Here is a 112,240-nt window from a genome sequence, read left to right as displayed (position 1 = left end):
TGGTTGCCCGGCACGCCGATCCAGGGCGGCGCGAGGGAGTCCAGGAAGGCGCGGGCCTGCGCGAATTCTAGAGGCCGCGCCGCCATGGTGAAGTCCCCCGAGGCGACGATCAGGTCCGGTGCGTCCCCGTTCAGCTCGTCGACCAGGGCCTCGACCACGGCCGGGTCGGTCCGGCCGAAATGGAGGTCGGAGATGTGACTGATCCACCTCATGCGCCCCCGATCCCGTCCTCGAAGCGCGGTCCGGCCTCGTCCGTGCGGGGCACGATCACCGTCAGCGCGTGGCGGCGGATCCGGTAGCGCAGGGGCGTCGGGATCAGCAGCCCCTCGCCGTCGTTCATGACCCGCAGCGCCTGCCTGCGCGAGCCGATGGTCAGGTCGCTCACCGGCAGCCGCTCGACCTCGGGAAGGCGGCGCCAATCGCCCAGCGCGAAGCCGAGGGCGAGCCGAAGGCTGCGCCAGACCGACAGGTCGGCGAGGACGTCGAGCGTCAGCCGGCCGGCGTCGATCGGCGCCCGCAGCAGCACCTGGCCCGGCCGCTCGACATAGTCGCCGACCACCACCGCCATCAGCCGCACCCGCAGCCGGCGCGCCGTCCCGTCGATCAGCCCGGTCACGGTGAGCCGCGGATAGCGGCCGAGATGGCGCAGCATCCCGATCGCCCAGCGCAGGAGCGTGCGGAAAGCCCGGCGCTCGCGATGCGCCTCCCGGTGGCGGGCGACCCGGGCCGGCATGCCGAGCACCGAATTGATCACGAAGGTCCGGCCGTTCACGTCGCCGACATCGATCGGGCGCCGCACGCCCGTAGCAAGACTGGCGATGGCGCCGTCGAGGTCGAGGGGTAGGCCGAGATCCTTGGCCAGCAGGTTCATGGTGCCGAGCGGCAGGATGCCGAGCGGTGTCGCGTGCCCGACCAGGGCGGCGGCCGCACAGGCGACCGTGCCGTCGCCCCCGGCCACCACCACCGCGTCGATCCCCGGCTCGGCCACGGCGGCGGCGATGCGCGCTGGCAGGGAGGCCCCCCGGTCGGCCTCGCCCAAAGCCTCGATCCCCGCGGCGGCAACCCGCGCCCGGATCGCCTCCGGCGCCGCGCCGGCGCCGACGCTGCCCGATGCGGTATTGATCACCAGTGCGATGCGCATGGCTGTCCCGGGATGGTCGATCCGGCCCGCTTTGCCAGGGCTGCACGTCGTTCCCGTGTCGGTCGCGATTCGACCGACGATCCCCGCCGAATGGCGCAGCGCCCCTCGACGCCGCTCCCGCGCCTGACGTAGAAGCCTCCCGGTTTGCGCGATGCGGGACGGGGTCGGAGATCGAGATGCCGGAGACGACGCCGTTTCGCCGAATCCTCCTGAAGCTGTCGGGCGAGGCGCTCGCCGCCCCCGACGGCTACTGGCTGCATCCGCCGACGCTGGCGGCGCTCGCAGAGGACATCGCCCGCACCATCGAGACCGGTGCCGAGATCGCCATCGTGGTCGGCGGCGGCAACATGATCCGCGGAGCGACGATCTCCGCGGCCGGTTGGATCGACCGGGCCACCGGGGATTCCCTCGGGATGATGGCGACCGTGATGAACTCACTCGCCATCGAGACCGCGCTCAACGCCGCCGGCGTCCCGGCGCGGACGATGTCGGCAGTGTCGATGCCGACCATCTGCGAGACCTATGCCCGCCAGCCGGCCCTGCATCACCTCGACAAGGGCCAGGTCGTGGTCCTCGCCGGGGGCACCGGCAACCCGTTCTTCACCACCGACACCGCCGCGGTGCTGCGCGCGGCCGAACTGCGCTGCGACGCCGTGCTCAAGGCGACGCAGGTCGACGGCGTCTACTCGGCCGATCCCAAGACGGACCCGAACGCCACCCGCTACGACCGCCTGACCCATGACGAGGCGATCGCCCGCGACCTCAAGGTGATGGACACCGCCGCCTTCGCCCTGGCCCGGGAGAGCCGGCTCTCGATCGTGGTCGGCTCGCTCCACCCGCCGAGTTCCATCGCGGCGATCCTGTCCGGGGCGGCGCCCTCGACCCTGGTCTCGCCCTGACGGGCTGCGCAGGCGGGATCCGGACCCCGCGAGGTTTGCGGCCCTGAACAAATTCGTCCATTGAGGCCGCCACCGCCCGCGCCGGGCTCAAGACAACGTCAGACGTGTCGGGACGAACATCATGGCCACACCGGAATTCGACCTCAACGACATCAAGCGCCGGATGCAGGGCGCGGTCGCCTCGCTCTCGAAGGACCTCGGCTCCCTGCGCACCGGGCGCGCCACGCCGTCCCTGGTCGATCCGATCCAGGTCGATGCCTACGGCTCGCTGATGCCGATGGCCCAGGTCGCCACCGTGAGCGTGCCGGAGCCCCGGCTCCTGTCGATCTCGGTCTGGGACCGCAGCATGGTCACGGCCGTCGAGAAGGCGATCCGCGAATCCGATCTCGGCCTCAACCCGCAGACCGAGGGCCAGACCATCCGGCTGCGCATCCCCGAGATGAACGAGCAGCGCCGCAAGGAGATGGTCAAGGTCGCCCACAAATACACCGAGGAGGCTCGCGTCGCCGTGCGCCACGTCCGCCGGGACGGGCTCGACCACCTCAAGAAGCTCCTGAAGGACAGCGCCATCTCGGAGGACGACGAGAAGCGCCAGGCCGCCGACGTGCAGAAGGCGACCGACCAGTTCATCGCCGAGATCGACGGCGTGCTGGCCTCCAAGGAGAAGGAGATCATGCAGGTCTGAGTTGGCCGGCGAGGCGCGCGTGACCTCCGCGGCGGCACCGGCCGCGCGTCCGAAGGGACGGCGCGAGCTGTGGCTTCGCGTCGCCTCGGGCCTCGTGCTCGGGACCGGCGTTCTGGCTGCCCTGGTCTATGGCGGTTGGCCCTTCGCGGGGATCTGGCTCGCCGCTGGCATCGTCGGCTTCGCCGAGTGGATGGTGATGAGCCGCACCGAGCCGCGGGAGGTGCTGATCGCGCTGGGGGCTGCGACCCTCGCCGCCCTGCTGCTCTGCGCGCGCGGCGGCGCCCCGGCGCCCGCCTGCCTCGCCGTCCTGATCCTCGGCGCCGCGGCCTGTGCCACGGTGGCACGGACCGGCCGGGGGCGGCTGCGGGCGCTTGTCGGGATCCTTGGCGCGGGGGCGATCGCAGCTGTGCCGGTCGCCCTGCGCGACGATCCTGCCATCGGCCTTGTCGGCCCGGCCTGGATGTTTGCCGTGGTCTGGTCCACGGACATCGCCGCCTATTTCGCCGGCCGGAAGATCGGCGGCCCCAAGCTGATGCCCCGGGTCTCGCCCAATAAGACGTGGTCGGGGGCGCTGGGCGGTCTGATCGGCGCGGTCGCGGCCGGGACGCTGGTGCCGGTCGTCGCCGACCTCGCCGGGATGACCCTGCCGAGCACCGCCTCCCTGCCGGTGGTGGCCGGCGTGAGCGCGCTCGCCTCCGTCCTGAGTCAGGCGGGCGATCTCATCGAATCCGGTCTCAAGCGCCGCTACGGCGTGAAGGATTCCGGAAAGCTCATCCCGGGCCATGGGGGGGTCATGGACCGGCTCGACGGATTTTTCGCCGTCGCCCTGTTGGCGGCGCTGTACCTGGCCCTGCGCGGCGGCGGCCTGATCGCGTGACGACGAGGGAGTTGAACCCGTGAGCCAGATCGTCACCGTCTTCGGCGCCACCGGCTCGATCGGGCGCTCCACCGCCGACCTGCTCGCCCAGCACGCGGACCGGTTCCGGGTCGGTGCGCTGGTGGGCGGCAAGGATCCCGTCGCCCTGGCCAAGATGGCCCGCGACCTGAACGCGTCCTTCGCGGCCCTCGCCGACGAATCCGCTGGGCCCGCGCTCGCCGAGGCCCTGTCGGGCTCCGGCATCCCCAGCGGCGCGGGGGAGGGGGCCGTCATGGAGGCGGTCGCCCGGGACGCCGACATCGTGGTGGCGGCGGTGAGCGGGGCTGCGGGCCTGAAATCGACCCACGCGGCGCTCCGTCTCGGGCGTACGGTCGCGCTCGCCAACAAGGAGAGCCTCGTCTGCGCCGGCGACGCCTTCATGCGCGACGCGGCGCGCTACGGCGCCACGATCCTGCCGATGGATTCCGAGCACGACGCCCTGAACCAGGCGCTCGCCGGACGGCCGCTGGCCGACGTCCGTACCATGATGATCACGGCCTCGGGTGGCCCGTTCCGGACCTGGACCCGCGAGCGAATCGCCGCCGCCTCCGCCACCGAGGCCGCCGCCCATCCGACCTGGTCGATGGGCATGAAGATCAACATCGATTCCGCAAGCCTGATGAACAAGGGCCTCGAGCTGATCGAGGCGCACCACCTGTTCGGGATCGAGCCCGAACGCCTCGACGTCGTCGTGCACCCGCAATCGGTCATCCATGGGATGGTCTACTGGCTGGACGGGGCCGTGACCGCCGAGCTGGCGCTGCCCGACATGCGCGTGCCGATCTCGCACTGCCTCGGTCTCGGCGACCGGCTGACCATCGCCCGCGGCCGGCCCCTCGACCTCGTCAAGCTCGGATCGCTGACCTTCGAGGCCGCGGACGAGGACCGCTTCCCCTGCCTGCGGATCGCCCGGGCCGCCCTGGCGGCCGGCGGCGCGGCGCCGACCGTGATGAACGCCGCCAACGAGATCGCGGTGGCGGCCTTCATCGCCGGCCGGATCGGCTTCTACGGGATCAGCGACCTCGTCGAGCGGGCCTGCGCCCACTTCGCCGGCCCGTACGGGACCGCGCCGGCCGACGTGGACGAGGCGCTCGCCATCGACGCTCATGTCCGGGTCTGGAGCACCGAGGCCCTGCCGGAGCTGCGCGCCGCGGGTTGAGAGCGGCGCGGGTCAGGGCGTCGGCCCGTATCCGGCCAGGAACATCCGCACCGCCTCGTCCACCTGGTGCTGCCGGCCGGCCGCGTCGGCGATGCCGCCCGCGCCGAACAGGAGTCGTGTCAGCAGGCCGGCTTGGCAGAGATGCAGGAAATGGCGGGCGGCAAGTTCCGTGTCGGCGATCCGCAGCCGACCGGCCTGGACCTGCGCGTCGAGATAACCCGACAGACGCTCGACGCCGCAGGCCGGCCCGGCCTCGTAATAGACCTGCCCGAAGCGTGGGAACTTCTCGCTGGCCCCGATCACCATGCGGACCAGGGAGACGTGTTCCGGCCGGCACATCTCGCTGAGGAAGCTCACGCCGAGCCGGTTCAGCACCCCCGGGACGTCGGGATCGTCCGCGTCGAGGGTGAACAGCGCCTCGGCCAGGCGGCTCTTCTCCTGAATGGTCAGCGCCTCGAACAACGCCTCCTTGCTGTCGAAATAGACGTAGAGCGTGCCCTTGGAGACCCCCGCGGCCCGGGCGATCTCGCCCATGCTGGCCCCGTCGAACCCGGACCCCAGGAACACCCGGCGGGCGCCGTCGAGGATCTGCCAACGCTTGTCGCCCTCGTGCTGGGCCTGTCCCCGCTCCAGCACCGCACCCTGAGCCATGGTTTCGCTCCGCGTCCGAGACGCTGTCACGCTTGACCGAACCGTTCGGTCAACGTAACCTGAGGCGGATCCGGAGTCGCGTCAAGGCGCTGCCGAATTTTTGACCGAACGGTTCGGTCACTATCCGTGAGGTGGTGCGATGTCTCTTCGCGAGGAGGCCGATCGGCCGTCCCCCACCGGCGAATGCGGTGACGAGACGCGCGCCGAGACCGCGACACCGCGTGCACCTGCCCCCGTCGCGCCAGAGCCGACCGTGCCCGTCGTGGATGCGGCCCCCGCCCGCAAGCGCCCGCTCCGGCGGGTCGTCCTGCTCGCCGCGCTGGCGGCCGCGCTCGGCATCGGGTCGTCTGTCGGCTGGCAATGGTGGACGGTCGGACGCTTCTTCGTCGCGACCGACGATGCCTACGTGCAGGCCGACATCTCGGTTCTCGCCGCGAAGGTCTCGGGCTACCTCGAATCCGTCCCGGTGGTGAACGGCGTGTCGGTCAAGAAGGGCGACGTGATCGCCAAGCTCGACGACGGCGATTACCGCCTCGCCCTCCAGGCCGCGCAGGACAAGCTCGCCACCCAGGAGAGCACCATCGCCCGGATCGCCCGGCAGGCCGAGGCGGCCCAGGCTCAGGTCGCCCAGGCCGCCGCGCAGCTCGACGCGACCCGGGCCGACGCCGTCCGGGCCCAGGCGGATTTCGCCCGGTCGATGCAGATGCAGGCGGATTACGTCGCCAAGTCGCGCATCGACCAGACCCGCGCCGACCGCGACCGGACCGAGGCCTCGGTGAAGGCCATGGAGGCCGGCCTCGCCGCCGCGCGGGCCAATGTCGACGTCCTCCAGGCGCAGAAGCGCGAAGCCGAGAGCGTGGCGGCGGAGCTGCGCACCGCCGTCGACCGGGCCCGCCGCGACCTCGACTTCTCGGTGATCCGCGCGCCCTTCGACGGGGTCGTCGGCAACAAGGCCGTGGAGGCCGGCGCCTACGTCGCGCCCGGGACCCGGATCGCCGCCCTCGTGCCGCTCCAGAGCGTGCACATCGACGCGAACTTCAAGGAGACCCAGGTCCAGCGCATGCGCCCGGGCCAGCCGGTGACGGTCACGGTCGACGCCTATCCGGACCGGGAGATCCAGGGGGTGGTGGAATCGTTCTCGCCGGCCTCCGGGTCGGTGTTCAGCCTTCTGCCGCCCGACAACGCCACCGGCAACTTCACCAAGATCGTTCAGCGCCTGCCGGTGCGGGTGCGCGTGCCCGAGGCGGTGGCCCGCGAGGGCCTGCTGCGGCCGGGCCTGTCGGCGGTGGTGCGGGTCGATACCCGCGCCGGCGCGGACCGCTCGGTCCTCGACCGGGCCGCCGCCGGGCCGCCGGTCAGCACCGCGCTCCGCTGAGCCGGTCCATGGCCGCCACCGCCGCCCTGACGCCCGGCGCGCCGGCCCGCGCCGCCGAGCCACCCCTCGACCGCCGCCGCATGGTGGCGTTCGTCTGCATGGTTTTCGGGATGTTCATGGCGATCCTGGACATCCAGATCGTCTCGGCCTCCCTGAACGAGATCCAGGCCGGCCTGTCGGCCTCGGGCGACGAGATCCCCTGGGTGCAGACCAGCTACCTCATCGCCGAGGTGATCTCGATCCCGCTCTCCGGCACCCTGTCGCGGGTGCTCTCGACCCGCTGGATGTTCGCGATCTCGGCGGGCGGCTTCACGCTGATGAGCCTGATGTGCGCCACCTCCACGTCGATCGGCGAGATGATCGTCTGGCGGGCCGCGCAGGGCTTCATCGGCGGCGGCATGATCCCGACCGTGTTCGCGGCCGCCTTCACGATCTTCCCGCCCTCGAAGCGCACCATCGTCTCGCCGATGATCGGCCTCGTGGCGACCCTGGCGCCGACCATCGGCCCCACGGTCGGCGGCTACCTGACCGACCTGATGTCCTGGCACTGGCTGTTCCTGATCAACGTCGTGCCCGGCATCTTCGTCACGGTCTCGACCTGGATCCTGGTTGATTTCGACAAGCCCAACCACGCGCTCCTGCAGGCCTTCGACTGGCTGGGCCTGGTCTTCATGGCGGGCTTCCTGGGCTGCCTCGAATACGTGCTGGAGGAGGGCCCGAACCACGATTGGCTGCAGGACGAGGCGGTGTTCGCCTGCGCGGTGATCTGCGGCGTCTCGGGTCTGCTGTTCTTCTGGCGGGTGTTCACGGCGAAGCAGCCGATCGTGGACCTGCGCGCCTTCTCCGACCGCAACTTCGCCAGCGGCTGCGTCGCGAGCTTCGTCCTGGGCATCGGGCTCTACGGGCTCACCTACATCTACCCGGTCTATCTCGCCCGGGTGCGCGGCTACTCGGCGCTGATGATCGGCGAGACGATGTTCGTCTCCGGGCTATTCATGTTCATCACCGCGCCGATCGCCGGCCGGCTCTCGGGCAAGCTCGACCCGCGGATCATGATGGGGCTCGGCTTCGCGGGCTTCGCCTGCGGCACCTGGATCGTCACCGGCCTCACCAAGGATTGGGACTTCTGGGAACTGCTGCTGCCGCAGATCCTGCGCGGCTGCTCGCTCATGCTGTGCATGATCCCGATCAACAACATCGCGCTGGGCACCCTGCCGCCGGCCCGGATGAAGAATGCCTCCGGCCTGTTCAACCTCACCCGCAACCTCGGCGGCGCCGTCGGTCTCGCCCTGATCAACACGGTCCTGAACGACCGGTGGGACCTGCATCTCGCCCGGTTGCACGAGCGCTTCAGCTGGACGAGCACCGCCGCACTTGAGCGCCTCGACAGCCTCCAGCGCGGCTTCGAATCCTTCGGCAGCGCCGCCCCCGATATGGCGCTGAAGGCCATGACCAACACGGTCCGGATCCAGGGCCTGGTGATGGCCTTCGAGGACGTGTTCCTCGCCCTCACTGTGCTGTTCCTGGCGATGGCCTGCGCGGTGCCGCTGGTCCGGCGCCCGCGCGGGGGACCCGGGGGCGGCGGGGGCCACTGACGGCCCAGCCCCCCGGGGGCCGCGACGCTGCGCGATCCCGCGCAGGATTGCGTTGGCGGTGCGCCCCCCCGATCTGCTAGGATGTCGGGATGTGCCGGAGCGGGATACCGGCGCCAAGGCGGCCAGGGATCGGCTTATGGACTTCCTCAACGCGATGGGCGGCACCGCCGGTGGCTTCTTCGGCGCCCTGATCCCGTTCCTGTTCGTGCTCACCGTCGTGGTGTTCGTGCACGAGATGGGCCACTTCCTGGTCGGCCGCTGGTGCGGCGTCGGCGTCCACGCCTTCTCCCTCGGTTTCGGGCCGGAACTGTTCGGCTTCAACGACCGCCGCGGCACCCGCTGGAAGCTCTGTGCGATCCCCCTCGGCGGCTATGTGAAGTTCCACGGCGACGTGAACGGGGCGAGCATGCCCGACCCCGAGGCCGTCGCCCGGATGAGCCCGCAGGAGCGGGCGATCAGCTTCCCGACCCAGCCCGTGGCCAAGCGCGCCGCGATCGTCGCCGCCGGCCCGGTGGCGAATTTCATCCTGGCGATCCTGCTCTTCGCCGGCGCGATCTGGCTCGGCGGACGCTACGAATTGCCCGCCCGGGTTTCCTCGGTGGAGCCGGGCAGCGTCGCCGCCCAGGCCGGGTTCCAGCCGGGCGACGTGATCACCGCCATCGACGGTGAAACGATCGGCGACTTCAACGCCATGTATCGGACGGTGACGGGCAGCGCCGGGACGCCGCTGACCTTTACGGTGGAGCGCGACGATCACCCGATCACCATCCAGGCGACCCCCGCCACCTTCGAGGAGAAGACGCCGTTCGGCCGCCACCGGATCGGCCGGCTGGGCATCCGCTCGCCGGCCGGGTCCGAGGCCCGCCTCGTGCGCTACGGGCCCGTCGAGTCCCTGAACCTCGGCGTGAAGGAGACCTACTTCGTCGTCGAGCGGACCTTCTCGTATCTCGGCAAGCTCGCCACCGGCCGCGAATCCGCCGACCAGCTCTCGGGTCCGATCGGCATCGCCCGCGTCTCCGGCGAGGTCGCCAAGACCGGCGGCGTCGGCGGCCTCGTCGGGCTGATCGCGCTCTTATCGGTCTCGATCGGCCTGCTGAACCTGTTCCCGGTGCCGCTGCTCGATGGCGGCCACCTGCTGTTCTACGCCTTCGAGGTGGTCCGGGGCCGCCCGCTCAGCGAGCGCGCCCAGGAGATCGGCTTCCGCATCGGCCTCGCCCTGGTCCTGATGCTGATGCTGTTCGCCGCCTGGAACGACATCCTCAACCTCGGCGCGTCCTGGCGGAACACCTGATCCGGAGGCGTTGCGGACCGGCGGGCGGCGCCTGGGGATCCTGTCCGATCTCCACCGGAAACGATGCCTGATTCCCGCCGCGATCCGGCCCCGAAGCCGCCCGATCTCGGCCCCGCCGACGGGTCAAAATCCGGTTAACAGGCCGTGACCGCGTTCGCCTGCGGGCGTGAAAAATCGCGCTGCGGCAGGTGTTTACGCGGCGTTTACCACGATCCGCCGTTTGCCGACCGACGGGGCGCTTCGTTAAGTGGCGCGAAGGCCACGACCCCCCAAAATCCCCTGACGATGGCCTCCCGCGCGTTTGCTTGGCAGGGGAATCCCGCTAAGAGCTACGCTTGGACCGAAGCCACGCTTGGACCAGGTGATCAGGACGGCCGACCAACGGTCGCCTGTGACGGGCTAACCCCCGCGACCAGAACAGAAACGGGCGATTGCATGATGTCGTTGACGGGGAAGCACCGACGCAAGTCGGTGCGGAGAACCATCGTCCTAGTCACTGCTGGTCTTGGCGTCGTCCTGGGCGGGGCGGCCCAGGCGCAGCAGATCGTCGTCCAGGGCAACCAGCGCGTCGATGCCGATACGGTCCGGTCCTACGTGACCGGCACGGCGTCGGGTTCGGCCGAGGAGGCCCGCCGCAATCTGCTGGCGAGCGGCATGTTCTCGGACGTGAAGGTCGCCCAGTCGGGCGGGCGCACGGTGGTCACCGTCCGCGAGAACAACCTGATCAACCGCGTGGTCTTCGAGGGCAACAAGAAGATCGAGAAGGCGACCCTGGAGGGCGTGGTCGAGGCCAAGGCCCGCGGCCCCTACAGCGAGGCGATCGTCAACGCCGATCTGGCGCGCATCCGCGACGTCTACAAGCGCTTCGGCCGCGGCACCGCCAAGGTGACCTACCGCACCGTCGACCTGCCCAACGGCCGCGTCGACGTGATCTACCAGGTCGACGAGGGCGACAAGACCGGCATCATCTCGATCAACTTCGTCGGCAACAACGCCTATTCGGACCGGACCCTGAAGGGGCTGATGAGCTCCTCGGAGATGAACTTCCTGTCGTTCATCAAGACCTCCGACGTCTACGATCCCGACCGCATCACCAACGATCTCGACCAGGTGCGCCGCTACTACCTGAAGAACGGCTACGCCGATTTTCAGGTGGTGAGCGCCGACGCCCGCTACGTCGAGGGCGAGTCCTCCGGCTACGTCATCACCGTCACGGTGAACGAGGGCGAGCAGTACAAGGTCGGCGCGGTCCAGGTCGATACGCGCCTGCCCGGGCTCGATACCGCCCGGCTCGACGGCGGCATCACGGCCGCCGTGGGTGACGTCTACAACGCCGACGATGTCGAGAAGACGCTGAACAACGTCACCCGCGAGGTGAACCGCGCGGGCTACCCGTTCGCGCAGGTCCGCCCGACCGGCCAGCGCGACCCGGCGACCCACCAGGTCTCCCTGGGCTTCGTGGTCGAGGACGGCCCGCACGTCTACGTCGAGCGCATCAACATCCGGGGCAACACCCGCACCCGCGACTACGTCATCCGCCGCGAACTCGATATCGCCGAGGGCGACGCCTACAATCGCGTGCTCACCGACCGCGCCGAGCGGCGCCTGAACGGGCTGGGCTTCTTCAAGAAGGTCCGCTTCTCCAACGAGCCGGGCTCGGCCCCGGACCGGGTGGTGATCAACATCGACGTTGAGGATCAGCCCACGGGCTCGTTCTCGGTGGCCGGTGGCTACTCCACCCAGGACGGCATCATCGGCGAAGTGTCGGTCTCCGAGTCGAACTTCCTCGGCCGCGGCCAGTATGTCCGCCTCGCGGGCACCGGCGGCCAGTACTCGCGCGGCGTCGACTTCTCGTTCACCGAGCCGTACTTCCTCGGCTACCGCCTCGCAGCCGGCTTCGACGCCTTCTACAAGTACTCCGACCTGACCCGGTACTCGCGCTACGAGACCACGGTCTATGGCGGGCAGCTCCGCCTCGGCCTGCCGATCACCGAGGAGTTCGGCGTCACGCTGCGCTACTCGCTGTACAACACCGAGCTGAAGGTGCCGAACACCCTGAAGCGGCCGTACAACGACTGCTCGGTGCCGATCCCCGGCTACACCGCCACCTACGCGGCGGGCACGATCGACCCGAATACGGGCCGCAACATCGGCGGGCAGGCGCTCTACCCGAACTGCGCCTATGACGGCGAGGCCTCGATCGCCATCAAGGGCTCGCAGGGCAACACCCTGACCTCCCTGGCCGGCCTGACGCTCGCCTACTCGACCCTCGACGTCGTCGGCGCGCCCCATAACGGCCTCTACGCCGAGCTGAAGCCCGACGTCGCCGGCCTCGGCGGCGACTCCAAGTTCTTCCGCGTGACCGCCGATGCGCGTTACTACAAGGAGCTCTTCGAGGACGTGATCGGCTTCGTCCGGTTCCAGGGCGGCCACATCCAGTCGATCAACGGCCAGCCCCTGCGGGTCACCGACGAGTTCTTCCTCGGCCCGTCGCTGGTCCGCGGCTTCGCGCCGAACGGCATCGGTCCGCGCGACGTCGGCATCGCCGACGCCCGCTCGAACGCGATCGGCGGCTCGACCTATATCGGCGGTACCCTCGAAGTGCAGTTCCCGCTGCCGGGCGTCCCGCGCGACCTGGGCCTGAAGGGCGCGCTCTTCGCCGATGCCGGCACGCTGTTCGGCTATCACAGCAAGCGCAGCTTCGACGTGAACGGCGACGGGTTCATCAACGGCACCGCGCCGCAGACCGGAAAGTGCAACTTCTCGGCCTTCACCATCGGCGTCGAGCCGGAATGCGTGAACGTCCGCGACACCGCCGCGATCCGCTCCTCGGTGGGCGCGTCCATCCTGTGGAACTCGCCGCTCGGCCCGATCCGCTTCGACTACGCCTACGCCCTGACGAAGGACGAGGGTCAGTCCGTGTACGTGCCGCTGCTCAACAAGATCGGGCATATCGGCAAGGATCAGACCCAGGCGTTCCGCTTCTCCGGCGGCTCGCGCTTCTGATCAAAATCTCAAGCGCGCCGGCCGGATCACCCGGGCCGGCGCGTTATCGCGCATGACCGACCTTATCTTCTTCGCCGCCGCGGCAGATCTGACCCTCGCGGAGATCGCGGGGGTCGCCGGCGCCGCCCTCCCGGAGGGCGCCGATCCGCAAGCTCGGCTCGTCGGTGCGGCGCCCCTGGAAAATGCGGGGCCGCAGCACCTCGCCTACATGGACAATGCCCGCTACGGCGACGCGCTGGCCACGACCCGGGCGGGCGCCTGCCTGGTCTCGCCACGGTTCGTGGCCCGGTGCCCGGCCGGGACCGTCGCCCTGGTCAGCCGCGATCCCTACCGCGCCTACGCCACGCTGCTCGGGCGCCTTCACCCCGACGCCCTGCGTCCCGGCTCGCAATTCGCCGCCCGCGGCATCGCCCCGGGGGCCCATGTCCATCCGGAGGCCCGGCTCGAGGACGGCGTCACGGTCGATCCGGGTGCGGTGATCGGCCCGGGCGCCGAGATCGGGGCGGGGACGGTGGTCGGCCCGAACGCGGTGATCGGCCCGGGCGTGCGCATCGGGCGCGACTGCGCCATCGGCGCCGGCACGACCCTCAGCCACGCCCTGCTGGGGAATCGGGTGATCCTCCACCCGGGGGCGCGGCTCGGCCAGGACGGGTTCGGCTTCGCCATGGGCGCGACGCATCTCAAGGTCCCGCAGATCGGCCGGGTGATCGTCCAGGACGATGTTGAGATCGGCGCCAACACCACGATCGACCGGGGCGCCTCGCGCGATACGGTGATCGGGGAAGGGACCAAGATCGACAACCTCGTGCAGATCGCCCACAACGTCGTCATCGGGCGCCACTGCGTGATCGTGTCCGGGGTCGGCATCTCCGGCTCGACCACGCTGGAGGATTACGTGGTCCTCGGCGGCCAGGTCGGGGTGGTGGGCCATCTGCGCATCGGACGCGGCGCGCAGATCGCCGGCTCGTCCAACGTCAACCGCGACGTGCCCCCGGGCAGCCGCTGGGGCGGGACGCCGGCCAAGCCCGTCCGGGCCTGGTTCCGCGAGCTGACGACGCTGGCGCGCCTCGCCGAGCGCTCCGGGAAGGCCCCGGCGGAGGACGAGGCCTGAGCCGTCCCGGATCCGGCCGGTTTGTCCGGAAGGCCTTGCGCTTCCGGCGATTTCTTCCGAAGAGAGCGCTCTGTCCGCCATCGGCGGCCGGATGCCAGGCCGCCGCGGGCGGCACGTCGAGGTGCGGGATTTGATGAGTGAGGCGGCGCGCGAGACCGGCGGCGAGCTGGGCATAGCCGATATCCAGACGCTGCTGGAATTGCTGCCGCACCGCTATCCGTTCCTGATGGTCGACCGCATCGTCGAGATCGACCGCGACGAATCCTGCGTCGGGATCAAGAACGTCACGGCCAACGAGCCGCAATTCATGGGGCATTTTCCCGGCCTGCCGGTCTTCCCGGGCGTGCTGCTGATCGAGGGCATGGCCCAGACGGCCGGGGCGATCTGTTGCCGTCATATCCGCACGGACGAGCTGCGCACCAAGCAGGTGTTCTTCATGACCATCGACAAGTGCAAGTTCCGCAAGCCGGTCACCCCCGGCGATCAGGTGCGCTTCCACATGCGCAAGATGAACCAGCGCCGGACCATGTGGTGGTTCCGCGGCGAGGCCCGGGTCGACGGCACCCTGGTGGCGGAGGCCGAGATCGGCGCCATGCTGGTGACCGAGTGAGCGCGGCCGCGATCCACGCGAGCGCCGTGATCGAGCCGGGCGCGCGGATCGGCGACGGGGTGCGGATCGGTCCCTTCTGCCATGTCGGGCCCGAGGTCGAGCTCGGGCCGGATTGCGAACTCGTCAGCCACGTGGTCCTGGCGGGCCGCACCACGATCGGCCCGCGCACCCGGATCTTCCCCTTCGCGTCGATCGGGCACCCGCCGCAGGACCTGAAATACCGGGGCGAGGCCTCGACCCTCACGATCGGCTCGGATTGCCTGATCCGCGAGGGCGTCACCATGAATCCCGGCACGAGCGGCGGCGGCCTCGAGACGGTGGTGGGCGATCACGGCACCTTCTTGGCCAATTCCCATGTCGGCCACGATTGCCGGGTGGGCGATCACGTCATCTTCTCCAACAACGTGATGCTGGCCGGCCATTGCGCGGTGGGCGATTACGCCATCCTCGGCGGCGGCGCCGCCGTGATCCAGTTCGCCCGGGTCGGGGCCCATGCCTTCGTGGGCGGGCTCTCGGGCCTGGAGAACGACTGCATTCCCTACGGGATGGTGCTGGGCAACCGGGCCTGCCTGTCGGGGCTCAACATCATCGGCCTGCAGCGCCGGGGCTTCGCCCGGGAGGACATCCACGCCCTGCGGCGGGCCTACCGCCTGCTCTTCGCCCCGGAGGGCACGCTGATGGAGCGCGTGGAGGACGTGGCCGCGACCTTCGAGTCCCACGCGGCGGTGCGGGAGATCCTCGATTTCATCCGCGTCGGCGGCAAGCGCTCGATCTGCACGCCGCGCGAGGTCCCGACCCCGATCGGCGCCGCCTGAACGGCCCGGGCCATGGCGGAGGCCGATCCTGTGCCCGAGGGCGCCCTCGTGCTGATCGCCGGGGCCGGGCGCCTGCCCGAACTCGTCGCCGAATCCCTGCGCCGGGCGCGTCGGCCGTTCCGGGTGATCGCGCTCCGGGGCTTCACCGGGCGGGGCTTGCGCGCCAGCGCGGATGCCACCGTCGACCTCCTCGACCTCGCCGCCACCCTGAAGCTGCTGCGCCGATGGGGGCCGGCCATCGTGATCCCGGCCGGGGGCGTTTCGCGCCCGAGCCCGGCGGCGATCCTCAACGCCGGGGCGGCCCTGCGCAACCGGGAGGCCCTGCGCGCCATCGCGGGGGGCGGCGACGACCGGCTCCTGCGCGCGGCGCTGACCCTCGTTGAGGAGGCGGGTCACCGGATCCTCGGCGTCCACGAGGCGGCGCCGGATCTGCTCTGCCCGGAGGGGCCGATCGGGCGCCGGGCGCCGGGCGCGGAGGCGGCCGCCTCGATCCGGACCGGGTGCGGCGTGCTGGCCGCGCTCTCGCCCTTCGACCTCGGGCAGGCCGTGGTGGTGGCCGGCGCGCGGGTGCTGGCCGCCGAGGGACCCGAAGGGACGGACCGGATGCTCGCCCGGGCGCGCGCCCTTGGGCGGCGACCGCTCGGCTGGGGGCGGCCGCTCCCCGCGACCGTGCTGGTGAAGGCGCCCAAGGTCGGCCAGGATCTGCGCGTCGACCTGCCGGCGGTCGGGCCGCGCACGGTGCGCAACGCCGCCCGGGCCGGCTGTGTCGGCCTAGCCCTCGAAGCCGGCGGGACCCTGGTGATCGACCGCGCCGCCACCGCCGCGGAGGCGGACCGGCTCGGCCTGTTCGTGGTCGGCTACGGGGGCGCGCCGTGACGGCGCGATCACCCACCATCTGGCTGGTCGCCGGCGAGGATTCCGGCGACCAGCTCGGCGCCAAGTTGATGCGGGCTTTGCGCGAGACGGCCCCCGATACGGCCTTCGGCGGGGTCGGGGGCGAGGCGATGGCGGAGGCGGGCTTCCCCTCCCTGTTCCCCCTGGATGACGTTGCGGTGATGGGCTACCTGCCGGTGCTCGCCCGCGCCCGCACGCTCCTGCGGCGGATCCGCGAGACCGCCGAGGCGGCGGTGCGCGCCCGGCCGGACGTCCTCGTGATCATCGACAGCCCCGGCTTCACCCACGCCGTAGCCAAGCGGGTGCGCAAGGCGGCCCCCGCCATCCCGATCATCGATTACGTTTCGCCGAGCGTCTGGGCGTGGCGCCCCTGGCGGGCGAAGGGCATGCGCCCGTTCATCGACCACGTGCTTGCGCTGCTGCCCTTCGAGCCCGACGCGCATCTGCGGCTCGGGGGGCCGCCCTGCACCTATGTCGGGCACCCGCTGATCGAGCGCCTGCCCGAGCTGCGCCCGGCCGGCGCGGATCTCCGGCACCGGGAGGCGGAGCCGTACAGCCTCGTGGTCCTGCCCGGGTCGCGCCGGTCCGAGATCGAGCGGCTGATGCCGGTCTTCGGACAGGCGCTCGCCCGGCTGGGGCGGGTGCTGCCGGTCGAGGCGGTGCTGCCCGCCGTGACGCGCCACCGCGCCCTGATCGAGCGCCTGTCGGCGGATTGGCCGGCTCCTGTGCGGATCGTCACCGGCGAGGCGCCGAAATACGCGGCGTTCCGCGGCGCGCGCGCGGCGCTGGCGGCCTCGGGGACCGTGACGCTGGAACTGGCGCTGGCGGGCGTCCCTATGGTCGTCGCCTACAAGGTCTCCCGGATGGAGGAGGTCATCGCCCGCCGGCTGATCCAGGTCCCGAGCATCGTTCTGCCGAACCTGATCCTCGCCGAGAACGCCATGCCGGAGTTCGTCCAGGCGGATTGCACGCCGGAACGGCTCGCCGAAGCCCTGTCGCCCCTCCTGACGGGGGGCGCGGCGCGCGCGGCGCAATGTGCGGCGCTCGCCCGGATCGACGCGCGGATGCGGCTCCGGGATGCCGACACGCCGAGCCGGGCCGCCGCGCGGATCGTGCTGGAGGCGGCCGAGCGGTCGAACGCCTAGCCCGCGCGCCGGCCGCAGCGGGTGTAGGTCACGGTGCCGCGGCTGCTCGACCAGGTCAGGTGATCGCCCTCCACCGTCAGCCGGACCTGTGACGCCCAGCGGCGGCCGCGGTCGTTGCACTCGGCCGCGGTCACCCACGCGTTTCCGGCGCGGCGCGTGTCGTGGAAGGTGCAGAGCGTGCGGCCGGCCCGAGCCTGATCCTGCGCGATCATCGCCGGGATGTAGCCCCGCCGCCGCGAGCGGGCCGCGCAGGCGTTGGGGTGCGGCCCCCAGAGGCCGACATACTCGGCGCCGACGGGCGCCGGTGCGGGACGGGACGGGGGAGCCGGCGCCCGAATGGCCTGGACGGCCGGCACCGCATCCGCGGCCGGCCCGGGGCCGGAGCCGCGCGGCCTGTCGAGGACGACCACCGGCCGCGGCGGCGGCGCCTGCCCGGAGGCGGTTTCGACGGGTGAGGCCGCTTCAGGCTTCTGGGGCCGGAAGGGCAGGTCCTCGGTGAGGTAGGCCGCGCTGTAGGCGAAGAGCCCGGCCCAGCCGATGACGAGGAGCACCGGCAGCACGTAGCGACGCCTGGACACGGAACGAGGTCCCCCGCCCGGATCCGCCAGCACCACCGCCCCCATCGTCCGACCCTCGCGTCCGTTCAGCGGCCGAAGATCCCCTTGAGGAACTGCGCCGTGCGGTTGCGCTTGCGCTTGCGTTCCAGCTCCGAGGCATCCTTCAGCCACGCCACCTGAACCACCCGCCGCTCGCCCTCGAACGGCTCGTGACCGTGCCAGGAATTGTCGGCCCGCAGGAACGCGAACATCGTCCCCATGGTCGGCGGCACCTCGACGGCGAAGGGCTCGTAGTTCCGGCCGTCGTACAGCACCCGCAGCCGGCCGGCGGCCGGCGCGTCCCAGGCGTCGTTCATGTAGACGAGGAGCGTCAGCACCTTCGAGGGGCCGTCGGTGTGGATCGAACCGTATTTCGGCTGGCTGCGCCGCATGATCGTGGTGAGCCGCGGGCAGGAGACGAGGTCGATCCCGAACTTCGCGCCCAGGATCTCCGAGAAGGCATCGCTCTCCAGCTCGTCGATCAGCGCCTTGAAGCGGCCCTTCAGGGCGACTTCGTCCACGGTGAGGTAGCCGGGCTTGGCGATGTCGGGGAAGTCGCGGCGAATCGCGTCGATCGCGTCGGGATTCAGGACGTTGCTGCCGAGGGTGTAGGCGTAGGGCTCGCGGGACACCGGCGCGGCGCGGATGGCCGAGATATCGAGGATCGAAAGGGCGGACATCGGTGGATCCCTTGGCTCCCTGGTGACGCGTCGTCTCCGGCGTGCCGGGCGGCCGTTCCAGGAATCTCATAATCCGCCGATTGCGGCGGTCCGACGGCGAAAGCCGCCCGGTGGCGCATTCCGGTGACAGTCTCCGGCCGCCCGCCCGTGCAGGATAGTGCGATGCCCGCGGACTTTCTTCCTGGGCGCATGTTGGACCCGTGTCTGATGAGGCCGCTGGCCCTCGCCTTGCTGTGCGTGCACCTCGTCGCGGTCGCGACCGGGGCGGAGGCGTTCGCCCAATCCCGGGCGCCGCGCGGCTCGATGACGGCCCGGATGACCTGCGCGGAGGCGATGGCATTGGTGAGAGGCGAGCGGGACGTGGTGATCGCCGCCGGCGCGGCGCCCGAGCGTTTCGTCAGCGGCCCCGGCCAGTGCAGCGGCTCCGAGATCGCCGAATTGCGCTTCGTGCCCACCCGCGACAACCCGCAATGCCCGATCGGCTATCATTGCCGCGAGCCGGGCTTCGAGGAATGGAACTGGTGAGCGGCCGGCCGGCGTAAATCGACGCAGGCCCGGACGATGACGAAAGTTTCACGCGACAGCGCGGGGTCACGGCCACTATCTCGCCACTGACCGGGACCAAGGGCGCCCGGTTGCGCCCCTCACCGGGCGCGTTGCGACGGGAGACACGCGTGGCCGCACTCAGGACCGGGCTCGGGATCCAGGCCGTGCTCACGGCCGTAGCCGCGCTGATCCTGCTGGCGCTGCCGGGCATCCCGAGCCCGCCGCTCTACGTCTCGCTGGCCGGATTCGCGATGGCCGGCATCCTGATCGCCTCCAACGGAATCTCCGCCTATCTGAAGGTGTTCGTCTCGGTCTACGGCGTCGGCTACCTGCTGCTCGCCGGATCGAAGACCGTCGCCGCCCTTGGCCTGCTCCCGCCGGTGGTCGCGGCCCTGCTCCCCCCGGCCTTCGCGGCCACGGGCGCGGTGGTGTTCGCCGCGATTGTGCTCGGCATCGCCTATCTCGAGCCGATCCGGGCGATCACCAACATCGCCGATCCGTACTTCGCCAACCGCGACAAACCCACCAAGGAGATCGGCCTGTTCCGCTGGTTCGGAACCACGGAGGGCCGGATCGGCCGCAACCTCGTCGCCCTGTCGATCTTCGTGAACTTCGCCGACGTGGCGCTTACGCTGCGGTTCAACTTCTTCTACCGCGACATCTACAACGCGCTGCAGGAATACGACGCCAACGCCTTCTGGTACCAGCTGCTCTGGGTGTTCGTACCGCTGGCGACCCTGAACATCGCCATCGGCATGTTCGACCTGTTCGTCGATTCCTCGCTGCTCATCCGCTGGCGCACGTGGCTGACCCACAGCCTGTACGAGCGCTGGCTCGGCAACGGCACGCATTATCGCATCCCGTTCACCGACGAGGAGGCGGACAACCCCGATCAGCGCATCCAGGCCGACGTCAACAGCTTCATCGTTCAGACGACGACCCTGTCGATCCGGCTGCTGAGCCAGGCCGCGCAGCTGGTCTCGTTCATGGTGATCCTCTGGACCCTGTCGCGCGACTTCGTCGTGCCGTTCACCGACGCGGTGATCCCGGGCTTCCTGGTCTGGCTGGTGATCGGCTACGCCGTGGTGGGCACGTGGCTCACCCACCTGATCGGTCGGCCGCTGATCGGGCTCGACTTCCGGCAGGAGCAGGTCGAGGCGAATTTCCGCTTCGCGCTCGCCCGCAACCGCATCTATTCGGAGCAGATCGCGCTGCTGCGCGGCGAGCGCGCGGAGGCCTCGCGGCTCTCGACGCTGTTCCACAGCGTCATCGACAACTACGTCGGCATCATCTTCCGCCGCATCAAGCTGATCGCCTTCACCTTCAGCTACCGGCAGGCGAGCGTGATCTTCCCGATGGTGCTGGCCGCGCCGTCCTTCTTCGCCAAGAAGATCACCCTGGGTGCCCTGCAGCAGACCTCGCAGGCCTTCGGGCAGGTGCAGAGTTCCCTGTCGTTCTTCGTCGACTCCTACACGACGCTCGCCGCCTACAAGGCCAACACCAATCGTCTCGGCTCCTTCCGGCGGGCGATGACCAAGGCCGAGGCATTGGAGACGGCCGGCTACGGCCTCGTCCAGGGCAACGACACGGCCGGCGACGTCACCGCCCGCGGCCTGGTGCTCGCCCTGCCGGACGGCCGGCCGATCGTCACCGCCGACGCGCTGACGCTGCCGCGGGGCGGCGCGACCCTGGTCACCGGGCCATCCGGATCGGGCAAGTCGACCCTGTTCCGGGCCATCGCGGGGATTTGGCCGTTCGGCAAGGGCCGGGTGGACGTGCCGGCCGGGCAATCGGCCCTGGTCCTGCCGCAGCGGCCCTACATCCCCCAGGGCACGCTCCGCGGGGCCGTTGTCTATCCGAACACCGTCGACCAGTTCTCGGACGCGGCGATCAGGGATGCCCTGACGGCGGCGCAGCTGCCCCAGCTGGCGGACCGCTTGGACGAGACCGACACGTGGGAGCGGCGGCTGTCGGGGGGCGAGCAGCAGCGGCTCGCCATCGCCCGGGCCATCCTGTCCAAGCCGGAATGGCTGTTCCTCGACGAGGCCACGGCCTCGCTGGACGAGCCCTCCGAGGCGGCGCTCTATCGGATGCTGCGCGAGCGCCTACCCGGGACGACGATCGTTTCGATCGGCCACCGCTCGACGCTGGACGCCTTCCATGACCGGCGCATCACGCTGGAGCCGGAGGGCGGCGTGTTCGTGCCGCGGTCGCGGCGGGAGCCGCTGCCCGCGGAGTGAGGCAGGCGGCCCCAGAGCGGACGCGCTCACTCCCCCCTCTGTGCGCGGGTGGGGCCATATGCGGCAGGTCGCCCTGAAGCGCGCTAAGCCCCCGTCCGCAGCCCCGCGGCCGCCCGTGCCGCCATCTCGATCGCCGCGGGATCCGGCGTGCCGGGCTTCACCACCCAGCTGCCGCCGACGCAGAGCACGGACGGGATCGCCAGCCAGTCCGGGGCGCTCGCCTCGGTGATTCCCCCCGTCGGGCAGAACCGCACCGCGCCGAACACCGCCGCGTGTGCCTTCAGCGCCTTGATCCCGCCCGCGGACTCGGCCGGGAAGAACTTGAACCGGTCGAGCCCGGAATCGAGGCCGCGCATGATGTCGGCAGCCGTGGCGACGCCCGGCAGGTAGGGGACGCCGTTCGCCTTCGCGGCGTCGGTGAGGGGCTCGGTCAGGCCCGGCGAGACGATGAATTCGGCCCCCGCCGCCAGGGCGTTGTCGAGGTCGCGGGGGTTGAGGACCGTCCCGGCCCCGACCACCGCGCCCTCGACCCGAGCCATCTCCCGGATCACGTCGAGGGCCGCCGGCGTACGCAGGGTCACCTCCAGGGCCGTGAGACCGCCCTTCACCAGGGCCTCGGCGATGGGCCGGGCCTGGGCCACGTCCTCGATCACCAGGACCGGGATGACGGGCACGGAGCGCATCAGCGCGTCGATGCTAGCCAGATCGTTCATGCTCGGCGACTCCCCTACGGTCTCAGAGGCCGGCGGCGGCGAGCATCGCCGAAGCGCCGCGCTCCGCCGTGTCGGCCCCGTAGCGCATGAAGGCGAACAGCTCCCGCCCGGTGCCCTGTGCCGGCGCCGGCGCCTCGGCCTCGGGGCGGGCGGCGAGTTCCGCGTCGTCAACCAGCACCTCCAGCAGCCCGTCGGCCGCGCTGAGCCGGACGATGTCGCCGTCACGGATCCGCCCGATCGGGCCGCCGCCGAGCGCCTCGGGGCTCAGGTGGATCGCCGCCGGCACCTTGCCGGACGCCCCCGACATGCGGCCATCCGTGACCAGGGCGACCTTGTGGCCGCGGTCCTGAAGCACGCCGAGCGGCGGGGTGAGCTTGTGCAGCTCCGGCATGCCGTTGGCCTTCGGGCCCTGGAACCGCACCACCACCACGACGTCCCGCTCCAGCTCGCCCGCCTTGAAGGCCTTGAGCACATCGTCCTGATCGGAGAACACCCGGGCCGGGGCCTCGATGGTCCGGCGGCTCTCCTCTACGGCGCTGGTCTTGAACGTCGCCCGGCCGAGATTGCCCTGCACCAGCCGCATGCCGCCGTCCGGCTGGAACGGGGTGGCGGGCCGGCGCAGCATCGCCTCGTCCAGGCTCTCCGCCACGGCGTCCTCGAAGACCAGCTCTTCTCCGGCAAGCTTGGGGTCGCGGGCATGGTCGCGCAGGGACTGGCCCGCCACCGTCAGAATGTCGTCGTGCAGGAGGCCCGCATCCAGGAGCGCGGCCATCACGAAGCTCATGCCGCCTGCGGCGTGGAAGTGGTTCACGTCGCCCGCGCCGTTCGGGTAGACCCGGGCGATCAGCGGCACCGCGTTGGACAGCTGGTCGAGATCCGCCCAGTCGATCACGATGCCGGCGGCGCGGGCGATGGCGGGCAGGTGGATCGCGTGATTGGTCGATCCGCCCGTGGCGAGCAGGCCGACCGCGGCGTTCACGATCGCCTTCTCGTCGACGCAAAGGCCGAGCGGCCGGTAATCGTTGCCGGCGCCGCCGATCTCCGTGAGCCGGTGGATCGCCGCCCGGGTCACGGCCCGGCGCAGCTTCGTGCCGGGATTGATGAAGGACGCGCCCGGCATGTGCAGGCCCATCATGTCCATCATCATCTGGTTGGAATTGGCGGTGCCGTAGAACGTGCAGGTCCCGGCGCCGTGATAGGAGGCCGACTCGGATTCGAGGAGTTCCGCGCGGCCGACCTTGCCCTCGGCGTAGAGCTGGCGGATCCGCTGCTTCTCCTTGTTGGCGAGCCCCGAGGGCATCGGCCCGGCCGGGATCAGGATCGTCGGCAGATGGCCGAAGCGGAGCGCCCCGATCAGCAGGCCCGGCACGATCTTATCGCAGATGCCGAGCAGAGCCGCGCCGTCGAACATGCCGTGGCTCAAGCCCACCGCGGTGGAGAGGGCGATCGTGTCCCTGGAGAACAGCGACAGCTCCATGCCGCTCTGGCCCTGGGTGACGCCATCGCACATGGCCGGCGTGCCGCCCGCCACCTGGGCGGTGGCGCCGCGCTCCCGGGCGAACAGCTTGATCTGCTCGGGATAGCGCCCGTAGGGCTGATGGGCCGACAGCATGTCGTTATAGGCGGTGACGATGCCGATATTCATCACCGTCCGCTCGTCGCGGATCGCCGCCTTGTCCTCGCCGGAGGCCGCGAAGCCGTGGGCGAGGTTGCCGCAGGCGAGGGTGCCGCGCCGGACCCCCGCCTCACGCTCGCGGGCGATCAGGTCGAGATAGGCGCGCCGGGTCTGGCGGGAGCGTGCCACGACACGCTCGGTGACCGCCGCGACCTCGGGATGAAGCTCGGTCATGCTCGTTCCTCCAGGCTCGGTGCAGACGGACCGCCCCCGACGGGGCCGCGACCGGCGCGGCTGCGTCGCGAGCCCATATCTAAAGGGTGCGCTGCGGGATGTAACCCGGCCGGCGCGCAACTGATGCGTGCCCTCCCTCCCCCGCTGAGGGGGAGGGGGATGCACGGATGCGGATGGTCTTTCACCGCCGCGGCGGAGATCGAAGGCGTTTCCGCCCTCAATACTCCCAGAAAATCCGCTGCAGCTCCTTGGTGTCGCTGGTCTTGGTCAGCGCCACGGCGGCCAGGATCTTGGCCTTGGCGGGGTTCAGGTCGTGGGCGACCACCCAGTCGTAGGTGTCGTCAGGCTGCTCGGCGTTGCGCAGGACGAAGCCGTCCGGCACCCGCGAGGAGCGGATCACGAGGGTGCCCTTGGAACGGATGTCCTTGAGCTTGTCCACAAGGTAGCCCGGCACCGAGCCGTTGCCGGTTCCCGCGTTGACGATCGCCTTGGCTCCGGCCTGGACCTCCGCGTCGTAGACGCCGGGGATCATGTTGCCCGAGCCGTAGACGATGCCCACCAGAGGCAGGCTGTCGATCTGGTCGATGTCGAATTCGGAACTCGTGTTGTGGCGCTTCGAGAGCGAGCGGTAGAAGTAGGTCTTGCCCTCGACCACCATGCCGAGGGGCCCCCACTGGCTGTAGAAGGCACTCGGCACGACGTTGGTCCGCTTGTTCACGTCGCGGCCGGACTGGATGTAGTCGTTCATCGTCACGGTGACGCCTTTGCCCACCGCCTCCTTGCTGGCCGCCACCGTGACGGCGTCGAGGAGGTTGAGGGCGCCGTCCGCCGAGATCGCCGTCGACGGCCGCATCGAGCCGACCACCACGATCGGCTTGTCGCTCTTCACCACGAGGTCGAGGAAGAACGAGGTCTCCTCCAGCGTGTCGGTGCCGTGGGTGACGACGACCCCGTCGACATCGTCCTGCTTTAGGAGCTGGGAGACCCGCTTGGCGAGCTGGACGAGCTGCGCGTCGGTGAAGCTCTCCGAGGCGATCTGGAAGACCTGCTCGCCGCGCACATTGGCGATGCTGCTCATCTGCGGCACGGCGGCGATCAGCTTGTCGACCGGCACCTTGGCGGCGGTGTAGGTGGCGCTGTTGGCGGCGTCGGCGCCCGCACCGGCGATCGTGCCGCCGGTGGCGAGGATGACGACGTTGGGCTTCTTCACCGCCGCCGCCGCCCCGGCCTCGGGCATCTCGCGGGCGCGGAGCGGGCTCGCCCCGAATCCGCCGGCCAGGGCCAGCGCGAAGACCGCTCCGCGCAAGGCAGGCGCCGCACCGCTTCGGCTACAGAACATCGCAGATCCTCGATGAGTGGAGGGAATGACGAGTCGGAACTCGGCGCGGGATGGTAACCGCGCCCCGGCCTGAGGCAAGGATCATGCGGGATGGAGGCGCGCAACGGATCGTTAGAGGAGCCCGGGCGTTACTGGAGTTGGTGTCCGCTCGGAGGTAAGCCCCATGCCGCATCTCGCCGGCCTGCTCGAGGAACTCGAGCGGAGCGAGCCCGCACGGGCCGCCCTGTCGATCCTGGAAAAATCCCTCGCCCGCCGCTCGGTCGAGGAGCAGAGCGCCTTCTGGCGCGCGGTCAATCTCTACTACGTCTCGCGCAAGGCCCCACCCGAGGCGACAATCCCCGCGGCCGTGGTCGCCGCGCTCGGCTGAGCGAGCGGCAACGGCTCACGCGCTCTGAACGGACGCGCCCGCTCGGGGACCGACGCGCCCGCTTCGCATCCGATCAGGCGCTCGCCGGGACAGCCGGCGGCAGACCGGCCTCGCTCCCGGCGGTGGTGGTACCACGGGTCTCGGGCATCAGCGTGAGGTAGAGGACGAAGCCCAGGCCGGCGATGGCTGCGAGCGCCAGGAACGCCGTGGAATAGCCGGCCGAGACGATGATCACCCCCGCGAAGGTCGCGCTGAGCGAGGCGCCGACCCCCTGGGCCGTGGCGACCGCGCCCTGGGCCGCGTTGAAGCGGCCGCCGCCGCGGGTGAGATCGGCCACGACGATCGGGAATAGCGCGCCGTAGACGCCGGCGCCGATCCCGTCGAGGAGCTGGACGCCGACCAGCCAGAACGGGTTGTTCGACAGGGTGTAGAGCACGCCGCGCAGGGCGAGTACGCCGAAGGCCGCGAGGAAGATCGGCTTGCGGCCGATCACGTCGGCCTTGGCGCCGACGAAGATCGCCACCGGCACCATCACGCATTGCGCGGCGACGATGCAGACGGCGATCAGGGACGTCGCGTGGTCCTTGCCCGAGAGGTGGGTGAGCAGCTGGCCCACCGAGGTCAGCATCGCCGCGTTGGCGAGGTGGAAGATCGCGCAGAGCACCGCGAACAGCAGCAAGGCCCGGTTCTGCAGCAGCGTGGCGAGGCCCGAGGGCTTCTCCTGTGTCTGCACCTCGCCCTCGGTCATGCCGCGGGCGAGGTCGTTGTCGATGGCCTCCGCCGGGACCATCAGCATAGCGCCGATCGAGAGGGCCGCCAGGATGCCCATGATCCAGAACACCACCACCGGCCCGAAGAAGTAGGCGAGGCCGCCCGCGACCGCGGCCGAGACCGCGTTGCCGGCATGGTTGAAGCCCTCGTTGCGGCCGATCCTCTTGGCGAACATTTTTGGGCCGACGACCCCCAGGGTGATCGCGGCCAGGGCCGGCGGGAAGATCGTGCCGGCGACGTGGGCGATCGATTGGGTCGCGGTCACGAGGTAGAAATTCGCGATGAACGGCAGGATCTGGCAGCTCGCCGTCACCGCGATGGCGCCGGCGATCACGATGGCGCGCTTGTGATTGGTGGCGTCGATCAACGCGCCGGCCGGTGTCTGCGCCACGAGGCCCAGGATGCCCGCGATGGTCATCACGAGGCCCGTGGTGGCCTCGTTCCAGCCCTGGTCGGGGCCGCGCACGGCGATCAGGTAGATGGCGAGGTAGGGGCCGAGCCCGTCGCGCACGTCCGCCAGGAAGAAGTTCAGCGCGTCGAGGCCGCGCAGCGCGCGCGTGGAGCGGGTCTGGCCGTCCGCATTCCGGGTCGTCGCACCCGTGGTGATGCCGCTCATCCTGGTCCAGCCCCAACGCGAAGGACGGCGGCGCCCCGATGGAGCGTCACACGCGGGGCTCGACGCCCCGGCGCAGGATCGGTTCCCTCGCTTCCCCGGCGCTACGGCGCAAGCCGGCGATTGCCTGGACGATGAAGGGCTTAGCCTCCGTCGGGCGGCTCGGAAGCGTCGTTATTTCCGACATCGGATGTCGCATCTCCGGACAGGTCGCCGCCCGCAGCGCCGAGACCGTAGCGCTCGATCTTGGCGTAGAGGAGCTGGCGCTGGATCCCCAGACGGCGGGCGGCCCGGGCCCTGTTGCCGTCCGCCGCGCGGAGCGCTGCGGCGATCATGGTCCGCTCCAGCCGGGCGACGGCGCCGGGCAGGTCGCCGGAGAGCCAGTCCGGGGGCAGCGCGTCCCCGGCCGGCCGGTCGGACCTATCCGACGGCAGGTCGAGGTCGTCGGCGTCGATCACGCCGCCGCGCACGAGCACAGCGGCCCGCTCGACCACGTTGCGCAATTCGCGGACGTTGCCGGGCCAATCGTGGGCGAGCAGGCGGGAGGCGGCGCCCCGGCTGAGGCGCTTGCCCGAGCGGGCCAGGAAGTGCTCGGCCAGCGGGACGATGTCGGCCAGGCGCTCGCGCAGCGGCGGCAGGATGATCGGCACGACGTTGAGGCGGTAATACAGATCGGCGCGGAACCGGCCCTCGGCGACGAGCGCCGGGAGGTCGCGATGGGTCGCGGCCACCAGGCGGACATCGACACGCGCCGAACGGCCGCCCAGCGGCGTGACCACGCAATCCTGGATGACTCGCAGGATCTTGGCCTGCATGGACGCCGGCATGTCGCCGATCTCGTCCAGGAACAGCGTGCCGCCCTCGGCCAGATGGAAGGCGCCGGCGCGGTCCACCGCCGCCCCGGCGAACGCCCCCCGGACATGGCCGAACAGCTCGCTCTCCAGCTGGTCCCCCGGGATCGCCGCGCAATTCACCGGGACGAAGGGGCGTGCCCGCCGGCGGGAGAAGGCGTGGAGCGCCCGGGCCACCTCCTCCTTGCCGGTGCCGGTCTCGCCCCGGATCAGCACGGTGGAGGCGGTATCGGCCACGAGTCCGATCGTCTTCTGGACCCGCCGCATCCCCGCGCTGGATCCGACGAGGCCCGGGTGATCGGCCTGCGCGGCCGGATCGGCCTCCGCCTGCCGGACGATCCGCAGCATCGCGTCCAGGGCGGCGGCGAGGTCCGCCCGGCCGATCGGCTTGGTCAGGTGGTCGTGCGCGCCCAGGCGCATCGCCTCGATGGTGTTGGCCGGGCTGGCGAAGGCGGTCAGCACGGTCACGGGTGGCCGGTCCGGCAGCGCGCAGATCCGCTCCAGCGTCGACAGGCCGTCGAGGTCGCCGGGCATGCGCAGGTCGAGGAGCACCGCCCCGACCGCGCTGTCGCGCAGCAGCGCCAAGGCCTCCGAGCCGGAGGCCGCCGGCAGGGGCATGTGTCCGAGATCGGACACGGTCTCGGCCAGCCCCTCGCGCAGGGCCGGGTCGTCGTCGACGATCAGGATGGTCGCCATGGCAGGTCCAGCAGGAAGGTGGTCTCCGGCGCGTCCTCGACCAGCCCGACCTCGCCCCGATGGGCAAGGGCGATCTCGCGTACGATCGCGAGGCCGAGCCCGGTCCCGTCCGGGCGGCCAGTGACGAAGGGCTCGAACAGGCTGGAGCGGATGGCGGGATCGATCCCGACGCCGGTATCGCTGATCCGCAGCCGCAGGCGGACCGCGCCGTCGACCGTGACGCGCTCGGCGCCGAGGCGCACCCGCCCGCCGGGCGGCGTGTTCTGCAGGGCGTTCAGCAGCAGGTTGTCCAGGGCGCGGCCGATCTGCACCCGGTCGATATGGGGCTGATCCCCCTCCGGCAGGCCGTCGACCGCGGTCTCGATCCGGACCCCGCCGGAGCCGGCGAGATCCTCGTGCAGGCTCACGCTGTCCGCCAGCAGCGGCCCGATCGCGGTCGGCGTTCGGTTGAGCGCGCGCGCCTGCGTCAGGTTCAGGAGATCGCGCAGCAGCGTGTCGACCCGGGCGATCTGGCCGAGGACGGTCCGGAGGGCGGAGGCGGCCCGATCCGGATCGCCGCTGACCAGGGCGTTCTCGGCCTTCAGCCGCATCGCGGCGATCGGGTTGCGGATCTCGTGGGCGACGCTCGCCGCGAGCCGGCCGACCGCGGCCAGGCGCTCGGCGGCCACCACCCGGGCCCGGGCCTCCCGGAGCCGGCCGCCCGCCGCGTTGAGGGCGTCTACGAGGCGGTCGAGCTCGCGCTCGCCGGTCCGGGTGAGGCGGGGCAGGTCTTCGCCGTCCGGCCGCGGCGCCGCGAGGGCGGCTTCGAGCCGGGCGATCCGGCCGGAGAACCCGTAGAGGAACCACCCGAGGAAGGCCGCCGAGCCGAGCACCGTCGCGGCCAGGAAGCCGAGCCCCGCCAGGAAGCGCGTATAGATCGGGCCGTCGTTGACGTGGGCGCGCCCCATGGCCCAGGCGGTCAGCCCCGGCTCGGGCCCGTGGAGGGGACAGGCCTGGAGCAGCAGCACCTGGGTGCGGCTGGGCCGGTTCAGCGAGACGGCGTGGTCGACGCGAAGGGCCTGGGCGTTCAGACCCGCGATCGTGTCCCGTTCGGCGGCGGGGAGATCGGTCTTCGGGCCGGTCCCCTCATAGGTCGGATAGGCGTAGGCGATCGGACCGTCCGAGGCGCCCCAGATCCCGCCCTCGATGCCCGGGAGGCGGGCGAGCGCCGCCTCGACGACCCCGGCGAGGTCGGCCTCGGCGATCGAACCGCCCCGGACGCCGACCAGGGCGGCGTAGCGGTCGATGATCTCGCGGCAGGCCCGTCCGACCGCGATATCCGCCCGGGCGACCTGGACGCCGGTGGACTGGGCGTAGACGCCGAACATCAGGTAGCCGGTCGTGACGGCGGAGGCCAGCAGCAGGACCCACAGGGCGAGCAGCCGGGTCCGCAGACTGTAGGCCGTCACGACGGCGTTCGGTCGGACACGGCGGGCCTCCTGCGGCGGCGACGAGGCCGCCCGGTGCCGATCCCTAGCGCATCGTGCCGGATCCAGGAACCGGCACGATGCGCATCGTCCTGTCCCGGAGGCCTCCGAGCGCCCGGCACCCCAGCCCGGGTGCCGGGCCTGCCGCGAGCAACGTCAAATCCGCGTCGGACGACCGCCCCCGACGCTCGAGACGCGGAAGCCGGACAGACGAACGCGCCAGAGCCTGCGACGCGATCCGGCCGTGAACGAAACCTGGCTTCATCGACGGCGAGTCAAACCAAGACCTATCGACCGGGCATGACATCGAACTGTCTGTCGACAGGGCCGGCAGAAGGACACGCCCGGTAAAAATGTTGACACACGCTGTTGTCATCGAAGATTTTGATGAGCGAAGCCGCACAACATCCGTCTCCGGATCGTGCGACCTTCGAACGCCAACCCGCGGAGCGCACCGCGTGTGCCCAATCGGAGACAGACGGTGTCACTGACGCTCGTGAACCGGGATACGCTCGACGAACTCGCGGCCGTGATCGGCCCCGACAAGCTCACGCGCATCCTGGAGCGTTTCCTCCTGTGCCTCGCCACCGCGTTCGAGGGTACGGAGCGCGGGGCGGCCGATTACGGGCGCGAGGCGCACACGCTCGTCTCGATGGCGGGGATGCTGGGCTGCGACGCGTTTTCCCGGGCCTGCCGCGATCTCGAGGAAACCGCCCAGGCGGGCGACGACCTGACGGACCGGCTGGCCGATGTCGGGCACCTGCGCGACCACACGCTCGTGGCCCTGCAGGCGTTGAAAGCGTCGGTCGAAGCCGATCCCGATCAGCCCACCGTGACCGCTTCGAGCGGCGCCTCGAAGAGCAGGACCGCCCCTTCCGGCGGGTAGCTGAGCAGCGCCGTGCCGCCGGACCCGTGCGCGAGGCTGCGGGCGATCAGGCGGGTGCCGAAGCCGCTGCGGGTCGGCGGCGTCACGGGCGGGCCGCCGGTCTCCTCCCAGCGGAAGCGCAGGCGCGGCCCCCCATCCGCCTCGGTCACCTCCCAGGTGATGCCGACCTTGCCTCCGGCGACGGAGAGCGCGCCGTACTTGGCCGCGTTGGTCCCGAGTTCGTGCAGCATCAGCGCCAGGGTCAGGCCCTGACGCGGTCCCAGGGTCAGGTCGGGCCCGACCACCCGGAAGCGGCCGCTCATGCCGTCGTCGTGCAGGGAGACCGCACCCTCGACCAGACCGACCAGCGAGGCCCGGGCGAACGAACCCTGGAGGAGCACGTCGTGGGCCCTGGCGAGCGCCAGCAGGCGCGCTGCCAGGGCCTCGCCCGCCGCCTCCAGCGAGACCGCATTGCGCATGGTCTGCGCCGCGACGGCCTGGACCATCGCCATGGTGTTCTTCATCCGGTGGGCGAGTTCCTGCATCAGCAGCGTCTGGCGCGCGTCGGCGACCTTCAGTTCGGTGATGTCGCGGGAGACCGCGAGGATGCGTTCGCGGCAGCCGGGCGTGGCGCCGATCGGCGTGACCGCCACGTCCCACCACCGGACGGCGTGACCCACAGCGAGTTGCGCCTGGAAGCGGCTCGGGTGGCCAGCCCGGGCGAGATCCACGGCGGCTGCCGCGGCCTCGCGATCTTCCGGCCGGGTCCACACGTCGATCCAGGGGCGACCGATCGCCTCCGCCTCGTCGGCGACGCCGGACAGGGCCGGACCGCCCTCCGTGGCGGTGATCAGGCGCCCGTCATGGGCGAGCAGTTCCAGGTAGTCGTTGAAGGCCAGCGGCGATGCCGCCGGCCGGAACCCCACGGACGGCCCCCCGGCTTGGAGGCCAGCCGCCCGGTCACCCGGCAGCGCGACCGCAGCGTTCTGGGCCCGCTCGATCGCCAAACGTCCGGCCTCGACGCGGCTCGCGGCCTCGACGATGCGGCCGAGCCGCCGGCTGCGCTGCCGCTCCCGGTCGGCCTGTGCGGCCGCTTGCGCGAGCTGGTCGCGCAGGCGGGCATTCTCGGCTTCGAGGATATCGAGGCGCCGCGCCGCCCCATCGCCCCACGGCAACACGATGACCGTATCCACCGCCCGCCCCCCATCGTTGCCCGGCGACGCGCTCGCGCACGGGGCCGGCTGTCCATCGATGCGCGGGCGCGGCGACGCGAGGTCGAACGCGGGGATGCACCGGCGGTTTCGACCGCTTCTGGTGCGGGGTCCCCGCCCGCGGACGAACGAATCGTCGGATGGGTCACGCTAACACGCCGGGGGGGGTTATCAATCCAGACATGTATTCGCCGGCGGGCGAAAACTTGTCGCGCGGCGGGGCTCGGTGACGAACTCGGTTACTTGTTGCGCATCAGCAGGACGAGCCAGCCGATCCCGAGCACGAAGATAATCAAGCCGATCGAGACGAAGACCGGTGTGCCGAGGTCGATGAGGCGCGGCGCCAGCTGGGTGGCGAAGGCCGCGACCACCAGGGCCACCGCCACCCGGGCGGCGGCGCGCTCGATGCCGCGGGTGACCTTGTCGAGGCCCTTGATCTCGATCTCCACGGTGACGCGGCCCTGCTTGAGCCGCACCAGCATCAGGTGGATCAGGGTTGGCAGCTCCGAGGCCGCCCCGTAGAGGCCGACGCCGAGCGCCTCGGCCTTCTGCTTGAGGGCCGAGAGCGAGAACTGCGTCTGCATGCTCGCCTTGACGGTGGGGCCGGCCGCCGCGAACAGGTCGAAATCCGGATCGAGGTGGCGCATCACACCGTCGGCGGTGACCAGCCCCTTGAACAGGATGGCGAGGTCCGTGGGCATCGCGAGGTCGTTCTCGCGGGCCATGTTCATGAAGTCGGTGAGCACCAGCCCGAGGTTCAATGGAATCGAGGAATGGCTCTCCACGAAGGACGTGGCCGAGACCTGGAGCCGGGTGAGGTCGGGGTTGCTGGTTCCGGTCCAGTCGAGCAGCACCGCCATCAGGCCGTCCGCATCCTGCTTGAGCATCGCGCCGATCAGCACCAGCAATTGCGAGCGCCGGCGCTGTGACAACCGGCCGATGATGCCGAAATCGATGAAGCCGATCTTGTTGCCCGGCATCGCCAGCATGTTGCCCGGATGCGGATCGGCGTGGAACACGCCCTCGATCAGCGCCATCTGCAGGAACGCGTCGGTGCCCTTCTGGGCGAGCAGCTTCTTGTCGAGACCGGCCGCGCGCAGCGCCGCATCGTCGTTCGGCGGGATGCCGTGGACGAAATCCTGAACCAGGACCCGCTCGGAACAGTACTCCCAGTGGATCTTCGGGAAGACGATGTCGTCGCGGTCCACGAAGATCTGCGCCAGCAGCTCGCAGTTGCGCGCCTCGTTGAGCAAGTCGAGCTCGCCGTTCAGCCCGTCGGCGAGGTGGCGCATCTGCTCCCGCGGCTGGTAGCGGGCCATGTCGGGCCACTCGTTCTCGACGATGCGGGCGCCGTGGGCCATCAGGCGCAGATCCGCCTCGATGATCTTGCGCAGGTTCGGCCGCAGGACCTTGACGATCACGTCCTCGCCCGAGTGCAGCCGTGCCCGGTAGACCTGGGCGATCGACGCGGAGGCGATGGGGTTCGTGTCGAACTCGGCGAAGATCTCAGTCGGCGAGCCGCCGAGATCCAGCTCGAGCTGCGGCCCGATCTGCTCCCAGGTCACCGGCACGACCTGGCTGTGGAGCTTCTGCAGCTCCTCGGTCCAGGTCGGCGACAGCAGGTCCGGCCGGCTCGCCAGCACCTGCCCGAACTTGATGAAGGTCGGCCCGAGCGCCTCGATCGCCCGGCGCAGCCGCTCCGGCTCCGACAGGCGGGTGACGTCGACCCGGGGCTGGCGGCGGGGCAGCAGCGGCAGGTAGCGCAAGCCTAGGCGGTCCACGACGCGGGTGACGCCGAAGCCGATCAGGATGCTCGCGATCTCCGACAGCCGTTGACGGTCGCGGGCGGCAACGAAGGCTGTCTTCAGCATGGAGGGCGCGATCCGTTCGGACGGGATTGGGCGTCCGGACAGCACGAGCATAAGGACTTTTTTGCGGTCGCGAAGCGCGGGAGCCCGTGGCCCCGGACGATATCGGTCCCGCGCCCGATCGCCTCAGCGCGGCGGCGCCGCCGCCGGGAGGGGCACCGGTCCCGCGCCGCCCCGCGTCGCGCCGAACCGCGCGTTGACCACGAGCAGCGTCACGATCACCGCCGAGAAGGCCAGGGCCGCGAGGAAATACAGACCGGCCTCGAAACTGCCGCTGCTCTCGCGGATCCAGCCGACGATGGACGGCGCGACGAAGCCGCCGAGATTGCCCACGCAGTTGATCAGCGCGATGCCCCCCGCCGCCGCGCTGCCGCTCAGGAACACCGGCGGCAGCGCCCAGAACGGCGCCTTGCCGCCGTAGAGGCCCGCCGCGGCCACCGCCATGAACGCCACGGCCCAGAGCGAGCCCGTGGCGAAGCCGGCCAGCGCCAGGCCCACCGCGGTCAGCAGCAGGGCGCCCGCCAGTGTCAGGCGCCGGTCGTCGGTCCGGTCGGAGATCCAGCCGATGGTCAGTCCGCCGACCACCCCGAAGACGTAAGGCACCGCGGTCATCAGGCCGGTCTGCATGTCCGACAGGCCGGTGCTCTTGAGGATCTGCGGCAGGAAGAATGCCAGGCCGAGATTGGCCCCGGTATTGGCGAAGTAGATGAACGACAGGGCGATCAGCCGCGGGTCGGCGATCGCCTTGCGCAGGCTGGTGCCGTGGGCTCCCGCCACCGCCCGCTGCTCCGCGTCGATCAGGGTCTGCAGGGCGGTCCGGTCGGCGGGGGCGAGCCAGGCGGCATCCTTGGGCCGGTCCGGGATCAGCGCCAGGAAGACGAAGCCGAACAGCGTCGTCGGGATGCCCTCCAGCAGGAACAGCCATTGCCAGCCCTTCAGGCCCAGGAGCCCGTCGAGCTGCAGGATCGTGGTCGAGAGCGGCGCGCCGATGGCCAGGGAGACCGGGATCCCCACCGCGAAGGCGCCGAAGATCCGCGCGCGGTAGGCCTTGGGGAACCAGTAGGTCAGGTACAGGATGACGCCGGGGTAGAACCCGGCCTCGGCGGCACCGAGCAGGAAGCGCAGGACGAGAAAGCTGGTGGCGCCCTGCACGAACATCATCGCCGCGGAGAGCAGGCCCCAGCTGATCATGATCCGGGCGATCCAGCGCCGGGCGCCGACCTTCTCCAGGATCAGGTTGCTCGGCACCTCGAAGAGAAAATAGCCGATGAAGAAGATCCCGGCGCCGAGGCCGAACACGGCCGGGCCGATCCCGAGGTCGGCGTTCATCCGCAGGGCCGCGAAGCCGACGTTGATCCGGTCGACATAGGCCATGACGTAGCCGATGAAGAGCAGCGGCATCAGCCTGAAGAAGACCTGCCGGACGATCCGGTCCTGTTCGCTCGGGGCCATGGTGTCCTCGTGGTTTCTCGGTTGTTGTCCGCCCGTGCCGTCATCGTGAGCCCAGGGACGTCATCTGGAGACGCGAGAGGGTCGGGGTCCCGCGCCGCATCGGCTCGCTCGGCTGCGCCCCCGAAAACGGGGACCCGTCGGGTGCGGGCGGTCAGAAGGCCGGCTCGAGACCGCTGATGCGGTAGGCCGATGCCGCTTCCGGCGTGGTCAGGCCGGCGAGGAAGCGCAGGGCGCCGGCGCGGTCGGTGGCACCGCGCAGGATCGCGGCCGAGAAGGTCGTGACCTCCTGCACCGGGTCGGGCAGGGGGCCGACCACCTCGATGCCCGGCACCACCATCAGCTCGCTGATCTGCTGGACCGCGATGTCGGCCTCGCCGGAGACGAGCTTCTCCGCGGTGAAGCCCTGCGGGATGATGGTCGCGCGGGCGTTGACCGCCTCGGCGAGGCCGAGCCGCGGCAGGAGGCCCGCGAAGTAGATCCCGCTGGCGCCGGTGCGCGAGTAGGCCACGGACCGCGCCGCGACCAGCGTGCGCTTGAGCGCGTCGACGGTGGCGATATCGGGATGGTCCGCGCCGGCCTTCACGGCGATGCCATAGCGGGAGCGCACCGCGTCGACCCGGCTCTCCGCCTCGATGCGGCCGTCGGCGATCAGGCGGTCCATGGCGTCGGACAGGACCAGGACCGCGTCGGCCGTCTCGCCGGCCTCGATCGCCGTCATGATGACGGCGGTCGGCGCCCAGTGGATTGCCACCCGGCCCCCGGCCGCCTCGAAGGCGGGGACGACGTGCGCGTCGAAGGCGCCACGCACCACCAGCGCGCATTTCAGCCGCGTCGCGTTCTGCTCGTCCGCCATGCCGTGTCCCATCGCTTTCTGAGAAACTGTCGACTCAAGGGTCGATCCGGCCCTGTTCGAGAGAGCTGGATCTCGAACGCGACCTCATCCTGAGGTGCCCCCAGCCTGCCGCGCAATCCCTGGAGCTCTCCGCCGAGGCTGCTGCGCAGCGCTTCAGGATGGGGGTGCGTTCGGGAGATCCCGGGTGAAACAGCCGTCCTGCTGTCACCGCGGAGGTTCCGTCCGGGAATAGTCCATCCCCGTGAAGCCGCCGCCCTGGTGGCGCTCCACCACCGGGTTGCCGCTGGTCTTGCCCTCCAGGGCCGCCGCGTAGGAATCGGCGCTGTCCTGGGGCGCCCAGCCGATGATCGCGCGGCCGTCCTGCCGCCACCAGGTCATGCGGCGGTTGTTCGAGGCGCCCCAGATCACCACCGAGCCCTTGGGCCCGAGGCTCGGCGCCAGGGTCGCCCGCACGACCAGGCGGGTCAGGTCGGCGTAGGACAGCCAGGTGGCGAGCATCCGCGCGTCGGTGGGCTCCGGGAAGCAGGAGCCGATGCGCAGGAAGGCGCTCTCGACCCCGTGCTTGTCGCGATAGAGGCCGCCCATCAGCTCGCCATAAGCCTTGGACAGGCCGTAATAGCCGTCCGGCGCCAGGGCGCAGTCGTCGTCCAATGCCTCGGACCGCTCGTGGAACCCGATCGCGTGGTTCGACGAGGCGAACACCATCCGGGCCCCCTCCCGGCGGGCCGCCTCGTAGGCGTGGTAGAGGCCGCGGATATTGGGACCGATCACCGTCTCGAACGGGTGCTCCACCGAGATCCCGCCGAAGTGGAGGATCGTGCCGCAGCCCTCGGCTAGGCGCAGGATCGCGGGCCCGTCCTCCAGATCGGCCAGCTGGAAGCGCGCCCCCTCCGGCAGCGGATCGGGGAAGGGCACCCGGTCGGTGAGCCGGAGCGCCCAGCCCTCCGCGCCGAGGGCCCGGGTCAGTACCCGCCCGAGGGCGCCGGAGGCCCCGGTGAGCAGGACGGGTCTGTGCGGGACGGGTTCGGCACGCATGGGATGCTGCTCCAGGATCAGGCGGCCTTGGCCGCGTTCAGGGGCCCGGCCGCCTCCGGGACGCGGGGCCGCCGCACGAAGATCGCCATGGCGACGACGCCGGCGGCGGCGATCAGGGCCGCGATCACGAAGGCGCTGGCGTAGCCGCCGAGATGCTGCACGGCGAGGCCGGTGGCGGTGGGCCCGATGATGCCGGAGATGTTGCTCAGCAGGTGGATGAAGCCGCTCACGCCCCCGACCCGCGCCTCCGGCACCAGCTCGTGGATCGTCGCCCAGCAGGATTGCACCGAACTCGTCAGCATCAGCACGGCCAGGGCGATGAGCGCGACCGCCATGGCGGTGCTTCCCGCACCGTTGACCGCGATCAGCGCGAACCCCGCAACGGCGAGCGGCACGATCGTGGTGATCTTCCGGGCCGCCAGCTTGTCGCCCATGCGCGTGTAGACGAGATCGGCGATCACGCCCCCGCCGACATACCCGACGAAACCGCAGGCCCAGGGAATCGCGGCGACCAGCGCCATCTCCTTGACCGGCATGTGCAGGGCGTCGGTGAGGTAGCTCGGGAGCCACGAGAGGAAGATGTAGAGGGTGTAGTTCACCGCGAACATGCCGAGCCCGAGCGACAGCGTGCTCGGCAGGAACAGGTAATCGCGCAGGGAGCGCGCGTGGTCGGACGGCGCGAGATGGGTCACCGCCCGGCTGCGCTCAACGAGGGCGACCTCCTCCGGACCGACCCGGGGATTGTCCTGGGGCCGGTCGGTCATCAAGAGGCGCCAAGCCACGACCCAGAGCAGCCCCAAGGCGCCGATCGCCACGAACGCCACCCGCCAGCCGTACTGGATGGCCAGCAGGCCGACCACCGGGGCCGCGACGGCGCTGCCCACGGTCTGGCCCGAGAAGGTGAATCCGATGGTCCGGGCGGTCTCCTCGCGGGGGAACCACGTGGTGATGGTCCGGTTCGTGGTCGAGTTCATCGGCCCCTCGGCGAAGCCGAACAGGGCGCGGACCACGAACATCTGGGTGAAGCCGGTCACGGCGCCGGTGAGCATGCACAGGATCGACCAGGCGGCGGCGGCCCAGCTGTAGACGCTGCGCGGGCCGTAGCGGTCGGCGAGCTGGCCGCCCACGAAGGCGAAGATCGCGTATCCGAAGAAGAATGTGCTGAAGATGACGCCCAGTTCCGAGGGCGACAGGTTCAGGTCCTGCTTCACGAACGGCGCCGCCACGCCGAGCGCGGCGCGGTCCATGTAATTGATGATCCCGGCGATGAATAGCAGGATCGCGATCAGGAACCTGTAGCGCTTATCGAACATGGCGTTTCCTCCGGGATTGTTCTGATTTTTCTTATTGATTTGTTTTTATAGGCTTATTTTAAAGTATAGCTGCGGTCCGGTTCGGAATTTCCCTCCCCCGCAGAGGGGGGAGGGGCGTGGCGGATCGGACCCGTCGTGAAAATCAAAGACGCGCTCGACCTCCGTCACAGGAATGCGATCGTGCAGGGGCTGAGGCTCGGGCGCGACCCCGTCCGCGTCAGGTCTCCGCTCCCGGCCTCGATGGCGAATTCCACGAGGCTGTCGCCCTGCTCGTTGGCGACGAGGAGATGCCGCCCGTCCGGCGCCAGCGTCATGAAGCGCGGGTCGCGGCCACCCGAGGGCGTCCAGCCGGCGGGCTCGAGCCGACCCGCTTCCGCGTCCACCCGGAACCGCGCGATCCCGTCCTGGCCGCGGTTCGACGCGTAGACGAACTGCCCGTCCGGCGTCACCACGATCGCCGCAGCCGTGCTCGCGCCGAAGAAATCCGGCGGGAGCGTCGGGGCGAGATGCAGGGGCGCCAGGGTGCCGGACCCCGCGTCCCAGCAGCAGGTGGCGATGCTCGATTCGAGCTCGTTGACCAGGAAGGCCAGTGGCCGGCCCGGGTGAAACGCGATGTGGCGCGGCCCGGCACCGGGGCGCATCGCGGTCTCCGACGCGATGGCGAGCCGCTCGCCCTCCAGCCGCAGGACGAAGACCCGGTCGAGGCCCTTGTCGGGCACGATCACGTGCCTCCCGTCGGGCGCCAGAACCACGTGGTGGGGATGGGCGCAGGCCTGCTCGGTCCGGTGGGGACCGGTCTCGCCCGGGAGTGACAGGATGTGGCTCGCCGGCGCCAGCGCACCTGCGGCGCCAACCGGCAGAAGCGCCACCGAGCCGCTGGCGTAGTTGGCGACGATCAGGAATCGCCCGCCCGGGTCGAGGGCCTGATGCACGCTGTTGGTGCCGCCGGTCTCGGCGCTGCCGAGGGTGCGCAGGCCGCCGTCCGGTTCGACCGCGAAGGCGCTCGCCGCCGCGCCGTCACCCTGGACCGTGTAGAGCACGCCGCGCCCCGGATCCGCGACCAGGAAGGAGGGGTTCACGAGGCCCTCGACCCGGCCGAGATGTGTCCACGCCTCCAGTCCGCCCCCGACCCGGTAGACATCGATACCCTGGCCGCGCGCCCGACGCCGCTCTGTGGTGAAGCAGCCGACGAAGGCGAGGCCGAGGGGAGCGGGATGGGGCATGGCGGTCTCCGGATCAGCCCCGCCGCGGGACGCGGCGCAGGAAGTCGGGATTGAGTTCCGACAGGCGGTTCACCCCGATCAGCGCCATGTCGCGGTTGAGCTCCTCCTTCAGGATCCGCATCGCGTGCTCGACACCCGCGACGCCGCCCAGCGCCGCGCCGAACATGAACGGCCGGCCGAGCAGGACGAAGTCGGCGCCGAGCGCCAGGGCCTTCATCACGTCGGTACCCCGGCGGATGCCGCTGTCGACGATGATCTTCAGCCCCCCTTTACGGGCCGCGATCTCCGGCAGCACGTCCAGCGGCGCGACGGCGTAATCGAGCTGGCGGCCGCCATGGGTCGAGAGGATCACGCCGTCGGCGCCGCATTCCCGGGCGATCTCGACATCCGCCGGGGCCAGCAGGCCCTTCACCAGCAGGTTGCCGGTCCACCGTTTCCGGATCGCCTCCAGGTTCTTCCACGAGAGCTGGTCGCGGGCGATGGTGTTGCGCACCGCCCCTTGCGACATCATCGGCGGCCCGCGCTCGGCCTCCGTGTTCTCGAAATGCGGCGCCCCGTGCTTCAGGAAGGTCCGGGCGACGGTGCCGACCAGCCAGCGCGGGTGCGTCGCGCTCTGCCACGCCACCTTGGGCGTGACCTTGATCGGCATGGAGAAGCCGCTGCGGGTGTTGTGCTCCCGGTTGCCGAGCGTCGGCGTGTCGGCGGTCACCACGAAGGTCCGGTAGCCGGTGGCGGCGACCCGGTCGAGGAGGCGATCGATCCGGTTCTGGTCGCCCGGCAGGTAGCCCTGGAACCAGGCCTGCGGGTTCTGGGCGTGCACGTCCTCCAGCTTGATCAGCGAGGAGGCGCTGAGGCACATCGGCAGGTTCATCCGCCGCGCCGCCTCGGCCAGGACGAGGTCGCCCCGGTAGGCGATGAAGGCGGCCCCGCCCAGCGGCCCGATCCCGAAGGGCGCCGCGTAGGTGTGGCCGAACAGCGTGGTGGCGGTGTCCCGCGCCGAGGTATCGCGCATCAGCCGCGGCAGGAACGCGTAATCGGCATAGGCGCCGCGACCGTGCGCCAGGGCGGCGCCGGTTTCGACCCCGCCGGACACGTACTGGAAGATCATCGGCGGCAGGAGCCGGCGCGCGTGGCGCTCGAAATCCTCGAGCGCCAGCAGGTCGCGGAACCGGTAGGGGGTGGCCGCGTCGCTGCGCTTCAGGCTCGTAACGATCGCCTGTGGGGCGGCGATGCCGGCCGCGGTCGCATCGGCGCCCCCGACGGTCGGCGCGTCGCGCTCGGGTGCTCCCGGTCCGGAAGCCGGCGGGTCGAGCATCGCCATCGGGTCCTCCCTGCGGGTCATTTTTGAAAGCGCTTTCAGATAGCCAGCGGCCCGGTCGGGTGTCAATATACTGCCGACCCGGCCCGTTTGGCGGATCCGGGAGGATACGGGCCGAGGGAGAGACCGATTTCCGTGCTGGACCTGCCGGGTGAGATCCTCGAAGCGCTGCCGCGCAGCCCGGTAGCGCGGGACGTCGCCCGCCGCGCCGGCGTCTCCACCGCCACCGTGTCCCGGGTCTTGAACGGTTCCGCCGGGGTCCGGGCGGACAAGCGCGAGGCGGTGATCCGCGCCGCGCAGGATCTCGGCTTCGTCGCCAACGGGGCCGCCCGGGCGCTCTCCACCCGCCGGTTCATGGCGGTGGGCGCGGTGGTGCCCAACATCGAGAACGAGGCCTTTGTCCGCGTCCTGTCGAGCGTCCAGGATCGCCTCCGGCAGGCGGGCTACACCCTGGTCGCCGCCAATGCCGGCTATGACCTGGACGACGAACTGCGGGAGGCGACCTTCCTGCTGGAGCGGGGCGTCGACGGGCTGATGCTGGTCGGCGACATCCACCATCCGGACCTGCACGCCCGCATCGCCCGGCACGGGATCCCGATGGTGCAGACCTTCAGCCTGTCGCGGGAGCGCCCCTGCGTGGGCTTCGACAACGCCGCCTCGGCGGCCCGGGCGGCCAATTACCTGATGGATCTCGGCCATCGGCGGATCGGTGTGATCTCCGGCCTGCGCAGGGACAACGACCGCGGCGGTGCCCGGGTGACCGGCATCGCGCAGGCGCTCGCCGTCCGCGGCCTGCGGCTCGCCCCGGAGCACGACATCGAGATCTCCTACGGGATCGGCGGCGGCCGTGACGGATTCCGCCAGATGCTGGCCGGCGGGCCGCCCCCGACCGCGATCATCTGCGGCACGGATCAGATCGCCTTCGGGGCGATGATCGAGGCCCGCGCCCGCGGCCTCGATGTTCCGGGCGACCTGTCGGTGATCGGCCACAACGATTCCGATTTTTCGCCGTTTCTCGATCCGCCACTGACCACGATCCGCATCCACTCCGCCGAGATCGGCCACGCCGCCGGGGATCATCTGATCGCCCGGATCCAGGGGCGCCCGGTGGTGCGGCTGACCGAAATCGACGCCGAGCTGATCCTGCGCGCCAGCACGGCGCCGCCGCGTCGCGGAGCCGGATGACCGGCGCTATCTTGCCACCATTTTGAAATCGCTTACAAAGCGATGACCCCTCCGAACCCGACCCGGAAGACAGCATGGCCCCCCGCATCGTCCTCCTGCACGCGACGCCGGTCGCCATGGCGCCGATCCAGGCGGCCTTCGCGGAGCGCTGGCCCGAGGCCGAGACGGTCAATCTTCTCGACGACGGCCTGTCGGCGGACCGGGCCAAGGAGCCCGGCGATATCTCGGAGGCCATGATCGAGCGCTTCGTCCGGTTCGGCCGCTACGGCCACGACATGGGCGCCAACGGCATCCTGATCACCTGCTCGGCCTTCGGGCCGGCCATCGACCGGCTGATCGCGACCGTACCGGTCCCGGTCCTGAAGCCCAACGAGGCGATGTTCCGCGCGGCCATCGCGCAGGGCACGCGCATCGGCATGCTGGCGACCTTCGGCCCCTCCATCGGCACGATGACCGACGAGTTCGAGGAGTTCGTCGGCCAGGCCGGGCGCCCGGCGACTCTGCGGACGATCCTGGTGGACGACGCCATGGCGCGCCTGCGCGCCGGCGATGCCGAGACCCACAACCGGTTGATCGCCGCGCGGGCGCCGGAGCTGGCCGATTGCGACGCGATCATGCTGGCGCATTTCTCCACCTCCCGGGCGGCCGAGGCGGTGCGGCAGGCGGTGTCCGTCCCGGTCCTGACCGCGCCCCACGCGGCGGTGGACCGGATGCGTGCGATGATCGAGACCGGCAGGAGCGCCTGACCCATGAAGCTCGGTGCCTTCCAGGACCGCCTCAGCGGCCATTGCGGCTTCCTGTTCACGGAGTTGCCGCTTCCCGAGCGCTTCGCGGCCGCCGCGAAGGCGGGGTTCCGCGCGGTCGAGCACCCGAACCTGTTCGCGACGCCGGCCCGGGAGGTGGCGGGATGGCTCGAACGGGCGGGCGTGCCGCTGGTCCAAACCGGCTTCCCGGCGGGCGATGCGTCCAAGGGCGAGAAGGGCTTTGCGGCTTTGCCCGACAAGGTCGCCTATTACCGGTCCACGATCGAGCCGACGCTCGATTACGTCGCCCAGCTCGGTTGCCGCATGGTTCACCCGATGGCCGGCGTCCGGCCCGTGGGCGTCGAGCCGGCCCGTCTCTGGGAGACCTATCTCGAAAACCTCGCCTTCGCGGCCGACGCCGCCAAGGCGCGCGGCATGACGGTGATCGTCGAGCCGATCGGCCCGGGCTCGATCGCCGATTACGTGATCGACGATCCCCTGGTGGCGGTGGACGCGATCCGCACGATCGGCCGCGACAACGTCAAGCTCCTGTTCGACGCCTATCACTGCGTCTGCCTCGGCTACGACCCGGCGGCGCTGATCCGTGCCCACGCGCCCCTGATCGCCCATGTCCAGATCGCCGACGATCCGGGCCGGCACGAGCCCGGGACCGGCACGATCGCCTTCGATCCGATCTTCGGGGCGCTGGAGGCGGTCGGCTATGCCGGCTTCGTCGGTTGCGAGTACCACCCAGCTGCCGGAACCGAGGCGGGGCTCGGCTGGATGCGGGCGGCGGTTTAGCCCAGCAGCCGGGCCCGTCGCTCCAGCACCGCCGGCCAGACCTCCGGGTTGACCAGCCGCGGCGGCGCCTCGCCCTTCAGGAGGCCGATGATCTGCGCGGCGCCCCAGGCGGCCACGTTGCGGCGCGCCTCGTGGGTAACGCCGGCGGTATGGTAGGTCGCCACGACGGTGTCGAGCCCAAGCAGAGCCGCGTCGAGGGCCGGCGGTTCCGGCGCCCAGACGTCGAGGCCCGCCCCCGCGAGGTGCCCGGAAACCAGCGCGGCGGCGAGCGCCGCCTCGTCGTGGACGCCGCCCCGGGCGGTGGTGACGAACAGAGCCCCCGGCTTCATCGCCGCGAAGGTCCCCGCGTCGAAGCTGCCGCGGGTCGTGTCGTCGAGGGGGCAGTGCAGGGAGACGATGTCGGATTCCGCGAGCAGCCGCGCCCGGTCCACCGGCTCCGCACCGCTGGCGCGGATCGCCTCGGCCGACAGCAGCGGATCGTAGGCCAGCACGCGCATGTCGAAGCCGCGGGCGAGCTTGGCGACCGCCCGTCCGGTATGGCCGATCCCGACGAGCCCGAGGGTCGCGCCGCCGATCTCGTGGCCCATCAGCGATTCCCGCGAGAAACCGCGCTGCGTCCGGAGCAGGCGGTCCGAGACGCAGATCTTGCGCGACACGTCGAGCATCAGGCCGATGGCCAGTTCCGCCACGGAGCGGGCATTGCCGCCCACCTGATTGACCACCGCGACGCCGGCCCGGGTGCAGGCGGCGGCGTCCACCGTGTCGAAGCCGGCCCCGGCGGACGAGACCGCGAGGAGGTTCGGGCATTCCGCCAGGAGCGCGTCCGTGACGTGCCAGCGGCGCGGCAGCTCGTCCCGCGACGGCGAGACGTGGAAGACGTGCGCCGCCCGGAGGAGGGCCTGGAGCGCGCTGTCCGGGCCCTGCAGGTCGCCGACCTGCAGGTCGATGTCGGGCTCGGCCCTCAGCGTCGCGTCGAAGACGGGGTTGATCCAGACGTTGAACCGGCAGACGCGCTTGAGGGCCGCCATGGGATTAGCCCTTCACCACCGCGTCGATCGCGTCGATGACGTGGTCGATGTTGTGGGTGTTGACCGCCGCCACGCAGATCCGGCCGGTCTCCAGGGCATAGACCTCGTGCTCCTCGCGCAGGCGGGTGGCCTCGGCGGGGCTCAGGCCCGTGTAGGAGAACATGCCCTTCTGCACCTTGATGGCGTCGAAGCCGCGATCCGGATGGCGCTGCTGAAGGCTGTCGGCCATCCGCTCGCGCATGGCCCGGATCCGGTCACGCATCTCGGCGAGTTCCCGCTCCCAGTCGGCGCGCAGCTCCGGATCGGTGAGCACGATCTCCACGATCGCCGCCCCATGGGTGTGCGGGTTCGAGTAGCTCGCCCGCACCAGCCGCTTGGCGAAGCCCTCGACCTTGGCCCTGGCGGCGGGGTTCTCGGCCACGATGGTGAGCGCGCCGACGCGCTCGCCGTAGAGGGAGAACGACTTCGAGAACGACGAGGCGACCAGGAATTCCTGGCCCGATTCGGCGAACAGGCGCACCGGCTCGGCATCGGCGTCGAGGCCGTTGCCGAAGCCCTGATAGGCGATGTCGAGGAACGGGATCAGGCCGCGCTCGGCCATCAGGGGCACGAGGTCGCGCCATTCATCGAGGGTGAGATCGGCGCCGGTCGGGTTGTGGCAGCAGGCGTGCAGCACCACGATCGAGCCCTTGGGCAGATCCTGGAGGGCGGCCTTCATGGCCGGGTAGTCGGCGCCGCCGGTCTCGGCCGAGAAATAGGGATAATCGACCACGGCGAAACCGGCCTGGGTGAACAGGGCCTTGTGGTTCTCCCAGCTCGGGTTGCTCACCGCCACCTTGGCGTCCGGATACAGCTTGGCCAGCACGTCCGCGCCGGTCTTGAGGGCGCCGGTGCCGCCGATGCTCTGGAGCGTCGCGACGCGGTTCTGCGACAGGATCGGCGCGCCCGCACCGAACAGCAGGGCCTGGACCGCGTCGCGGAACGGCTTGGTGCCCTCGATCGGCCGGTAGGTCTTGGGCAGACCCTTCTCGATCCAGCGCGTCTCGGCAATCTGCACGGCGCGCAGGCGCGGCACCTTGCCGTCCGCGTCCGTGTACACCCCGACCACGAGGTTGAGCTTCTTCGGGCTCGGATCCGCGTTGAAGGCCTCGAAGAGGCGCATGATCGGATCGAGCGGCGCGTCCTGGATGCCGGCGAACAGCGAGGTCATGATCGTCAATCGTCCCAGAGGATCTTCGCCGCGGCGCGCAGACGCCGCGATGCGCCCGGCTGCGAGACCGGGCCGAAGCCCTTATTCCGCACATCGCGCCCGCCCGCCAGCGCTTGTGCGCGCATCAGTGTCCCGATTCGCTCACAGGTGGCGGTCATCGGCGGCTCGCTCGCGAAGGTCCGCCGCGCCCGACCGCGGGTCTTCCGGAATCCGCCCGCCTCGCCGTAGAGTGGCGCCATGAGAGTACCGTCATGACGCGACGTCTCGCCCTCAGCCTCGCGGCCGTCCTGGCCACCGCGGCGATGATCCTGCCGGCCGCCGCGCAGGTGCCGGTGCGGATCGGGCTCTCGGCCCCGCTCACGGGACCGGACGCCGCCTTCGGCCAGGGGCTCCGGCAGGGGGCCGAGCAGGCGATCGCCGACCTCAACCGGGCGGCCGGCGGGCGTCCCAGGCTGGTCCTGGTGCCCGCCGACGACGCCGGCGATGCCAAGCAGGCCGCCGCGGTCGCCCGGAAGCTGACGGCCGACGGGGTGCGTCTCGTGGTCGGGCCGTTCGAGTCCGGCGCCGTCGCCGCCGCGACACCCCTCTACGAGGAGGCGGGGGCGGTCGCGGTGACCACCGGCGCGACCTACGCGCCGCTGACCGGTCGCAACCTCTGGAACCTGTTCCGGCTGGTGCCGAGCGACGCGCAGCAGGGCCGGGCCGCGGGGGCCTACCTCGCCAAGGCCTTCGCCGGACGCCGGGTCGGCATCCTCAACGACCGCTCGACCTTCGGCCGCAGCCTCGCCGACGCTGCGGCGGTGCAGCTGAAGGAGGCCGGCGCCCCGGAGGTGCTGTTCGACGGCTTTCCCCGCGGGACCCGCGATCTGGCCGATCTCGTCGCCCGGATGAAGGCCGCGCGGCTCGACGCGGTTTATTTCGGCGGGCTCGCCCCCGAGGCCGCGACCCTGGTCCACGCGATGCGCGAGGCCGGCCTCAGCGCGACGCTGGTCTCCGGCGACGGCATCCTCGATCCCGCCTTCGCGAACGCCGCCGGCGCGGCCGGCGAGGGCATTGTCATGACCCTTGCGCCCGATCCGCCGCGCCTGCCCGATCCCCGGGGCGGCCGGCCGGTCCCGCGCAGCGCCGAGGCCGACAGCGTGGCGGCCGGCGCCTACGCGGCGGTGGAACTGCTCGCCCAGGCGGTGGAGCGCGCCCACGCGGCCGATCCGAGGACGGGCCGCATCGCCGATGGCCGCAAGGTGGCCGAGGCGCTGCGGGGCGGCCCGCCCCTGCGCACCCTCCTGGGACCGGTCGGCTTCGACGCCCGGGGGGATCGCATCGGCGGCGTAAGCCTGCGGGTCTGGCGGCGGATGCCGGACGGCCGCCTCGATTATGCCGGCAACGAGCCCGCCGAGCCGTGAAAGCCGGCAAATCGTGTCGATGACGGAACCTGCGTCGCGTCCGTGACTTGCGGCCGGTTCCCGCGGCGACTACATGCGGGCGTGCTGCTGAGCTGGCGCGGGCGGTCCATCGGATCGGATCCGCGCCCTGCGGCGTTTCCCAAGCTCGATGACTGGGCAAGACGCATTGCCGGAACGCCTGCTGCCGGACGGTCCGACTGGAGAAGGTGCATGGCAAAAGAAGAATTGATGCAGTTCGATGGTCTCGTCATCGAGATCCTGCCGGATGCGCGCTACCGCGTGCAGCTCGACCAGGGCCATGAGATCGTGGCCTACACGGCCGGCAAGATGAAGAAGAACCGCATCAAGACGCTGGCGGGCGACCGGGTGACGGTCGAGATGTCGCCCTACGATCTCGAGAAGGGCCGCCTCGTGTTCCGCCACAAGGACGAGCGCTCCTCCGGTCCGCGTCCGCAGGTCCGGGGCGGTCAGTTCCGCCGCCGTTGACGGTGGAGCGGGTGGCCCGGGCCCCGTCGGCCGCACCCGCCTATCTCCTGCTCACCGCGACGGCGCTGCTCTGGGCCGGGAACGCGGTCACCAGCCGCTGGGCTCCGGGGCACATTTCGCCTCAGGTCATCACGACGCTGCGCTGGGCGGTGGCCTGCGCGGTTCTTGCGCCCATCGCCGGGCGCAGACTGGTCGCGGAATGGCCGGTCCTGCGCCCCCACTGGCTGCGCATCCTGTTGATGGGCGGCCTGGGCTACACGGCCTTCAACTGCCTGTTCTATGCCGCCGGCGCCTATACCGGGGCGATCAATCTCGCCCTGTTCCAGGGGGCGATCCCGGTGCTGGTGATCGTCCTCAACCGCCTGGCCTATCGGGTGCCGGTGACACCCGGGCAACTGGTCGGCGTGGGCCTCACGCTGATCGGAGCGGGGCTGGCCGCGACCCACGGCGACTGGGCGGTGCTCACGCATCTGGCGTTCAACCGCGGCGATGTCCTCGTCTTCGGCGCCTGCCTGCTCTACGCGGGCTATACGATCTTCCTGCCGACCCGTCCCAAGGTCTCCGGGCTGGCGTTCTTCGCCGCCATGGCGGTCGCCGCCCTGCTCACCTCGCTGCCGCCTTTGGCCGTCGAATGGGCGAGCGGGCACGCGGTCTGGCCGGGCCGCACGGGCTGGGCGATGGTGGTGTTCGTCGGCCTGGGGCCGTCGCTCCTGGCGCAGCTCTTCTTCATGCGCGGCGTCGAGCTGATCGGCCCGAACCGGGCCGGCCTGTTCGTCAATCTCGTGCCGATCTTCGGCGCGATCCTCGCCGTCCTGCTGGTCGGCGAGCCTTTCGGGGCGACGGAAGCGGCCGCCCTGGCGCTGGTCCTCGGCGGCATCGCCTGCGCCGAGCGCCTGAAGCCGGTGCGCCGGGACGCCCCGGATCCGGCCTACTCGCAGACGCGCACGCGGCGGATGTAGACGTCGCCGTAGGGATCGACGGTCCGGCGGCGCTCGAAATGGCAGACCGGGCCGTAATCCTCTTCGACGTAGACCGGCGGCGGGGCGCGGTAGACCGGGCGGCCCGGGTAATAGCCGTTGTTGGCCGACGCGATGGCGCCGCCGACCGCGAGGCCGCCGAGCACGCCGAGGGCCGCCGCGCCGCCGGCGCCAATGCCGTCACGGGCTTGGGCGGCCGGCGCGAGCGTGGCGAGGCTCCCGACGACAAGGCTCGTCGCGAGAAGGTACTTCATGACATCCCCCTGAAGGCGATTCGTGCCGCTCATCGGCACAATCCCCCTAGCACACCCGAGATTTGGGGCGTTTGTTCGACCGCACGGACCGGCTTGACGTGGGGTGTTCCGCCGCACCAAACCCGAGTCTTTGCGGGAAGAGCAGGGGCCGGCATGGTGACACGGGGCTTCGTCGGGCGCAGGCCGCCGCCCGAGACCGGCGCGCGCCTGCCGCCGGGCCAGTATCAGACCGACGATTTCCCGATCCTGCAGATCGGCCCGAACCCGACCGTCGACCGCGCCACCTGGCGGTTCACCCTTCGCGAGGGATCCCGGCCGATCAAGGCGTGGAGCTGGGCGGAATTCGAGGCGCTGCCCCGGACCGCGTGGCAGGGCGACATCCACTGTGTCACCAAGTGGTCGAAGTTCGACACGACCTGGGAGGGCGTGAGCTTCGACGACCTGCTGGCCGATGCCGGGATCGCCGCGCCAACGCCGTTCCTGCTGGCGGAATCCTACGACGACTACACCACCAACGTGCCGGTGGCCGATCTGATCGGCGGCCGCGCCCTGGTGGCGACCCGTTACGCGGGCCAGCCGATCCACCCGGATCACGGCGGCCCGGCGCGGCTGTTCGTGCCGCACCTCTATTTCTGGAAGAGCGCCAAGTGGGTGAAGGGCCTGCGCTTCACCAAGGTCGACACCGCCGGCTTCTGGGAACTGCGCGGCTACCACATGTACGGCGATCCCTGGCGTGAGCAGCGCTACACCGGTGACTGAACCCATCGTCTTCCGCTGGCACCCGGCCGAGATCACCGCGATCACCCCGGCGACGCCGCTGGTGACGAGCGTCCGGCTGCGCTGCACCCTGGCGGAAAATTACCGCGCCGGGCAGCATGTCGACGTCCGGCTCACCGCCGCGGACGGCTATCAGGCCCAGCGCAGCTACTCCATCGCGTCCGCGCCGGACGGCAGCGGCACCGTCGAACTGCTGATCGAGGCCCTCCCGGACGGCGAGGTTTCGGGGTGGTTCACCCAGGTCGCCGCGGCCGGCGATACGGTGGAACTGCGCGGGCCGATCGGGGGCGCCTTCTCGTGGGACGGTCCGGATGGTGGGCCGCTGCTCCTGGCGGGCGGCGGCTCCGGGGTTGTGCCGCTGCTGGCCATGCTGCGGCGGCGGGCGCAGGACTGGCGCGCCATCCCGGCGGCGCTGATCTACGCGACGCGCACCCGCGCGGAGGCCATCGCGCTCCCCGAGCTGGAGCGGCTCGCCGCCGAGGATCCGGGCTTCGCGCTCCATCTGGCGGTGACGCGCGACCCCGGCGGCAAGCGGCTCGATGCCGCCCTGGTGGCCGACGCCCTCGGGCGGACCGGACCGCCGGGCAAGGTGTTCCTCTGCGGTTCGAACCGCTTCGTTGCGGCAGCCTCCGACCTGATCGTGGCCGCCGGCGTCGCGCCGGGGCTGATCCGCACCGAGCGCTTCGGCGCCTGAGGGCCGGGGCTCAGGGGCTGAAGATCAGCACGAGGTAGACGAAGAACAGCACGAGGTGCACCGCGCCCTCCAGCACCGTGGTGCGCGAGCCCGAGAAGGTCTGCGTGCTGAGGATCAGCGTCACGGCGAGCAGGGTCATCTCGGTGGGCTTGAGGCCGAGTACCACGGTCTGCCCGGTCAGCAGGCCGATGGTCAGGACCGCCGGGACGGTGAGGCCCACCGTGGAGGTTGCCGCACCGAGGCACAGGTTGATCGCCCGCTGCAGCTCGTTGCGGGCGACCGCCTTCAGGGCCGAGATCCCCTCCGGGGTGAACACGATGGCGGCGATCAGCACGCCGCCGAGCGCCGAAGGGGCGCCGAGGGCCGCGATGCCGTGGTCGAGGATCGCCGCGAGGCTCTTGGCCAGGATGACGATCGGCAGGACGTTGGCGAGCATCAGGCCGAGGTGCTTGGCGATGCCGCCAGCCGACGCGGCGGGCGTGCTGGCAGGAGCTTCCGCGTCCGGGGTCTCCGCGTCGAGGAAGAACTCGCTGTGGCGGCCGGTCTGGATCAGCAGGAACACGCCGTAGAGCGCCAGGGTGAACACCGAGAACGTCACCGCCTGGAGCTTCGTCAGCGTGCCGTCGCTGGTCGAGCTGGTGAAGTTCGGGATGATCAGCGCGATGGTGGTGAGCGGGATGATCACCGACAGGAAGGCCGACGCCCCCTGGAGGTTGTAGCGCTGCTGGTGATGGCGCAGGCCGCCGACCAGGAGCCCCAGGCCGACCACGCCGTTCAGCACGATCATCAGCACGGCGAACATCGTGTCGCGGCCGAGCGTCGGGGCGTCCTTGGCCGAGAGCATCACGGCCGAGATCAGCGCCACCTCGATGATCACGATGGCCAGCGTCAGCACCAGGGTGCCCAGGGGCTCGCCGAGCCGATGGGCGAGTTCCTCGGCCTCGTGCACCACGCCGAAGGCCGCCCAGACGATGACCGCGAGCAGCCACGCGAACAGGCCGCCCGCGAAGACGGGCTGGGACAGGTCGCCGAGCCAGCCCTTGCCGAACCACGCGAAGGCGAGAACCGTCGCCCAGGCCACCGCCACCCGCAGGGCTGCCAACATGTCCGAGGTGTTCTCCGGTGGGGCCGCGTCGCCGCCGCTGTGGACCTTGCTAGAGCGTGTCATAGTCCGCCGCCCCGACGCGACCAGTGCCGGTGCGCGGTGCGGAGGCGGATATCCGGGACCTGCGCGGGGCCGCAACGCCGGAAGCGTGTCCGGCCCGCGCCGCGGTCGTGGATCGGACGAAGGGGCGCGTTTCATCGGCCGTTCCCGCCGAATCGCGCCTGCAACCGCCCCATGCTGCGGCGGGAGTGGTCAGCGGGCCCGCTTGGCGTTACCATACATGCACCCGAATAAAGTCCGGTGCCTGATTCCTCCGCCGCGCGATGGCGCGCTGCCGGGCGCGGCTCGGCCGTTGAGAGTTCCCGAAGCTTGCCTTTCCCGATCCTGCCCGCCCCCCTCGCGCGGGCCTTGAGCGAACGCGGCTACGCCGATCCGACCCCGGTCCAGGCCGCGGTGCTGGAGGCGGCCGCCGGCGCCCGCGACCTCCTCGTCTCCGCCCAGACCGGCTCCGGCAAGACCGTGGCCTACGGCCTCGCCATGGCCGGCATGCTGACCGGCGAGGGCGAGATGCTGCCGCCTCCGGGGGCGCCCCTCGCCCTGGTGATCGCGCCGACCCGGGAGCTCGCGCTCCAGGTCCAGCGCGAGCTGTCCTGGCTCTACGGCCAGGCCGGTGGCCGGATCACCGCCTGCGTGGGCGGCATGGATCCCCGCCGGGAAAGCCGGATGCTCGCCGAGGGCACGCACATCGTCGTCGGGACCCCGGGCCGCCTGCGCGACCACTTGGAACGCCGCAATCTCGATCCCACCGCCCTGCGCGCCGTCGTCCTCGACGAGGCCGACGAGATGCTGGATCTCGGCTTCCGGGAGGATATCGAGTTCATCCTCTCGGCCACACCCGCAGAGCGGGCGACCTACCTGTTCTCCGCGACCCTGCCGAAAGGCATCGAGGCCCTGGCCGAGCGCTACCAGCGCGACGCCCTGCGCCTGGCGATCAAGAGCGAGACCAGGGGGCACGCCGACATCGCCTACCGGGCGGTGCGGATCCTGCCGCGGGAGACCGAGCACGTGGTGCTCAACCTCCTGCGCGAGGCCGACGCCAAGACCGCCATGGTCTTCTGCAACACCCGCAACGCGGTCCGGCATCTCCAGGCGAGCCTGACCGAGCGCGGCTTCTCCGTGGTGGCGCTCTCGGGCGAACTCGGCCAGGGCGAGCGCAACGCCGCCCTCCAGGCCCTGCGCGACGGCCGCGCCCGGGTCTGCGTCGCCACCGACGTGGCCGCCCGGGGCATCGACCTGCCGTCCCTCAGCCTCGTCATCCACGCGGATCTCCCGCATGACGCCGAGGTCATGCAGCACCGCAGCGGCCGCACCGGACGCGCCGGCCGCAAGGGCACCTCGGTGATCCTGATCCCGAATTCCCGCCGGCGCCGGGCCGAACAGATGTTCGCCCTCGCCAAGGTCAGCCCCGAATGGTCGGGGCCGCCCTCGGCCGACGAGATCCGCCGGCTGGACGGCGAGCGCATGCTCGACGACCCGCTCTTCGCGGAGCCCCCCGCCGAGGAGGACGTCGCCCTGGCCGGGACGCTGCTCGCCAGCAAGAGCCCGGAGGAACTCGCCGCCCTCCTGGCCCGCGTCTACCGCACCCGCCTGCCGGCCCCCGAGGAGGTCGGCGATCCGGGAGAGGGCCGAGCCCCGCGGGGTGAGCGTCCGCCCTACGACCCGATGGATGGCGAGCGGATCGCCGCCATGGGGCCGGCGGTCTGGTTCCGGCTCAATCTCGGCCGCCGCGACAACGCCGATCCGCGCCGGCTCCTGCCGATGCTGACCCGCAGGGGCGGCGTCGGGCGCGAGGAGATCGGGGCGATCCGGATCTTCGACCGCGAGACCAAGTTCGAGGTGCGCGGCAACGCGGCAGCGCGCTTCGCCGAGGCCTTCGCCCGCAACGGCTCGCCGGAGATCCAGATCGAGGCGCTGGTGGGCGATACCGGACCGGCCGAGCGCCAGGGCCGTCCCGACAGCCCGAAGGGCTTCGCGAGCCCGCGGGCCGGCAAGCATCAGCGCAAGGCGGAGCGCTCCGGACCGCGCACCGAGCCGAAGCCCGGTCGACACACGGGCCGGGGCTGAGACCGGAGGCCTAGCCGACGCCGGCCTCGCCCGGACGGGCAGGGGCTCTTAGGGGCACGCGTCGGTGTCGGGCACGGGCGCGTTTTCCTCCCCCGCGACGGGGGAGGGAGCGCGTGGTGGCGATGGACTGGACACCCGTCGACCGGGCGATACCCCTGAGGGCTACATCGGAAGCCGATCGCACGCGTGGCGGCGGGCGGCTCAGAAGACGCTCTTCACCGCTTCGCCGAGGGCGTCGACGCTCTCCTTCAGCTTGCGTCCGGCGGGCGCCAGGGACGGGAGCTTGATCCCGAGCACCTCGGTCTCCTCGGGCTCCGCGGCCTCCGCCTGCGCGACGGTGGCGGGCGCGGGGCGCTTGGCCTTCTCGGCTGTCTTCACCGGCGGCGACGGCTTGGCGGCGACGATTTTCGGCGCCGGTTTCGCCGGTTTCTCAGGTGTTGCCGCCGGTGCCGCCGCGGCGACCGGCTTCGGCGCGGGCGGAGCGGCCGGCTCGACCAGCGCGCGGGCCCGCACCGTCTCGGCGGGGCGGGGCGGCAGGAGCGCGGCCGTGCGGGCGGGCGGAAGCGGCACCACCTGCCGGCTCGCCGCGACCGGCACCACCGGCGTCGGTGTCGGGATCCGCCGGGTCGGCGGTTCGGCGACGTCCGCGGCCTTGGCGCGCGGTGACGGCGCGATCGGCGCGGCCGCCGGGGTGAATCCGTCGGACAGGGAGGCCATGCGCGGGGCCTGCGCCACCGGCACCGCCGATTGCGTGTCCGCGGGCTTGGCCCCGACGGCACCGGCCATGGCGGGCAGCCCGTCCTTCAGATCGGGCCAGTCGGCGGCACGGCCGCCAGCGGCGACGGTGGTGGCGACCTTGACCGGAGTCGGCGCCGCGAGACCAGCCATCAGCGTCGAGGCGGCGACCCCGAAGCCGCCGAGCACGCCGAGTCCGGCCAGCCCGAACAGCAGCACGCGGAGGTCGCGTCCACGCCGGGGCGGGGCCACCGGATATCGCGTCTCTCGGGTCTCGGAGGGGTCCAGGGCGAGATCGATCATGGTCCGGGGGCTCTGACACGATGCACGACGTGCGCGACCGGGCTCCCCTCGACCGGTCGCCTGCCTCGGCTGATCCGGAGGCAGTTCGACTCTGCCGCCAGTATAGGAGCCGCAATACGGCGCAAAGATGTCGGTCCGACTTGTCGCCGCGCCCATTCGACGGGCCGCTATCCACAGGATATGCTTGGGCTGCTTAACAATCCGTCATCCGGACCGCCGTCCGGTCTCGACCGCATGGACTTCGACGGCGTGCCCGTTATGGATCTGGGCGTGGATGCACGACCGACCCACCTCCCGATGCGGGACGCGCCCGAAACCGATGCCCGCCGGGCCGGACGTTGGCCCTGGGCCGTGTGGTCGACGCGGGCGCGGCTCGTGGCCGTCGTCCTGCTCATCGACGCGGTGGCGGCCCTGGTCTCCTGCGGCGTGATCGTGCTCAACGCCCGGACGGCGGTGCGGGTCGAGACCCGGGCCTCGCTGGCGACCGTCGAGTCCCTGGTCGCGGACACGATCCGCCTGTCCGAGGCGACCCCGCCCGAGACGCTGCTCCAGACCCTCGACCTGCGCTTCAAGGTGCTGCGGCACGTCCGGGTCGCCGTCCTCGACAATGCCGGCGAGCGCGTGGGCCGTTCGGCTCCGCCCCATCGCTCCACGCGCGAGGCGCCGCGCTGGTTCGCCGACCTGATCAGGCCGCCGATCGAGCGCCACACCCTTCCGATCACGGTGAACGGGCAGCAACTCGGCACGGCGCAGATCACCACGCAGCCCCTCGACGAGATCGACGAGATCTGGGGCTATGCCCGGGCGCTGTCGCTGACCACCGCGGCCATCAACGCCGCGATGCTGATCGCCCTCTACGGCGCCCTCGGCCGTATCCTGGCGCCGTTGCGGCGGCTCGGGGCCGGCCTGACGCAGCTGGAGCACCACGACTACACCGCGCGCCTGGCGCCACCCGGCGCCCGGGAACTCGCGGTCATCGCCGAGCGCTTCAACAAGGTGGCCGCGGCTCTGAGCGACGTGCGCGCCGCCAACGGACGCCTCAACCGGCAGCTGCTCACCGCGCAGGACGACGAGCGCCGCCGCACCGCCCTCGAACTGCACGACGAGTTCGGCCCCTGCCTGTTCGCCCTGGAGGCGAACGCCGCCTCGATCGCCCGGATCGCTTCGGGGCCGTCCGAGCCCAGCCGCGAGAAGCTCGCGACCCGGGCGGCCGAGATCAGCGCCATCGTCGCCCAGGTCCAGACCGTCAACCGCGAATTGCTGAACCGCCTGCGGCCGCACGGGCTCGGGCAGGCGCCGCTGGGCACTTGCCTCGACCTGCTCCTGCGCGGCTTCGGGCAACGCCATCCCGGCCTCGAGTGCGTCGGCCGGTTCGACGGCCTGGCGCGCGGCTACGGCGACCTCGTGGACCTCACCGTGTTCCGCTGCGTGCAGGAGAGCGCCACCAACGCCGTGCGACACGGCGCCGCCACCCGGGTCGAGGCCGAGGCCGCGGAGGCCGCGGGCCGGCTGACCGTGACGATCCGCGACAACGGCACCGGCATCCCGCCCGGGCACGGCACCGGACTCGGGCTGTCGGGCATGCGCGAGCGCGTCGAGGCGCTGGACGGCACCTTCACCCTTGACAATGCCGGTCCCGGCGCAATCGTCCGCATCTCCATCCCCGTTCCGCCGGACCGGGGCGACGACAACGACGCGCCGAGCGCATGAACGCCATCGCCTCCCAGATCGACATCGCCGCGACCCGTCTGCCCGTCCTGGTGATCGACGATCACCCGATCGTCCTGCAGGGCTGTCGACGGGTCCTGGAGGATGCCGGCGTCGAGACCATCGCGGAGGCGACCACGGTGGTCGGCGGCTACCGGGTCTTCCACCGGCTCCGGCCGCCGGTCGTGATCTGCGACCTGACCTTCCAGGGCAGCGGCATGGCCGGCCTCGGCCTGATCCGCCGCATCCGGGCGGTCGCCCCGGAGACGCGGATCCTGGTCTTCAGCATGCACAACGATCCGGTGATCGTCGCCCGCGCCCTCGAGGCCGGGGCGCTCGGCTACGTCCTGAAGGACCATGCCTCGGCGGAGCTGTTCGAGGCGTTCGGCAAGGTCCGGATCGGCGAGGTCTACCTCGACCGGCGGCTCGCCACCGAGGTGGCGATGCTGCGCGCCGATGCCCGCCGCACCCCGGAATCGCAGCTGACCCCGCGCGAGCAGCAGATCCTCGCCCGCCTCGCCCAGGGGCGCTCCTATGGCGCCATCGCGACCGATTTGTCCGTGAGCTACAAGACCGTGACCAATGCCTGCTCGCAGATGCGGCAGAAGCTCGGCGTCCGCACCCTGGCCGAACTGATCCACGTCGCCGTCACCCACGCACAGCGGCAGGGCTAGCATGGCCGGAGGTGACGTGCAGGGCGCGGGCGGACCGGGATCGTTCTCCCGGGCGGCATGGGCGCGCAATGAAGCCGCCTACGAGGCGATCCGGTCGATGCCGTTCAACGCCGAACTGGCCGCCGGCACGCTGCGTCAGGACCGGTTCCGCCACTACATCGTGCAGGACGCGCATTACCTGATCGGCTTTGGTCGGGCGCTCAGCCTCGCCGCCGCGAAGGCACCGGATCCCGAGGGGATCGTGCAGTTCGCCAAAGCCGCCCAGGAGGCCATCGTGGTGGAGCGCGCCCTCCATGGCGGCTTCTTCCGCGATTACGGCATCGGGCCCGAGACGTTTTCGGCCACGCCGCTGACGCCGGCCTGCGACCACTACGTCTGTTACCTGCTGGCCACGGCCTATGCCGAGCCCTTCGAGGTCGTCTGCGCCGCCCTGCTGCCGTGCTTCTGGATCTACAAGGCGGTGGGCGACGACATCTTCGCCCGCGCGGCGCCCGACAACCCGTACCGGGCGTGGATCGACACCTATGCGGGTGCCGAGTTCGCCGAGGCGGTCGCCGCCATGATCGCCGCCACCGACCGGGCGGCACGGGGTGTCTCGGCCGATATCGAGGCGCGCATGCACCGGGCCTTCGCGCAGGCGACCCGCCTGGAATGGATGTTCTGGGACAGCGCCTATCGCGACGCGGCCTGGCCCCTGTGATGCGCCGGGCCCGTTCGTGACCGGACCGCCGGGCCCGCGCCGCCGCGACCTCGTCGCCGCCGCGGCCGCGGCCGCCGCCCTCTGGCCGCCCCTCGCGCTGGCGGCGGATACGCCGGGCCCGATCCCGGAAGACCGGCCGGTCCGGATCGCCATGCTGCTCTATCCCGGCCTGACCGCCCTCGACCTCGTCGGCCCGCAGGCGCTGCTCGCCGGGCTGGCCCCGGGCAGCCTGCACCTCGTCGCCGAGACCGCCGGCCCGGTGGCGAGCGATACCGGCCTCGCGCTGATGGCGACCGACACGTTCGAGACCTGCCCGCAGGATCTCGACGTCCTGTTCGTGCCCGGGGGCGACGGCACGCCGGCGCAGATGCGCAACGACCGGCTGCTGGCCTTCCTGACCGGGCGCGCCGCCCGGGCCGCCTGGGTGACGAGCGTCTGTACCGGATCGCTGATCCTGGGGGCCGCCGGCCTGCTGCGCGGCTACCGGGCCACCTCCCATTGGTGCGTGCGCGACGCGGTGCTGCCGCTCCTCGGCGCCGAGCCGGTGGCGGAGCGCGTCGTCGTCGACCGCAACCGCGTCACCGGGGCCGGGATCTCGGCCGGGCTCGATCTCGGTCTGGTGCTCGCCGCCCGCCTGCGCGGGGACACCTACGCCCGCACCGCGCAGCTGGTGGCCGAATACGCACCGGAACCGCCGTTTCACGCCGGCACCCCCGCCGGGGCCGGGCCGGCGGTGGTGCGGGCGGCGGACGCGATCCTGGCGCCCCTGGTGGCCGGGGCCAGAGCGGCGGCGCGGCGCTGAGGCCACCCACGCGGGCGATGCAGCGCGGCCACGCCCGGCGCCGACATGCGTTCCCGTCCTTGACGGCACCAGTCCCCCGGCCGAACTGTGCGGTGCAAGATCCGCCGGAGCCGCCATGTCCCTGATCGCACGCCTGCGCGCCTACGCGGCCGAGGCTCTCGGCGTCGGCACGCACGAGGCCGTGGACGACACCCATCTCGCCGCCACCGCGCTCCTCGTCCACGTGGCGCGGGTCGACGGGATCCTGGCCCCCTCCGAGAGCGAGCGCCTGTCCCGCCTGGTCGAGGGCCACTACGCCGACGGTCCGGATGCGGCGCGGGCGCTGATCGCGCGCGCGGCCACCATGGATTCCGAGACCCGCGACGTGGTGAGCCTCGTGGAGATGATCCCCCACGAGGCCAACACGGCCGAGCGCCAGGAACTCCTGACCATGGCGTGGTCGGTCGCGGCCGCGGACGGACGGGTCGACGAGTTCGAGGAGGCCCTGGTAGAGCGGCTCGGCCGCCTGCTCGGCTTCGACGACGGCGCCATCGCGGCCGCGCGCCGAACCGGACAACAGGGGGCGGGGATTGCGTAAGCGGCGGGCCGGGCGATGATCGCAAGCCTGGCGCTGATCCTGTTGGCGCAACTCCTGGGTGAAGCCATTGCCCGCGGCGCGGGTGTCCCGATCCCCGGACCGGTGATCGGCATGGGGCTGATGTTCGCCTTCCTGCTGCTGCGCGACACGGCGCGGATCGGCCTGCCGCGCTACCTTCCGAAGGCGCTCACCGACGGCACCCTGGAGACGACGGCGCGGGGTCTTCTGATGAACCTGTCGCTGATGTTCGTACCGGCCGGCGTCGGCGTCGTCGGCCGCCTGGACCTGCTGCGGGCGCAGGGCCCGAAGCTCGCCATCGTGCTGGTGATCTCGACGGCGCTGTCGCTCCTCGTCACCGTGCTGGTGTTCCGCGCGGTCGCCGCCCTGGTGGAGCCCCCCGGGACGGACGGGGAGCCCTGACCGTGGGCGGCGACTTCTCCCTCTGGGTCTATCTCGCCAAGACGCCGCTGCTCTGGCTCACGGTGACGCTGACCGCCTACGTCCTGGCCGATCGGATCGCCGCCGCCACCGGGCGGCACCCGATCGCCAATCCGGTGCTGATCACGGTGACCCTGGTCGGCGGGATCCTGGCGGCGACGGGGACGCCGTATCCGGTCTATTTCGAGGGCGCGCAGTTCGTCCATTTCCTGCTCGGGCCCGCCACCGTCGTGCTGGCCATGCCGCTCTACGAGCGGCGCGCCACCGTGAGGCGCGCGCTGATCCCCATGCTCACGGCTCTGGCCGCCGGGGCGGCCACGACGCTTGCCGTCGTGATCGGGCTGGCGCGGCTGCTCGACATCCCGCAGCCGATCCTGGTCTCCCTCGCGCCGAAATCGGTGACCTCGGGCGTGGCCATGGGGATCGCGGAGGCCCTCGGCGGCGATCCGACCCTCACGGCGATCCTGGTGATCCTCACCGGCATCATCGGGGCGATCCTGGTGACGCCGATGATGAACGCCCTGGGGATCCGCGACATGCGCGCCCGCGGCTTCGCGGCCGGGCTCGCCGCCCATGGTATCGGCACCGCGCGCGCCTTTCAGGTGAGCGAGGTGGCCGGTACCTTCGCGGGCATCGCCATGGGGCTCAACGCCTTCCTGACGGCGATCCTCGCCCCCCTGGCGCTGCACCTGCTGTTCTAGCGCATCGCCTCCAACCGCCCCCGGCGCCGATGCGGCTTTCGAGACGGAGCACCGGCTCTCGTCTTGAATCGTCGTTGACGGCGAATCAGAATTCTAGGTAGAAAAGGCTGTGAGATAAATCGCGTACTAGTTGTGTTTCCAGGCCGGCTGCGGAACGCTGTCGGCGGAGGCACACGAAGGTACGGATGCAGCCCTGTCGCTCAGCGCCAGGACGGAGGAGACGGCCATGCCGACCACGTCGCCGAGTGTCGAGCTCGCCTCGAAGATCCTCAGCGCCTACGTCACGCGGAACAGCGTGCCCGCGGACCTCCTGCCGGATCTGCTCACCACGGTCCACAGCTCGCTCCTGGCCCTGGACCGCCCGATGCCGCCGCCGGTCAGGCGTCCGACCGAGGCGCAGATCCGGGCCTCGATCCGGCCCGACGCGCTCGTCAGTTTCGAGGACGGGAAACCCTACAAGACCCTGCGGCGCCACCTGACCCTCCGCGGGCTCTCGCCGGAGGCCTACAAGGCCAAATGGGGCCTGCCGGTCAATTACCCGCTGGTCTCGGCCGATTACAGCGCCCGCCGCTCGGATATCTCGCGCCAGATCGGACGCAACCAGCGCCTTCAGATCAAGGTCGCATCGGGCGCCGTCGAGACCTCCTGGATCAGCAGCGCCACGAGCCCCGACCACCCGGTCTGATGGGAGGCGCCCACGCCCCGGCCGGTATCACCGTCGTAATACTCGTAGAACAGGACGAGATCGCGGAAATGCGGGTCGTCCTGTTCGAGCCGGCTGTCCCCGTAGACCGGCCTGCGCCCGTCCGGACCGCGGGTCGAGAGGCCGATCAGGCGCCGTGACAGCGCGAGGGCGATCTCGCGCAGGGCGTAGCTCCGTCCCGAGCCCGTGGGCGCCTCGACCCGGAAATCCGGGCCGTAATAATCGTGGAAGCGGTTCAGCGCGGCGATGAGCAGGTAGTTGACCGGCATCCAGACCGGCCCGCGCCAGTTCGAATTGCCGCCGAACAGACGGGAGCGCGATTCCGCGGGCTCATAGGCGAGGCCGAGATCGCGGCCGTTCCACGTGAAGCAGAAGGGTGTGTCGGCGTAGGCGCGGGAGACCGCGCGCAGGCCGTGATCCGAGAGGAATTCCCCGGGGTCGAGGGCCCGGCGCAGCAAAGCCTTCAGCCTGTGGCCGCGCAGCAGCGAGAGCAGGGCGGTCTGGCCCTGGCCGGGCTCGTTCCAGCGCGACACCAGGGCCGCGAGGTCCGGGCGGTTTTCCAGGAAGAACCGCATCCGGTCGCGCAGGGCGGGCAGCTTGTCCAGGTCGTGCTCGCTGATCGTCGCCACCGCGAAGATCGGGATCAGCCCGACCAGGGTGCGCGCCCGGATCGGGAGGCGCGCGCCCTCCCGGGTCTCGATGACGTCGTAGAAGAAGCCGTCCGCCTCGTCCCAGACCCCGTCGCCCGTCGCGGCGGCGATCAGGAGGAAATGCTCGAAGAATTTCTCCGCCAGATCCTCGTAGGTCGGGTCCCGGAGCGCCAGCTCGATGGCGATGCGCATCAGGGTGAGCGCGTAGGCGGCCATCCAGGCGGTGGCGTCGGACTGGGTGAGCGTCGCCCCGTCGCCGATCGGCTTCGACCGGTCGAAGATGCCGATATTGTCGAGGCCGAGGAAGCCGCCCTGGAACAGGTTGCGGTCGTCGGCATCCTTGCGGTTGACCCACCAGGTGAAGTTCAGGGTCAGCTTGTTGAAGATGCGCTTGAGGAACACGTGGTCCGGCGTGCCGGTGAGGGCCCGGTCCAGCTCGAACACCCGCCATGCGGCCAGCGCGTGGACCGGCGGGTTGGCGTCCCCGAACCCCCATTCGTAGGCCGGCAGCGCCGCGTTCGGGTGGGCATAGGCCTCGTCGACCAGGAGCAGGAGCTGGTTCTTGGCGAAGTCGGGATCGATCAGCGCGAAGACGATCGCCTGGAGGGCGAGGTCCCAGGAGGCGAACCAGGGATATTCCCAGGCATCCGGCATCGAGATGATGTCGTTGGCGCGCAGATGCGCCCAGTCGGCGTTGCGGCCGCGTCGGCGCCCGGGGGCGGGGGGCGGCTGGGCCGGATCGCCCGCGAGCCACTCGCGCACGTCGTAATGGTAGAGCTGCTTCGACCACAGCATGCCGGCGAGCGCCTGCCGTTGGACGAGGCGCATCTCGGGATCGGCGATCGGGGCCTGGAGGGCCGCGTAGAAGGCGTCCGCTTCCACCTCACGCGTCGCAAAGACGGCGTCGAAATCCGCGAAGGGCTCCCCCGGCGCGGTCTCAGGCCGCAGGCGCAGGCGCAGGGTGCGGGACTCGCCGGGGCCGAGATGCAGGGCGTAGCGGGCCGCGCACTTGGTGCCGGAGAGCCGGTTGACCGCGGCTCCGTCGCCGCCGACCACGCAGCGGTCGATGCCGTCCTTGTAGAAGCCCTCGGCCGGGCCCGCGCCGAACAGGCGGTGCGTGTTGGTCTCGTTCTCGGTGAACAGCAGCTCCGCCGCGCCCTCGGCGAAGAAGCGCATCGGCGCCATCTCGGGATGGCGCGCCCAGGCCGAGCCGTCGGCGCCGGCCGTCAGCTCCGGCTTCGCGGCGCCCGGTTTCCAGGACCAGACGTTGCGGGCCCAGAGCTGCGGCAGCAGGGTCAGATCCGCCGCCTCCGGCCCGCGGTTGGTGGTAGTGACCCGCATCAGGATGTCGTCGGGCGCCGCCTTGGCGTAGGCGATTTCGACGTCGAAATAGCGGCCCGCGTCGAACAGGCCGGTCTCGAGCAGCTCAAATTCCGGCTCGTCCAGGCCGCGCCGGGCATTCTCCGCGACCAGGCGATCATAGGGAAACGCGGCCTGCGGATACTTGTACAGCATCCGCATGAAGGCGTGGGTCGGGAGGCCGTCGAGGTAGTAGTAGAGTTCCTTGACGTCCTCGCCGTGGTTGCCCTCCTGATTGGTCAGGCCGAACAGGCGCTCCTTCAGGATCGGGTCACGGCCGTTCCACAGGGCGAGCGACAGGCACCAGTTCAGGTGCCGGTCGCCGAAGCCGCCGATCCCGTCTTCGCCCCAGCGATAGGCCCGGGAGCGGGCATGGTCGTGGGGCAGGTAGTCCCAGGCGTCGCCGCCCGGGCTGTAATCCTCCCGGACGGTGCCCCATTGCCGGTCGCTGAGATACGGCCCCCAGCGGCGCCAGGCCGGGTCCGCGCGCGCCGCAACCAGCCGGAGGCCCTCGGCGGTCTCGAAAAGGCTGTTCGGCACGCCGTTGGGCTCTGTCATCGGCTCGCGGATCCCGGCACTCGTCCGCCCGATAGTGCCGTGCGGCGCCCAGGGAAAGTCAACGGTGCCGCCGGACCGACGCGTCGGCCGCAGGATCCGCGGATCCGACCCTCATGCGGACGGGGCGGCGTCGATCACCTGGACCCCGTCCGTGGCGGCATCGATGCGGAGCCGCGTATAATCGCGGATCGCGGCGTGGCGGGTGCGCAGCGGCGCGGGATGGGTCGCGGTCACCACCACCACGGCCGCGCCCGCCGCCTTGGCGGCCTCGATGCCGGCCGGGGCGTCCTCGAAGACCAGGCAATCCGCTGCCGCGACGCCGAGCCGCTCGGCCGCCTGCCGGAAGCAATCCGGTGCCGGCTTGCCGTGGGTCACGTCTTCGGCGGCGACCATGAGGGCCGGCACGGGCAGCCCGGCGGCCGCGAGGCGGCGCTCCGCCAGCGCCCGGGGCGCGGAGGTCACGATCGCCCAGCGGGACTGCGGCAGCGCCGCGACGAGCGCCCGCGCCCCCGGGATCTCGGTGACGTCGCCGACATCCTCCATTTCGGCGCGGGCGATCGCAGCGGCCTCGGCCTCGGGATCGACCCCCGGCAGGCCGAGACGGCGGATCGTCTCCACCGAACGGACCCCGTGGATCGTGGGCAGGAAGCGCGCGACGTCGAGGCCGTGGGCCAGGGCCCAGCGGGACCAGACCCGCTCCGCCGAGGCGATCGAGCTGATCAGCGTGCCGTCCATGTCGAACAGGAACGCCGCGAAACGGCGCGTCGGGAGGCGAGTGTCGGTCATGCGGGACGGCTACCGGGGCTCCGTGCCCCCCGCAATCCGGCCGCGCGCAGGGGCGGGTCCCGTTTCGGTCTCCGATCCCGGAGCGGGCCGCCGAGGGTGCCCGCTTCACGGGCCCTCGGCTTTGGTGTAGCGCGGGGGCAACCCCGGGTCCGTGACGGCCCCGCAACCCTGAACACCGCCCGCCCCATGCCGAGCCGCATCGACGCCACCTTCGCCCGCGCCCGCGCGGAGCACCGGGCCGTTCTCGTCACCTACGTGATGGCGGGCGACCCCGATCCCGCGACCTCCCTTGAGGTCCTGAAGGCGCTGCCGGGCGCGGGCGCCGACATCCTCGAATTCGGGCTGCCCTTCACCGATCCGATGGCCGACGGCCCGGCGATCCAGGCGGCGGGCCTGCGCGCGCTGAAGGCGGGTCAGACTGTCGCCGGCACCCTGGATCTCGTGCGCCGCTTCCGCGCCGGGAACGACACCACACCCATCGTGCTGATGGGCTACTACAATCCGATCCACACCTACGGTGTCGCGCGCTTCCTGGACGACGCCGTCGCGGCCGGGGTGGACGGCCTGATTGTGGTCGACCTGCCGCCCGAGGAGGATTCCGAGCTGTGCCTCCCGGCACTCGCCAAGGGGATCGCATTCATCCGCCTCGCGACGCCCACCACGGACGAGCGGCGCCTGCCGGCGGTGCTCGCGAACACGGCGGGCTTCGTCTACTACGTGTCGATCACCGGCGTCACCGGCACGGCGACGCCGGATTTCGGCAAGGTCTCGGAGGCGGTGGCGCGCATCCGCTGTCACACCGATCTGCCGGTCGTCGTCGGCTTCGGCGTCAGGACCGGTGCCCATGCCGCCGCGATCGCCCGGGGCGCCGACGGCGTGGTGGTGGGCTCGGCCCTGGTGGACGCGCTCGTGGGGTCCCTCGATGCCGAGGGCCGGGCGGGGTCCGGGACCGTTCCGGCGGTGGCGGAGCTGGTGCGGGAGCTCGCCGAGGGCGTGCGGTCTGCCGGCGTCGAGCGGGCGGCCTGAGCGGCGTCTGCGGCAGACCCTGGCGGCGGCGCGCGCGCCACCTGATATCAGCACGGGCTTGAAGCGGACGGACGCGTGGCGATGGTCGAACCGATGAACTGGATCTCGGAGGTGGTGCGCCCCCGGATCAAGACCCTGTTCAAGCGCGAGACGCCCGAGAACCTCTGGGTCAAATGTCCCGATACCGGGCAGATGGTTTTCCACAAGGAGGTGGAGGCCAACCACTGGGTCATTCCGGGCTCCGAGCATCACCTCAAGATGAGCGCCCAGGCGCGCCTCAAGATGATGTTCGACGAGGGAACCTGGATCGACGTGGCGTTGCCCGAGGCCGCCGTCGATCCCCTGAAGTTCCGCGACGAGAAGCGCTACGTCGACCGGCTCAAGGAGGCCCGCGCCAAGACCGGGATGCAGGACGCGTTCAAGATCGGCTTCGGCCGGGTCGGCGGCCTGCCGATGACGCTCGCCGCACAGGAATTCGGTTTCATGGCCGGGTCGCTGGGCATGGCGGCCGGCGAGGCCTTCGTGCGCGGCGCCGAGACGGCGCTGGAGAAGCGCACGCCCTACGTGCTGTTCGCGGCCTCCGGCGGCGCGCGCATGCAGGAGGGCATCCTGTCGCTGATGCAGATGCCCCGGACCACCGTGGCGGTGCGGCGGCTCAACGCCGCACGGCTACCCTACATCGTGGTGCTGACCAACCCGACCACGGGCGGCGTCACCGCCTCCTACGCCATGCTGGGCGACGTGCACCTCGCCGAGCCCGGCGCGCTGATCTGCTTCGCCGGCCCCCGGGTGATCGAGCAGACCATCCGGGAGAAGCTGCCGGACGGGTTCCAGCGGGCGGAGTACCTGCGCGAGCACGGCATGGTCGATCAGGTGGTTCATCGCCACCAGCTCAAGGAGACGATCGCCCGCCTGTGCGGCCTCCTGACCAACGTCGCCGAACCGGTCGCGCCGGTCTCGGCCGCCGAGGCGGCTTGAGCCCGACGCGATGGCCTCCTCCGATGCCCTGATGGCGCGATTCCTCGCCCTGCACCCGCGCACGATCGACCTGTCGCTGGGCCGGATCGAGCGGCTGCTCGCGCGGCTCAACCATCCGGAGCGGCGGCTGCCGCCGGTGATCCACGTCGCCGGGACCAACGGCAAGGGCTCGACCATCGCGTTCATGCGGGCGATCCTCGAAGCGGGCGGCTTGGCGGCGCATGTCTACACCTCGCCGCACCTGGTCCGGTTCCACGAGCGGATCCGCATCGGCGGGATCGGCGGCGGGCAATTCGTCGACGAGGATCGCCTCGCGGACGCGTTCGCGCGCTGCGAGACCGCCAATGCCGGCGAGCCGATCACGATGTTCGAGATCACCACGGCGGCGGCGCTGGTGCTGTTCTCGGAGAGCCCGGCCGACGTCCTGCTGCTCGAGGTCGGCCTCGGCGGCCGGCTCGACGCCACCAACGTGATCGCGGAGCCCGCCTGTGCGGTGGTCACGCCCATCGGCCGCGACCATGCCGAGTATCTCGGCGATACGGTTGAGTCGGTGGCGACCGAGAAGGCTGGGATCTTCAAGCGCGGCTGCCCGGCGGTGATCGCCGCCCAGGATTATGCCGAGGCCGACGCCGTGCTGTGCCGGCGCGCCGAGGCCGTGGGGGCCGGCCCGATCCTGGTCGGCAACCAGGATTTCTCCGTCCACGAGGAGCGCGGCCGCCTCGTCTACCAGGACGAGACCGACCTGTTCGACCTGCCGCGGCCGCGGCTCGCCGGCCGGCATCAGCTGGTCAATGCCGGCACGGCGATCACGGCCTTGCGCGCCGCGGGCTTCGGCGACATCGGCACGAAGGCCCTCGAGAAGGGGCTCACCGAGGTCGATTGGCCGGGACGGCTCCAGCGGCTGGGCCGCGGTCGCCTCGCCGGGCAGCTCGATCCGGGCACCGAGCTGTGGCTCGACGGTGGCCACAACATCGACGGCGGCCGCATCCTCGCCGCCGCCATGGCCGATCTCGGAGAGCGCAGCGACGTGCCGCTCGTGCTGATCGTCGGCCTGCTCGGCACCAAGGACGCCGACGGCTTCCTGCGCAACTTCGTCGGATTGGCGCGGGCGCTCATCGCGGTGCCGATCACCGGCACGATGGCCGCGCGTCCCGCCGAGGAGGTCGCCCGGATCGGCGAGGGCGTCGGTCTGTCGACCTACGCGGCACCGAGCATCGAGGCCGCGTTGGCGATGGTGAAGGACATCGCCTTCGAGCGGCCGCCCCGGATCCTGATCTGCGGCTCGCTCTACCTGGCCGGCATGGTCCTCGCGGCCAACGACACGCCGCCGGTCTGACGCCGCCGCACCGGGCCGCGAGCGGCGATTATCAATACTCTCCCTCGACAACTCACGCATTTTTGAGGGTCGGGATTTGAATGTCGTCGATTCGCCGTAATTGGCCGGTCGAAAATGGCCGAACGGTCACGCTTTCCCCCCGCTGTGGCAGACAAGCTACATCCTTGGCGAGGTCGATCGCCTAGTTTCCCGATCGATCGAGCCAATGCTGGGGATCACAGTAATGAAGACGCTTATCACCTCTCTTGCGGCATTCACGGCGCTCACCGCCGCCGCTTCCGCCGCCGACCTTCCGCGCCGCGCCGCCCCGCCGCCGGTGTTCACCCCCGTGCCGGTGTTCACCTGGACGGGCGCCTACTTCGGTATCAACGCCGGCTACGCGTTCGACGCCAGCAGCCGCAGCAACAACAACTCCACCTTCGGCGTCCCGGCCCCCTACGCCACCGCCGGCACCACCGCCACCTTCGGCAACCGCAGCCAGGACGGCTTCTCCGGCGGCGCCCAGATCGGCTACAACTACCAGTTCACCCCGGGCTCGGGCGTGGTCGTCGGCATCGAGGCCGACGCCCAGTACCTCGACTTCGGCCGCAGCCGGAACAACGCCTTCATCAACGGCGCCCTCGCCCCCGGCTACTACGTCACCGACCCGCGCGGCCTGTCGAGCCTCGACTACTTCGGCACCGTGCGCGGCCGCCTCGGCTACGCCTTCGACCGCACCCTCGTGTACGGCACCGGCGGCTTCGCCTACGGCTCGGGCAGCGCCGACCGCTCCTTCGGCGGCTATGCCGGCAACGACAGCTTCCGCACCGGCTACGCGGTCGGCGGCGGCGTCGAATTCGCGCTCCCCACCGAGTCGTTCCTGAACTTCTTCCGCTCCTCGGCCGTGACGCTCAAGGTCGAAGGCCTGTACGTCAACCTCGACCGCAACACCCGCAACCAGGGTGCGTTCGTCATCAACGCCGCCAGCAACTTCCCCGCCGTCTACAGCAGCGGCATCGGCCGTCGCTCCGACGAGTTCGCCGTCGTCCGCGCCGGCCTGAACTACAAGTTCGGCTCGTACTAAGACCGGACGAACGGTCCCGGGCATCGCCCGGGACCGCAGGAAACGGGTCCCGAAATCGAGAAAGCCCGGCCTCGCGGCCGGGCTTTCTCGTCGTGTTCAGTCGGCGCCCTCAGGCGGTCTGGGCGCCGATCCAGCGGGACAGATCGCCCTTGGGGGCGGCGCCGACCTTCTGGTCCACCCGCTCGCCGTTCTTGAACAGCAGCAGCGTCGGGATCGAGCGGATGCCGTACTGGGCGGCGATCTGCGGGTTCTCATCGACGTTGACCTTGGCGATCTTCACCTTGCCCTGCAGGTCGGTGGCGATCTCCTCGAGCGCCGGGCCGATCTGACGGCAGGGGCCGCACCATTCAGCCCAGAAATCCACCACGACGGGCTCGGCGGACTTGAGAACGTCCTGCTCGAAGCTCGCGTCGGTTACCTTCACCGTCGCCATAACGTCACCTTTCGGAAGTCGCCGCCCGTCGGGCGGCGTCGGACGGGCAGGGGCCCGCGCGGTTCCGTCAGAATTGGCGACGGCCCGCCGCCCGGTCAAGAAGCCGGCTCCGCTGCGAGCGGGATGCCGAACCGCTTGCGCAACCGGCCTGTGCGCTGGCGCATGTGCCGCACCGCCGCCGCGGACAGCAATGGCGCCGCGACGTCTGGTCCGAGGGCGGATCCCGCCTCGGCGCGAAGTGGCTCAAGCCGCGATCCCGGCCCGCGCGAGCGCCGCCGCGATGTCGTCCGAATCAAGCATCCGGATCACCGGGCCCGAGGTCCAGATCAGCATCGGGCGCACCGTCCGGCCGGGATAGATCTGTCCGAGGAGCCGCGCGTAGAGGGCGATCTGGCCGGCCTCGGCGGGGGGCAGCGGCTCGTCCGCCTCCGGCGGGCGCCCGGTCTTGAAGTCGGCGATCCGGACGGCGTCGGCCGTCACCGCGAGCCGGTCGACTCGCCCCTGGACCGTCCGCTCGGTGCCGCCCGCCTGCACGCACCCGGCGAGGCTGACCTCGGCCCGGGCATCGGGCGCGAAGAGGGGCGCCAATTCCGGATCGTCGATGATCCGCAGCACCGATCGGACGATCGCGTAGGAGGCGGGGCGGGGCAGCCCGGGCGCCCGCGCCCGCACGAAGGTCAGCCCGGCCGCCTCCCGGCGTGCCGGCTCGACCCGGGGCAGGTGCTGAAGCAGGGCGTGGATCAGGATGCCCCGCCGCCGGGCCTGGGCGTCAGCGAGGCGCGGCGGCGGCACCCGGGCGCCGTCCGCAGCCTGGAGCGCACCCGACGGGTTCAGCGGCGCGACCTCCGGCTCCGGCGGCACGGGGCTGCGCAGCCAGCCGGGCTCCGGATCCCGGGGGGCGGGCGGGGGCGGGGTCTCGCGTGCGCGGGCCGTCTCCTCACCCTCCTGCCACAGGGTCGCCGGCCCGTAGGACTGCTCCACGATCCTGCCCGCCCCGAGCGTCGCTTCGAGGCCGGCCCGGATCATCCGGCACCACGCCGTCTCGGTCTCGCGCTCGTGGCCCCGGAAGGGCGCCACGATCAGGCGGTCGGCGGCCCGGGTCATGGCCACGTAGAGCAGGCGGTTGTGCTCCTGCCGCGTCCGGGCGAGCAGGGCCGCGCGGGCCGCCTCGGTGGCGGCACAATCCTGCGTCTTGCCGCTCGACCAGACCGGCGGCACGGCGGCACCCGGCTCAGGCAGCGGCAGAAGCGGCGGATCGTTGCGGCCGAGGGGTTCGCAGCCGTCGAGGATCACCACGACCGGCGCCTCCAGGCCCTTGGCGCCGTGGACCGTCATGACCCGGACCTCGTCGCGCCCCGAATCCAGGTCGCGCTTGACCGTGTGCCCGGCCTCGGCCCCGACATAGCGGGCCAGGAAGCCGCCGAGCGATGGGGCATCCTCGCCGGACTCGGCCTGGGCGGCGGCGGCCAGGAACACGTCGATGGCGTCGCCCGCCTCGCCCCCGAGCCGGGCGACCAGCTTGGCCCGTCCGCCCAGGGGGCCGAGGAGCCGCGCGTAGAAGCCGAACGGGCCGTGGCGGCCCGCCAGCGCGATCCATTCCGACAGGGCCGCGATCCCCCGGGCCGCCGCCGGATCGCCGGAGGCGGCATGGCGGTGCAGGGCGTCCTCCAGGGTCTCCGACAGGTCCCGGCGGGCGGCGATCCGGACCAGATCCGTGTCGGTCAGCCCGACGAGCGGCGTCTTGAGCGCGGTGGCGAGGGTCAGGTCGTCGGCCGGCAGGAGCCCCGCCCGGCCGGCGGCCACGAGGTCGGCCACCGCGATATGGGCCGAGACCTCCAGCCGGTCCTGCCCGGCCACCGGCACGCCGAGGCCCTTCAGGGCACGGATCACCTCCTCGAAGGCCGGCCCACGCTTGCGGACCAGGATCAGCACGTCCCCGGGGCGCCAGACCCGGCCCGTGGCGTCGCCCCCGGTGATCCAGCTCCGCACCGCCTGCGCCACCCGGCGGGCCGTGACGATGGCCGGCGCGCTGGTCTCCGGCGCGTCCACCGGGGCGGTCCAGGCGTCGGGCTCGGCCGCCGGCTCTGGCTCGGCGATCGGCCACAGCTCCACGGCCCCCGGCGCCCCCGGACGGGCGCTGGCATGCACGGTCCTGCGCACCGTATCCTCGAAGGACAGGCCCTCGTTGTGCGCGTCCAGGGCGAAGACCGCGTCGACCGCCCGGAGAACGAGGCTCGTCGAGCGGAACGACAGGGTCAGCGGCACGTCCTCGAAGGTCAGGCCGGCCGCGCGCGATTCCGCGATCCAGGCCGCCCGGGTCAGGGCGAATTCCCGCGGCTCCGCGCCCTGGAAACCGTAGATCGACTGCTTTGGGTCGCCCACCGCGAAGCGGGTGCGGCCGCCGGTGCGCGCGCCCTCGCCGGCGGTGAATTCCTGGGTGATCGCCCGCAGGATCGCCCATTGCTCCGGGTTGGTATCCTGCGCCTCGTCCACTAGGACGTGGTCGATACCGCGATCCAGCTTGTACAGGACCCAGCCGGCCCCGACCCGGTCGAGCAGATCGAGGGCCTTGTGGATCAGGTCGTCGAAGTCGAGGGCGCCGAGCCGCGCCTTCTGGGCCTCGACCCGGCGGTGGATCTCGGCGGCGAGCTGGAACAGCGCCTGGGTCCGGGCATGGGCCCGGGCGGCGCGCAGGCGGTCGAACAGCGGCTCCAGCCGGTCGCGCTCGGCGATCAGCGCGTCCTTGGCGGCGGCCGGGACGCCCTTGGTGCCGAGGCTGCCATCGGCCTTCGGCTCGTCCTTCTGGGTGAAGAACACGGCCCGGTACAGGGCCAGGGCCTCGGCGCGGTCGGGCAATCCGGCGGCGCGCGCCCGCTCGGATTCCGCGCCCGCGAGGGCGTCGGCCAGCTTCTCGTCATTCGCCTTGCCGGTCCGGAGCGCGGCGATCAGGCCGGCCCGGTCCTCCGGCCGGCAACCGGGGCCGCCCTCCAGGATCGCGGCCTCGATCCCTTCGGCGGTCTCCTCGGCGGGGAGCCCCAGCGCCCTGTGCAGGCGCGCGAAGGCGTGCTCCAGGCCGGCCCTGTCGCCGATGAAGCTCCGCGCCCGCATCGCGGCGCGGATCGCTGTTCGCAGGGCATCGCCCGTGGCTTCGGGGGCGACCCGCGCCAGAGCGGCGCTCAGCGGCGTGTCGCCGTTCGAGACCGCGTCGCCCAGGACGTTGGCCATCTCGATCTCGAAGATCTCCCGGGCCTTGGTCTCGTCGAGCACCACGAACCGGGCCGGGACGTTCGCCTCGAACGGGAACATGTGCAGCAGCCGCTCGCACAGGGCGTGCAGGGTCTCGATCTTCAGGCCGCCCGGGGTCTCGACCGCCCGGGCGAAGAGCCGCCGCGCCATCCGAAGGCGTTCCGCATCGGCGCGCTCGCCGGTGAGCGCGGCGAGTTCGGCCGCGAGGGCGTCGTCGTCGAGGGTCACCCAGCGCCCGAGGAGCCGAAAGACCCGGATCGCCATGTTGGCGGCCGCCGCCTTGGTGAAGGTCAGGCACAGGATCCGCCCGGGCGGGGCGCCGTCGAGCAGCAGCCGGACCACCCGGTCGGTGAGCACCTTGGTCTTGCCGGCGCCGGCATTGGCCGAGACCCAGACGGAGGCGCGTGGATCGGCCGCCCGGCGCTGGTTCGCCTGGGTGAGGGGATCGACGACGAAGGGGGTGACGGCGTGGGTGCGGGCGCTGCTCAACGGTCCGGTCCGGCTCGACTGCCGTCTCTCTCTACAACAGAAACGGCCCGGGGGCCCGCGCAGGGCGTCACACCGGGCGTTGTGGGATTGCCCCGGGCGCGGCGCCGCCGCATGGATGCAGGCGACCCTTCCGCGATGCCGATATACGCCCGTGACCCAGCCGACATCCGAGCCGGCGCGCCCGCCGATCCGCTTCCGCGGCCGCTCCTTCATGGCCACCGTCCTGGCGCCGGTGCCGCCCGTCGCCGACTGGCTCGGCGATCTCGACGCCCTGAACCGGCGCGCGCCCAACTTCTTCGCCGGCCGCCCGGTGATCCTCGATCTCGCGGGCCTGCGGCTGACGCGGGAGGATCTCGATGGCTTGCTGGCGGATCTCGCCGCCCGCAACATCGCCATCCTGGGTGTCGAGGGGGCGCCGCCGGCGCTCCTCGGATCCGGGGCGCCCCCGGCCCTGTCGGGGGGGCGCCCGGCCGGCGAGATCGCCACGCCGGGCGAGGAGGCTGCGCCGGCCGAGCCTCCGCCCAAGGAAGCCATCCGCTCGCTGATCCTCGACGCGCCGGTGCGGTCGGGCCAGACCGTGCTGCATCTCGAAGGCGACGTCACGGTGCTCGGCGCCGTGGCCTCGGGGGCCGAGGTGATCGCGGGCGGCTCGATCCACGTCTACGGCGCCCTGCGCGGCCGGGCGATCGCGGGCGCCGCCGGCAACCCGACCGCGCGGATCTGGTGCCGCCGCTTCGAGCCGGAACTCGTGGCGATCGACGGCCTCTACCGCGCCGCCGACGACCTCGACCCGGCCTTCCGCGGGCAGGCTGTCGAAGTGCGGCTCCTTGAGGATGCGATCAAGCTCAACCTGTTCGAGCGGGGGTGAGCGGAGCATCGAGACCGCCGACCGATCGGCCGCGGCTGAGGCGGTCTTTCACCGCGCCCACCCGGACGGTTTCGCCGTCTGAAGGCCAGCATCCCGACCGTCGGAACGCTGGGCGTCCCCAGCCGTGGACCGGCCGTTCGAACGGGTATCGTGTTCCGAGGCATTACCTCAGCAGGGGGCCTATCATGGCCGCGCTGACCTCGATCAAACTCGACGACACCCTGAAAGGCCGGGTCCAGCATCTGGCCGAGATCCGCCGCCGCGCGCCGCATTGGATCATGCGTGAAGCCATCATGCAGTACGTCGAGCGTGAGGAAAAACGCGACTTGCTGCGGCAGGCAACGTTGAAGGCCTGGGACGACGCCCAGGCGACCGGCCTTCACGCGACAGCCGAGGAGGTCCAGACCTGGCTGGCGAGCTGGGGGACTGAGGGCGAGCTGCCGCCCCCGGAATGCCACACGTAGTCTTCGCCGCCAGGGCACTCCGTGACCTCGAACGGCTCCGGGCGTTCCTGCGTCCAAAGAATCCCTCTGCTGCCAAACGTGCCGGTGAATCGATTATTCAGGGGGGTGCAGGATCTGCGCGCGCATCCCCGAATGGGCCGGCGGATCGAGGACCTGCCCGAAGAAGACCGGGACTGGCTGATCGATTTCGGAGACAGCAATTATGTGGCCCGCTATCGCATCGACGACGATGTGATCACGATCCTGGCCGTGCGGCATCAGAAGGAGGCGGGTTTTTAGGATCCGTTGCCGCGACCGGTTGAGCCGATCCTTCAGCGCGTTCGTCGGCGGAGCCCGACCCCCAGAGAGTTCACCAGTTCGCGGGCCTTAGATCCCGCGAGTCGCCGATTAAAACTTTCAATCGCAGAGCGCGAGACACGCCACGTTTCAGCTGGTCGCTCATTCTCGCTCTTGGGCCGCCCCGGCGGCATGCTGAACGAGGGCGATCTTGAGAAATGCTCGGCCCGGGAACGACTTAGCCGATCCCGACGCGGCCCGTCGATACTCCGGGTCGGCGCACGGCCTTGGGAAGATTGCAAGTTGTAGAGCGCCCTCGGTCGCGCCTCCGCCCGGAGCGTAGTGTCCGCCGATACCAGGATCCCGGCAGAATTTGCCGACCGGATCCAAACCTTAACCCTTCGGTAACCATACCCCCCGTCAATGGTCCGGTAAGGACTCTTAACGGGCCGACATGAGCGACACCCTCACCGAGCCGACCGACCCGGAGACCGCCCCCGCGGCGGCTCCTTCCGCGCCCCGGCCGCTCAGCCTGCGCGGGCGGGCCTTCAAGGCCCTGGCCCTCTCCCCCGAGCCGCCGCTCCCCGAGTGGCTCGCGGGCCTCGACGCGGTCCTCAAGCGCTCGCCGACCCTGCTGAAGGGCCGGGCCGTGATCCTGGACTGCGCCCAGCTCAACCCCGAGCCGGATGCCCTCGAGATGTTGATGCGTGAGCTCAAGGCCCGCGGCATCGCGGTCCTCGGGATCGAGGGGACCGACCGGGCGGTCGACGCCCTGCCGCCGCTCCTCGTCGACGGGCGCCCGTCCGACCGGGTCGAGATCCCCGCCGTCCCGGCCGAGCCGGCGCCGCAGGTGGTCACCTCGATCACCGTCGAGGGCTCGGTCCGCTCCGGCCAGAGCGTGATCAACCCGACCGGCGACGTCACCGTGATGGGCTCGGTCTCCTCGGGCGCCGAGATCCTGGCCGGCGGCTCGATCCACGTCTACGGCGCCCTGCGCGGACGCGCGATCGCCGGAGCCGCGCGCAACCCGCGCGCACGAATCTACTGCCGCAAGTTCGAACCCGAGTTGCTGGGGATCGACCGCCTCGTGCGGACGGCGGAGGACATGGGCACGGCCCTGCGCGGCAAGGCCGCTCAGGTCTGGCTCGATGGCGGCAACATCCGAATGGCAAGCTTGGACTAGCAAGCTCTGGATCAAGGGAGATCGACGCGTGGCAAAGGTTCTCGTCGTCACATCGGGCAAGGGCGGCGTCGGCAAGACGACGACGACCGCGGCCCTCGGAGCGGCCCTGGCGCAGGGCGGGCAGAGCGTGTGCGTCGTCGATTTCGACGTGGGCCTGCGCAACCTCGACCTGATCATGGGTGCGGAGCGCCGGGTCGTCTACGACCTGATCAACGTGGTCAACGGTGACGCCAAGCTCTCGCAGGCGCTCATCAAGGACAAGCGGGTCGACACCCTGCACCTGCTCCCGGCCTCGCAGACCCGCGACAAGGACGCGCTCACCGATGCGGGCGTCGCCCGGGTCATGGAAGAGCTGCGCGAAAAATTCGACTGGGTGATCTGCGATTCCCCGGCCGGCATCGAGCGGGGCGCCCAGCTCGCGATGCACCACGCCGACGTGGCGGTGGTCGTGACCAACCCCGAGGTCTCCTCGGTGCGCGATTCCGACCGGATCATCGGCCTGCTCGATTCCAAGACGGCCAAGGCCGAGAAGGGCGAGGAGATGGAGAAGCACCTGATCCTCACCCGCTACGACCCGTCCCGGGCCGACCGCGGCGACATGCTCAAGACCGAGGACGTGCTCGACATCCTGTCGATCCCGCTGCTCGCCATCATCCCGGAGAGCCAGGAGGTGCTGCGCGCCTCGAACCTCGGCTGCCCCGTCACCCTCAACAACCCCCTCTGCGCCCCGGCCCGCGCCTATGCCGACGCGGCGCGCCGGCTGAAGGGCGAGGAGGTGCCGATGAGCCTGCCGGTCGAGCGCAAGTCGTTCCTCGACAAGCTGTTCATGCGGAGGGCGGCATGAGCATCCTGGGGATCTTCCAGAAGCGCAATTCCGGCACCGTCGCCCGCGACCGCCTGCAGCTGATCCTCGCCCATGAGCGGGCCGAGTCGGGGCGTCCCGACCTGGTGATGCAGCTCCGCGACGAGATCCTGGCGGTGATCGCCAACCATGTCTCGGTGGAAGCCGACAAGGTGAAGGTCACCCTGGAGCGCGGCGAGGGCGTCTCGACCTTGGGCCTCGACATCGAGCTTCCGCTCGGCGTCTCGGCCAAGCTCGATGCGAAGCTGGCGGCCAAGCTCGCCGAGGTCGCGGCCAACAAGGGGGGCTCGAAGTCGGCCTCCTCCAAGAAGGCCGCTTGAGCGGGGCCGGGATCGGCCCCGCCGGCCTACCAGAGTGCGCGTCGCGCCCGGTCCGCCGGGTGCGGCTTCGCCATGTCGGAGCCTCCGCCGAACCGCGGCCCGACCCGTTCGCGCCACGTCCCCGTCGGGGAACCGGACGCCGACGAGCACCTGCTGGACGCGTCTCGCGCGCGGGTGAAGTCCGGCCGCTGGCCGATGCGCGGCTGGCGACTGCGACGATCACCCACCTCAGGGCCTGACCGGATCCCGCGGGATCAGCCGGAAGCGGGCTGCCCTGTCCGGCTGCGTCGTGACCACCGCCTGCGGCAGCACCGGCTCATGGTCGTCCAGGACGAGGCGGAACCGGACCAGCAGCAGCGCCAAAGCCAGCACCGCCTCGCTCAGCGCGAATTGCGCGCCGATGCAGACGCGCGGACCGGCGCCGAAGGGCAGATAGGCGAAGCGCGGCGGCGTCGGCGCGCCCGGCAGGAAGCGGCCGGGATCGAAGGCCTCCGGATCCGACCAGAGCGTCCGGTGCCGATGGAGGACCCAGGGGCTCACCATCACGATGTCGTTCTTGTTCACCGGATGGCCCGCCACGGTGTCGGGGCCGAGGGCCCGGCGGACCACCACGAAGGCTGCCGGGTACAGGCGCAGGGTCTCGTCGATGACCGCGCGGGTCAGCGGCAGCCGCCCGTCGCCCTGGCAACCGGTCGGGTCGGCAAGATCGGCGCTGCGCGCCTCGGCGGCGACGCGCTCCTGCATCTCCGGGGCCAGCGCCAGCAGGTAGGCGGCCCAGAACAGGGTGCCGGCCGTGGTCTCGTGGCCGGCCAGGATCATCGTGGCGACCTGGTCGCGCAGTTCGGCCGGGGTGAAGGCGGCGCCCGTATCCGGATTGCGCGCCGCTGTGAGCAGATCCAGCAGATCCCCGGAGCCGGCATGGGACCGGTCCACCTGCTGGCGCGCCGCGATGATGCGGTCGAGGAACGGGATCCAGCGGCGGCGGAAGCGCGCCCGCGCCCAGTCGAGCGGGACCGGCCAACCCGGCGGCGTCACGATGTCGAGCAGGTGCGGCCGGCCCATCCGCACCGCATATTCGGCGATGAACCGGCGCAGCTCGGCGCCGTGCTCGTCCATGCCCACCGAGAACATGGCGCGGCCCGCCACTTCGAGGGCGAGCCGGTAGAAGGCATTGAACAGGTCGACCGGCCCCGCCGCGGCCTCGGCGGCGATGTGATCCAGCCCCTCCGTCACCGCGGCCGCGATGTGGGGCACGAGGCCGTCGATCGCCCGCGGCGTGAAGGCCGGTGCCAGGGTCCGGCGCTGGTGGCGCCACGCCGCGCCCTCGCTGATCAGGAGCCCGTCGCCCAGGATCGGGCGCAGGATCCGGGTCGTGCCGGTGGTGCGCGCGTAGTTCGCCTGATTGTCGACCAGGACCCGGCGGATCGCCTCCGGGTCGTTGAGGACGAAGCTCCACCGGCCGAGCAGGCCCCGGCGGCTCACCGGCTCCTCGTAGGCGCGCCGGGGGAAGCCATCGAGGCCGTTGTCGCGGATCGAGCGCAGATAGGCCGCGATCGGCAGCTCGCGCTCCGGCGGTGCCCGGTGCGGCGGCACCACGCGGGGCAGGCCCGCGAGGCTCGGGGTCGTCCGGGCCTGGGTCACGGTCGCGTCCGAAAGAACGGGCATGGCGCCATCCTGTGCCGGAGACGGGCGGACCTGTAAACCGCCGCGCGCGCCGGTCACGCCGACGTCATTCCGCGGCGGCGCGCAGGCGCGCCTCCGCCTTCTTGAGCGGCAGCCGGGCCGGGAACCGCGCGGGATCCGCCTCGGCCGACAGGCTGGCGATCACGCTCGCCTGGGGCAGGGTGGCCGCCGCGACGGCGAGCAGTGTGTCGACGCCGTGCTCCAGATGCTCGTCGACCCGGTCGATCACCAGCACCTCCGGATCGCGCAGGATGGCCCGGGCGAGGCCGATCCGCACGCGGACACGCTCGGTCAGCAATTGCCCGCGATTGCCGACCTGCTTCTCCAGGCCCCGGCGCTGGATCGATCGCTCAAGGTCGAAGGCGCGGAACACCGCCCGCGCCTCCCGTTGGATGATCGCCTCGCCGTGCATCCGGGCCGTGTCGATGCGGCCGAAGAGCAGGTTGTCGAGCACGGTGCTGCGCGGATTGATCCGGTTCGGGTCGTAGGATTCGATGTCGCAGCCATCGTCGCCATGCATGAAGCCCTGGACGACGTTCCGCGCCCCAACGATGCGGTTCTTGAGCGCCTGGTCGAGCAGGCCGAAGCGCATCCGCGGCTCCACGTAGGCGAGGGCCAGGGCCAGGAAGGCCACGCTGTCGGCTTCGCCCAGGCGCCCGTCGCCGGGCAGGCGCGCGAGCCGGCGCAGATAATCCGGAAGGGCGTCCGGGGTGATCAGCGAGAACCGCCGGAACAGCGGGTGGCCGGGCGGAACGTCGGCGAAAATATCCTTGAGGTTGCTGGCGATGGCCACGCCCATGCGGTCGAGTTCGTCGAGGAGCTTGGCCCGCTCGAGGGCGGCGCGGAACAGGGGGGTTCCGGCCAGGCGGTGCGGATCCATCAATGTCGGGTCGCGCGGCACCCCGAACAGCAGGTTCTCCCCCACGGTCGCCTGATCGTTGTAGCTGCCCCGGGCGAAGGGGATCACGAGGTCGGCGAGACCCTTCTGGACGAAGTGGGTGCGCAGGTGCTCCCGGGCCGCGATCATGCGCTGGCCCGCCGGCGTATCGTGGGTGACCGAGCTGAGCGCGCTGAGGCCGAACCGGTAGAGCTCGTCGCCGAGGTGGAGCCGGCCGACCAGGTCGAGGAGGCGTTCGTCGAGATCCTCCGCGTTCCGCGCCCCGAGCTGCCGGTAGTCGATCCACGGATCGTCGACGCTGTCGCACGGGTTGCCGGTCTTCACCGCCTCGTTGATCCGCGTCTTGCTGAGGTCGAGGCGGCCGGTCCGTAGGGGCCGGATCCGCAGGCCGTAGAGGATGTTGTCGCGCACGGTGCCCGGAAAGAGCACGGGGTCCGGACCGGCGAAGGCGATCCGGTGGGCATGGACGGGGCGCGGCAGGATCGACAGGTCGTGTTCGCCGATCCGGATCGTTCCGTTCGAGGCCGTCTGCAGACCGGCGAGGACGCGGGCGAATTCCTGCGCCACCGGGCCGGGGGGCACCAGGGCGATGCGCTCCGGCAGCCGCATTTCGAGGTCGCCGACCTCGATCGGCGGGCCGCCCTGCGGATCGCGCAGGGCCAGACCCTCGACCTTGAGCGGGCTGCCGAGCGGCGGGGGCGTCTCCTGAAGCTCGGCCTCGCCCGGCCGGAGGCGTTGCGGCCCGAAATGCGCCGCCACGGTCTCGTACTTCACCTCCACGTCGAGGCGCTGCTGATCCCAGTCGATCAGTTCCTTGAGGGGCGGCGGCAGGTCGCGATAGGCGGCGAGAACAGCCACGAGCTGGCCGATATCGAGTTCGCCCTTCAGGGCGAAGTAGCCGCCGATCGCGTAGAACAGGAACGGGGTGATCTGGGCGAGCAGGTTGTTGAGGTATTTGACCGCGAACTTGCGCCGGTAGATCCGCAGGCGCAGGTCGTAGAGGCTGTAGAGCCGGCCGCCGATCTCCGCCCGCTCCCAGCGGCCGGTATCGTTGATGACCACCGCCGGCAGGCCGTCGAGCACCTCGGCGACGCGGCCGGCGAGGTTGCGCGAGGCAATCTGACGGCGGCGGCTGAGGCGGATGATCTCGCGCCGCAGCCGCGGGATCACGATCATCTGCACGCCGACCATGCCGCCCGCCGTGAGGCCGAGCCACAGGTTCTGCATCATGATGAAGATGAGCGCGGTGGCGGCCTGGGTGCCCAGGAACACCGGCACCACGATCGCGTCGCCGATGAAGGAGCCGATCGGCTCGACCTCGTCGCGGATGATCGTGGCGGTCTCGGAGGATTTCACCTCCCGCTGGGCCTCCGGCGAGAAGCGCAGCATCAGGCTGAACAGCTGGAAGCGCAGGCGCCGCAGCATCCGCTCGCCGAGAATGCCCTTCTGAAGGTTGATCCAGAACTTGAACGCGCCGTTGATCAGCACGAGGCCGAGGAACAAGGTCGACAGGCCGAGCAGCAGCTCGAAGCGGTCGACCTGGAACCCCTCGAACAGCCGCGTCGTCCCGCCGCCGACCAGATCGGGCCACGACACGGTGATCTCCAGGAACGGCGCGGTCGCCTCGCCGTGGGAGAAGGCCTTGCCGGTGATCGCGTCGTTGACGATGCGCTTGGGCAGGTCGAGGGAGGCGAAGTAGAACGGCAGGGAGGCCAGGACGACGGCGCAGATCCGGAACTGTTCGCCCTTCGAATACCGCCAGATGTATGGGAACAGCCGCGGCTCAAGCGCGCGCATGGGTTCGTTCCCACGAGGAGCTGTCACAACGGAGGTCATGCCGAATCGCCGTACCCATGCGTGGGTTCTGGGCCGATACGGTAACCGAGCGGTTCGATTTCATCCAATCACCTCAGGACCGCTCCCATAGACCGCCCAATCCCGCTCGGGGTGTCACGGATCCGTCATATAGGGTGCCGGTTGGGACCCAGGTCGGCATGAACGGTCGGTCTGCCCCTCCCGCCGGTCTTGGCTGCGGCCGAGGGGTTTGGACGGGTTCACGCCGGTACCGGACTCCGCCATGGCGCGGTTCAGCGCATCCGCCATGTCGAGGGTGGCCTTGCCCCAGGGCGCGCGTCCTTATATTGCGACGCAACCATCACGACTCCGTACCTGCACCGGCGCGGACGGCCGCGCCGCGCGGCCGCCAGGGAGCCGGCACAACCCGTTTCGGGCCGCCATGAATCTGCGCAACATCGCCATCATTGCCCACGTCGACCACGGCAAGACGACCTTGGTCGACAAGCTGCTGGCCCAGTCCGGCACCTTCCGCGAGAATCAGCGGGTCGAGGAACGGGCGATGGATTCGAACGACCTCGAGAAGGAACGCGGCATCACCATCCTCGCCAAGGCGACCTCGGTCGTCTGGAAGGACACCCGCGTCAACATCGTCGACACCCCCGGCCACGCCGATTTCGGCGGCGAGGTCGAGCGCATCCTGTCGATGGTCGACGGCGTGATCGTGCTGGTGGACGCCGCCGAGGGCCCGATGCCGCAGACCAAGTTCGTGGTTGGCAAGGCCCTCAAGATCGGCCTGCGCCCGATCGTGGCGATCAACAAGGTCGACCGTCCGGACGCGCGGATCAACGAGGTCGTGAACGAGGTGTTCGACCTGTTCGCGGCCTTGGACGCCACCGACGAGCAGCTCGACTTCCCGATCCTCTACGGGTCCGGCCGCAACGGCTGGATGGCCGAGACCCCGGAGGCCGACCCTGCCGTGGGCCTCGAGCCGCTTTTCGACCTCGTGCTGAAGCACGTGCCCCCGGCGCGGGTCGACGAGGGCCCGTTCCGGATGCTCGGCACCCTGCTGGAAGCCAACCCGTTCCTGGGCCGCATCATCACCGGCCGCATCGCGGCGGGCTCGGTGAAGCCGAACCAGCAGATCAAGGTCCTGGACCGGACCGGCAAGGTCGTGGAGACCGGCCGGGTCTCGAAGATCCTCGCCTTCCGCGGCCTGGAGCGCGCGCCGATCGAGATCGGCGAGGCGGGGGACATCGTGTCGATCGCCGGCCTGATGAAGGGCACCGTCGCCGACACCTTCTGCGATCCCCAGGTCGACACCCCGATCCAGGCCCAGCCGATCGATCCGCCGACCGTGACCATGTCGTTCATCGTCAACGACAGCCCGCTCGCCGGCACCGAGGGCGACAAGGTCACGAGCCGGATGATCCGCGACCGCCTGTTCAAGGAGGCTGAGGGCAACGTCACGCTCAAGATCGAGGAGGCGGCCGACAAGGATTCCTTCTACGTCTCGGGCCGCGGCGAGCTGCAGCTCTCGATCCTGATCGAGACCATGCGCCGCGAGGGTTTCGAGATCGCCGTGTCGCGCCCCCGCGTGGTGTTCGAGCGCGACGAGGCCGGCGGCCTGCTCGAGCCGATCGAGGAGGTGGTGATCGACGTCGACGAGGAGCATTCCGGCGTCGTCGTGCAGAAGATGTCCGAGCGGAAGGCCGAGATGCTGGAGATGCGGCCCTCGGGCGGCAACCGCCTGCGGCTCGTCTTCCATGCCCCCACCCGAGGCCTGATCGGCTACCAGGGCGAATTGCTCACCGACACCCGCGGCACCGCGATCATGAACCGGCTGTTCAAGGCCTACGAGCCCTACAAGGGCGAGATGCCGGGCCGGCGCAACGGCGTGCTGATCTCCAACGATCAGGGCGAGGCCGTGGCCTACGCCATGTGGAACCTGGAGGACCGCGGCCCGATGATGATCGAGCCCGGCTGGAAGGTCTATCAGGGCATGATCGTCGGCGAGCACAACCGCGAGAACGACCTCGAGGTGAACGTGCTCAAGGGCAAGAAGCTCACCAACATCCGCACCACCTCGAAGGACGAGGCCGTGCGCCTCACCCCGCCGATCCGGATGACTCTGGAGCGCTCGCTGGCCTGGATCCAGGACGACGAGCTCGTCGAGGTGACGCCGAAGTCGATCCGCCTGCGCAAGGCGGTCCTCGACCCCAACGACCGCAAGCGCGCCGAGCGGTCCAAGGAGAACGCGGCCTGAGCCGATCGCCCGGCGATCGGACGTGAACAAAAGGCAACCGGGCGCTCAGGTCCGGTTGCTGATGCGGCCCTTATGCCGGATCCCGATCGGGTCCATCGAACCCTTATGCCAGCGTCCCTAGCTTGGCGTGGTGGCCCCGAGAGGCCCGTGTGAACCCCCTGACTCCGATGTCCGTCGCGTTGAACCCGCTCCAACCCGCCCTGCCGGCCGCCTCCGGGACGCCGCTCTCCTATCTCGTCGGCCAGGACGGCGAGGGCCACTGGGTCGCCGTCGAGACCGGGGGACGGGCCGGTGGCATCTTCCGCAGCCGCCAGGACGCGATCCGCTACGCCTGCCTCGAGAGCGGCTGCCGCCCGGACGCGGTCCGGATGGCGGCGGGGCCGATCCCGTTTCGGCTGTCCTGACGCGATGGCCCTGGACGCGACTCGCTGAACGAGGAACGCGCGCCACATCCTGCATGGGGTGCGCGGCTTTCAGTAACCGTATGTAGACCGGCGCTGGGCCGAACCTAGAGAGTACGCCGGTGGCACGGCGTTCCGCATGGTCCCGCGGAGCACCGTGTTCCTGAGCCCGTGCGAGCGGGCCGCGTCCTGACGCCGGTTCTGCCCGGATCAATCCTCCTCCTCCGCTGCGGCGAATTCCCCCGACAGTTTCAGCCCCGCGATCCAGGTCTCGCCGTCGCGCTTGATGACGGTCCGCGGCCGGGCATCCCCGTGCTCCGCGATCCCCTCCGCCAGCCGCTCGGAATGCGTGACGAGCCAGACCTGTGTGCGCTCCGCCGCCCGGACGATCAGCCGGGCCAGCGGCTCCATCAGGTCGGGATGCAAGCTCGTCTCGGGCTCGTTCAGCGCGATGAAGGGCGGCAGCCGGTAGCCCAGGAGGGCGCCCGACAGGGCGAGGTAGCGCAGGGTTCCGTCCGACAGTTCCGGGGCCGTGAAGACGCGCGCCGGGAAGTCAGGGACGCTCAAGCCGAAACGCGCCTCGCGGTCCGGCTCCGGGACGACGAGCCGGGCCCCTGGGAAGGCGCCGTCCACGGCCCGATCGAGCTCGACCGTGTCCTGCCGGATATGCACCAGGGTGGCGAAGACCGCGGCGAGGTCGGAGCCGTCCGAGGCCAAGGTCGGCGTCGTCACCGCGAGGCACGGCCGCCGCAGGGGCGATTCGGCGTCGCTTCGGAAGGTGTGATGGAAGCGCCAGGCCGTCAGCGCCTGGCGGACCAGGGCGACCTCCGGATGGCCGGCGGCGTCGAGGACGCTGCCGAGCACGGTCTCGGTGGGCAGCAGGTCCGCGCCGAGGGACCGCTTCCGGCCGTCCTCGTCCCGGGCGAAGCCGGTGGGACCGTCGCGGTCCAGCATCACCGCCGCGCGGCCGCCGGTCCGGACCGTCAGGCGCTCGGCCTTGACCTGCGGCTCCTGGCGGAAGGCGGCGCCGAGCGTGCCGTTGCTCCCCTGCGGCACGAGCCCAACCTCGACCGCGTAGGCGAAGTCCTGGCCGGTCCCATCGTCGCGCAGGGTCGCCGACAGGCGGATCCGGGCGGGCTCGCCCTGCCGGCGCCGGCCGGCCCAGAGCGCCGAGTTCATGCCGCCCTCCGCGGCGAGGTCGCGGGCGAGGGTGCCCCGGGCCGCCGCCTGCAGCAGTTCGAGGGCCCGGTACAGATTGGTCTTGCCCGTGCCGTTGCCGCCGACGAAGACCGACAGGCCGTCGACCGGGAATCCGATCCGCCTCAGCGAGCGATAGCCCGAGACCGCCACCTCACGAACGACCAGCATCCCCTGTGCCCCCCCGCTTTCGACGCCTGCAGGATGCCCGATCCCCGGGCACCCGGCCGCGACGGTGCGGCCAGCGTCTCAGGAAAGGCTTTTAGTCCGGTATCGTCAGGTCCGCGATCCCCGCGGGGGCTTCCGGGTGGCGCGGATCCATCGCCTCCAGCGTGTCCGCCACCGTCCGGGCCACCACGTAGTTGCGGAACCACTTGTGGTCGGCCGGCACCACCAGCCAGGGAGCCTCTGGCGTGGAGCAGTGGGTGAGGGCATCCGCGAAGGCCTGCTGGTAGGCGTCCCAGGACTTCCGCTCGACGAGGTCGGCCGGTTCGAATTTCCAGCGCTTGTGCGGATCGGCGATCCGGGCCTCCAGGCGCTTCTTCTGCTCCGCCTTGGAGATGTGGAGGAAGAACTTGAGCATCGTCGTGCCGGACTCGGCGAGCAGATGCTCGAAATCGTTGATCCGGCCGTAGCGGCTCCGCCAGACCGCATCCGGGACGAGGCCCTTCACGCGCACGACGAGCACGTCCTCGTAGTGGCTGCGGTTGAACACGCCGATCATGCCGCGCGCCGGGGTCCGGGCATGGTAGCGCCAGAGGAAATCGTGATCGAGCTCGTCGCGCGAGGGCACCTTGAACGCGCTGACGGTGCAGCCCTGCGGGTTCACGCCCTTGAGCACCGATCCGATGGTCCCGTCCTTGCCGCCGGTGTCGATCGCCTGGAAGACCAGGAGCAGGCTGCGGCGGCGCTCGGCGTAGAGGCGTTCCTGGAGGTCGATGATGCGCGCGCGCTCCTTGGCCAGCGCATTCTTCGCCCAGTCCTTGTCGAGCCCGCCATCGGCCCCGGTGTCGACGGCCGCCAGGTCGAAGGGCGCGCCCGGCTCGACCGCGACGATGCCCTGTGCCGGGCGGATCGGCCCCGGCGGGCGGCCACCCGGCGGTGCCGGCTCGGTTCCCGACACGGTGCCGGACTGGCTGGCGGTGGACGGTCGGGCCGCCCATTCCGATCCGTGCAGGTCGGCCCTCTCTGTCACGCCGTCGTCATGCCCCTGGCCGCGATGATGCTTGCCGTGCTTCTTCGACATGGGCAGGACCTGTTTCCGGACGTTGCCGACCGACGGCGAGAACGGGCGGCAGGCTGAGCCGTTCCGAGGGCCGGGGCAGGACGGGGTTGAGTCGGTTGGTCACCATCTACTTCATCCGCCACGGCCAGACCGACTGGAACGCCGAGGGGCGCCTCCAGGGCGGGCGCGACATCGACCTGAACGCCCAGGGCGAGATCCAGGCCGCCGCCGTCGCGGCGCGCCTCGCCGCCGCGGCGGGTCCGAGGCTGGCCGATGCGGATTTCGTCGCGAGCCCGCTCAAGCGGACCCGGCGCACCATGGAGATCCTCCGGTCGGCCCTCGGCCTGCCATCGGAGGCGTACCGCACCGATCCGCGGCTGCGTGAGATCAGCTTCGGCAATTGGGAAGGCTCGACCTGGGCGGAGATCCGCCGCCGCGATCCAGTCGGCGCCGCGGGACGCGACCGGGACCGCTGGCACCATCGTCCGCCGGGGACCGGCGGCGAGAGCTACGCCGCCCTGGTCGAGCGCGTTGGACCCATGCTCGCCGATCTGGAGCGGGACACGGTCGTCGTCGCCCATGGCGGCGTCGCGCGGGCGGCGCTCGTGGCGCGCGGCCATCTCGACATCTACACCGCGCCCCGCATCGGCATACGCCAGGGCGAGGTTCTGATCCTGGGACCCGACGGCTGGCGCTGGGCTTGATCCCGGGCGCCGGCGCAGTGCAAAGCCGCCTCGATAACGGCATGATCGGCGGGCTATAGGGCAGCCGGCACGGTGGGCGCCGGCTCGAGTGACCGGCCAGCGGAGCAGCGGATGAGCGACGTCGCCGAGAAGACCCGGGCCGGCCCGGCGGCCGGGGAGCGCGAGCGTGCCGGTCCCGGGGCGGCGGTTCTGCGGGGCGCGCACCGCCCCGACCTGATCCGCGACGAGGTGCTGGCCGAGATCTTCCTGGACTCGGCCCGGTCCCGGCCCGAGCATCCCTGCCTGGTCGACGGCGACCGCGTCGAGGCGGGTGGCATCCATCCGCACCTGACCTATGCCGCGGTCGCGGCCCGCGCCGGCCGGATCGCCGCCGGGCTTGCCCATCGCGGCATCGGGCCCGGGGACGTGGTCGGTCTCTGGATGGCCCGCGGCCCCGATCTCCTCGTGGCGCAGATCGGCATCACCCTGTCGGGCGCCGCGTGGCTGCCCTTCGACGCCGAGGCGCCCGCCGACCGGGTGGGCGTGTGCCTGACCGACGCCGCCGCCAAGGCGCTCCTGGTCTCCCCGGCGCTGCGCCCCTCGGCGCCCGCTGCCGCCCCGGCCCTGACCCCGGCCGATCTCGACGCCGCGACCCCGGCCGACGCCCCGGTGCCGGACGCCCGCAGCAAAGGCCTGACGCCGGAGCACCCCGCCTACCTGATCTACACCTCGGGCTCGACCGGCGTGCCGAAGGGCATCGTCATCAGCCACGCCAATATCTGCCACTTCCTGCGCTCGGCCAACGCCCTCTACGGGATGCGCGCCGACGACGTGGTGTTCCAGGGGGCCTCGGTGGCCTTCGACCTCTCGATGGAGGAGATCTGGGTCCCGTACCTCGTGGGCGCCACGCTGTTCGTGGCGAGCCCGGCCATGATGGGCGACGTGGAATCCCTGCCCGGCATCCTGGAGGTGGAGCGGATCACCGTCCTCGACACCGTGCCGACCCTGCTGGCGATGATCTCCGGCGATTTGCCGACCGTGCGCCTGATCCTGCTCGGCGGCGAGGCCCTGCCCGAGCCGCTGGTGGCGCGATGGGCGACCCCGGCGCGAAGCCTGTTCAACACCTACGGGCCGACCGAGGCGACCGTGGTGGCCACCGCGGCCGAGATGCGGCCCGGCGAGCCGGTCACCATCGGCGGCCCGATCCCGAATTACTCCGTCTACGTCGCTGGCGAGGATCTGAGCCTGCTCGGGCGCGACCAGCCGGGGGAACTCCTGATCGGCGGCCCCGGCGTCGCCCGCGGCTATCTCGCGCGCCCCGAACTGACGGCGGAAAAATTCATCGCCAACCCGTTCGCGTCCGACGGAACCGATCCGATCCTGTACCGCTCGGGCGACGCGGTCTCCCTCGACGCCGCCGGCCGGATCGTGTTCCACGGCCGGATCGACGATCAGGTCAAGATCCGCGGCTTCCGCGTGGAGCTCGGGGAGATCGAGGCGCGGATCCGGAGCGTGCCCGACATCAACCAGGCCGCGGTGGTGCTGCGGCAGGACGATGGCGTCGACCGCCTGGTCGCCTTCCTGATCCCGGAGCGCGGCCACACGATCGAGACCGCCGCCCTGCGCCGGATTCTCGCCGGGCAGATGCCACCCTACATGGTGCCGGGCCATTTCGAGGTGACGGAGACGCTGCCGCGCCTGACCTCGGGCAAGGTCGACCGCAAGGCGCTGAAGATCGCCCCGCTCACCGTGGTCTCGGCCGACGGCGAGCAGGAGCCTCCGGCCAACGAGACCGAGGCCGCCCTCGTCGCCGCCGCCAAGCAGGTGTTCGGGAACCAGCCGATCCCGCTGACGGGGGATTTCTTCGCCGATCTCGGGGGCCACTCGCTGCTTGCCGCCCGCTTCGTCTCGGCGGTGCGCGAGAGCCCGGCGCTGGCCGGCATCACCCTGCCGGACGTCTACGCCCTGCGCACCGTGCGGGCGATGGCCGATGCGCTGATCGAGCGGACCGGCGGCATGGGCGCCGCCGCGTCCATCCGCGACCTGAGCTTCGCGCCGCCGCCGCTCCTGCGCCGGGCGCTGTGCGGCCTCGCGCAACTCGTCGCGCTGCCCGTCGTGATCGCGCTCGCCACCGCGCAGTGGCTCGGCATGTTCGTGACCTATCTGCTGCTCACCGGCGGCGGGCTCAGCTTCTTCGCCGAACTCGGCGTGCTGCTGCTCGTCTACGTGGCGATCAACGGCGTGACCGCGGTGGTGGCGGTGGCCGGCAAGTGGCTGATCCTGGGCAAGACCAGGCCGGGCCGCTATCCGCTCTGGGGGACCTACTACTATCGCTGGTGGCTGGCGCAGCGGCTGGCACCCCTGGTGCACGTCAAGTGGCTGCAGGGCTCGCCGGCCATCGCGATCTACCTGCGCCTGATGGGCGCCCGGGTCGGCCGCGACACCCTCATCTCCGACATCGAGGTCGGCGCCCCCGATCTCCTGACCATCGGCGACGGCGCGTCGCTCGGCGGCCGCCTCGTCATCGCCAATGCCGAGATCATGGGCAACGAGCTGGTGATCGGCCGCGTCGAGATCGGCGCCGATGCGGCGGTGGGCACCTCCTGCGTGATCAGCCACGACACGGTGATCGGCCCGCAGGCCGAGATCGCCGATCTCACCACGATCCCGGCCGGGACCCGGGTCGGGCCCGCCGAGGCCTGGGACGGGTCCCCCGGCCGCAGGGTCGGGATGGCCGACCTTTCCGCACTGCCGGAACCCGCCGACGCCTCGTGGACGCGGCGGGCCGCCTTCATGGCCGCCTATGTCGTGCTGCTCGGCGTGATCCCGGCGGTGGGACTCCTGCCGATCTTCCCGGCATTCTTCATCTTCGATCAGATCTCGGACTCGCTCTCCGACATGACCGATATCGACTATCACTGGTACCTGCCGATCCTCACCTGGCCGACCGCCATGCTGATGACCGCCGGCACGGTGCTGCTGATCGCCGGCATCCGCTGGGTCCTGCTGCCGCGGACGCGGCACGGCACCTACTCGGTGCACTCGCTGTTCTACCTGCGGAAATGGTCGCTGGCGCTCGCCGTCGAGGTGACGCTGGAGACGCTCTCGTCGCTGTTCGCCACCGTGTACATGCGGGCCTGGTACCGGCTGATGGGCGCCCGGATGGGCCAGGGCGCGGAGATCTCCACGAATCTCGGCGGCCGGTACGACCTCGCCGATGTCGGGCCCAAGAACTTCATCGCCGACGAGGTGGTGTACGGCGAGGAGGAAATCCGGCGCGGCTGGATGCACCTGGAGCCGACCCGCACCGGGGCCCGGGTCTTCGTCGGCAACGACGCCGTGGTCCCGCCCGGGGCGATCATCCCCGACGACGTGCTCATCGGCATCAAGTCGAAGCCGCCCGCGAACGACGCCATGAGCCCCGGCGAGACCTGGTTCGGCTCGCCGCCGATTCGGCTGCCCGCCCGCCAGCGGATCGATCTCGGATCGAACGCCCAGACCTACGAGCCCGGGCTCTGGCCGAAGATCCGGCGCGGCGTGTTCGAGGCCTTCGCGACCTCGTTCTCGCCGATGCTCTACATCACCCTCGCGATCACGGTGATCGATTGGTACTTCTACCCGGCGATCCTCGAGAAGGATTGGTCGGGCCTGGCCTTCAGCTTCGTCGCGGCGAGCGTCGCCATCGCGCTGATCCAGTCCGCGGCGGTGATCGCGATGAAGTGGCTGCTGATGGGCGTCTACAAGCCCGGCATGCAGCCGATGTGGTCCTGGTGGGCCATGCGCACCGAGGCCATCGCGGTGGCCTATTGGGGGCTCGCCGGCAAGGTCCTGCTGGAGCATCTCCAGGGCACGCCGTTCCTGCCCTGGGTGCTCAGGCTGTTCGGAGTGAAGGTCGGCAAGGGCGTCTGCATGCTCACCACCGACATCACCGAGTTCGACTGCGTGACGATCGGCGACTACGCCACGATCAACCGGGTGTCGGCGCTCCAGACCCACCTCTACGAGGACCGAATCATGAAGATCGGCCGGGTGATCGTGGGCAAGGGTGTCTCGGTGGGGGCGTTCTCGACGGTGCTGTACGACACCAAGGTCGGCGACTTCGCCCGGCTGCGCCCGCTCACCATCGTCATGAAGGGCGAGTCGATCCCCGCCAACACCGAGTGGGAGGGCGCCCCCGCGGTCCCGGTGATCCACGCCGCCTGACCGTGCGCGCATCGTCCCGAAGGGTGCCCCCCTCCCGAGACGATGCCCGCCGCAGGGGTGAGGGACACTTCGGCATTGCGCGCCCGCGCGATCTCAGGCTTGGGCGAATGCGGCCGAACGCGTCGCGCGCATCCCGGACGCCAGTGCCGTCTTGCAATTGTGAGCGGTCGCGCCGCTCAATTGCGAGCCAATACAGGCATAGGATTCGGTTTTCGGGCAGTCTAAGCTCTGCTGATATCTGTCTTCGCTGATTCGCTGCCGCCTGTGCGCGAACACGGCAGAGCGGGACGGGACCCCCGTGGTCGGCTTGTGGAGATCGATGGACGGCCGTGCATCTTGATCCTGCGACCCTGCTCATCGTCAATTCCACCATCACGCTGCTGGTGGGATTGCTGTTCCTGACGACGTGGCGGCAGGCGCCCGAGGTCCGGGCGCTCGCCCTGTGGGGGGCCGCGCATCTCGTCGGGGCGGCGGGCTCCGCCGGCCTCGCCCTGAGGGGCCAGATCCCCGACCTGCTCTCGACCGGCCTGTCCAACGCCGTGGTGCTGAGCGCCTACGGCCTGATCTGGAGTGGTGTCCGCGCCTTCGAGCGTCGGCCTCCGCGCGTCCCCGTGGCGCTGGCGGGCGCTCTGGTCTGGTGCGCGCTCTGCCTCATCCCGGACTTCTACGCGTCGCTCGTGCTGCGCATCGTGTACGCCTCCGCGGTGGCGACGGTCTATTGCGGCGGTGCGGCCCTGGAGTTCTGGCGCGGCCGCGGGGAGTGGCTGGCCTCCCGGATCACGGCCGCCGCCGTGCTCGGGCTGCACGGCGCCTTCTATCTCGCGCGTATCCCCTCGACGCTGCTGGCGCCGCCGCAGCTCGGCACGACCCCGCTCGCCTCACCCTGGGTGGCGATCCTGTGTTTCGTCACCATGCTGTTCTCGATCGCGTCGGCCTTTACCCTGATGGCCCTGGTCAAGGAGCGGGCCGAGCGCGAGCAGCGCGTCGCCGCGTCCACGGATCCGCTCACGGGCGTGCGCAACCGCCGGGCCTTCGCGGAGGCGGCCCACAGGGCGCTCGCGAACCGGGAGAGTGGGGCGCTGCTGCTCCTCGACCTCGACCGGTTCAAGGCCGTCAACGATCGCCACGGGCATGCGGTCGGCGACGCGGTGCTGGTCGGCTTCTGTGCCATGGCGACCGCCCTGCTGCCGCCGGACGCGCCGCTGGGCCGCCTCGGGGGCGAGGAATTCGCCTGCTTCCTGCCGGGGGCGTCAGCCGCGGAGGCCCTGGCCCGGGCCGAGGAACTGCGCCGAACCTTCGCCGGCCTCGCCGTGCCCGAACTCCCCGATCTGCGCGTCAGCGTCAGCATCGGGATCGCCCAGACCCGCGACGGAATCGGGTTCGACGCGCTGATGCGCCGGGCCGATGCCGCGCTCTACGTCGCCAAGAACAGCGGTCGCGACCGCGTCGCCGTGGCCGAAATCGCCGCCGTGCGGGCCGCCTGAGGCCGGCGTGGCTCCGGCCGGGCGGTCAGGCCAGGGCGCGCGCCGCTTCGGAGACCTTGCGCACCGATGCGTCCACCGAGGCCGCCGAGGCCGCGATCTCGGTCATCGCCGCCCGCGCGGTCTCGACGCTGTGGGCGGCCGATTGCATGTTCTCGGTGAGGTCGCGGGTCACCGCCGCCTGCTCGGTCACCGCGGACGACACGCTGAGCGTGATCTCGCTGAGCTGCTCGATGGTCGAGCCGATCCCGTCGATGGCGGCCACGGCCCGGGCGGTCTCGGTCTGCACGGCCGCGATCTGGGTGCCGATCTCCCCGGTCGCCCGGGCCGTCTGCTCCGCCAGCGCCTTCACCTCGGCGGCGACCACCGCGAAACCCTTGCCGGCCGCCCCCGCCCGTGCGGCCTCGATCGTGGCGTTCAGCGCGAGGAGGTTGGTCTGGTCGGCGATGGAGCGGATCAGGCTCACGGCGGCGCCGATCCGATCGGCGGCGCCGGTCAGGCCCACGACGATCGCCCCGGCCTCCTCGGCGCGGGTGACGACCTTGTCCACGGAGGATTTCGCCAGGAGCGCGTGGCGGCTCAGCTCCTCGATCGAGGCGGAGAACTCCTCCGAGCCGGCGGCGACCGCCTGCACGTTACGGGCGGTCCGGTCCGAGGCCTCCGCGGTCTCGTCGGCCTGCTGGACAACGCGGCTCATCGAATCCCGGATCGCCGCGATATCCCCGTCGATGACGCGCTGGCCCTCGGCCCGGCGCTGCCGGTCCTCGACCTGCCGCGTCACGTCGGTGGCGAACTTGACGACCGCGCAGGGCTTGCCCTCGGCATCGAGGATCGGGTTGTAGGCGCCGAAGATCCAGACGACGCGGCTGCCCTTGGCGATCCGCCGGAACTCGCCGGCCTGATGGCGCCCCTCCGCGAGGGCCGCCCAGAACGCCGCGTAGTCCGAACTCGCGGCCTCCGCCGGCGGGAGGAACATCCGGTGATGCTGCCCGCGCACCTCCGCGAGGCTGTACCCCATGGTCGAGAGGAAATTCGCGTTGGCATCGGTGATGGTGCCGTCGAGGGTGAAGTGGATCACCGCCTGCGAGCTATTGATGGCCGCGACCTGACCGGCGAACAGCGCGTTGCGGGTCCGCTCCTCGGTCACGTCCGTGGCGAGCTTCACAACCTTGACCGCCTTCCCGGCGCGGTCGAGGATCGGGTTGTAGGAGCCCTTGATCCAGATAACTCGTCCGGACTTGGTGACCCGGGCGAAATCCCGCACTTCGGGCTTGCCCGCGCGCAGGCGATCCCAGAAGGCGCCATAGTCCGGGCTCGTGCGCTCGGCGTCCGGCACGAACAGGCTGTGGTGGCGCCCGCGGATTTCCGCCAGGGTATAGCCGACGAGATCGAGGAAGATCGCGTTGGCATCCGTGACCTTGCCGTCGAGGTCGAATTCGATCCGTCCGGTGGTCCGGTCAATCGCCGTCAGGGGCGTGTCCGTGCGTAAACCAAACATCGCCATCGCCCGGCCCAATCCGTTATCGTCTTGTCGGCGCATTTTTACGTTAGATAGGTTAACAATTTACAATGCCCGATCTTCAGAAACTGAATACAGCCGGATCGTCAGGTGACGACTCATGCGACCGCGGGCTAGAAACCGCTCTACCGTTCGGGCCGATCCGAGTTCATGACCGCAAATCAGTTTATGATGCGACCCGATAATCTGTAGGTTTGCTGTTCGTGGGACGCAGGGCTTTCGGGCCTCGTCATCGCGCCGGGCTATCGCGGCGGCTCACCGGGGCCCGGCGTCCACGACAGCTCCGTCTCGGACCGGGTCGGAACGCGCCGCATCACCGGCGGCCTCCCCCCACGGCGTGTGGGAAGCCTTGTCAAACGCTTCGCAGCCTGTGAGGCAGCCGGACGCGGTCGCGATCGGCTGACAGGCCTGCACGGGGGATCGGAAATGGACGCGTCAAGCCGGATCGAGCGCCTGGAGATCCGCCTCACCGAGCAGGAGGCGACCATCGAGGATCTGAACCGTACCGTGACCGACCAGTGGCAACAGATCGACCGTCTCGCGCGGCAGATCCAGGGGCTGCGGGATCAGATGGACGAGGCGGCGGCCCGGTCGGCGCCGGGCTTGCCGGAGCCTCCGCCGCCCCATTATTAAAGTTCGTTCCGAACGATGCCTGCCCGCCTTCGGGCGATGCGCCGGCGCCGCACCCGTCACCGGGCGGATGGGCACGGCGCTCAGGGCCTGCCGGAGGCGCGCCGGCGGGTCAGAAATTCGCCTGCGTGACGAACTTGGTCACCAGATAGGCATCGAGCGCCTCGGTGCCGCCCTCGCTGCCGTAGCCGGACTCCTTGACACCGCCGAACGGCGTCTCGGGAAGGGCGAGGCCGTGGTGGTTGATGGAGACCATCCCGCTCTCCACCGTGTTCGAGACCCGGGCCGCCCGCTCGGCCGAGCGGGTGTAAGCGTAGGCCGCGAGCCCGTAGGGCAACCGGTTGGCCTCGGTCAGGGCCTCGTCGTCCTCGGAGAAGCGGTTGATCATCGCGACCGGACCGAACGGCTCCTCGTTCATCATCCGGGCCGTCAGCGGCACCTCGGTGAAGACCGTCGGCTCGAAGAAGTTGCCGCGATTGCCGATGCGCTTACCGCCGGCCCGCAGGGACGCCCCGGCGGATTCGGCGTCTGCCGTGAGCGCCTCGATCGCCTCGAGCCGGCGCCCGTGAATCAGCGGGCCCATCGTGGTGTCCGGATCGAGGCCGTCGCCGACCTTCGCGCCCTTCGCGTAGCGGGTGAAGCCCTCGACGAACCGGTCGAACACCGAATCGTGCACCAGGAACCGGGTCGGCGAGACGCAGACCTGGCCGGCATTGCGGAACTTGGACGGGGCGAGGACCGACACGGCCTTCTCAACGTCGGCATCGCCGAACACGATCACGGGGGCATGGCCGCCGAGTTCCATGGTCGCGCGCTTCATGTGCTCGCCGGCCAGGGCGGCGAGCTTCTTGCCGACCACCGTCGAGCCGGTGAACGAGATCTTGCGGATCACCGGGTGGGGGATGAGGTAGGCCGAGATCGTCGCCGGGTCACCGTAGACCAGCGAGAGGGCGTCGCCCGGGATGCCGGCATCCAGGAAGGCCCGCACCAGCGCGGCACAGCTCGCCGGCGTGTCCTCGGGGCCCTTCAGGATCACCGTGCAGCCGGTGCAGAGCGCCGCCGAGATCTTGCGGACGGCCTGGTTGATCGGGAAATTCCAGGGTGTGAAGCAGGCCACCGGACCCACCGGCTCGCGCACCACGGCCTGCAGCACGCCGTCGGCGCGGCCGGGGATGACACGGCCGTAGGCGCGCTTCCCCTCCTCGGCGAACCAGTCGATGATATCGGCCGCCGCCAGGGTCTCGATGCGCGACTCGGCCAGGGGCTTGCCCTGCTCCTGGGTCATGATCCGGGCGATCTCGTCGACCCGGGCGCGCAGCAGGTCGGCGGCCTTGCGCATCACCTTGCCGCGCTCGAAGGGCGCCACCTTCCGCCAGATCGGGAAGGCGCGGGCCGCGGCTTCCAGGGCCTCGTCGAGATCCGCCGTGCCGGCCACCGCGCATTGGCCGATCGTCTCGCCGGTGGCGGGATTCAGGACCGCCAGCGTCTCCCGTTCGACACCCGCACGCCAGCGTCCGGCGATGTGAAGCTCGGTATCCGGATACATCGATCGTTTCCCGCCCGGCCGCACGCGCGGCCCCAGCCGGAATGTGGCCTTTTGGCGCGCCCGGGCAATGCCTTTGGCGGCATGGCTGGGGCGGCGGCCATTCAGGCTGCGGCGCGGGTCCGCTCGGGCACGTCCACGACGGTCGCGGTTCCGTGGCGGGCGCGCAGCGTCGCGCCCTTCGGCACGACCTGCCAGCCCTCGCGGCAGCCGTCGATCGGCTCGGAGACGACGACGATCCCGCCCGGTCCCTCGCGATAATACAGGCTCGGCGGCCGGCCGTCGCAGGCCCAGCGATAGGCTGTGAGCGTCTCGCCGTCGGTGAGCAGGGCCGTGAAGCGCAGCGGCTCGCAGACATTGGCGGCGTCCATCAGGTCGCGGACGGATTTGAGCGTCCGCGCCATGGCGCCGACGGGGTCCTCGGCCAGCCCGTTGGCCAGCGCCAGGAGGAAGATCGCCTCGGAATCGGTGCTGCCCCGGCGGTGGTCGTAGAACGCGTCCGGGATCAGCGCCTCGAGCCTGCGCTTGATCCGGTGATAGCCGCCGATCTGGCCATTGTGCATGAACAGGTGCCGGCCGTAGGCGAAGGGATGACAGTTCGCCCGGGCGGTCGCGGTGCCCGTGGAGGCGCGGACATGCGCGAAGAAGGTCCGCGCCCGCACCTGCCCGCACAGGTTCACCAGGTTCTCGTCCGACCAGGCCGGTGAGATGTCCCGATACACGCCCGGTTCCGGCCGCTCGGCGTACCAGCCGATCCCGAACCCGTCGCCGTTGGTCTCGGTCTTCCCCTCGTCGGCATGCAGCGACTGGTGCACCAGCGAATGGGTCGGTGCGCAGACGAGGTCGGAGAGGAAGACCGGCTCACCGCTGTAGGCGAGGAAACGGCACATGTCGGACGGTGATCCTTCAGCTTCAGCCCGCGCTGGATCCGGTGGCCTGTCCCGCCGGGGTGGAGACGTTCCGTCGCAGGAGGTTAACAGTCGGTCCACATCGGTGAACAGGGTCTTAACTGCCGGTCCGGTGCGCCAAATTCGGGCGTTCCGCTCGAAATCGGCACCGCCTGACCGCGAGGCAGGCATGCCCGCCAGACGGCGCCGGACTCTTGTGAGCCGGCTCCTGACAGGTCAGCATGGCCGAATCGGGGAATCAGAAGCCTGCCGGAGCAGGCCGTGCCCCGTCGCGGGGCAATGGACCGACAGCAGGAGATTTTCATGGATCGCGCACAGCCCGAATGTTCCAATCCCGTCGCCCTCGTCGTCGAAGACGACGCGTCGGTCCGCGACCTCGCGACGGCGGTGCTGGAAGAGACGGAACTCGGCGTGATCGCCTGCGAGAGCGCCGAGGCGGCGCTCTCGGTGCTGGAGCGCTCGGACGTCACCGTGGCTTTGCTCTTCGCGGATGTGCGCCTGCCGGGTGCGATGGACGGCGTGTCCCTCGCGCAGGCCGTGGGCCGTCGCTGGCCGGATGTCCGCGTGGTCGTGACGTCCGGGGCGAGCCGGGACGCGCGCCTGCCCGATCAGGCGGTGTACATGCAGAAGCCCTGGCGCGCGCTCGACGTGCTGGTTCAGGCCGAGCACGCGACGATGGCCGCCAAGGCCGCCTGAGCGGGGTGGGGGGCAGCGTCCCCCCATAACCGTAGCCGTTCAGGTCGCGGCGCCAGACGGTCAACCCGCCTCTCAAGGACCCGCGCGGGCCTCTCTGGCCGGGCGCACATGAAAAAGCCCGGTCGCTTGCGCGCCGGGCCTTTCCGAATCGAGGCGGCGTCGCTCAGGCGGCGGGAGCGGGGCTCACCGGCAGCTGACCGGCGGCGTTGCCGCCCTGCGGGCCGGCGGCGGACGGCGACGGGAAGCCGGGGCGGCGGCTGCCGGCCGGGAAACGGGGCTTCGGCTTCGGCGCGGCGATCAGGCCCTCACGGATCGCGGTCTTGCGGGCCTGCTTGCGGGCACGGCGGACGGCCTCGGCCTTCTCGCGAGCCTTGCGCACGGACGGCTTCTCATAAGCCTTGCGCTGCTTCATCTCGCGGAAGATGCCCTCGCGCTGCATCTTCTTCTTGAGGACGCGAAGCGCTTGATCGACGTTGTTGTCGCGAACGAGTACCTGCAACGGACTTGATCCTCTGGACCTGGATTTGGGGCTCGCGCGGCCCGCCGCCGATCTGGAAACCGACAACGTCCCTCGCCCGGGATGAACCCGGGAGGGACGGGAACGTCGGTTTCCGAATCGGCGTGGAGCCCACGCCTTGGCGAAGCTACTACACCAAGCGCGCACCAGTTCCAACCTGTCCGCGCGGTCGATCTTCGGCGCTGCCGTGGTAGGTTGCCCGAATGAGACACGACGACTCGCAGCAATTCGCCAGCGACAATTATTCCGGCATCTGCCCGGAGGCCTGGGCCGCCATGGAGGCGGCCAACCGCGGCCACGCGCCGGCCTACGGCGAGGATGCCTGGACGCAGCGCGCCGCGGACGCCTTCCGCCACCTGTTCGAGACCGCGTGCGAGGTGTTCTTCGCGTTCAACGGCACCGCCGCCAACGCCCTCGCGCTCGCCGCCCTGTGCCAATCCTATCACAGCGTGATCTGCGCCGACTCGGCCCATGTCGAGACCGACGAGTGCGGCGCGCCGGAGTTCTTCTCGAACGGCTCGAAGCTCCTGACCGTCCGGACCGAGGGCGGCAAGCTCACCCCCGAGGCGATCCGCGGGCTCGCCACGAACCGCAGCGACATCCACTTCCCCCGGCCGCGGGTGGTGACGATCACGCAGCCCACCGAGACCGGCCAGGTCTACAGCCTCGCCGAGCTGCGGGCGCTCTCCGAGACCTGCCGCGCCCTGGGCCTCGCCCTCCACATGGACGGTTCCCGCTTCGCCAATGCCTGCGCGAGCCTCGGATGCAGCCCGGCCGACATGACCTGGCGGTCCGGCGTGGACGTCCTGTGCTTCGGCGGCACCAAGAACGGCATGCATGCCGGCGAGGCGGTGGTGTTCTTCGATCGCCGGCTCGCGGAGGATTTCGGCTACCGCTGCAAGCAGGCGGGCCAGCTTGCCTCCAAGATGCGTTTCCTCGCGGCGCCCTGGGTTGGCATGCTGGAGAGTGGCGCGTGGCTGCGGAACGGGGCGCACGGCAATGCCTGCGCCCGGCGCTTCGCCGAAGCCGTCGCCGGGCTTCCGGGGGTGCGGGCGCTGTTTCCCGTCGAGGCCAACGCGGTCTTCCTGACCATGCCGGCCGCCACCATGGAGGGCCTGCGCGCCCGGGGCTGGCGGTTCTACACCTTCATCGGCGGCGGGGCGCGGTTCATGTTCGCCTGGGATGCCGAGGCGGAGCGGGTGGACCAACTCGTCGCCGACCTGCGGGCGCTCGCGGCCGAGGCGGCCTGACCGCCCGCGGTTCTTTGCCAATACGGGGGCTTGCCGCTACAGGATCGCAAGAGCCACGCGCGCCCTGTGACGCCGCGCGGCCCAGACCCGCCGACCCAGAGCGTTCGCTCCATGCTGATGCAGACCAAGACCGAAGCGAAGCCGGCCGATCCGGTTTCGCGGCGGCGGACCTTCGCGATCATCTCCCACCCGGACGCGGGCAAGACCACGCTCACCGAGAAGCTGCTGCTGTTCGGGGGCGCGATCCAGCTCGCCGGCGAGGTCAAGGCCAAGCGCAACCGGGTCTCGACCCGCTCCGACTGGATGGGGATCGAGAAGGAGCGCGGCATCTCGGTGGTCACCTCGGTGATGACCTTCGAGTACGGCGATTGCGTCTTTAACCTGCTCGACACGCCCGGCCACGAGGACTTCTCGGAGGACACCTACCGGACGCTGACGGCGGTCGATTCGGCCGTCATGGTGATCGATGCGGCCAAGGGCATCGAGGCGCGCACGCGAAAGCTGTTCGAGGTCTGCCGGCTGCGCGACATCCCGATCGTCACCTTCGTCAACAAGCTCGACCGCGAGGCCCGCGATCCGTTCGAATTGCTGGACGAGATCGAGAAGACGCTGGCGCTGGATGTCGCTCCGGTGACCTGGCCGATCGGCACCGGCCGGAACTTCTCCGGGACCTACGAACTCGGCGCCAACCGGGTCCGCCGCCTCGACGCGGCCGAGGATGCCGGTATGGTCACGGTGTCCGGCCCGGACGACCCGCTGTTCGATGAACTGCTGACCGAGAACGGCGCCGCCGCTGCGTGGCGCGAGGAGGTGGAACTCGCCGAGGGCGGCCTCAAGCCGTTCGACCTGGACGCGTTCCGCGAGGGCCACCTGACGCCGGTGTTCTTCGGTTCGGCCCTGCGCAATTTCGGCGTGCGCGACCTCATCGACGGGCTCGCCAAGGTGGCGCCGCCGCCCCGGGGCCAGGACGCCGACAAGCGCCTCGTGGAGCCCGGCGAGCCGCGCATGACCGGCTTCGTGTTCAAGATCCAGGCGAATATGGACCCGAACCACCGGGACCGCATCGCGTTCATGCGGGTCTGCTCGGGCAAGCTCAGCCGGGGCATGAAGGCCCGGCTGGTGCGCACGGGCAAGCCGATCTCGCTCTCGGCGCCGCAATTCTTCTTCGCCCAGGACCGGGCCATCGCCGACGAGGCGTTCGCCGGCGACGTGGTCGGCATCCCGAACCACGGCACGCTGCGGATCGGCGACACGCTCACCGAGGGCGAGGACATCGTGTTCCGCGGCGTACCGAGCTTCGCCCCCGAGATCCTGCGCCGGATCAAGCTGACCGACGCCATGAAGGCCAAGAAGCTGCGCGAGGCCCTGCAGCAGATGGGCGAGGAGGGCGTCGTCCAGGTGTTCATCCCGCAGGACGGCAGCCAGGCGATCGTCGGCGTGGTCGGCGCCCTTCAGCTCGACGTGCTGAAGGAGCGGCTCCAGGCCGAGTACGGCCTGCCGGTGGATTACGAGACCTCGCGGTTCTCGGTGTGCCGCTGGATCGAGTCGGATTCCGAGATCGAGCTCGACAAGTTCGTGGACAGCCACGGCTCGGCCATGGCGAAGGACCTCGACGGGGCCCCGGTCTTCATGGCGACCACCGCGTTCTCCCTCCGCTACGAGGAGGAGCGCTACCCGTCGGTGCGCTTCACCGACGTGAAGGATTATCAGAAGCGAGCGGCGTGAGGCGGAGGGGCGCCTGATCCATTCTCCGACCTCATCCTGAGGTGGTGAATGGGAGAATCGACGTCTCGGCTCGTTCAAAACTTCCCCAGCATCGGGAATTCCACGCTCAAGGTCGATTCGGCCGCCATCGGCGCCTCGCGCTTGCGCGGCTTGCGGTTGAGCACCTGCTTCAGCTTGGTCTTCAGCACCGCCATGTCGAAGGGCTTGAGGATGAAGGCGTCCGCCCCCGCCTGATGGGCGAGGTTGATGTCCTCGAAGTCGAAGGACGATTCGGTGAGCATGAACGGCGTGTTCATCAGCGCGTCGTCGGCGCGGATCTCGCGCAGGAGGCTGATCCCGTCCATCGGCTCCATGTCGAGGTCGGAGATCACCAGGGCGTAGCGGCGCTGCCGCAGGCGTTCCAGCGCCTCGGGGGCGCTGGTGACGCCCTCCACGTCCGGGAAACCGATGCGGGTCATCAGCATCACGATGAGCCGCAGGAGCTTCTCCTGGTCGTCGACGATGAGGATCGGGGGCGTATCGCTCTCGGACATCGCTCGGCTCAGACGAAGAGGTGATCGATGCCCTGGCGGGACATCGCGTCGGATTGGAGCGCCAGGCAGAGCCCGTGGATCGCCGAGGCCTTCGGTGTGCCGCGCTGGAGCATGGGCAGCAGATTGGCCTTGGCGAACAGGGTGTCGTTGCCCGCGCTCCGCTGGGCGCTCTTGAAGGAATGGACGAATTCGCGCTTGGCGATCTCCCGCCACTCGCTGATCTGGACGTCGCGATGGCGGCTGTCGGCGCTGACCCGGTCGAAGGTCTCGTGCACCGACGAGCGCTCGCCCTCGATCACCTGACAGGCGAAGTTGCCCTCGATCACCAGGAAGCTCGTGATCACCGCGAACTCGTTCTTCTTCTGGGCAATGCGGCCGATCTCGCCAATCTGCTCGGACCGCTTGGCGGGATCCGACGACAGGTTCATCCGCGAGAAGTAGATGATGTGGACGAGGCTCGTCCGTTTCGCCCGCATGATCCCGAGACCCGAAAGCCGTACCCGTCAAGCACTTTCGGGCAGGACGCGCTGCGCCCGATCCCTGCCCGGACCCGCCGCATCATCCCGGATACCGCACCCGGGACGATTCGCCAGCCTGTTGCGATCGCATCATCCGTGTCCGAAGGCCTGTGGCCACCGTCCGGGATGATGCTCTAGCCCGCCTGCGACCTTCGCATGGGTTCGGATAACGTGCCGTAAACGCCGGAAAACCCCGAGCCGGGTCGGGGACGCCCCGGCGCGGCAGAATTTGCCGGTCCGGTCCGTCCGGGCGGCCAAGCCTGCCGGGCCAGGCCGGAGCCGATCGAGGTTTGTCAGTGACTTAGCAATGGCACGGCGGTTGCGGCCATCCGGATCTGCGGGCCGCGATGGCGCGCATCGGGATCGCTCGCCATGGATCTTTTTTCCGCCCTGCAGACCTCGGTCTCCGGACTGCAGGCGCAGTCCTACGCCATCAGCAACATCTCCGGGAACATCGCCAACTCGCAGACGACCGGTTTCAAGCGCGTCGACACCAGCTTCGTCGACCTGATGTCCGAGACGACCCCCAAGCGTGAGGTCGCCGGCTCGGTTCTGGCCCAGTCGCAGCTGACGAACACGATCGCCGGCAACGTCGTCTCGACGACCGTGCCGACCAACATGTCGATCAGCGGGACGGGCTTCTTCACGGTGGCGCAGAAGACCGGGGACGCCAACGGCGCCGCGACCTTCAGCGGGACGAACGCCTACACGCGGCGCGGTGACTTTGCTCCCACCGCCGACGGGCACCTGATGAACGGGGCCGGCGGCTACCTGACCGGCAACAACCTCGATCCGATCAGCGGCCAGGTCACCTCGTCCGGCCCGATCGTGATCGGCAACCCGACCCTCCCGGCACAGCCGACCACCACCATCACCTACGCGGCCAATCTCCCGGCGACGCCGACGACGAGTTCGACCGCCGATCCGGCCAACAGCATCGCCGGTCCGTCGCTGACGGCCTATACCGCGTCCGGAGCGCCGGTCACGATCAACATGCGCTGGGTCCAGACGACGCCAAATGGCAACGGAACGGATTCCAGCTGGAACCTGCTGTACAACAGCAGCGCCACCAGCACACCGAACTGGACCGATACCGGCCAAGCGTTCACCTTCGATTCGACGGGCAAGATGACCTCGCCCACCGGAACTGTGGCCGATCCGACCAGCATCACCGTCGATCTGAGCAACAAGACGATCTCCGGATACACGTTTCCGAAGCTTTCGCTCGATCTGTCCGGCGGACTGACCCAGTACGCCGACGCGAGCGGCGCCGTCACCACCAATGCGCTCAGTCAGAACGGCAGCACCGCGGGCACGCTGACGAGCGTCGCGGTCGGCACCGACGGCAAGATCAACGGGACCTTCTCGAACGGGGCCGTGAAGGCGCTCGCCAATGTCGGGATCGTCCAGTTCGCCGATCCGGACGGGCTCAAGGCCGACACGAACGGCAATTACCTGCAGACGGCCGATTCCGGCCCCCCGCTGGCGGGCCTCGACGGCAGCACCATCACCGGTGCGAGCATCGAGCAATCCAACACCGACATTGCGACCGAATTCTCTAAGATGATCGTAACCCAGCAGGCCTATTCTGCAAACACGCGCGTCATGTCGACGGCCCAGACCATGATGTCTGACCTGCTCAACGTGATCCGGTAGGTTGCATCGCAGGGAGCGCTGAGGAGGCTTCGACATGTCGCTGAACGCGCTCTCCAATGCGACCGCCGGGCTTGCGGCCACGCAGGCGGCGATCAACGTCGTCTCGCTGAACGTCGCCAATGCCGGGACGGCCGGCTACGTCAAGCGGACGCTCACGCCGGTCGCCACCGGGACCAACAACCTGGGGGTCGCTGCCGGGACGGTCACCCGAAGCTTCGACGCGGCCGCCCTGAACCAACTCCGCCTGGAGACGTCCGGCGCTGCCTATACCAGCACGAAGGCCAGCATCGGCTCTCAGCTCGACGCCCTCTACGGAACCCCCGGCAGTGCGACGGCCCTCGACGGCACGCTGAACACCTTCACGCAGTCGCTGCAGCAACTCGCCGCCAATCCGACCTCCGCGGCGGCCCGGACGACCGTCCTCGGCAACGCGACGGCACTGGCCGGTCAGATCAACAGCGCCGCCAACACGGTGCAGACCCTGCGCACCGGGATCGAGGCGCAGCTCGGAACCGACACGACTTCGGCCAGCGCGCTCCTCTCGAACATCGCGAAACTCAACACCAAGATCCAGAACACCACGGACAGCACGTCGGTCGCTGACCTTCAGGACCAGCGCGACCAGGCGATCAACAGCCTGTCGAGCTACATGGATGTCAAAGCCACGCCGCAGAGCGACGGCACGGTCACCGTCCTCACCCAGTCGGGTGCCACCCTGGTCGATCGCGGCAACGCGGCGACCCTGAGCTTCGACGGCCGCGGCACGCTCAGCGCGAACTCCTCCGCCACGTCCACACCGCGCTCGGTCGGCACGATTACCGCCACGCTGCCGGGTGGCGGCAAGATCGATCTCGGCGAGCCCGGCGTGCTGCGCTCCGGAAGCCTCGCCGCCCAGCTCGAGCTGCGCGATCAGACCCTGCCGCAGGCGCAGCGCCAGCTCGACGACCTCGCCGCCGGCCTGGCGAGTTCGCTGACCGACAAGACCGTGACCGGGACCTCGGACGGGACCTCGGCGACGATCGACCCGACCGGGATGAAGGCCGGCAACACGATCACCATCCCGGTGACGGTGAACGGGGCGGTCCGCAACGTCATCCTGATCGCGTCCGACGCCAATGCCACGTCGGTCCCCGCGAGCGAGACCAACGATTCCACCGCCCTGGTGCAGACCTTCAAGATCCCCAGCGGGACGGCGACCTACGCCGACTCGATCAATGCGGCGCTGGGCAATCTCAATCTGGGATTGACCGCGAGGATGACCGGCAGCTCGGTCACGATCGGGCCCGCGTCCGGGAGCACACCCGCGGTGACCGCGGCCACCGCCAATGTCACCGCGGTTTCCGCCACCGACCTGTATACCGGCAACCCGTCGCTGGCCCTGTTCGTCGACGGCGCGAACAACGCGGTCTACACCGGCAGCTTCGACGGCGGCTCGAAGCTCACCGGATTCGCGCAGCGCATCGCGGTCAACCCGACCCTGTCCGGCGACACGGCGGCGCTCTCGGCCGCGGCGAGCTCGACGAGCGCGGCCAACACGAACGCGTCCGGCACACGGGCGCAGCAACTCTACGCGGCGCTGACCTCCACCCAGCAGACCTTCTCGTCGTCGAGCGGCATCGGCGGGGTCTCGGCGCCCTACAGCGCCACCGTGGCGGGTTTCGCGCAGGACATCATCGCCGCGCAGGGGGCCGCCTCCGCCAATTCGACGGCCATCGATTCCAGCCAGCAGACCGCGCTCTCCACCGCGCAGAGCCGGTTCTCGGCCGGGGCCGGGGTCAATATCGATCAGGAGATGTCGAACCTGATCGCCCTGCAGACCGCCTACGGCGCAAATGCCCGCGTGCTGACCGCGGCCCGCGACATGCTCAACCAGCTGCTGCAGATCTGATCATGACCACGATCGCCCCCTTCGCGGCCGGCTCCTACCTGACGACCCGGAACGCCGCGCAGCTCACGACCCTGAAGAACCAGCTCAACGACCTGTCGAATCAGGTCTCGAGCGGACAGGTGTCGCAGACCTACGGCGGCCTCGGTTCCGGACGGTCGACGGCCCTCGGCGCCCAGGCGACGTTGAGCGCGCTCGGCGGCTACGCGGCCGGCATCACGGCCGGCCAGACGCGGACGAATCTCGCCGTGACGAGCCTCACCCAGGTCGCCACCCTCGGGACGAGTGCCAGCCAGGCCCTGAACAACGGTCTGCAGAGTGTGGCGACCAGTTCGGTCTCGGGCCGCTCGACCGCGTTGGGGGACCTGCAGACGGCGCTCGATGCGCTCAACCAATCGGCGGCGGGCAACTATTTGTTCGGCGGCGGCGATGCCAGCACCCAGCCGGTGGTCGATGCGGACACGCTCCTCAACGGGACGACCGGCAGCCAGGGCCAAACCGTCGCCGGCCTCTCCGCGGTGATCGCGGAACGGGTCGATGCCGAGGTCGGACCCAACCAGAACGGCCGGCTCACCCAGACGCCGACCCCGTCTTCGTCCAACTCCGGCACCGCGGTGACGGTCACCGACGAGGCGGACAGCCAGACCCGGGGCATGTTCGGCTTCACCCTGGCCGCGGCACCGACGGTGACGGGATCTGCGCTCAGCGCCACCTACACGGCCGCCGCGAGCCCCAGCCCGGCTTCCTTCACCCTCAACCTGACGGCGCAGCCCCAGCCCGGCGACAGCGCGACCATCTCGCTGACGCTGTCGGACGGCACTTCGAAGACCCTCACCCTCAAGGCCGCGACGACAGCGGACGCGACCTCGACCACCAGTTTCGCGATCGGGTCGAGCATCTCCGACACGATGAACAACCTGTCGGCGACCCTGAACAAGGCGCTCAAGGGTCTGGCCAGCGGCACCCTGGCGGTGAACGCCACCGCCGACGCCGCGTCGAGTTTCTTCACGGGCTCGGCGAAAGGCGGCCTGACGGGCTCCGGGATCATGCCCGAGCGCATCCAGTACGATGCCAGCAACAACCCGATCGGCTACCGACCCGCCACCGCGGCCGACACGGTGCTGTGGTATCAGGGCGAGAACACCTACACCGCGTCGAACACCCCGACGTCGGCGCTCGACAGCCAGTCGATCCAGGTCAGCGCGACGTCCAACATCGGCACGGGCGCGCGCGCGATCGATCCGGCGGTACAGAACGTCCTCGCCGGCCTGGCCACGATGGCCTTCGCCCTGCCCACGACCAACGACGACACCACCGGCACGGCTTATCAAACCGTGATGAACCGCGCCGGCGCGTTGCTCTCCTCGACCGACGGCAGTTCCGGCGTCCAGAACACGGTCACCCAGCTCTCGATCGCCGCCGCCCGGCTGACCAACGCCGGCACCACCAACGCGGCCACGCAGAACACCGTGCAGAACACGCTGGACGGGATCGAGCAGGCGCCCACCGAGGAAGTCATTGCCAAGCTCCTCGACGTGCAGAACCGGCTCCAGGCGAGCTACCAGATCACCTCCACGCTCTCGAAGCTTTCGCTGGTCAACTACATCAGCTAAGCCCGGTCCGGTCACGCGCGCTACGATGATCGCGCAGCCGTGTGCGGAAGCGGATCGCCCGCGATCGCCGCAATCTTAGTCTCGCCGCTTTCCCACAGTGAATCGTGGAAACCGGACGCGCCGCCGCTCCGTCGCCCACCCGAGGAGAGGTCCGCATGTCGCCGTCCGAACCTGTCGCACTCGTCCGCGGTCTCGGCGGCGCCCCGCGGATCGGCGCGACCGTCCCGGCCGAGCGGGCGGCCGACACCCCCGTCCCCGGTTGCGGGCGGCTCGACGATCGCGGCATTGCCCTCGACATCCCGCTGCGCGGCTTCGCCCGGCTGCGCGTCCAGAGGCCGGATCCCGACCCGTTCATCGGTGCGGTCGAGGGTTCTATCGATCGGCCGTACCGGCATCCGCCGCGCCGGGCCGCCTGAGATGCGCGGGCGGCTCCAGCCGGTCGCCGCCCTGGCGATGATCCTGTCCCTCGCGGGGTCCGCTCTGGCGATCGACCTGCAGAAGGCGCCGGTCACGCCCGGGCCGGTTCCGTGCCCGTCGAAGGGACCGGGCTTCGTCCGCCTGCCGGGTAGCGCTTCCTGCATCCGCGTGTCCGGGCACGTCGCCGCTGGGATGGACCTGCGCACCGGGCACGCCGCCGCGGCGGCCCCCGTGGTCGCCGGCCGCCTCGCCATCGACAACCGCGCCGACACGGATCTCGGCGAGGTGCGGACCTACCTGCGGTTCGGTAACGGCCGGCGCTGAGCGCCGGACCCTACAGGTTCCGCGACAGGACCAGCGGCCCGCTGCGCACGCCGCGCCCGTAGGGGGAGGGGGCCGGACTCTGGCGGCCGTAGCCCGCCGGCATCTGCGCCCGTCCGATCTCCTCAGCGAGCGACTTGATCAGGCCCTCCGACACGGTTTTGGCGCTGGCGAGCACCGTCTGGTTCGCCTCGACGGCCGCGGTGAAACGGCGGTGTGCCGACCGCAGGTTCTCGACCCCGTCCGGATGGAAGCGCTTCAGCGCCACGGCGTTCGCCTTGGCGACCTCCAGCCCCTGCATGTAGGCGCCGGCCAGGGCGGCCTTGGGCTCGGCCGCCGCGATCCCCTCCCGCAGCCGGCCGGCACGGACATGCGCCGCCTCGTCGGCCAGCACCGCCTCCAGCGCGGCCATGTTGGCGAGCACCCCCGCGACCAGCGCCTCCGCGGTGACGCGGTCGGCGACGCGGAGCGGCTCAGCCCGCTGCATGGGTCGTTCCATCGCTCGGTGCTCCCTGCATCTTCATGATCTCATGAAAGACCGAAGCGGCGATACCGACGCCGCCGTTCTTCACGATCTGTCCCGCATATTCCTTGGTCAGCATCGAGCGGTAGACACCGCCGCCGGTGCCGTTCTCGCCGAGGGGGCCGTCGGTACCCTCCGACTGGGTCAGCCGGTCGAGGCTGGATTCCAGGAACATCGATTCGAACTCGGTCGCGGTCTTCCAGGCCTTGGCCTGGTTGGCGGTCTTGACGATCCCGTCGACCGCCCCCCCGGCGACGGAGGTCCCGACGCTGGCGGCAGCGGCGGTGACGTTGGCGAGTTGCAGCATGGTCGGGCCCTCCGCGCTCGGACGCGTCACATCAGTTCGATATCGGCCTGCAGGGCACCGGCCGCCTTGATCGCCTGCAGGATCGAGATCAGGTCGCGGGGGCCGACGCCGAGGGCGTTGAGGCCGTCGACCAGTTCCCGCAGGCTCACGCCCTCCTTGACCAGGGCGAGCTTGTTGCCCTCGCCGGTATCGACCTTCAGCGCGGTGCGCGGCACCACGACGGTGCGGCCGTTGGACAGGGGCGCCGGCTGGCTCACCTGCGGCTGCTCGGTGATCGTGATGGTCAGGTTGCCCTGGGCGATCGCCACCGTGGAGACGTGCACGTCGCGGCCCATCACGATGATGCCGGAGCGCTCGTCTACGATCACCCGGGCGGTCTGGTCGGGCTCGACCTTGAGCTGCTCCACCTCGGTAATCAGCCGGATCATGTTGCCGTTGTAGCGGGCCGGGATCTGGATCGTGACGGTGGCGGGGTCCGTGGGCTCGGCCGTATCGGCGCCCATGAAGTCGTTGATCGCTGCGGCGATCCGCTTGGACGTGGTGAAGTCGGGATTGCGCAGCGACAGGCGCAGAGACTTGGCGTCGTTCAGCTTGAAGGCGATCTCGCGCTCGATGTTGGCGCCGTTGGAGATGCGTCCGTTGGTGGGCACGCCCCGGGTGATCTTGGCGGCGGCCCCCTCCGCGGCGAAGCCCGCGATCGCCACCGAGCCCTGCGCCAGGGCGTAGACCTCGCCGTCGGCGCCGAGCAGCGGCGTCACCAGCAGGGTGCCGCCCTGGAGCGATTTGGCGTCGCCCAGCGAGGAGACCGTCACGTCGATACGGGTGCCCTGCGCGGCGAAGGGGGGCAGGCTCGCCGTCACCATCACGGCGGCGAGGTTCTGCGTGCGCATCGTGGCCCCGCGGGTGTTGACGCCGAGGCGCTCCAGCATCGCCTGCAGCGATTGCTTGGTGAACGGGATGTTGTTCAGCGTGTCGCCGGTGCCGTTCAGGCCGACGACGATGCCGTAGCCGACGAGCTGGTTCTGGCGCACGCCCTCGATGGAGGCGAGGTCCTTGACCCGCGACAGGGCGAGCGCCGGGCCGGACATCGCCGCCAGGAGCAGCACGCCCGCGGCGAGTGCGGCGAGGACCGATCCGATGAGACTGCAGGGGTGGCTCGGGCGCATGCCGGGTTTTTCGAGGGTGAACGGACCTGCCCCCCTCCTGCCAGCGTCGTGCCACCCGAGAATTTCCGGTAAGTCTCTGACAAGAGAGATCATTATCCGGCCGGCATGCCGCGGCCCATCACGATCGACCGGTACCGATGCTGCCGACCCGGCAGCTTCTGCCGGCTTGTTTACCCGCGCTTAACCCTGCGGGCCGAATTTCGAGCCCTGCGCAGGGGCGCTTGGAGCAACGCGAACCGGATCATGCGCGTCGAGACTCGCCAGCCGATCCAGGGCGCGGGCGGCGTCGCCACCCTCCGGCGGACCGAGGGCGGCGCAGGCTTCAGCCTCGGCGCGACCCCCGGTGCCGCCACCGGCGCCGGTGCCCCCGCGGCGGCGGCGACGCTCACCGGCCTGGACGCGGTCCTGCTCCTCCAGACCGAGAGCGAGACGCCGCAGGAGCGGCGGCGTCGCTCGGCCAAGCGCGGTCAGGATCTCCTCGACGGCCTCGACCGGCTGAAGGCCGCCCTGCTGGGCGGCCGGGTCGCGCCGCAGGACTTGCGCGCCATCGCGTCTCGCCTCGCCGAGCGCCCGGGCCCCTCGGGGGATCCGCGGCTCGACGGGCTCATGGCCGAGATCGAGCTGCGTGCGGCGGTGGAACTCGCCAAGCTCGAAAGCCGGCGCAGCGTCTGACCAGGGCGCCTTACCCCGTCCGCCGCTTCGGTCCGGTCGGCAGCATCTGCGGTTCGCCCGGCCCGGTCTCCACGCCGAGATCCGGCACCGCGATGATCGGCGCGCCGCGCAGGTCCTTGCGGGTGACGATGGCGCCGCGCTCCTCCAGATAGGCCAGCATCCGCCGGGCGCGGCCGCCCGAGCTGGTGCCGTAGGCCTCAGCCAGCATGGTGTCTGTGGGGCAGGGGGCGCCCTCGATCGCCGCCCGGGCCACGACCAGGAACAGCCCTGCGAGGTCGTCCGGCAAACCGGCCGCGATCTCCTGGGCGCGCTCCCAGGTGGAATTGTCGGCGACCGCGCCCCCGGCCTCGGCCCGGGCCACCGCGAGCCGGCGCTTGAATTCCGGCAGGCCCATCGTGTCGCCGCGCAGGCGCCGGATCCGGCACCGGACCGTGAAGTCCTGGTAGAGCGTCGCGGGGGTGCAGGCCGCCGCATCGGCATCCGCCAGCACCGAGGCCAGAACCTCGGACAGGGCCGCCTCGCGCGCCTCCGGATCCATCGGCTCCTCCTCCGGCTCCTCCACGGGAACCGGCGGCCGGTAGTTCGCCAGCTGCACCAGCACGTCCGGGGCCGGTGCCGGACGCGGCTTCGGGCGGGGCGCGAAGGGCACCGAGACCTCCTCCGGGCTCGCCGTGAGGATCAGGGACCGGGCGTCCTCCAGCGCGTCGGGCAGGGGGACGAGCACCGGCGAGGAACTCCGGCTCACCGTCTCGGTCGGACCGACCGCGATGGTGAGCGGGCGGCGCGACAGGGCCGGCCCGAGGGCCACGAAATGCCCGCGCGGCAGAT

General features: G+C 70.8%; 102 protein-coding genes (2 of these 102 running past the window's edge). 59 read left to right on the top strand and 43 right to left on the bottom strand.

What is annotated here, in order from left to right:
• Together AC3IF1_RS27850 and AC3IF1_RS27845 are read right to left on the bottom strand one after the other, a co-directional pair.
• Positions 1 to 212 carry the 5' end (the start) of a metallophosphoesterase family protein gene (locus AC3IF1_RS27850; protein WP_489220200.1) on the bottom strand. Its footprint begins 604 nt before the window's first position, so the window shows 212 of its 816 coding nt (coding positions 1-212); it begins with the start codon at positions 210 to 212; the stop codon falls past the left edge of the window.
• Positions 209 to 1,141, bottom strand: a complete 933-nt coding sequence (locus tag AC3IF1_RS27845) for a diacylglycerol/lipid kinase family protein (protein ID WP_489220199.1) — start codon at positions 1,139 to 1,141, stop codon at positions 209 to 211. Before AC3IF1_RS27845 ends, AC3IF1_RS27850 begins: the two co-directional genes overlap by 4 nt.
• Before the next feature lie 176 nt (positions 1,142 to 1,317).
• Here AC3IF1_RS27845 and pyrH point away from each other — a divergent pair, with 176 nt between their 5' ends.
• From pyrH to dxr, 4 genes are all read left to right on the top strand, one after another.
• Complete coding sequence (gene pyrH, locus AC3IF1_RS27840; protein ID WP_243969200.1) at positions 1,318 to 2,040, top strand: UMP kinase; 723 nt, start codon at positions 1,318 to 1,320, stop codon at positions 2,038 to 2,040.
• A gap of 121 nt (positions 2,041 to 2,161) precedes the next feature.
• Entirely contained in the window at positions 2,162 to 2,725 is a 564-nt protein-coding gene (gene frr, locus AC3IF1_RS27835; protein ID WP_243969198.1) for a ribosome recycling factor, read from the top strand.
• Between the two features lie 19 nt (positions 2,726 to 2,744).
• Positions 2,745 to 3,602: a phosphatidate cytidylyltransferase gene (locus AC3IF1_RS27830; RefSeq protein WP_243969196.1), complete on the top strand. Its 858-nt coding sequence runs from the start codon at positions 2,745 to 2,747 to the stop codon at positions 3,600 to 3,602.
• A 19-nt stretch (positions 3,603 to 3,621) separates the two neighbouring features.
• A complete protein-coding gene (dxr, locus tag AC3IF1_RS27825) occupies positions 3,622 to 4,800 on the top strand; it encodes a 1-deoxy-D-xylulose-5-phosphate reductoisomerase (protein ID WP_489220198.1) in 1,179 nt (392 codons plus the stop codon).
• Between the two features lie 12 nt (positions 4,801 to 4,812).
• On the opposite strand, the gene AC3IF1_RS27820 is transcribed toward dxr, so the two are convergent.
• Positions 4,813 to 5,451, bottom strand: coding sequence for a TetR/AcrR family transcriptional regulator (locus tag AC3IF1_RS27820; protein WP_489220197.1), 639 nt, complete (start codon positions 5,449 to 5,451; stop codon positions 4,813 to 4,815).
• Positions 5,452 to 5,590: 139 nt separating this feature from the next.
• Here AC3IF1_RS27820 and AC3IF1_RS27815 point away from each other — a divergent pair, with 139 nt between their 5' ends.
• The 9 genes from AC3IF1_RS27815 (at position 5,591) to lpxB (ending at position 17,293) form a co-directional block, all read left to right on the top strand.
• Positions 5,591 to 6,826 carry an HlyD family secretion protein gene (locus AC3IF1_RS27815; protein ID WP_489220196.1) on the top strand — a complete coding sequence of 412 codons (1,236 nt, stop codon included), beginning with the start codon at positions 5,591 to 5,593 and terminating at the stop codon, positions 6,824 to 6,826.
• Positions 6,827 to 6,834: 8 nt separating this feature from the next.
• Complete coding sequence (locus tag AC3IF1_RS27810) at positions 6,835 to 8,421, top strand: DHA2 family efflux MFS transporter permease subunit (protein ID WP_489220195.1); 1,587 nt, start codon at positions 6,835 to 6,837, stop codon at positions 8,419 to 8,421.
• 136 nt (positions 8,422 to 8,557) lie between these two features.
• Positions 8,558 to 9,712: a M50 family metallopeptidase gene (locus tag AC3IF1_RS27805; protein WP_243969188.1), complete on the top strand. Its 1,155-nt coding sequence runs from the start codon at positions 8,558 to 8,560 to the stop codon at positions 9,710 to 9,712.
• A gap of 435 nt (positions 9,713 to 10,147) precedes the next feature.
• A complete protein-coding gene (bamA, locus tag AC3IF1_RS27800; protein WP_243969186.1) occupies positions 10,148 to 12,718 on the top strand; it encodes an outer membrane protein assembly factor BamA in 2,571 nt (856 codons plus the stop codon).
• Positions 12,719 to 12,770: 52 nt separating this feature from the next.
• The gene (gene lpxD, locus AC3IF1_RS27795; RefSeq protein WP_243969184.1) at positions 12,771 to 13,829 is read left to right on the top strand and encodes a UDP-3-O-(3-hydroxymyristoyl)glucosamine N-acyltransferase; all 1,059 of its coding nucleotides are present in this window, start codon (positions 12,771 to 12,773) and stop codon (positions 13,827 to 13,829) included.
• Between the two features lie 133 nt (positions 13,830 to 13,962).
• Positions 13,963 to 14,439: a 3-hydroxyacyl-ACP dehydratase FabZ gene (fabZ, locus tag AC3IF1_RS27790; RefSeq protein ID WP_243969182.1), complete on the top strand. Its 477-nt coding sequence runs from the start codon at positions 13,963 to 13,965 to the stop codon at positions 14,437 to 14,439.
• Positions 14,436 to 15,254: an acyl-ACP--UDP-N-acetylglucosamine O-acyltransferase gene (gene lpxA, locus AC3IF1_RS27785; RefSeq protein ID WP_243969181.1), complete on the top strand. Its 819-nt coding sequence runs from the start codon at positions 14,436 to 14,438 to the stop codon at positions 15,252 to 15,254. The genes fabZ and lpxA overlap by 4 nt, the downstream gene beginning before the upstream one ends.
• A gap of 12 nt (positions 15,255 to 15,266) precedes the next feature.
• Complete coding sequence (locus AC3IF1_RS27780) at positions 15,267 to 16,130, top strand: LpxI family protein (protein ID WP_489220194.1); 864 nt, start codon at positions 15,267 to 15,269, stop codon at positions 16,128 to 16,130.
• A gap of 68 nt (positions 16,131 to 16,198) precedes the next feature.
• Complete coding sequence (gene lpxB, locus AC3IF1_RS27775) at positions 16,199 to 17,293, top strand: lipid-A-disaccharide synthase (protein ID WP_489220492.1); 1,095 nt, start codon at positions 16,199 to 16,201, stop codon at positions 17,291 to 17,293.
• Here lpxB and AC3IF1_RS27770 read toward each other — a convergent pair.
• Together AC3IF1_RS27770 and AC3IF1_RS27765 are read right to left on the bottom strand one after the other, a co-directional pair.
• On the bottom strand, positions 17,290 to 17,871 hold the full coding sequence (locus tag AC3IF1_RS27770; RefSeq protein ID WP_489220193.1) for a peptidase inhibitor family I36 protein: 582 nt from the start codon (positions 17,869 to 17,871) through the stop codon (positions 17,290 to 17,292). The two genes, lpxB and AC3IF1_RS27770, sit on opposite strands and share 4 nt — an antisense overlap.
• Before the next feature lie 65 nt (positions 17,872 to 17,936).
• Entirely contained in the window at positions 17,937 to 18,569 is a 633-nt protein-coding gene (locus tag AC3IF1_RS27765) for a 2OG-Fe(II) oxygenase (protein WP_489220192.1), read from the bottom strand.
• Positions 18,570 to 18,776: 207 nt separating this feature from the next.
• On the opposite strand from AC3IF1_RS27765, the gene AC3IF1_RS27760 reads away from it, so the two are divergent.
• Positions 18,777 to 19,094 (top strand): hypothetical protein, encoded by a 318-nt coding sequence (locus AC3IF1_RS27760; protein WP_243969173.1) that lies wholly within the window; start codon positions 18,777 to 18,779, stop codon positions 19,092 to 19,094.
• A 149-nt stretch (positions 19,095 to 19,243) separates the two neighbouring features.
• Positions 19,244 to 21,355 (top strand): ABC transporter ATP-binding protein/permease, encoded by a 2,112-nt coding sequence (locus tag AC3IF1_RS27755; protein WP_489220191.1) that lies wholly within the window; start codon positions 19,244 to 19,246, stop codon positions 21,353 to 21,355.
• A gap of 83 nt (positions 21,356 to 21,438) precedes the next feature.
• Here the strand turns inward: AC3IF1_RS27755 and eda are convergent, their stop codons facing one another.
• The 3 genes from eda to AC3IF1_RS27740 all read right to left on the bottom strand — a co-directional run bounded on the left by eda (position 21,439) and on the right by AC3IF1_RS27740 (position 25,256).
• A complete protein-coding gene (eda, locus tag AC3IF1_RS27750; RefSeq protein WP_489220190.1) occupies positions 21,439 to 22,068 on the bottom strand; it encodes a bifunctional 4-hydroxy-2-oxoglutarate aldolase/2-dehydro-3-deoxy-phosphogluconate aldolase in 630 nt (209 codons plus the stop codon).
• A gap of 22 nt (positions 22,069 to 22,090) precedes the next feature.
• Positions 22,091 to 23,917 (bottom strand): phosphogluconate dehydratase, encoded by a 1,827-nt coding sequence (edd, locus tag AC3IF1_RS27745; RefSeq protein ID WP_489220189.1) that lies wholly within the window; start codon positions 23,915 to 23,917, stop codon positions 22,091 to 22,093.
• A gap of 217 nt (positions 23,918 to 24,134) precedes the next feature.
• On the bottom strand, positions 24,135 to 25,256 hold the full coding sequence (locus tag AC3IF1_RS27740) for an asparaginase (RefSeq protein WP_489220188.1): 1,122 nt from the start codon (positions 25,254 to 25,256) through the stop codon (positions 24,135 to 24,137).
• A gap of 163 nt (positions 25,257 to 25,419) precedes the next feature.
• Between AC3IF1_RS27740 and AC3IF1_RS27735 the strand changes: the two genes are divergently transcribed.
• Positions 25,420 to 25,623 carry a hypothetical protein gene (locus AC3IF1_RS27735; protein ID WP_489220187.1) on the top strand — a complete coding sequence of 68 codons (204 nt, stop codon included), beginning with the start codon at positions 25,420 to 25,422 and terminating at the stop codon, positions 25,621 to 25,623.
• Positions 25,624 to 25,696: 73 nt separating this feature from the next.
• Here AC3IF1_RS27735 and AC3IF1_RS27730 read toward each other — a convergent pair whose 3' ends face one another.
• The 3 genes from AC3IF1_RS27730 to AC3IF1_RS27720 form a co-directional block, all read right to left on the bottom strand.
• Complete coding sequence (locus tag AC3IF1_RS27730; RefSeq protein WP_489220186.1) at positions 25,697 to 27,010, bottom strand: MFS transporter; 1,314 nt, start codon at positions 27,008 to 27,010, stop codon at positions 25,697 to 25,699.
• 140 nt (positions 27,011 to 27,150) lie between these two features.
• Complete coding sequence (locus tag AC3IF1_RS27725; protein WP_489220185.1) at positions 27,151 to 28,554, bottom strand: sigma-54-dependent transcriptional regulator; 1,404 nt, start codon at positions 28,552 to 28,554, stop codon at positions 27,151 to 27,153.
• Positions 28,539 to 30,002: a sensor histidine kinase gene (locus tag AC3IF1_RS27720; protein WP_489220184.1), complete on the bottom strand. Its 1,464-nt coding sequence runs from the start codon at positions 30,000 to 30,002 to the stop codon at positions 28,539 to 28,541. Before AC3IF1_RS27720 ends, AC3IF1_RS27725 begins: the two co-directional genes overlap by 16 nt.
• A 499-nt stretch (positions 30,003 to 30,501) precedes the next feature.
• Here AC3IF1_RS27720 and AC3IF1_RS27715 point away from each other — a divergent pair, with 499 nt between their 5' ends.
• A complete protein-coding gene (locus AC3IF1_RS27715) occupies positions 30,502 to 30,906 on the top strand; it encodes an Hpt domain-containing protein (protein WP_489220183.1) in 405 nt (134 codons plus the stop codon).
• Here AC3IF1_RS27715 and AC3IF1_RS27710 read toward each other — a convergent pair.
• The 8 genes from AC3IF1_RS27710 to AC3IF1_RS27675 all read right to left on the bottom strand — a co-directional run bounded on the left by AC3IF1_RS27710 (position 30,843) and on the right by AC3IF1_RS27675 (position 41,161).
• Positions 30,843 to 32,078: a sensor histidine kinase gene (locus AC3IF1_RS27710; RefSeq protein WP_489220182.1), complete on the bottom strand. Its 1,236-nt coding sequence runs from the start codon at positions 32,076 to 32,078 to the stop codon at positions 30,843 to 30,845. The genes AC3IF1_RS27715 and AC3IF1_RS27710 overlap by 64 nt on opposite strands.
• 257 nt (positions 32,079 to 32,335) lie before the next feature.
• The gene (locus tag AC3IF1_RS27705; RefSeq protein ID WP_243969155.1) at positions 32,336 to 33,967 is read right to left on the bottom strand and encodes an ABC1 kinase family protein; all 1,632 of its coding nucleotides are present in this window, start codon (positions 33,965 to 33,967) and stop codon (positions 32,336 to 32,338) included.
• Between the two features lie 123 nt (positions 33,968 to 34,090).
• Positions 34,091 to 35,416 (bottom strand): MFS transporter, encoded by a 1,326-nt coding sequence (locus AC3IF1_RS27700; RefSeq protein ID WP_489220181.1) that lies wholly within the window; start codon positions 35,414 to 35,416, stop codon positions 34,091 to 34,093.
• Between the two features lie 151 nt (positions 35,417 to 35,567).
• On the bottom strand, positions 35,568 to 36,269 hold the full coding sequence (locus AC3IF1_RS27695) for a molybdate ABC transporter substrate-binding protein (protein WP_489220180.1): 702 nt from the start codon (positions 36,267 to 36,269) through the stop codon (positions 35,568 to 35,570).
• 204 nt (positions 36,270 to 36,473) lie between these two features.
• Positions 36,474 to 37,304 carry an NAD-dependent epimerase/dehydratase family protein gene (locus tag AC3IF1_RS27690; RefSeq protein ID WP_489220179.1) on the bottom strand — a complete coding sequence of 277 codons (831 nt, stop codon included), beginning with the start codon at positions 37,302 to 37,304 and terminating at the stop codon, positions 36,474 to 36,476.
• 17 nt (positions 37,305 to 37,321) lie between these two features.
• Positions 37,322 to 38,617 carry an MFS transporter gene (locus AC3IF1_RS27685; protein ID WP_489220178.1) on the bottom strand — a complete coding sequence of 432 codons (1,296 nt, stop codon included), beginning with the start codon at positions 38,615 to 38,617 and terminating at the stop codon, positions 37,322 to 37,324.
• A gap of 164 nt (positions 38,618 to 38,781) precedes the next feature.
• A complete protein-coding gene (locus AC3IF1_RS27680) occupies positions 38,782 to 39,840 on the bottom strand; it encodes a lactonase family protein (protein WP_489220177.1) in 1,059 nt (352 codons plus the stop codon).
• Between the two features lie 13 nt (positions 39,841 to 39,853).
• Positions 39,854 to 41,161 carry an alpha-hydroxy acid oxidase gene (locus tag AC3IF1_RS27675; RefSeq protein ID WP_489220176.1) on the bottom strand — a complete coding sequence of 436 codons (1,308 nt, stop codon included), beginning with the start codon at positions 41,159 to 41,161 and terminating at the stop codon, positions 39,854 to 39,856.
• Between the two features lie 132 nt (positions 41,162 to 41,293).
• Between AC3IF1_RS27675 and AC3IF1_RS27670 the strand changes: the two genes are divergently transcribed.
• The 3 genes from AC3IF1_RS27670 to AC3IF1_RS27660 all read left to right on the top strand — a co-directional run bounded on the left by AC3IF1_RS27670 (position 41,294) and on the right by AC3IF1_RS27660 (position 43,887).
• A complete protein-coding gene (locus AC3IF1_RS27670) occupies positions 41,294 to 42,343 on the top strand; it encodes a LacI family DNA-binding transcriptional regulator (protein WP_489220175.1) in 1,050 nt (349 codons plus the stop codon).
• A 74-nt stretch (positions 42,344 to 42,417) separates the two neighbouring features.
• Positions 42,418 to 43,089: an aspartate/glutamate racemase family protein gene (locus AC3IF1_RS27665; protein WP_489220174.1), complete on the top strand. Its 672-nt coding sequence runs from the start codon at positions 42,418 to 42,420 to the stop codon at positions 43,087 to 43,089.
• Positions 43,090 to 43,092: 3 nt separating this feature from the next.
• Positions 43,093 to 43,887, top strand: coding sequence for a hydroxypyruvate isomerase family protein (locus AC3IF1_RS27660; RefSeq protein ID WP_489220173.1), 795 nt, complete (start codon positions 43,093 to 43,095; stop codon positions 43,885 to 43,887).
• Here the strand turns inward: AC3IF1_RS27660 and AC3IF1_RS27655 are convergent.
• Genes AC3IF1_RS27655 through AC3IF1_RS27645 form a run of 3 tightly spaced genes read right to left on the bottom strand, consistent with a single transcriptional unit; the run spans position 43,884 to position 46,283 of the window.
• Positions 43,884 to 44,915: a hydroxyacid dehydrogenase gene (locus AC3IF1_RS27655; RefSeq protein ID WP_489220172.1), complete on the bottom strand. Its 1,032-nt coding sequence runs from the start codon at positions 44,913 to 44,915 to the stop codon at positions 43,884 to 43,886. The genes AC3IF1_RS27660 and AC3IF1_RS27655 overlap by 4 nt on opposite strands.
• 4 nt (positions 44,916 to 44,919) lie before the next feature.
• Complete coding sequence (locus tag AC3IF1_RS27650) at positions 44,920 to 46,125, bottom strand: amino acid aminotransferase (RefSeq protein WP_489220171.1); 1,206 nt, start codon at positions 46,123 to 46,125, stop codon at positions 44,920 to 44,922.
• A 5-nt stretch (positions 46,126 to 46,130) separates the two neighbouring features.
• Positions 46,131 to 46,283, bottom strand: coding sequence for a hypothetical protein (locus AC3IF1_RS27645; RefSeq protein ID WP_489220170.1), 153 nt, complete (start codon positions 46,281 to 46,283; stop codon positions 46,131 to 46,133).
• A gap of 93 nt (positions 46,284 to 46,376) precedes the next feature.
• Here AC3IF1_RS27645 and AC3IF1_RS27640 point away from each other — a divergent pair, with 93 nt between their 5' ends.
• The 3 genes from AC3IF1_RS27640 to AC3IF1_RS27630 all read left to right on the top strand — a co-directional run bounded on the left by AC3IF1_RS27640 (position 46,377) and on the right by AC3IF1_RS27630 (position 48,973).
• Positions 46,377 to 47,528 carry a branched-chain amino acid ABC transporter substrate-binding protein gene (locus tag AC3IF1_RS27640; RefSeq protein WP_489220169.1) on the top strand — a complete coding sequence of 384 codons (1,152 nt, stop codon included), beginning with the start codon at positions 46,377 to 46,379 and terminating at the stop codon, positions 47,526 to 47,528.
• 210 nt (positions 47,529 to 47,738) lie between these two features.
• Positions 47,739 to 48,014 (top strand): translation initiation factor IF-1, encoded by a 276-nt coding sequence (gene infA / locus AC3IF1_RS27635; RefSeq protein WP_091781030.1) that lies wholly within the window; start codon positions 47,739 to 47,741, stop codon positions 48,012 to 48,014.
• 2 nt (positions 48,015 to 48,016) lie between these two features.
• The gene (locus tag AC3IF1_RS27630) at positions 48,017 to 48,973 is read left to right on the top strand and encodes a DMT family transporter (protein ID WP_489220491.1); all 957 of its coding nucleotides are present in this window, start codon (positions 48,017 to 48,019) and stop codon (positions 48,971 to 48,973) included.
• On the opposite strand, the gene AC3IF1_RS27625 is transcribed toward AC3IF1_RS27630, so the two are convergent.
• A complete protein-coding gene (locus AC3IF1_RS27625) occupies positions 48,943 to 49,245 on the bottom strand; it encodes a hypothetical protein (protein ID WP_091781038.1) in 303 nt (100 codons plus the stop codon). The genes AC3IF1_RS27630 and AC3IF1_RS27625 overlap by 31 nt on opposite strands.
• Positions 49,246 to 49,398: 153 nt before the next feature.
• On the opposite strand from AC3IF1_RS27625, the gene AC3IF1_RS27620 reads away from it, so the two are divergent.
• Entirely contained in the window at positions 49,399 to 50,004 is a 606-nt protein-coding gene (locus tag AC3IF1_RS27620) for a sulfite oxidase-like oxidoreductase (RefSeq protein ID WP_489220168.1), read from the top strand.
• The gene (locus AC3IF1_RS27615; RefSeq protein ID WP_489220167.1) at positions 49,997 to 50,716 is read left to right on the top strand and encodes an FAD-binding oxidoreductase; all 720 of its coding nucleotides are present in this window, start codon (positions 49,997 to 49,999) and stop codon (positions 50,714 to 50,716) included. The genes AC3IF1_RS27620 and AC3IF1_RS27615 overlap by 8 nt, the downstream gene beginning before the upstream one ends.
• 10 nt (positions 50,717 to 50,726) lie before the next feature.
• Here the strand turns inward: AC3IF1_RS27615 and AC3IF1_RS27610 are convergent, their stop codons facing one another.
• Entirely contained in the window at positions 50,727 to 51,821 is a 1,095-nt protein-coding gene (locus AC3IF1_RS27610; RefSeq protein WP_489220490.1) for a calcium:cation antiporter, read from the bottom strand.
• A 369-nt stretch (positions 51,822 to 52,190) separates the two neighbouring features.
• On the opposite strand from AC3IF1_RS27610, the gene AC3IF1_RS27605 reads away from it, so the two are divergent.
• Positions 52,191 to 53,945: a DEAD/DEAH box helicase gene (locus tag AC3IF1_RS27605; protein WP_243969120.1), complete on the top strand. Its 1,755-nt coding sequence runs from the start codon at positions 52,191 to 52,193 to the stop codon at positions 53,943 to 53,945.
• A 201-nt stretch (positions 53,946 to 54,146) separates the two neighbouring features.
• Here AC3IF1_RS27605 and AC3IF1_RS27600 read toward each other — a convergent pair whose 3' ends face one another.
• Positions 54,147 to 54,983 carry a hypothetical protein gene (locus AC3IF1_RS27600; RefSeq protein WP_489220166.1) on the bottom strand — a complete coding sequence of 279 codons (837 nt, stop codon included), beginning with the start codon at positions 54,981 to 54,983 and terminating at the stop codon, positions 54,147 to 54,149.
• A 297-nt stretch (positions 54,984 to 55,280) separates the two neighbouring features.
• Here AC3IF1_RS27600 and AC3IF1_RS27595 point away from each other — a divergent pair, with 297 nt between their 5' ends.
• The 8 genes from AC3IF1_RS27595 to AC3IF1_RS27560 all read left to right on the top strand — a co-directional run bounded on the left by AC3IF1_RS27595 (position 55,281) and on the right by AC3IF1_RS27560 (position 61,267).
• Positions 55,281 to 56,693 (top strand): ATP-binding protein, encoded by a 1,413-nt coding sequence (locus AC3IF1_RS27595; protein ID WP_489220489.1) that lies wholly within the window; start codon positions 55,281 to 55,283, stop codon positions 56,691 to 56,693.
• A complete protein-coding gene (locus AC3IF1_RS27590; protein WP_243969116.1) occupies positions 56,690 to 57,364 on the top strand; it encodes a response regulator in 675 nt (224 codons plus the stop codon). The genes AC3IF1_RS27595 and AC3IF1_RS27590 overlap by 4 nt, the downstream gene beginning before the upstream one ends.
• Before the next feature lies 1 nt (position 57,365).
• Positions 57,366 to 58,064: a TenA family protein gene (locus AC3IF1_RS27585; RefSeq protein WP_489220165.1), complete on the top strand. Its 699-nt coding sequence runs from the start codon at positions 57,366 to 57,368 to the stop codon at positions 58,062 to 58,064.
• Positions 58,065 to 58,215: 151 nt separating this feature from the next.
• Positions 58,216 to 58,866 carry a DJ-1/PfpI family protein gene (locus tag AC3IF1_RS27580; protein ID WP_243969249.1) on the top strand — a complete coding sequence of 217 codons (651 nt, stop codon included), beginning with the start codon at positions 58,216 to 58,218 and terminating at the stop codon, positions 58,864 to 58,866.
• A 115-nt stretch (positions 58,867 to 58,981) separates the two neighbouring features.
• Positions 58,982 to 59,443 carry a tellurite resistance TerB family protein gene (locus AC3IF1_RS27575; protein WP_489220164.1) on the top strand — a complete coding sequence of 154 codons (462 nt, stop codon included), beginning with the start codon at positions 58,982 to 58,984 and terminating at the stop codon, positions 59,441 to 59,443.
• A 15-nt stretch (positions 59,444 to 59,458) separates the two neighbouring features.
• On the top strand, positions 59,459 to 59,863 hold the full coding sequence (locus tag AC3IF1_RS27570; RefSeq protein ID WP_489220163.1) for a CidA/LrgA family protein: 405 nt from the start codon (positions 59,459 to 59,461) through the stop codon (positions 59,861 to 59,863).
• Between the two features lie 2 nt (positions 59,864 to 59,865).
• The gene (locus tag AC3IF1_RS27565) at positions 59,866 to 60,582 is read left to right on the top strand and encodes an LrgB family protein (protein ID WP_489220162.1); all 717 of its coding nucleotides are present in this window, start codon (positions 59,866 to 59,868) and stop codon (positions 60,580 to 60,582) included.
• A gap of 226 nt (positions 60,583 to 60,808) precedes the next feature.
• Entirely contained in the window at positions 60,809 to 61,267 is a 459-nt protein-coding gene (locus AC3IF1_RS27560; protein WP_243969108.1) for a Ros/MucR family transcriptional regulator, read from the top strand.
• Here the strand turns inward: AC3IF1_RS27560 and AC3IF1_RS27555 are convergent.
• Positions 61,192 to 63,852 (bottom strand): MGH1-like glycoside hydrolase domain-containing protein, encoded by a 2,661-nt coding sequence (locus AC3IF1_RS27555; protein ID WP_489220161.1) that lies wholly within the window; start codon positions 63,850 to 63,852, stop codon positions 61,192 to 61,194. The two genes, AC3IF1_RS27560 and AC3IF1_RS27555, sit on opposite strands and share 76 nt — an antisense overlap.
• Before the next feature lie 111 nt (positions 63,853 to 63,963).
• A complete protein-coding gene (locus AC3IF1_RS27550) occupies positions 63,964 to 64,638 on the bottom strand; it encodes an HAD-IA family hydrolase (RefSeq protein ID WP_489220160.1) in 675 nt (224 codons plus the stop codon).
• Positions 64,639 to 64,824: 186 nt separating this feature from the next.
• Here AC3IF1_RS27550 and trpA point away from each other — a divergent pair, with 186 nt between their 5' ends.
• The 4 genes from trpA to AC3IF1_RS27530 all read left to right on the top strand — a co-directional run bounded on the left by trpA (position 64,825) and on the right by AC3IF1_RS27530 (position 69,041).
• Positions 64,825 to 65,664, top strand: a complete 840-nt coding sequence (gene trpA / locus AC3IF1_RS27545) for a tryptophan synthase subunit alpha (protein WP_489220159.1) — start codon at positions 64,825 to 64,827, stop codon at positions 65,662 to 65,664.
• Positions 65,665 to 65,745: 81 nt separating this feature from the next.
• Positions 65,746 to 66,642, top strand: coding sequence for an acetyl-CoA carboxylase, carboxyltransferase subunit beta (gene accD, locus AC3IF1_RS27540; RefSeq protein WP_243969247.1), 897 nt, complete (start codon positions 65,746 to 65,748; stop codon positions 66,640 to 66,642).
• Positions 66,643 to 66,652: 10 nt separating this feature from the next.
• Positions 66,653 to 67,978 carry a bifunctional folylpolyglutamate synthase/dihydrofolate synthase gene (locus AC3IF1_RS27535; RefSeq protein WP_243969099.1) on the top strand — a complete coding sequence of 442 codons (1,326 nt, stop codon included), beginning with the start codon at positions 66,653 to 66,655 and terminating at the stop codon, positions 67,976 to 67,978.
• Between the two features lie 223 nt (positions 67,979 to 68,201).
• Entirely contained in the window at positions 68,202 to 69,041 is an 840-nt protein-coding gene (locus AC3IF1_RS27530; protein WP_489220158.1) for an outer membrane protein, read from the top strand.
• A 109-nt stretch (positions 69,042 to 69,150) separates the two neighbouring features.
• On the opposite strand, the gene trxA is transcribed toward AC3IF1_RS27530, so the two are convergent.
• Positions 69,151 to 69,474: a thioredoxin gene (gene trxA, locus AC3IF1_RS27525; RefSeq protein WP_010682902.1), complete on the bottom strand. Its 324-nt coding sequence runs from the start codon at positions 69,472 to 69,474 to the stop codon at positions 69,151 to 69,153.
• 243 nt (positions 69,475 to 69,717) lie between these two features.
• Complete coding sequence (addA, locus tag AC3IF1_RS27520) at positions 69,718 to 73,209, bottom strand: double-strand break repair helicase AddA (RefSeq protein ID WP_489220157.1); 3,492 nt, start codon at positions 73,207 to 73,209, stop codon at positions 69,718 to 69,720.
• Between the two features lie 115 nt (positions 73,210 to 73,324).
• Here addA and minC (AC3IF1_RS27515) point away from each other — a divergent pair, with 115 nt between their 5' ends.
• From minC (AC3IF1_RS27515) to minE, 6 genes are all read left to right on the top strand, one after another.
• Positions 73,325 to 74,077 (top strand): septum site-determining protein MinC, encoded by a 753-nt coding sequence (gene minC, locus AC3IF1_RS27515; protein WP_489220156.1) that lies wholly within the window; start codon positions 73,325 to 73,327, stop codon positions 74,075 to 74,077.
• Between the two features lie 185 nt (positions 74,078 to 74,262).
• The gene (locus AC3IF1_RS27510) at positions 74,263 to 74,541 is read left to right on the top strand and encodes a CopG family ribbon-helix-helix protein (RefSeq protein WP_489220155.1); all 279 of its coding nucleotides are present in this window, start codon (positions 74,263 to 74,265) and stop codon (positions 74,539 to 74,541) included.
• Positions 74,542 to 74,646: 105 nt separating this feature from the next.
• A complete protein-coding gene (locus AC3IF1_RS27505) occupies positions 74,647 to 74,820 on the top strand; it encodes a type II toxin-antitoxin system RelE/ParE family toxin (protein WP_243972990.1) in 174 nt (57 codons plus the stop codon).
• A gap of 451 nt (positions 74,821 to 75,271) precedes the next feature.
• Positions 75,272 to 76,000: a septum site-determining protein MinC gene (minC, locus tag AC3IF1_RS27500; protein ID WP_489220154.1), complete on the top strand. Its 729-nt coding sequence runs from the start codon at positions 75,272 to 75,274 to the stop codon at positions 75,998 to 76,000.
• A 28-nt stretch (positions 76,001 to 76,028) separates the two neighbouring features.
• The gene (minD, locus tag AC3IF1_RS27495) at positions 76,029 to 76,844 is read left to right on the top strand and encodes a septum site-determining protein MinD (protein ID WP_243972986.1); all 816 of its coding nucleotides are present in this window, start codon (positions 76,029 to 76,031) and stop codon (positions 76,842 to 76,844) included.
• On the top strand, positions 76,841 to 77,182 hold the full coding sequence (gene minE / locus AC3IF1_RS27490; protein ID WP_243972984.1) for a cell division topological specificity factor MinE: 342 nt from the start codon (positions 76,841 to 76,843) through the stop codon (positions 77,180 to 77,182). Before minD ends, minE begins: the two co-directional genes overlap by 4 nt.
• Before the next feature lie 228 nt (positions 77,183 to 77,410).
• Here minE and AC3IF1_RS27485 read toward each other — a convergent pair whose 3' ends face one another.
• A complete protein-coding gene (locus tag AC3IF1_RS27485) occupies positions 77,411 to 78,847 on the bottom strand; it encodes a cytochrome P450 (protein WP_489220153.1) in 1,437 nt (478 codons plus the stop codon).
• A gap of 64 nt (positions 78,848 to 78,911) precedes the next feature.
• Complete coding sequence (locus AC3IF1_RS27480) at positions 78,912 to 81,560, bottom strand: ABC transporter transmembrane domain-containing protein (RefSeq protein ID WP_489220152.1); 2,649 nt, start codon at positions 81,558 to 81,560, stop codon at positions 78,912 to 78,914.
• A gap of 439 nt (positions 81,561 to 81,999) precedes the next feature.
• Here AC3IF1_RS27480 and typA point away from each other — a divergent pair, with 439 nt between their 5' ends.
• Both typA and AC3IF1_RS27470 read left to right on the top strand, forming a co-directional pair.
• Positions 82,000 to 83,823, top strand: coding sequence for a translational GTPase TypA (gene typA / locus AC3IF1_RS27475; protein ID WP_243972976.1), 1,824 nt, complete (start codon positions 82,000 to 82,002; stop codon positions 83,821 to 83,823).
• Positions 83,824 to 83,990: 167 nt separating this feature from the next.
• Positions 83,991 to 84,227 carry an RAG2 PHD domain containing protein gene (locus AC3IF1_RS27470; RefSeq protein ID WP_243973001.1) on the top strand — a complete coding sequence of 79 codons (237 nt, stop codon included), beginning with the start codon at positions 83,991 to 83,993 and terminating at the stop codon, positions 84,225 to 84,227.
• A 207-nt stretch (positions 84,228 to 84,434) separates the two neighbouring features.
• Here AC3IF1_RS27470 and AC3IF1_RS27465 read toward each other — a convergent pair whose 3' ends face one another.
• Positions 84,435 to 85,592: an AAA family ATPase gene (locus tag AC3IF1_RS27465; RefSeq protein WP_489220151.1), complete on the bottom strand. Its 1,158-nt coding sequence runs from the start codon at positions 85,590 to 85,592 to the stop codon at positions 84,435 to 84,437.
• A 91-nt stretch (positions 85,593 to 85,683) separates the two neighbouring features.
• On the bottom strand, positions 85,684 to 86,667 hold the full coding sequence (locus AC3IF1_RS27460) for a polyphosphate kinase 2 family protein (protein ID WP_489220150.1): 984 nt from the start codon (positions 86,665 to 86,667) through the stop codon (positions 85,684 to 85,686).
• Between the two features lie 95 nt (positions 86,668 to 86,762).
• Between AC3IF1_RS27460 and AC3IF1_RS27455 the strand changes: the two genes are divergently transcribed.
• The 3 genes from AC3IF1_RS27455 (at position 86,763) to AC3IF1_RS27445 (ending at position 93,016) form a co-directional block, all read left to right on the top strand.
• Complete coding sequence (locus tag AC3IF1_RS27455) at positions 86,763 to 87,350, top strand: histidine phosphatase family protein (RefSeq protein ID WP_489220488.1); 588 nt, start codon at positions 86,763 to 86,765, stop codon at positions 87,348 to 87,350.
• 111 nt (positions 87,351 to 87,461) lie between these two features.
• The gene (locus AC3IF1_RS27450) at positions 87,462 to 91,532 is read left to right on the top strand and encodes a Pls/PosA family non-ribosomal peptide synthetase (RefSeq protein ID WP_489220149.1); all 4,071 of its coding nucleotides are present in this window, start codon (positions 87,462 to 87,464) and stop codon (positions 91,530 to 91,532) included.
• Between the two features lie 329 nt (positions 91,533 to 91,861).
• Positions 91,862 to 93,016, top strand: a complete 1,155-nt coding sequence (locus tag AC3IF1_RS27445) for a GGDEF domain-containing protein (RefSeq protein WP_489220148.1) — start codon at positions 91,862 to 91,864, stop codon at positions 93,014 to 93,016.
• Between the two features lie 25 nt (positions 93,017 to 93,041).
• On the opposite strand, the gene AC3IF1_RS27440 is transcribed toward AC3IF1_RS27445, so the two are convergent.
• Positions 93,042 to 94,517 (bottom strand): methyl-accepting chemotaxis protein, encoded by a 1,476-nt coding sequence (locus AC3IF1_RS27440; protein WP_489220147.1) that lies wholly within the window; start codon positions 94,515 to 94,517, stop codon positions 93,042 to 93,044.
• Between the two features lie 441 nt (positions 94,518 to 94,958).
• On the opposite strand from AC3IF1_RS27440, the gene AC3IF1_RS27435 reads away from it, so the two are divergent.
• The gene (locus AC3IF1_RS27435) at positions 94,959 to 95,165 is read left to right on the top strand and encodes a SlyX family protein (protein ID WP_243972954.1); all 207 of its coding nucleotides are present in this window, start codon (positions 94,959 to 94,961) and stop codon (positions 95,163 to 95,165) included.
• A 109-nt stretch (positions 95,166 to 95,274) separates the two neighbouring features.
• Here the strand turns inward: AC3IF1_RS27435 and AC3IF1_RS27430 are convergent, their stop codons facing one another.
• Both AC3IF1_RS27430 and AC3IF1_RS27425 read right to left on the bottom strand, forming a co-directional pair.
• Complete coding sequence (locus AC3IF1_RS27430; protein WP_489220146.1) at positions 95,275 to 96,708, bottom strand: NAD-dependent succinate-semialdehyde dehydrogenase; 1,434 nt, start codon at positions 96,706 to 96,708, stop codon at positions 95,275 to 95,277.
• A 101-nt stretch (positions 96,709 to 96,809) separates the two neighbouring features.
• Complete coding sequence (locus AC3IF1_RS27425; RefSeq protein ID WP_489220145.1) at positions 96,810 to 97,595, bottom strand: class II glutamine amidotransferase; 786 nt, start codon at positions 97,593 to 97,595, stop codon at positions 96,810 to 96,812.
• Positions 97,596 to 97,916: 321 nt separating this feature from the next.
• Between AC3IF1_RS27425 and AC3IF1_RS27420 the strand changes: the two genes are divergently transcribed.
• Positions 97,917 to 98,309, top strand: a complete 393-nt coding sequence (locus AC3IF1_RS27420) for a response regulator (protein ID WP_489220144.1) — start codon at positions 97,917 to 97,919, stop codon at positions 98,307 to 98,309.
• 163 nt (positions 98,310 to 98,472) lie between these two features.
• Here the strand turns inward: AC3IF1_RS27420 and rpsU are convergent, their stop codons facing one another.
• Positions 98,473 to 98,808, bottom strand: coding sequence for a 30S ribosomal protein S21 (gene rpsU, locus AC3IF1_RS27415; protein ID WP_243972946.1), 336 nt, complete (start codon positions 98,806 to 98,808; stop codon positions 98,473 to 98,475).
• 221 nt (positions 98,809 to 99,029) lie between these two features.
• Between rpsU and AC3IF1_RS27410 the strand changes: the two genes are divergently transcribed.
• Both AC3IF1_RS27410 and AC3IF1_RS27405 read left to right on the top strand, forming a co-directional pair.
• On the top strand, positions 99,030 to 100,076 hold the full coding sequence (locus AC3IF1_RS27410; protein ID WP_489220143.1) for a threonine aldolase family protein: 1,047 nt from the start codon (positions 99,030 to 99,032) through the stop codon (positions 100,074 to 100,076).
• 111 nt (positions 100,077 to 100,187) lie between these two features.
• Positions 100,188 to 101,801, top strand: a complete 1,614-nt coding sequence (locus AC3IF1_RS27405) for a peptide chain release factor 3 (RefSeq protein ID WP_489220142.1) — start codon at positions 100,188 to 100,190, stop codon at positions 101,799 to 101,801.
• A 74-nt stretch (positions 101,802 to 101,875) separates the two neighbouring features.
• Here AC3IF1_RS27405 and AC3IF1_RS27400 read toward each other — a convergent pair whose 3' ends face one another.
• A complete protein-coding gene (locus AC3IF1_RS27400) occupies positions 101,876 to 102,334 on the bottom strand; it encodes a response regulator (protein WP_243972941.1) in 459 nt (152 codons plus the stop codon).
• Positions 102,335 to 102,342: 8 nt separating this feature from the next.
• The gene (locus AC3IF1_RS27395; RefSeq protein WP_243972937.1) at positions 102,343 to 102,810 is read right to left on the bottom strand and encodes a BLUF domain-containing protein; all 468 of its coding nucleotides are present in this window, start codon (positions 102,808 to 102,810) and stop codon (positions 102,343 to 102,345) included.
• 414 nt (positions 102,811 to 103,224) lie between these two features.
• On the opposite strand from AC3IF1_RS27395, the gene AC3IF1_RS27390 reads away from it, so the two are divergent.
• From AC3IF1_RS27390 to AC3IF1_RS27370, 5 genes are all read left to right on the top strand, one after another.
• Positions 103,225 to 104,508, top strand: a complete 1,284-nt coding sequence (locus AC3IF1_RS27390; protein WP_243972935.1) for a flagellar hook protein FlgE — start codon at positions 103,225 to 103,227, stop codon at positions 104,506 to 104,508.
• Between the two features lie 34 nt (positions 104,509 to 104,542).
• Entirely contained in the window at positions 104,543 to 106,396 is a 1,854-nt protein-coding gene (gene flgK, locus AC3IF1_RS27385; RefSeq protein ID WP_489220141.1) for a flagellar hook-associated protein FlgK, read from the top strand.
• A 2-nt stretch (positions 106,397 to 106,398) separates the two neighbouring features.
• Positions 106,399 to 108,006, top strand: coding sequence for a flagellin (locus tag AC3IF1_RS27380; RefSeq protein ID WP_489220140.1), 1,608 nt, complete (start codon positions 106,399 to 106,401; stop codon positions 108,004 to 108,006).
• A 155-nt stretch (positions 108,007 to 108,161) separates the two neighbouring features.
• Positions 108,162 to 108,422 carry a hypothetical protein gene (locus AC3IF1_RS27375; RefSeq protein ID WP_243972930.1) on the top strand — a complete coding sequence of 87 codons (261 nt, stop codon included), beginning with the start codon at positions 108,162 to 108,164 and terminating at the stop codon, positions 108,420 to 108,422.
• 1 nt (position 108,423) lies between these two features.
• Positions 108,424 to 108,747 carry a hypothetical protein gene (locus AC3IF1_RS27370; RefSeq protein ID WP_489220139.1) on the top strand — a complete coding sequence of 108 codons (324 nt, stop codon included), beginning with the start codon at positions 108,424 to 108,426 and terminating at the stop codon, positions 108,745 to 108,747.
• 10 nt (positions 108,748 to 108,757) lie between these two features.
• Here AC3IF1_RS27370 and AC3IF1_RS27365 read toward each other — a convergent pair whose 3' ends face one another.
• From AC3IF1_RS27365 to AC3IF1_RS27355, 3 genes are read right to left on the bottom strand one after another with little or no spacing between them, the layout of a single operon-like run.
• The gene (locus AC3IF1_RS27365) at positions 108,758 to 109,231 is read right to left on the bottom strand and encodes a hypothetical protein (protein WP_243972926.1); all 474 of its coding nucleotides are present in this window, start codon (positions 109,229 to 109,231) and stop codon (positions 108,758 to 108,760) included.
• Positions 109,218 to 109,574, bottom strand: coding sequence for a rod-binding protein (locus tag AC3IF1_RS27360; RefSeq protein ID WP_243972924.1), 357 nt, complete (start codon positions 109,572 to 109,574; stop codon positions 109,218 to 109,220). Before AC3IF1_RS27360 ends, AC3IF1_RS27365 begins: the two co-directional genes overlap by 14 nt.
• A gap of 26 nt (positions 109,575 to 109,600) precedes the next feature.
• Positions 109,601 to 110,740, bottom strand: a complete 1,140-nt coding sequence (locus AC3IF1_RS27355; protein WP_243972922.1) for a flagellar basal body P-ring protein FlgI — start codon at positions 110,738 to 110,740, stop codon at positions 109,601 to 109,603.
• Between the two features lie 243 nt (positions 110,741 to 110,983).
• Between AC3IF1_RS27355 and AC3IF1_RS27350 the strand changes: the two genes are divergently transcribed.
• Positions 110,984 to 111,412 carry a flagellar assembly protein FliX gene (locus AC3IF1_RS27350; RefSeq protein WP_489220138.1) on the top strand — a complete coding sequence of 143 codons (429 nt, stop codon included), beginning with the start codon at positions 110,984 to 110,986 and terminating at the stop codon, positions 111,410 to 111,412.
• A 10-nt stretch (positions 111,413 to 111,422) separates the two neighbouring features.
• On the opposite strand, the gene AC3IF1_RS27345 is transcribed toward AC3IF1_RS27350, so the two are convergent.
• Positions 111,423 to 112,240, bottom strand: partial view of a helicase HerA domain-containing protein gene (locus AC3IF1_RS27345; RefSeq protein WP_489220137.1) — the 3' portion only. It continues 679 nt past the right edge of the window; only the last 818 of its 1,497 coding nucleotides appear in the window; the start codon falls outside the window, past its right edge — the gene reads right to left on this strand; it ends in the stop codon at positions 111,423 to 111,425.

This window comes from Methylobacterium sp. E-012 (assembly GCF_057836545.1).
Note: the sequence above shows the minus strand (reverse complement) of the source record. Positions and strands in the feature narration are given on the sequence as shown.

Bases quoted from the DNA above. Each gene is read 5' to 3' on its own strand.
- AC3IF1_RS27845 (WP_489220199.1), bottom strand. From the start codon at position 1,141: ATGCGCATCGCACTGGTGATCAATACCGCATCGGGCAGCGTCGGCGCC.
- pyrH (WP_243969200.1), top strand. From the start codon at position 1,318: ATGCCGGAGACGACGCCGTTTCGCCGAATCCTCCTGAAGCTGTCGGGC.
- frr (WP_243969198.1), top strand. From the start codon at position 2,162: ATGGCCACACCGGAATTCGACCTCAACGACATCAAGCGCCGGATGCAG.
- AC3IF1_RS27820 (WP_489220197.1), bottom strand. From the start codon at position 5,451: ATGGCTCAGGGTGCGGTGCTGGAGCGGGGACAGGCCCAGCACGAGGGC.
- AC3IF1_RS27815 (WP_489220196.1), top strand. From the start codon at position 5,591: ATGTCTCTTCGCGAGGAGGCCGATCGGCCGTCCCCCACCGGCGAATGC.
- AC3IF1_RS27810 (WP_489220195.1), top strand. From the start codon at position 6,835: ATGGCCGCCACCGCCGCCCTGACGCCCGGCGCGCCGGCCCGCGCCGCC.
- AC3IF1_RS27805 (WP_243969188.1), top strand. From the start codon at position 8,558: ATGGACTTCCTCAACGCGATGGGCGGCACCGCCGGTGGCTTCTTCGGC.
- bamA (WP_243969186.1), top strand. From the start codon at position 10,148: ATGATGTCGTTGACGGGGAAGCACCGACGCAAGTCGGTGCGGAGAACC.
- lpxD (WP_243969184.1), top strand. From the start codon at position 12,771: ATGACCGACCTTATCTTCTTCGCCGCCGCGGCAGATCTGACCCTCGCG.
- fabZ (WP_243969182.1), top strand. From the start codon at position 13,963: ATGAGTGAGGCGGCGCGCGAGACCGGCGGCGAGCTGGGCATAGCCGAT.
- AC3IF1_RS27780 (WP_489220194.1), top strand. From the start codon at position 15,267: ATGGCGGAGGCCGATCCTGTGCCCGAGGGCGCCCTCGTGCTGATCGCC.
- lpxB (WP_489220492.1), top strand. From the start codon at position 16,199: ATGCGGGCTTTGCGCGAGACGGCCCCCGATACGGCCTTCGGCGGGGTC.
- AC3IF1_RS27765 (WP_489220192.1), bottom strand. From the start codon at position 18,569: ATGTCCGCCCTTTCGATCCTCGATATCTCGGCCATCCGCGCCGCGCCG.
- AC3IF1_RS27760 (WP_243969173.1), top strand. From the start codon at position 18,777: ATGAGGCCGCTGGCCCTCGCCTTGCTGTGCGTGCACCTCGTCGCGGTC.
- eda (WP_489220190.1), bottom strand. From the start codon at position 22,068: ATGAACGATCTGGCTAGCATCGACGCGCTGATGCGCTCCGTGCCCGTC.
- edd (WP_489220189.1), bottom strand. From the start codon at position 23,917: ATGACCGAGCTTCATCCCGAGGTCGCGGCGGTCACCGAGCGTGTCGTG.
- AC3IF1_RS27740 (WP_489220188.1), bottom strand. From the start codon at position 25,256: ATGTTCTGTAGCCGAAGCGGTGCGGCGCCTGCCTTGCGCGGAGCGGTC.
- AC3IF1_RS27735 (WP_489220187.1), top strand. From the start codon at position 25,420: ATGCCGCATCTCGCCGGCCTGCTCGAGGAACTCGAGCGGAGCGAGCCC.
- AC3IF1_RS27730 (WP_489220186.1), bottom strand. From the start codon at position 27,010: ATGAGCGGCATCACCACGGGTGCGACGACCCGGAATGCGGACGGCCAG.
- AC3IF1_RS27725 (WP_489220185.1), bottom strand. From the start codon at position 28,554: ATGGCGACCATCCTGATCGTCGACGACGACCCGGCCCTGCGCGAGGGG.
- AC3IF1_RS27705 (WP_243969155.1), bottom strand. From the start codon at position 33,967: ATGCTGAAGACAGCCTTCGTTGCCGCCCGCGACCGTCAACGGCTGTCG.
- AC3IF1_RS27700 (WP_489220181.1), bottom strand. From the start codon at position 35,416: ATGGCCCCGAGCGAACAGGACCGGATCGTCCGGCAGGTCTTCTTCAGG.
- AC3IF1_RS27695 (WP_489220180.1), bottom strand. From the start codon at position 36,269: ATGGCGGACGAGCAGAACGCGACGCGGCTGAAATGCGCGCTGGTGGTG.
- AC3IF1_RS27690 (WP_489220179.1), bottom strand. From the start codon at position 37,304: ATGCGTGCCGAACCCGTCCCGCACAGACCCGTCCTGCTCACCGGGGCC.
- AC3IF1_RS27685 (WP_489220178.1), bottom strand. From the start codon at position 38,617: ATGTTCGATAAGCGCTACAGGTTCCTGATCGCGATCCTGCTATTCATC.
- AC3IF1_RS27680 (WP_489220177.1), bottom strand. From the start codon at position 39,840: ATGCCCCATCCCGCTCCCCTCGGCCTCGCCTTCGTCGGCTGCTTCACC.
- AC3IF1_RS27675 (WP_489220176.1), bottom strand. From the start codon at position 41,161: ATGGCGATGCTCGACCCGCCGGCTTCCGGACCGGGAGCACCCGAGCGC.
- AC3IF1_RS27665 (WP_489220174.1), top strand. From the start codon at position 42,418: ATGGCCCCCCGCATCGTCCTCCTGCACGCGACGCCGGTCGCCATGGCG.
- AC3IF1_RS27660 (WP_489220173.1), top strand. From the start codon at position 43,093: ATGAAGCTCGGTGCCTTCCAGGACCGCCTCAGCGGCCATTGCGGCTTC.
- AC3IF1_RS27655 (WP_489220172.1), bottom strand. From the start codon at position 44,915: ATGGCGGCCCTCAAGCGCGTCTGCCGGTTCAACGTCTGGATCAACCCC.
- AC3IF1_RS27650 (WP_489220171.1), bottom strand. From the start codon at position 46,125: ATGACCTCGCTGTTCGCCGGCATCCAGGACGCGCCGCTCGATCCGATC.
- AC3IF1_RS27645 (WP_489220170.1), bottom strand. From the start codon at position 46,283: ATGACCGCCACCTGTGAGCGAATCGGGACACTGATGCGCGCACAAGCG.
- AC3IF1_RS27640 (WP_489220169.1), top strand. From the start codon at position 46,377: ATGACGCGACGTCTCGCCCTCAGCCTCGCGGCCGTCCTGGCCACCGCG.
- infA (WP_091781030.1), top strand. From the start codon at position 47,739: ATGGCAAAAGAAGAATTGATGCAGTTCGATGGTCTCGTCATCGAGATC.
- AC3IF1_RS27625 (WP_091781038.1), bottom strand. From the start codon at position 49,245: ATGAAGTACCTTCTCGCGACGAGCCTTGTCGTCGGGAGCCTCGCCACG.
- AC3IF1_RS27620 (WP_489220168.1), top strand. From the start codon at position 49,399: ATGGTGACACGGGGCTTCGTCGGGCGCAGGCCGCCGCCCGAGACCGGC.
- AC3IF1_RS27610 (WP_489220490.1), bottom strand. From the start codon at position 51,821: ATGTTGGCAGCCCTGCGGGTGGCGGTGGCCTGGGCGACGGTTCTCGCC.
- AC3IF1_RS27600 (WP_489220166.1), bottom strand. From the start codon at position 54,983: ATGATCGATCTCGCCCTGGACCCCTCCGAGACCCGAGAGACGCGATAT.
- AC3IF1_RS27595 (WP_489220489.1), top strand. From the start codon at position 55,281: ATGCGGGACGCGCCCGAAACCGATGCCCGCCGGGCCGGACGTTGGCCC.
- AC3IF1_RS27590 (WP_243969116.1), top strand. From the start codon at position 56,690: ATGAACGCCATCGCCTCCCAGATCGACATCGCCGCGACCCGTCTGCCC.
- AC3IF1_RS27585 (WP_489220165.1), top strand. From the start codon at position 57,366: ATGGCCGGAGGTGACGTGCAGGGCGCGGGCGGACCGGGATCGTTCTCC.
- AC3IF1_RS27580 (WP_243969249.1), top strand. From the start codon at position 58,216: ATGCTGCTCTATCCCGGCCTGACCGCCCTCGACCTCGTCGGCCCGCAG.
- AC3IF1_RS27575 (WP_489220164.1), top strand. From the start codon at position 58,982: ATGTCCCTGATCGCACGCCTGCGCGCCTACGCGGCCGAGGCTCTCGGC.
- AC3IF1_RS27570 (WP_489220163.1), top strand. From the start codon at position 59,459: ATGATCGCAAGCCTGGCGCTGATCCTGTTGGCGCAACTCCTGGGTGAA.
- AC3IF1_RS27560 (WP_243969108.1), top strand. From the start codon at position 60,809: ATGCCGACCACGTCGCCGAGTGTCGAGCTCGCCTCGAAGATCCTCAGC.
- AC3IF1_RS27555 (WP_489220161.1), bottom strand. From the start codon at position 63,852: ATGACAGAGCCCAACGGCGTGCCGAACAGCCTTTTCGAGACCGCCGAG.
- AC3IF1_RS27550 (WP_489220160.1), bottom strand. From the start codon at position 64,638: ATGACCGACACTCGCCTCCCGACGCGCCGTTTCGCGGCGTTCCTGTTC.
- trpA (WP_489220159.1), top strand. From the start codon at position 64,825: ATGCCGAGCCGCATCGACGCCACCTTCGCCCGCGCCCGCGCGGAGCAC.
- accD (WP_243969247.1), top strand. From the start codon at position 65,746: ATGGTCGAACCGATGAACTGGATCTCGGAGGTGGTGCGCCCCCGGATC.
- AC3IF1_RS27535 (WP_243969099.1), top strand. From the start codon at position 66,653: ATGGCCTCCTCCGATGCCCTGATGGCGCGATTCCTCGCCCTGCACCCG.
- AC3IF1_RS27530 (WP_489220158.1), top strand. From the start codon at position 68,202: ATGAAGACGCTTATCACCTCTCTTGCGGCATTCACGGCGCTCACCGCC.
- trxA (WP_010682902.1), bottom strand. From the start codon at position 69,474: ATGGCGACGGTGAAGGTAACCGACGCGAGCTTCGAGCAGGACGTTCTC.
- minC (WP_489220156.1), top strand. From the start codon at position 73,325: ATGCAGGCGACCCTTCCGCGATGCCGATATACGCCCGTGACCCAGCCG.
- AC3IF1_RS27510 (WP_489220155.1), top strand. From the start codon at position 74,263: ATGGCCGCGCTGACCTCGATCAAACTCGACGACACCCTGAAAGGCCGG.
- minC (WP_489220154.1), top strand. From the start codon at position 75,272: ATGAGCGACACCCTCACCGAGCCGACCGACCCGGAGACCGCCCCCGCG.
- minE (WP_243972984.1), top strand. From the start codon at position 76,841: ATGAGCATCCTGGGGATCTTCCAGAAGCGCAATTCCGGCACCGTCGCC.
- AC3IF1_RS27485 (WP_489220153.1), bottom strand. From the start codon at position 78,847: ATGCCCGTTCTTTCGGACGCGACCGTGACCCAGGCCCGGACGACCCCG.
- AC3IF1_RS27480 (WP_489220152.1), bottom strand. From the start codon at position 81,560: ATGCGCGCGCTTGAGCCGCGGCTGTTCCCATACATCTGGCGGTATTCG.
- typA (WP_243972976.1), top strand. From the start codon at position 82,000: ATGAATCTGCGCAACATCGCCATCATTGCCCACGTCGACCACGGCAAG.
- AC3IF1_RS27470 (WP_243973001.1), top strand. From the start codon at position 83,991: ATGTCCGTCGCGTTGAACCCGCTCCAACCCGCCCTGCCGGCCGCCTCC.
- AC3IF1_RS27465 (WP_489220151.1), bottom strand. From the start codon at position 85,592: ATGCTGGTCGTTCGTGAGGTGGCGGTCTCGGGCTATCGCTCGCTGAGG.
- AC3IF1_RS27460 (WP_489220150.1), bottom strand. From the start codon at position 86,667: ATGTCGAAGAAGCACGGCAAGCATCATCGCGGCCAGGGGCATGACGAC.
- AC3IF1_RS27450 (WP_489220149.1), top strand. From the start codon at position 87,462: ATGAGCGACGTCGCCGAGAAGACCCGGGCCGGCCCGGCGGCCGGGGAG.
- AC3IF1_RS27440 (WP_489220147.1), bottom strand. From the start codon at position 94,517: ATGGCGATGTTTGGTTTACGCACGGACACGCCCCTGACGGCGATTGAC.
- AC3IF1_RS27435 (WP_243972954.1), top strand. From the start codon at position 94,959: ATGGACGCGTCAAGCCGGATCGAGCGCCTGGAGATCCGCCTCACCGAG.
- AC3IF1_RS27430 (WP_489220146.1), bottom strand. From the start codon at position 96,708: ATGTATCCGGATACCGAGCTTCACATCGCCGGACGCTGGCGTGCGGGT.
- AC3IF1_RS27425 (WP_489220145.1), bottom strand. From the start codon at position 97,595: ATGTGCCGTTTCCTCGCCTACAGCGGTGAGCCGGTCTTCCTCTCCGAC.
- AC3IF1_RS27420 (WP_489220144.1), top strand. From the start codon at position 97,917: ATGGATCGCGCACAGCCCGAATGTTCCAATCCCGTCGCCCTCGTCGTC.
- AC3IF1_RS27410 (WP_489220143.1), top strand. From the start codon at position 99,030: ATGAGACACGACGACTCGCAGCAATTCGCCAGCGACAATTATTCCGGC.
- AC3IF1_RS27405 (WP_489220142.1), top strand. From the start codon at position 100,188: ATGCTGATGCAGACCAAGACCGAAGCGAAGCCGGCCGATCCGGTTTCG.
- AC3IF1_RS27400 (WP_243972941.1), bottom strand. From the start codon at position 102,334: ATGTCCGAGAGCGATACGCCCCCGATCCTCATCGTCGACGACCAGGAG.
- AC3IF1_RS27395 (WP_243972937.1), bottom strand. From the start codon at position 102,810: ATGCGGGCGAAACGGACGAGCCTCGTCCACATCATCTACTTCTCGCGG.
- AC3IF1_RS27390 (WP_243972935.1), top strand. From the start codon at position 103,225: ATGGATCTTTTTTCCGCCCTGCAGACCTCGGTCTCCGGACTGCAGGCG.
- flgK (WP_489220141.1), top strand. From the start codon at position 104,543: ATGTCGCTGAACGCGCTCTCCAATGCGACCGCCGGGCTTGCGGCCACG.
- AC3IF1_RS27380 (WP_489220140.1), top strand. From the start codon at position 106,399: ATGACCACGATCGCCCCCTTCGCGGCCGGCTCCTACCTGACGACCCGG.
- AC3IF1_RS27375 (WP_243972930.1), top strand. From the start codon at position 108,162: ATGTCGCCGTCCGAACCTGTCGCACTCGTCCGCGGTCTCGGCGGCGCC.
- AC3IF1_RS27370 (WP_489220139.1), top strand. From the start codon at position 108,424: ATGCGCGGGCGGCTCCAGCCGGTCGCCGCCCTGGCGATGATCCTGTCC.
- AC3IF1_RS27365 (WP_243972926.1), bottom strand. From the start codon at position 109,231: ATGCAGCGGGCTGAGCCGCTCCGCGTCGCCGACCGCGTCACCGCGGAG.
- AC3IF1_RS27360 (WP_243972924.1), bottom strand. From the start codon at position 109,574: ATGCTGCAACTCGCCAACGTCACCGCCGCTGCCGCCAGCGTCGGGACC.
- AC3IF1_RS27355 (WP_243972922.1), bottom strand. From the start codon at position 110,740: ATGCGCCCGAGCCACCCCTGCAGTCTCATCGGATCGGTCCTCGCCGCA.
- AC3IF1_RS27350 (WP_489220138.1), top strand. From the start codon at position 110,984: ATGCGCGTCGAGACTCGCCAGCCGATCCAGGGCGCGGGCGGCGTCGCC.